107 protein-coding genes, 1 tRNA gene and 1 pseudogene (2 of these 109 running past the window's edge) are annotated in these 112526 nt (G+C 66.0%); 63 read left to right on the top strand and 46 right to left on the bottom strand.

Annotated elements, in window-relative coordinates:
- Together J2W36_RS18815 and J2W36_RS18810 are read left to right on the top strand one after the other, a co-directional pair.
- Positions 1-919, top strand: the 3' portion of a protein-coding gene (locus J2W36_RS18815) for a circularly permuted type 2 ATP-grasp protein (protein WP_307691284.1). It extends 596 nt beyond the left edge of the window; only the last 919 of its 1515 coding nucleotides appear in the window; its start codon lies beyond the left edge, outside the window; its stop codon occupies positions 917-919.
- 23 nt (positions 920-942) lie between these two features.
- Positions 943-1899 carry an alpha-E domain-containing protein gene (locus J2W36_RS18810; protein ID WP_307691283.1) on the top strand — a complete coding sequence of 319 codons (957 nt, stop codon included), beginning with the start codon at positions 943-945 and terminating at the stop codon, positions 1897-1899.
- A gap of 187 nt (positions 1900-2086) precedes the next feature.
- Here the strand turns inward: J2W36_RS18810 and mog are convergent, their stop codons facing one another.
- Entirely contained in the window at positions 2087-2689 is a 603-nt protein-coding gene (gene mog / locus J2W36_RS18805) for a molybdopterin adenylyltransferase (RefSeq protein WP_307691282.1), read from the bottom strand.
- On the bottom strand, positions 2686-3342 hold the full coding sequence (gene yjgA / locus J2W36_RS18800) for a ribosome biogenesis factor YjgA (protein ID WP_307691281.1): 657 nt from the start codon (positions 3340-3342) through the stop codon (positions 2686-2688). The genes mog and yjgA overlap by 4 nt, the downstream gene beginning before the upstream one ends.
- A 64-nt stretch (positions 3343-3406) precedes the next feature.
- Between yjgA and pmbA the strand changes: the two genes are divergently transcribed.
- A complete protein-coding gene (gene pmbA / locus J2W36_RS18795; protein ID WP_307691280.1) occupies positions 3407-4777 on the top strand; it encodes a metalloprotease PmbA in 1371 nt (456 codons plus the stop codon).
- Positions 4778-4801: 24 nt separating this feature from the next.
- Here pmbA and J2W36_RS18790 read toward each other — a convergent pair whose 3' ends face one another.
- Positions 4802-5698: a LysR family transcriptional regulator gene (locus tag J2W36_RS18790; protein WP_307691279.1), complete on the bottom strand. Its 897-nt coding sequence runs from the start codon at positions 5696-5698 to the stop codon at positions 4802-4804.
- Positions 5699-5802: 104 nt separating this feature from the next.
- Here J2W36_RS18790 and J2W36_RS18785 point away from each other — a divergent pair, with 104 nt between their 5' ends.
- Positions 5803-6558, top strand: a complete 756-nt coding sequence (locus J2W36_RS18785; protein WP_307691278.1) for a sulfite exporter TauE/SafE family protein — start codon at positions 5803-5805, stop codon at positions 6556-6558.
- A gap of 3 nt (positions 6559-6561) precedes the next feature.
- Here J2W36_RS18785 and J2W36_RS18780 read toward each other — a convergent pair whose 3' ends face one another.
- The 14 genes and pseudogenes from J2W36_RS18780 to J2W36_RS18715 form a co-directional block, all read right to left on the bottom strand.
- Positions 6562-7035, bottom strand: a complete 474-nt coding sequence (locus tag J2W36_RS18780) for an NUDIX domain-containing protein (RefSeq protein ID WP_307691277.1) — start codon at positions 7033-7035, stop codon at positions 6562-6564.
- A complete protein-coding gene (locus tag J2W36_RS18775; protein WP_307691276.1) occupies positions 7028-7477 on the bottom strand; it encodes a GatB/YqeY domain-containing protein in 450 nt (149 codons plus the stop codon). The genes J2W36_RS18780 and J2W36_RS18775 overlap by 8 nt, the downstream gene beginning before the upstream one ends.
- A 151-nt stretch (positions 7478-7628) precedes the next feature.
- Positions 7629-7841 (bottom strand): 30S ribosomal protein S21, encoded by a 213-nt coding sequence (gene rpsU, locus J2W36_RS18770; protein ID WP_007833691.1) that lies wholly within the window; start codon positions 7839-7841, stop codon positions 7629-7631.
- Positions 7842-7950: 109 nt separating this feature from the next.
- Positions 7951-9183 carry a BaiN/RdsA family NAD(P)/FAD-dependent oxidoreductase gene (locus J2W36_RS18765; RefSeq protein WP_307691274.1) on the bottom strand — a complete coding sequence of 411 codons (1233 nt, stop codon included), beginning with the start codon at positions 9181-9183 and terminating at the stop codon, positions 7951-7953.
- A gap of 4 nt (positions 9184-9187) precedes the next feature.
- Positions 9188-10318 (bottom strand): sterol desaturase family protein, encoded by a 1131-nt coding sequence (locus J2W36_RS18760; protein ID WP_307691273.1) that lies wholly within the window; start codon positions 10316-10318, stop codon positions 9188-9190.
- A 159-nt stretch (positions 10319-10477) separates the two neighbouring features.
- On the bottom strand, positions 10478-11275 hold the full coding sequence (cobA, locus tag J2W36_RS18755) for a uroporphyrinogen-III C-methyltransferase (RefSeq protein ID WP_307691272.1): 798 nt from the start codon (positions 11273-11275) through the stop codon (positions 10478-10480).
- The gene (ybiB, locus tag J2W36_RS18750) at positions 11272-12186 is read right to left on the bottom strand and encodes a DNA-binding protein YbiB (RefSeq protein WP_307691271.1); all 915 of its coding nucleotides are present in this window, start codon (positions 12184-12186) and stop codon (positions 11272-11274) included. The genes cobA and ybiB overlap by 4 nt, the downstream gene beginning before the upstream one ends.
- A 47-nt stretch (positions 12187-12233) precedes the next feature.
- Positions 12234-15122, bottom strand: coding sequence for a nitrate reductase (locus tag J2W36_RS18745; protein WP_307691270.1), 2889 nt, complete (start codon positions 15120-15122; stop codon positions 12234-12236).
- Between the two features lie 43 nt (positions 15123-15165).
- Positions 15166-16413 (bottom strand): annotated as a pseudogene (locus J2W36_RS18740) (NAD(P)/FAD-dependent oxidoreductase); the annotation flags it as partial.
- A 191-nt stretch (positions 16414-16604) separates the two neighbouring features.
- Complete coding sequence (locus J2W36_RS18735; RefSeq protein ID WP_307691269.1) at positions 16605-19022, bottom strand: membrane-bound PQQ-dependent dehydrogenase, glucose/quinate/shikimate family; 2418 nt, start codon at positions 19020-19022, stop codon at positions 16605-16607.
- Positions 19023-19212: 190 nt separating this feature from the next.
- Entirely contained in the window at positions 19213-20034 is an 822-nt protein-coding gene (locus J2W36_RS18730; RefSeq protein ID WP_307691268.1) for an ABC transporter ATP-binding protein, read from the bottom strand.
- A complete protein-coding gene (gene ntrB / locus J2W36_RS18725) occupies positions 20031-20933 on the bottom strand; it encodes a nitrate ABC transporter permease (protein WP_307691267.1) in 903 nt (300 codons plus the stop codon). Before ntrB ends, J2W36_RS18730 begins: the two co-directional genes overlap by 4 nt.
- Before the next feature lie 12 nt (positions 20934-20945).
- A complete protein-coding gene (locus tag J2W36_RS18720) occupies positions 20946-22193 on the bottom strand; it encodes a CmpA/NrtA family ABC transporter substrate-binding protein (protein ID WP_307691266.1) in 1248 nt (415 codons plus the stop codon).
- 330 nt (positions 22194-22523) lie between these two features.
- Positions 22524-23810, bottom strand: a complete 1287-nt coding sequence (locus tag J2W36_RS18715; RefSeq protein WP_307691265.1) for a nitrate regulatory protein — start codon at positions 23808-23810, stop codon at positions 22524-22526.
- Between the two features lie 86 nt (positions 23811-23896).
- On the opposite strand from J2W36_RS18715, the gene tsaD reads away from it, so the two are divergent.
- Positions 23897-24949, top strand: coding sequence for a tRNA (adenosine(37)-N6)-threonylcarbamoyltransferase complex transferase subunit TsaD (gene tsaD / locus J2W36_RS18710; RefSeq protein ID WP_307691264.1), 1053 nt, complete (start codon positions 23897-23899; stop codon positions 24947-24949).
- A 33-nt stretch (positions 24950-24982) separates the two neighbouring features.
- Here tsaD and J2W36_RS18705 read toward each other — a convergent pair whose 3' ends face one another.
- The 3 genes from J2W36_RS18705 to J2W36_RS18695 form a co-directional block, all read right to left on the bottom strand.
- Positions 24983-25660: a phospholipase D family nuclease gene (locus J2W36_RS18705; RefSeq protein WP_307691263.1), complete on the bottom strand. Its 678-nt coding sequence runs from the start codon at positions 25658-25660 to the stop codon at positions 24983-24985.
- 92 nt (positions 25661-25752) lie between these two features.
- The gene (locus J2W36_RS18700; protein ID WP_307691262.1) at positions 25753-26457 is read right to left on the bottom strand and encodes an alpha/beta hydrolase-fold protein; all 705 of its coding nucleotides are present in this window, start codon (positions 26455-26457) and stop codon (positions 25753-25755) included.
- A gap of 196 nt (positions 26458-26653) precedes the next feature.
- Positions 26654-27028 carry an Hsp20/alpha crystallin family protein gene (locus tag J2W36_RS18695; protein ID WP_307691261.1) on the bottom strand — a complete coding sequence of 125 codons (375 nt, stop codon included), beginning with the start codon at positions 27026-27028 and terminating at the stop codon, positions 26654-26656.
- A 122-nt stretch (positions 27029-27150) separates the two neighbouring features.
- On the opposite strand from J2W36_RS18695, the gene J2W36_RS18690 reads away from it, so the two are divergent.
- The 25 genes from J2W36_RS18690 (at position 27151) to J2W36_RS18570 (ending at position 51079) form a co-directional block, all read left to right on the top strand.
- Complete coding sequence (locus tag J2W36_RS18690; protein ID WP_307691260.1) at positions 27151-28431, top strand: branched-chain amino acid ABC transporter substrate-binding protein; 1281 nt, start codon at positions 27151-27153, stop codon at positions 28429-28431.
- 18 nt (positions 28432-28449) lie between these two features.
- A complete protein-coding gene (locus J2W36_RS18685) occupies positions 28450-29622 on the top strand; it encodes a pyridoxal phosphate-dependent aminotransferase (RefSeq protein WP_307691259.1) in 1173 nt (390 codons plus the stop codon).
- Between the two features lie 224 nt (positions 29623-29846).
- On the top strand, positions 29847-30113 hold the full coding sequence (rpsO, locus tag J2W36_RS18680; RefSeq protein WP_159853502.1) for a 30S ribosomal protein S15: 267 nt from the start codon (positions 29847-29849) through the stop codon (positions 30111-30113).
- Positions 30114-30330: 217 nt separating this feature from the next.
- On the top strand, positions 30331-32661 hold the full coding sequence (pnp, locus tag J2W36_RS18675) for a polyribonucleotide nucleotidyltransferase (RefSeq protein ID WP_307691258.1): 2331 nt from the start codon (positions 30331-30333) through the stop codon (positions 32659-32661).
- Positions 32662-32741: 80 nt separating this feature from the next.
- Positions 32742-33740, top strand: a complete 999-nt coding sequence (locus J2W36_RS18670; RefSeq protein ID WP_307691257.1) for an NAD(P)H-quinone oxidoreductase — start codon at positions 32742-32744, stop codon at positions 33738-33740.
- Positions 33741-33757: 17 nt separating this feature from the next.
- Positions 33758-34507: a triose-phosphate isomerase gene (gene tpiA / locus J2W36_RS18665; RefSeq protein ID WP_307691256.1), complete on the top strand. Its 750-nt coding sequence runs from the start codon at positions 33758-33760 to the stop codon at positions 34505-34507.
- A 34-nt stretch (positions 34508-34541) separates the two neighbouring features.
- On the top strand, positions 34542-34946 hold the full coding sequence (secG, locus tag J2W36_RS18660) for a preprotein translocase subunit SecG (RefSeq protein ID WP_307691255.1): 405 nt from the start codon (positions 34542-34544) through the stop codon (positions 34944-34946).
- A 118-nt stretch (positions 34947-35064) separates the two neighbouring features.
- Positions 35065-35149, top strand: a tRNA-Leu gene (locus J2W36_RS18655).
- 65 nt (positions 35150-35214) lie between these two features.
- Complete coding sequence (locus J2W36_RS18650; protein WP_307691254.1) at positions 35215-35574, top strand: NADH-quinone oxidoreductase subunit A; 360 nt, start codon at positions 35215-35217, stop codon at positions 35572-35574.
- A 25-nt stretch (positions 35575-35599) separates the two neighbouring features.
- Positions 35600-36082 carry a NuoB/complex I 20 kDa subunit family protein gene (locus tag J2W36_RS18645; RefSeq protein WP_140839331.1) on the top strand — a complete coding sequence of 161 codons (483 nt, stop codon included), beginning with the start codon at positions 35600-35602 and terminating at the stop codon, positions 36080-36082.
- 12 nt (positions 36083-36094) lie between these two features.
- The gene (locus tag J2W36_RS18640) at positions 36095-36703 is read left to right on the top strand and encodes an NADH-quinone oxidoreductase subunit C (protein ID WP_307691253.1); all 609 of its coding nucleotides are present in this window, start codon (positions 36095-36097) and stop codon (positions 36701-36703) included.
- 27 nt (positions 36704-36730) lie between these two features.
- A complete protein-coding gene (locus J2W36_RS18635) occupies positions 36731-37984 on the top strand; it encodes an NADH-quinone oxidoreductase subunit D (RefSeq protein ID WP_307691252.1) in 1254 nt (417 codons plus the stop codon).
- The gene (gene nuoE / locus J2W36_RS18630) at positions 37981-38511 is read left to right on the top strand and encodes an NADH-quinone oxidoreductase subunit NuoE (protein WP_307691251.1); all 531 of its coding nucleotides are present in this window, start codon (positions 37981-37983) and stop codon (positions 38509-38511) included. The genes J2W36_RS18635 and nuoE overlap by 4 nt, the downstream gene beginning before the upstream one ends.
- On the top strand, positions 38511-39851 hold the full coding sequence (gene nuoF, locus J2W36_RS18625; RefSeq protein WP_370869350.1) for an NADH-quinone oxidoreductase subunit NuoF: 1341 nt from the start codon (positions 38511-38513) through the stop codon (positions 39849-39851). The genes nuoE and nuoF overlap by 1 nt, the downstream gene beginning before the upstream one ends.
- 17 nt (positions 39852-39868) lie before the next feature.
- Complete coding sequence (nuoG, locus tag J2W36_RS18620; protein ID WP_307691249.1) at positions 39869-42055, top strand: NADH-quinone oxidoreductase subunit NuoG; 2187 nt, start codon at positions 39869-39871, stop codon at positions 42053-42055.
- Positions 42052-43128 carry an NADH-quinone oxidoreductase subunit NuoH gene (gene nuoH / locus J2W36_RS18615; RefSeq protein WP_307691248.1) on the top strand — a complete coding sequence of 359 codons (1077 nt, stop codon included), beginning with the start codon at positions 42052-42054 and terminating at the stop codon, positions 43126-43128. The genes nuoG and nuoH overlap by 4 nt, the downstream gene beginning before the upstream one ends.
- A gap of 13 nt (positions 43129-43141) precedes the next feature.
- Positions 43142-43651 (top strand): NADH-quinone oxidoreductase subunit NuoI, encoded by a 510-nt coding sequence (nuoI, locus tag J2W36_RS18610; RefSeq protein ID WP_307691247.1) that lies wholly within the window; start codon positions 43142-43144, stop codon positions 43649-43651.
- A 26-nt stretch (positions 43652-43677) separates the two neighbouring features.
- Positions 43678-44343, top strand: coding sequence for an NADH-quinone oxidoreductase subunit J (locus J2W36_RS18605; protein ID WP_307691246.1), 666 nt, complete (start codon positions 43678-43680; stop codon positions 44341-44343).
- Entirely contained in the window at positions 44340-44648 is a 309-nt protein-coding gene (gene nuoK / locus J2W36_RS18600; protein WP_307691245.1) for an NADH-quinone oxidoreductase subunit NuoK, read from the top strand. Before J2W36_RS18605 ends, nuoK begins: the two co-directional genes overlap by 4 nt.
- A 12-nt stretch (positions 44649-44660) precedes the next feature.
- Entirely contained in the window at positions 44661-46700 is a 2040-nt protein-coding gene (gene nuoL, locus J2W36_RS18595) for an NADH-quinone oxidoreductase subunit L (protein ID WP_307691244.1), read from the top strand.
- Between the two features lie 25 nt (positions 46701-46725).
- Complete coding sequence (locus tag J2W36_RS18590; protein WP_307691243.1) at positions 46726-48204, top strand: NADH-quinone oxidoreductase subunit M; 1479 nt, start codon at positions 46726-46728, stop codon at positions 48202-48204.
- 13 nt (positions 48205-48217) lie between these two features.
- Positions 48218-49705, top strand: a complete 1488-nt coding sequence (gene nuoN, locus J2W36_RS18585) for an NADH-quinone oxidoreductase subunit NuoN (protein WP_307691242.1) — start codon at positions 48218-48220, stop codon at positions 49703-49705.
- 8 nt (positions 49706-49713) lie between these two features.
- On the top strand, positions 49714-50022 hold the full coding sequence (locus J2W36_RS18580) for a DUF2818 family protein (RefSeq protein WP_307691331.1): 309 nt from the start codon (positions 49714-49716) through the stop codon (positions 50020-50022).
- A 6-nt stretch (positions 50023-50028) separates the two neighbouring features.
- Positions 50029-50619, top strand: coding sequence for an NUDIX domain-containing protein (locus J2W36_RS18575; RefSeq protein WP_307691241.1), 591 nt, complete (start codon positions 50029-50031; stop codon positions 50617-50619).
- A 10-nt stretch (positions 50620-50629) separates the two neighbouring features.
- Positions 50630-51079, top strand: coding sequence for a DUF1178 family protein (locus J2W36_RS18570; RefSeq protein ID WP_307691240.1), 450 nt, complete (start codon positions 50630-50632; stop codon positions 51077-51079).
- On the opposite strand, the gene J2W36_RS18565 is transcribed toward J2W36_RS18570, so the two are convergent.
- On the bottom strand, positions 51060-52871 hold the full coding sequence (locus J2W36_RS18565) for an ABC transporter transmembrane domain-containing protein (protein ID WP_307691239.1): 1812 nt from the start codon (positions 52869-52871) through the stop codon (positions 51060-51062). The two genes, J2W36_RS18570 and J2W36_RS18565, sit on opposite strands and share 20 nt — an antisense overlap.
- Positions 52872-52951: 80 nt before the next feature.
- Here J2W36_RS18565 and J2W36_RS18560 point away from each other — a divergent pair, with 80 nt between their 5' ends.
- From J2W36_RS18560 to J2W36_RS18515, 10 genes are all read left to right on the top strand, one after another.
- Positions 52952-53482, top strand: a complete 531-nt coding sequence (locus J2W36_RS18560; RefSeq protein WP_307691238.1) for a MarR family winged helix-turn-helix transcriptional regulator — start codon at positions 52952-52954, stop codon at positions 53480-53482.
- A complete protein-coding gene (locus J2W36_RS18555; protein ID WP_307691237.1) occupies positions 53479-54951 on the top strand; it encodes an efflux transporter outer membrane subunit in 1473 nt (490 codons plus the stop codon). The genes J2W36_RS18560 and J2W36_RS18555 overlap by 4 nt, the downstream gene beginning before the upstream one ends.
- Before the next feature lie 59 nt (positions 54952-55010).
- Positions 55011-56366: an HlyD family secretion protein gene (locus J2W36_RS18550; protein ID WP_307691236.1), complete on the top strand. Its 1356-nt coding sequence runs from the start codon at positions 55011-55013 to the stop codon at positions 56364-56366.
- 12 nt (positions 56367-56378) lie between these two features.
- Positions 56379-57938 carry a DHA2 family efflux MFS transporter permease subunit gene (locus tag J2W36_RS18545; RefSeq protein ID WP_307691235.1) on the top strand — a complete coding sequence of 520 codons (1560 nt, stop codon included), beginning with the start codon at positions 56379-56381 and terminating at the stop codon, positions 57936-57938.
- 185 nt (positions 57939-58123) lie between these two features.
- A complete protein-coding gene (locus J2W36_RS18540) occupies positions 58124-58894 on the top strand; it encodes an ABC transporter ATP-binding protein (RefSeq protein ID WP_307691234.1) in 771 nt (256 codons plus the stop codon).
- Entirely contained in the window at positions 58894-59604 is a 711-nt protein-coding gene (locus J2W36_RS18535; RefSeq protein ID WP_307691233.1) for an ABC transporter ATP-binding protein, read from the top strand. Before J2W36_RS18540 ends, J2W36_RS18535 begins: the two co-directional genes overlap by 1 nt.
- 33 nt (positions 59605-59637) lie before the next feature.
- Entirely contained in the window at positions 59638-60834 is a 1197-nt protein-coding gene (locus J2W36_RS18530) for an ABC transporter substrate-binding protein (protein WP_307691232.1), read from the top strand.
- A 44-nt stretch (positions 60835-60878) separates the two neighbouring features.
- Positions 60879-62078: an ABC transporter substrate-binding protein gene (locus J2W36_RS18525; RefSeq protein WP_307691231.1), complete on the top strand. Its 1200-nt coding sequence runs from the start codon at positions 60879-60881 to the stop codon at positions 62076-62078.
- A gap of 78 nt (positions 62079-62156) precedes the next feature.
- Complete coding sequence (locus tag J2W36_RS18520) at positions 62157-63032, top strand: branched-chain amino acid ABC transporter permease (protein ID WP_307691230.1); 876 nt, start codon at positions 62157-62159, stop codon at positions 63030-63032.
- 8 nt (positions 63033-63040) lie between these two features.
- Positions 63041-64036 (top strand): branched-chain amino acid ABC transporter permease, encoded by a 996-nt coding sequence (locus J2W36_RS18515; protein ID WP_307691229.1) that lies wholly within the window; start codon positions 63041-63043, stop codon positions 64034-64036.
- Positions 64037-64042: 6 nt separating this feature from the next.
- Here the strand turns inward: J2W36_RS18515 and J2W36_RS18510 are convergent, their stop codons facing one another.
- Positions 64043-64651: a glutathione S-transferase gene (locus J2W36_RS18510; protein ID WP_307691228.1), complete on the bottom strand. Its 609-nt coding sequence runs from the start codon at positions 64649-64651 to the stop codon at positions 64043-64045.
- A 146-nt stretch (positions 64652-64797) separates the two neighbouring features.
- Between J2W36_RS18510 and J2W36_RS18505 the strand changes: the two genes are divergently transcribed.
- On the top strand, positions 64798-65256 hold the full coding sequence (locus J2W36_RS18505; RefSeq protein WP_307691330.1) for an Lrp/AsnC family transcriptional regulator: 459 nt from the start codon (positions 64798-64800) through the stop codon (positions 65254-65256).
- A gap of 3 nt (positions 65257-65259) precedes the next feature.
- On the opposite strand, the gene J2W36_RS18500 is transcribed toward J2W36_RS18505, so the two are convergent.
- The 3 genes from J2W36_RS18500 to J2W36_RS18490 form a co-directional block, all read right to left on the bottom strand.
- On the bottom strand, positions 65260-66333 hold the full coding sequence (locus J2W36_RS18500) for a lipocalin-like domain-containing protein (RefSeq protein WP_307691227.1): 1074 nt from the start codon (positions 66331-66333) through the stop codon (positions 65260-65262).
- The gene (locus J2W36_RS18495) at positions 66330-67433 is read right to left on the bottom strand and encodes a PLP-dependent cysteine synthase family protein (RefSeq protein ID WP_307691329.1); all 1104 of its coding nucleotides are present in this window, start codon (positions 67431-67433) and stop codon (positions 66330-66332) included. The genes J2W36_RS18500 and J2W36_RS18495 overlap by 4 nt, the downstream gene beginning before the upstream one ends.
- A 68-nt stretch (positions 67434-67501) precedes the next feature.
- Positions 67502-70078: an FtsX-like permease family protein gene (locus J2W36_RS18490; protein ID WP_307691226.1), complete on the bottom strand. Its 2577-nt coding sequence runs from the start codon at positions 70076-70078 to the stop codon at positions 67502-67504.
- A 77-nt stretch (positions 70079-70155) separates the two neighbouring features.
- Between J2W36_RS18490 and J2W36_RS18485 the strand changes: the two genes are divergently transcribed.
- Entirely contained in the window at positions 70156-71124 is a 969-nt protein-coding gene (locus J2W36_RS18485; protein ID WP_307691225.1) for a threo-3-hydroxy-L-aspartate ammonia-lyase, read from the top strand.
- A gap of 49 nt (positions 71125-71173) precedes the next feature.
- On the opposite strand, the gene J2W36_RS18480 is transcribed toward J2W36_RS18485, so the two are convergent.
- The 5 genes from J2W36_RS18480 to J2W36_RS18460 form a co-directional block, all read right to left on the bottom strand.
- The gene (locus J2W36_RS18480) at positions 71174-71845 is read right to left on the bottom strand and encodes an ABC transporter ATP-binding protein (RefSeq protein ID WP_307691224.1); all 672 of its coding nucleotides are present in this window, start codon (positions 71843-71845) and stop codon (positions 71174-71176) included.
- Positions 71842-72801, bottom strand: a complete 960-nt coding sequence (miaA, locus tag J2W36_RS18475; protein ID WP_307691223.1) for a tRNA (adenosine(37)-N6)-dimethylallyltransferase MiaA — start codon at positions 72799-72801, stop codon at positions 71842-71844. The genes J2W36_RS18480 and miaA overlap by 4 nt, the downstream gene beginning before the upstream one ends.
- Before the next feature lie 85 nt (positions 72802-72886).
- Positions 72887-73786 (bottom strand): alpha/beta hydrolase, encoded by a 900-nt coding sequence (locus J2W36_RS18470; RefSeq protein WP_307691222.1) that lies wholly within the window; start codon positions 73784-73786, stop codon positions 72887-72889.
- A 145-nt stretch (positions 73787-73931) separates the two neighbouring features.
- Positions 73932-75866, bottom strand: a complete 1935-nt coding sequence (gene mutL / locus J2W36_RS18465) for a DNA mismatch repair endonuclease MutL (RefSeq protein WP_307691221.1) — start codon at positions 75864-75866, stop codon at positions 73932-73934.
- The gene (locus J2W36_RS18460) at positions 75863-76888 is read right to left on the bottom strand and encodes an AraC family transcriptional regulator (protein WP_307691220.1); all 1026 of its coding nucleotides are present in this window, start codon (positions 76886-76888) and stop codon (positions 75863-75865) included. Before J2W36_RS18460 ends, mutL begins: the two co-directional genes overlap by 4 nt.
- A 183-nt stretch (positions 76889-77071) precedes the next feature.
- Here J2W36_RS18460 and J2W36_RS18455 point away from each other — a divergent pair, with 183 nt between their 5' ends.
- Together J2W36_RS18455 and J2W36_RS18450 are read left to right on the top strand one after the other, a co-directional pair.
- Positions 77072-77872, top strand: a complete 801-nt coding sequence (locus J2W36_RS18455) for an SDR family oxidoreductase (RefSeq protein WP_307691219.1) — start codon at positions 77072-77074, stop codon at positions 77870-77872.
- Positions 77869-79362 (top strand): flavin-containing monooxygenase, encoded by a 1494-nt coding sequence (locus J2W36_RS18450; RefSeq protein ID WP_307691218.1) that lies wholly within the window; start codon positions 77869-77871, stop codon positions 79360-79362. The genes J2W36_RS18455 and J2W36_RS18450 overlap by 4 nt, the downstream gene beginning before the upstream one ends.
- Positions 79363-79426: 64 nt before the next feature.
- On the opposite strand, the gene J2W36_RS18445 is transcribed toward J2W36_RS18450, so the two are convergent.
- A complete protein-coding gene (locus J2W36_RS18445; protein WP_307691217.1) occupies positions 79427-80644 on the bottom strand; it encodes a dienelactone hydrolase family protein in 1218 nt (405 codons plus the stop codon).
- 235 nt (positions 80645-80879) lie between these two features.
- On the opposite strand from J2W36_RS18445, the gene J2W36_RS18440 reads away from it, so the two are divergent.
- The 7 genes from J2W36_RS18440 to J2W36_RS18410 all read left to right on the top strand — a co-directional run bounded on the left by J2W36_RS18440 (position 80880) and on the right by J2W36_RS18410 (position 87369).
- Positions 80880-81428 carry a VOC family protein gene (locus J2W36_RS18440; RefSeq protein ID WP_307691216.1) on the top strand — a complete coding sequence of 183 codons (549 nt, stop codon included), beginning with the start codon at positions 80880-80882 and terminating at the stop codon, positions 81426-81428.
- Positions 81429-81507: 79 nt separating this feature from the next.
- Entirely contained in the window at positions 81508-83067 is a 1560-nt protein-coding gene (locus J2W36_RS18435; protein ID WP_307691215.1) for an ABC transporter substrate-binding protein, read from the top strand.
- Between the two features lie 12 nt (positions 83068-83079).
- Entirely contained in the window at positions 83080-84072 is a 993-nt protein-coding gene (locus J2W36_RS18430; protein WP_307691214.1) for an ABC transporter permease, read from the top strand.
- Positions 84073-84074: 2 nt separating this feature from the next.
- Positions 84075-84908 carry an ABC transporter permease gene (locus J2W36_RS18425; RefSeq protein ID WP_307691213.1) on the top strand — a complete coding sequence of 278 codons (834 nt, stop codon included), beginning with the start codon at positions 84075-84077 and terminating at the stop codon, positions 84906-84908.
- A gap of 7 nt (positions 84909-84915) precedes the next feature.
- Positions 84916-85821 carry an ABC transporter ATP-binding protein gene (locus J2W36_RS18420; protein ID WP_307691212.1) on the top strand — a complete coding sequence of 302 codons (906 nt, stop codon included), beginning with the start codon at positions 84916-84918 and terminating at the stop codon, positions 85819-85821.
- Complete coding sequence (locus J2W36_RS18415) at positions 85814-86662, top strand: ATP-binding cassette domain-containing protein (protein WP_307691211.1); 849 nt, start codon at positions 85814-85816, stop codon at positions 86660-86662. Before J2W36_RS18420 ends, J2W36_RS18415 begins: the two co-directional genes overlap by 8 nt.
- Positions 86663-86709: 47 nt before the next feature.
- A complete protein-coding gene (locus J2W36_RS18410) occupies positions 86710-87369 on the top strand; it encodes a DedA family protein (protein WP_307691210.1) in 660 nt (219 codons plus the stop codon).
- 85 nt (positions 87370-87454) lie between these two features.
- On the opposite strand, the gene J2W36_RS18405 is transcribed toward J2W36_RS18410, so the two are convergent.
- The 3 genes from J2W36_RS18405 to tsaE form a co-directional block, all read right to left on the bottom strand.
- Positions 87455-87715, bottom strand: a complete 261-nt coding sequence (locus J2W36_RS18405) for a YMGG-like glycine zipper-containing protein (protein ID WP_307691209.1) — start codon at positions 87713-87715, stop codon at positions 87455-87457.
- Positions 87716-87829: 114 nt separating this feature from the next.
- Positions 87830-89308, bottom strand: a complete 1479-nt coding sequence (locus tag J2W36_RS18400; RefSeq protein ID WP_307691208.1) for an N-acetylmuramoyl-L-alanine amidase — start codon at positions 89306-89308, stop codon at positions 87830-87832.
- Positions 89305-89805, bottom strand: coding sequence for a tRNA (adenosine(37)-N6)-threonylcarbamoyltransferase complex ATPase subunit type 1 TsaE (gene tsaE / locus J2W36_RS18395; RefSeq protein WP_307691207.1), 501 nt, complete (start codon positions 89803-89805; stop codon positions 89305-89307). The genes J2W36_RS18400 and tsaE overlap by 4 nt, the downstream gene beginning before the upstream one ends.
- Between tsaE and queG the strand changes: the two genes are divergently transcribed.
- A complete protein-coding gene (gene queG / locus J2W36_RS18390) occupies positions 89791-90864 on the top strand; it encodes a tRNA epoxyqueuosine(34) reductase QueG (protein ID WP_370869349.1) in 1074 nt (357 codons plus the stop codon). The genes tsaE and queG overlap by 15 nt on opposite strands.
- A 132-nt stretch (positions 90865-90996) precedes the next feature.
- On the opposite strand, the gene J2W36_RS18385 is transcribed toward queG, so the two are convergent.
- Positions 90997-91728 carry a hypothetical protein gene (locus J2W36_RS18385; protein WP_307691206.1) on the bottom strand — a complete coding sequence of 244 codons (732 nt, stop codon included), beginning with the start codon at positions 91726-91728 and terminating at the stop codon, positions 90997-90999.
- A 104-nt stretch (positions 91729-91832) separates the two neighbouring features.
- On the opposite strand from J2W36_RS18385, the gene J2W36_RS18380 reads away from it, so the two are divergent.
- The 3 genes from J2W36_RS18380 to J2W36_RS18370 are packed head-to-tail and all read left to right on the top strand — an operon-like array spanning position 91833 to position 93624.
- Positions 91833-92501: a hypothetical protein gene (locus J2W36_RS18380; RefSeq protein WP_307691205.1), complete on the top strand. Its 669-nt coding sequence runs from the start codon at positions 91833-91835 to the stop codon at positions 92499-92501.
- A gap of 45 nt (positions 92502-92546) precedes the next feature.
- Entirely contained in the window at positions 92547-93167 is a 621-nt protein-coding gene (locus J2W36_RS18375) for a DJ-1/PfpI family protein (protein WP_307691204.1), read from the top strand.
- A 34-nt stretch (positions 93168-93201) separates the two neighbouring features.
- Positions 93202-93624: a hypothetical protein gene (locus tag J2W36_RS18370; protein WP_307691203.1), complete on the top strand. Its 423-nt coding sequence runs from the start codon at positions 93202-93204 to the stop codon at positions 93622-93624.
- Between the two features lie 12 nt (positions 93625-93636).
- Here the strand turns inward: J2W36_RS18370 and J2W36_RS18365 are convergent, their stop codons facing one another.
- Together J2W36_RS18365 and J2W36_RS18360 are read right to left on the bottom strand one after the other, a co-directional pair.
- Positions 93637-94479, bottom strand: coding sequence for a siderophore-interacting protein (locus tag J2W36_RS18365; protein WP_307691202.1), 843 nt, complete (start codon positions 94477-94479; stop codon positions 93637-93639).
- 31 nt (positions 94480-94510) lie between these two features.
- Positions 94511-95107 carry a PadR family transcriptional regulator gene (locus tag J2W36_RS18360; protein ID WP_307691201.1) on the bottom strand — a complete coding sequence of 199 codons (597 nt, stop codon included), beginning with the start codon at positions 95105-95107 and terminating at the stop codon, positions 94511-94513.
- Between the two features lie 274 nt (positions 95108-95381).
- Between J2W36_RS18360 and J2W36_RS18355 the strand changes: the two genes are divergently transcribed.
- A complete protein-coding gene (locus tag J2W36_RS18355; RefSeq protein WP_307691200.1) occupies positions 95382-95672 on the top strand; it encodes a DUF1330 domain-containing protein in 291 nt (96 codons plus the stop codon).
- On the top strand, positions 95669-96172 hold the full coding sequence (locus J2W36_RS18350) for a GNAT family N-acetyltransferase (RefSeq protein ID WP_307691199.1): 504 nt from the start codon (positions 95669-95671) through the stop codon (positions 96170-96172). The genes J2W36_RS18355 and J2W36_RS18350 overlap by 4 nt, the downstream gene beginning before the upstream one ends.
- A gap of 6 nt (positions 96173-96178) precedes the next feature.
- Here J2W36_RS18350 and J2W36_RS18345 read toward each other — a convergent pair whose 3' ends face one another.
- The 5 genes from J2W36_RS18345 to J2W36_RS18325 are packed head-to-tail and all read right to left on the bottom strand — an operon-like array spanning position 96179 to position 102933.
- Positions 96179-97507, bottom strand: coding sequence for a sulfatase family protein (locus J2W36_RS18345; RefSeq protein ID WP_307691198.1), 1329 nt, complete (start codon positions 97505-97507; stop codon positions 96179-96181).
- Between the two features lie 38 nt (positions 97508-97545).
- A complete protein-coding gene (locus tag J2W36_RS18340) occupies positions 97546-98511 on the bottom strand; it encodes a Bug family tripartite tricarboxylate transporter substrate binding protein (protein WP_307691197.1) in 966 nt (321 codons plus the stop codon).
- Positions 98512-98534: 23 nt separating this feature from the next.
- The gene (locus J2W36_RS18335) at positions 98535-99653 is read right to left on the bottom strand and encodes a mechanosensitive ion channel family protein (RefSeq protein WP_307691196.1); all 1119 of its coding nucleotides are present in this window, start codon (positions 99651-99653) and stop codon (positions 98535-98537) included.
- The gene (locus J2W36_RS18330; protein ID WP_307691195.1) at positions 99653-101878 is read right to left on the bottom strand and encodes an FUSC family protein; all 2226 of its coding nucleotides are present in this window, start codon (positions 101876-101878) and stop codon (positions 99653-99655) included. Before J2W36_RS18330 ends, J2W36_RS18335 begins: the two co-directional genes overlap by 1 nt.
- Positions 101878-102933: an inositol monophosphatase family protein gene (locus J2W36_RS18325; RefSeq protein WP_307691193.1), complete on the bottom strand. Its 1056-nt coding sequence runs from the start codon at positions 102931-102933 to the stop codon at positions 101878-101880. The genes J2W36_RS18330 and J2W36_RS18325 overlap by 1 nt, the downstream gene beginning before the upstream one ends.
- Before the next feature lie 128 nt (positions 102934-103061).
- On the opposite strand from J2W36_RS18325, the gene J2W36_RS18320 reads away from it, so the two are divergent.
- A complete protein-coding gene (locus tag J2W36_RS18320) occupies positions 103062-103811 on the top strand; it encodes an RNA methyltransferase (RefSeq protein WP_307691192.1) in 750 nt (249 codons plus the stop codon).
- Positions 103812-103846: 35 nt separating this feature from the next.
- Positions 103847-104626: a serine O-acetyltransferase gene (gene cysE / locus J2W36_RS18315; RefSeq protein WP_307691191.1), complete on the top strand. Its 780-nt coding sequence runs from the start codon at positions 103847-103849 to the stop codon at positions 104624-104626.
- Positions 104627-104660: 34 nt separating this feature from the next.
- Here cysE and J2W36_RS18310 read toward each other — a convergent pair whose 3' ends face one another.
- The 4 genes from J2W36_RS18310 to mltB form a co-directional block, all read right to left on the bottom strand.
- Entirely contained in the window at positions 104661-105473 is an 813-nt protein-coding gene (locus J2W36_RS18310; protein ID WP_307691190.1) for a FecR family protein, read from the bottom strand.
- Between the two features lie 87 nt (positions 105474-105560).
- Entirely contained in the window at positions 105561-107054 is a 1494-nt protein-coding gene (glpK, locus tag J2W36_RS18305) for a glycerol kinase GlpK (protein ID WP_307691189.1), read from the bottom strand.
- 49 nt (positions 107055-107103) lie between these two features.
- Complete coding sequence (locus J2W36_RS18300; RefSeq protein WP_370869354.1) at positions 107104-107733, bottom strand: HD domain-containing protein; 630 nt, start codon at positions 107731-107733, stop codon at positions 107104-107106.
- A 23-nt stretch (positions 107734-107756) separates the two neighbouring features.
- Positions 107757-108686, bottom strand: coding sequence for a lytic murein transglycosylase B (gene mltB / locus J2W36_RS18295; RefSeq protein WP_307691327.1), 930 nt, complete (start codon positions 108684-108686; stop codon positions 107757-107759).
- Between the two features lie 489 nt (positions 108687-109175).
- Between mltB and J2W36_RS18290 the strand changes: the two genes are divergently transcribed.
- From J2W36_RS18290 to J2W36_RS18275, 4 genes are all read left to right on the top strand, one after another.
- Positions 109176-110129 (top strand): histone deacetylase family protein, encoded by a 954-nt coding sequence (locus tag J2W36_RS18290; RefSeq protein WP_307691187.1) that lies wholly within the window; start codon positions 109176-109178, stop codon positions 110127-110129.
- Positions 110130-110139: 10 nt separating this feature from the next.
- Positions 110140-111420, top strand: a complete 1281-nt coding sequence (locus tag J2W36_RS18285) for a mechanosensitive ion channel family protein (protein ID WP_307691186.1) — start codon at positions 110140-110142, stop codon at positions 111418-111420.
- 146 nt (positions 111421-111566) lie between these two features.
- A complete protein-coding gene (locus J2W36_RS18280; protein ID WP_307691185.1) occupies positions 111567-112316 on the top strand; it encodes an electron transfer flavoprotein subunit beta/FixA family protein in 750 nt (249 codons plus the stop codon).
- Positions 112317-112318: 2 nt separating this feature from the next.
- Positions 112319-112526 carry the 5' portion of an electron transfer flavoprotein subunit alpha/FixB family protein gene (locus J2W36_RS18275; RefSeq protein ID WP_307691184.1) on the top strand. Its footprint extends 725 nt past the window's final position, so the window shows 208 of its 933 coding nt (coding positions 1-208); it begins with the start codon at positions 112319-112321; its stop codon lies beyond the right edge, outside the window.

The raw sequence follows: 112526 nt of genomic DNA, 5'->3' as shown, positions 1-112526 counted from the left end.
CATTGCGCCGGTCGCCCATTACCCCGACCTGCTGCTGGAGACGCTGCGTGCGAGCGCGCCTGCCGCCACGGCCGAGCCGACGGTGGTCGTGCTCACGCCGGGCATGTACAACAGCGCTTACTTCGAGCACGCCTTCCTCGCCCAGCAGATGGGCATCGAGCTGGTCGAAGGACAGGACCTGTTCGTCAAGGACAACTTCGTCTACATGCGCACCACGCGTGGACCCAAGCGCGTCGACGTGATCTACCGCCGTGTCGACGACGACTTCCTCGACCCCGAGGTGTTCCGCCCCAGCTCCACGCTCGGCTGTGCGGGCCTCATGCGCGCCTACCGCGAAGGCAACGTCGTGATCTGCAACGGCGTGGGCACCGGCGTGGCCGACGACAAGTCGATCTACCCCTACGTGCCGAAGATGATCGAGTTCTATCTCGGCGAGAAGCCGATCCTGAAGAACGTGCCGACCTACATGTGCCGCAACAAGGACGAGCTGCAGTACACGCTCGACAACATGAAGGACCTGGTCGTCAAGGAAGTCCACGGCGCGGGGGGCTACGGCATGCTCATCGGCCCGGCCGCCACGCAGGCCGAGATCGACGACTTCAAGAAGGCCGTGCTCGCCAAGCCCGATGGTTACATCGCGCAGCCCACGCTGAGCCTGTCGACCTCGCCCACGTTCGTCGACGCCGGCATTGCGCCGCGCCACATCGACCTGCGCCCCTTCGTGCTGTCGGCCAAGGAGGTGCAGATGGTGCCCGGCGGCCTCACCCGCGTGGCGCTGAAGGAGGGTTCGCTGGTGGTCAACTCGTCGCAGGGCGGCGGCACCAAGGACACCTGGATTCTCGAAGCCGATCGCCGCAGTGCTGCCAAGACGGCCGCGCCTGCCGCCACGCAATCCCAAACCCAAACCCAGTCGGCCTGAAGCACCAAGAGGAAAGCACAGACATGCTGTCACGCACCGCCGACCACCTCTACTGGATGTCGCGATACACCGAGCGGGCCGAGAACACGGCCCGCATGCTCGACGTCAACTACCAGACCTCGCTGCTGCCGCAGTCGGCCGAAGTCGCCAAGTTCGGCTGGCAGGGCCTGCTGTCGATCAGCGAGCTGCTGCCCGCCTATGACAAGAAGTACGACCAGATCGTGCCGAACGACGTCATGGAATTCATGGTCAAGGACGAGGAAAACCCGTCGTCGATCGTCTCGTGCCTGAAGGCCGCGCGCGAAAACGCGCGGGCCGTGCGCGGCGCGCTGACCACCGAGGCCTGGGAGACCCAGAACACCACCTGGCTCGACGTCAACCGCATGCTGCGCGCTGGCGAATTCGAACGCGACCCGGCCCAGTTCTTCGAATGGGTCAAGTTCCGTTCGCACCTCTCCCGCGGTGTGACGCTGGGCACGATGCTGCAGGACGAGGCCTTCTACTTCTCGCGCCTGGGCACCTTCCTCGAGCGCGCCGACAACACGGCACGCCTGGTTGATGTGAAGTTCCATGCGCTCAACAGCGAATTCTTCGGCACCGCGACCGAAGAAGACCAAGAGTACGACTTCTATCACTGGAGCGCGATCCTGCGCAGCGTCTCTGCCTTCGAGGTCTACCGCAAGGTGTACCGCGACGTGATCAAGCCCGAGCGTGTGGCCGAACTGCTGATCCTGCGCGCCGACATGCCGCGCTCGCTGCATGCCAGCCTGGCGGAGGTCGTGGCCAACCTGGCGAAGGTGCAGAACGACCAGAGTGCCGAGACGCAGCGCCGTGCCGGCAAGCTGTTGGCCGACCTGCAGTTCGCGCGGGTCGACGAAATCCTTGCGACCGGCCTGCACGCCTACCTCACGCAGTTCCTCGACCGCGTGAACGAGCTGGGATGGCGCATCAGCCAGGATTTCCTGGTTCCGGCTAAATAGGGCTCGCCCCCAGGCTGCGCGGCACTTCGTGTCCGCTGCGCCTACCCCCTACCGGGGGCAACACCTGCGGCCGGGCGGAGCCCGTTCCGCGGTGTTTCTGGTGGGGGCCTACCGAAGACAAGGCCGGGCATAGCCCGGCTTTGTCTTCGGTGGCCGGCACCGTCCGCGCCAGCGTGGTTGTTGCAGGTCAGCGAGCAGTACGGATGGCGGATTTCGGCCGAAAGGCCTTGCAAACCGCATCGTCGGTTTCCAGGTACGGGCCGCCGATCAGGTCGATGCAGTAGGGCACTGCGGCGAAGATGCCGGGCACGGCTTGCGAGCCGTCGGCATTCTTCAGGCCTTCGAGCGTTTCCGCGATGGCCTTGGGTTGGCCGGGCAGATTCATGATCAAGCTCTGGCCGCGGATCACTGCGACCTGGCGCGACAGGATGGCGGTGGGCACGAAGCGCAGGCTGATCTGGCGCATCTGCTCGCCGAAGCCGGGCATTTCCTTGTGAGCCACCGCCAGCGTAGCCTCTGGCGTCACGTCGCGCAGTGCGGGTCCGGTGCCGCCCGTGGTCAGGACCAACGCACAGCCAGCCACGTCGACCAGTTCGATCAGGGCCGCGCTGATGCCGGCCTGCTCGTCGGGGATCAGGCGTTCCTCGAAATGGACTGGATTGCGCAGCGCGCGCACGAGCCATTCCTTGAGCGCGGGCAGGCCCTTGTCTTCGTACACGCCCGCCGATGCGCGGTCGCTGACGGAGACCAGGCCGATCTTCACCGGGTCGGCGTCGAGCAGGAGGCTCATGCGTCCTGCTCGCGCGACTGCTCGCCCGCCTCGGCGGCACGATCGGCGGCGCCGTGCGCAGCCAGTTGGGCGCGCACGAGCTGGAACACCTCGCGGTAGGCCTTGCCCTGGCGGGGCGCTTCACCGGGCAGGCCGGCCTTGATGTCCTTGCGCGCCTGGCGCAGCAGGGCGCGCAACTGCTGGATGTCGGTGGCCGGATGCGTTTCGATCCAGCCGCCGAGCGCGTCGTCGTCCGCAATCAGCAGGTCGCGCCAGCGTTCGGCCTCGTGCAGCACCGCCGTCTCCTCGGCCGGCGCGCGGTGCTGCTCGTCGAGTGCGGCGCGCACCGTGTCGAGCACGGCCGGGTCGAGGCCGCGCATCAGCTTGCCGATGAATTGCATCTGCCGGCGCTTGCCCTCGAAGTTGGTAATGCGGCGGGCTTCGACGATGGCATCGACCAGTTTTTCGCCGAGCTCCAGTTTGTCGAACAGGCCAGCGCGCAGGGTGAGGAGATCCTCGCCGAGCTTCTGCAGCTCGGCGCTTTCGCGTTTGAGGTCGGTCTTGCTGGATTCGTCAGTGCCCTTGAGCTCGCGCTTGAGCTCCAGGTCGAGTTCGCTGCCTTCTGCAACGAACTGTCCACGGACGAAGTAGCCTTTTTTGGGTTTGCGGGACATGAGAGAGGGGAAATCTGTAGGCTTGCCACGGGAAGCCGGGGGCCGCAAGTATCATAGCCAACACATGAAGACATCCTCTGCGCGCGTTGAATCCGGCTTTGCCTACAGCCGTTCCTTCTTTGAAAACCTGGTCGATTCGGCCCTGGCGCATGCCAAGAAGCTCGGTGCCACCGATGCGGGCGCCGAGGCCTCCGAAGGCTGCGGCCTGAGCGTCTCCGTGCGCAAGGGCGAACTTGAAAACGTCGAGCGCAACCGCGACAAGTCGCTGGGCATCACGGTGTACGTCGGCCACCGCCGCGGCAATGCGAGCACCTCCGACTTTTCCGATGCCGCGATTGCGCAGACGGTGCAGGCGGCCTACGACATCGCGCGCTTCACGGCCGAAGACCCGGTCGGGGGCCTGCCCGACGAAGCCGACATCACCAAGTCGCAACCCGAACTCGATCTCTTCCATCCCTGGGACGTCACCAGCGAGCAGGCCGCTGCACTGGCGCTCGAATGCGAGGAAGCCGCGCTCTCCACCGACCGGCGCATCACCAACAGCGAAGGCGCGGGTGTCTCGGCGCAGCAGAGTCATTTCTTCAGCGCCCACACCCACGGCTTTCGTGGTGGCTATGCGAGTTCGCGCCATTCGATCTCGGTCGCGCCCATTGCAGGCAAGGGCAACGACATGCAGCGCGATTCCTGGTACAGCTCGATGCGTTCGGCCGATGAACTGGCCAGTGCCAAGGCCGTGGGTCGCTATGCCGCCGAACGTGCGCTGTCGCGGCTGAAGTCGCGCAAGATCAAGACGACGCAGTGTCCGGTGCTGTTCGAGTCGCCGCTGGCGGCGGGTCTGCTGGGCGGGCTGGTGCAGGCGACCAGCGGTGGCGCGCTCTACCGCAAGAGCACCTTCCTGCTCGACTCGCTGGGCAAGCCGGTGCTGCCTCCGCACATCGACGTGGCCGAAGACCCGCACATCCTGCGCGGCAAGGGCAGTGCGCCTTTCGACGATGAAGGCGTGACCACCAAGGCGCGCAAGATCGTGGACGCGGGCCGGCTCGAAGGCTATTTCCTGAGCACCTATTCCGCGCGCAAGCTGGGCATGAAAACCACCGGCAATGCCGGCGGCTCGCACAACCTGACGCTCACCTCGCGCCTGACTCACGCGGGCGACGACCTCGACGAAATGCTGCGCAAGCTCGGCACCGGCCTGTTCGTGACCGAACTGATGGGCCAGGGCGTGAACTACGTAACGGGCGACTACTCGCGCGGCGCGAGCGGCTTCTGGGTAGAGAAGGGCCGTATCGCCTTCCCGGTCGAAGAGATCACCATTGCTGGCAATCTCAAGGACATGCTGATGGGCATCCAGGCCGTCGGCGCCGATGCCTACAACTACGGCGCCAAGACCACCGGGTCGCTGCTGATCAATCGGATGAAGGTCGCGGGCTCCTGAGCGCCGCGACGGCCGCCTGGGCCGTCAGCCTGCCGGCGCTGCGATCAGTGCCTGCAGCAGGCCCTGCGCGTGCAGTGACAGGTCGGCCGCCTGCTGCGGCATGCAGGCCAGCAGCGTGCGCGCAGCCCAGGGCTCGTCGAGCGACGCACGGCGCAATTGCATGGTGCGCGCGCAGCGGCGTGCCGCGGTCTGCGGCACGATGCCCACGCCGATGCCCTGTTCCACCATCCCGCAGACCGCCTCGAAGCTGCCCACGCGAACGCGGTAGGCCAGTCTCTGGCCCTGGCGCCTGGCATGCAGGGCAATGTGGCGCTCGAACGGGCTGTCTTCGGCCAGGCCGACCACGGCCTGCTGTGTCAGCTCGGCCAGTCGTACCCGGCGCCGGCGCGCCAGTGCGTGGCCCGCTGGCATCACGAGCATCAGGTCGTCGCGACGAAAGGCCATGCGCGCGAGACCCTCGGTATCGACCGCATCCGAGACGATGCCGATGTCGCACAGGCCCGCGCGCAATGCGTCGACGATGGCATCGCTTGCACGCTCTTCCAGGGCGACGGACACCTGCGGATGGGTCGCGAGGAAGCGGCCCAGCGGCTCAGGCAGGTGCTCCGTCATGGCCGACGTGTTGCAGAGCAGCCGCACATGGCCCTGCAGCCCGGCGCCATAAGCGCCCAGCTCGCCGCGCAGGCGTTCCATCTGCGCCAGCACCGTTCGTGCGTGATGCAGCAGCGTGCGGCCGGCCTCGGTGGGGCGAACACCTTGGGCATGGCGCTGCAGCAGCGGGTGGCCCAGCAGGTCTTCCATGGCGCGCACCCGCTGGCTGGCGGAGGCCAGGGTCATGTGGGCGCGTTGCGCGCCGGCCGTGAGGCTGCCGGCCTCCACGACACAGAGGAACACACGCAGGTCGGTGAGATCGAATCGCATGACGCAAGGTAGCACGCGGCGCGGGGAAGGCCTCAGCCTGTGCCTGAGGCTGGCTGCGCCAGATCCGCATTGGCCGCGGCGTGCACATTGCACAGACTGCGGGCATGCCTTCTCTTCAACTCATCGTTCTGGCCTCCGCCGTTTTCCTCCTCGCGGGCATCATCAAGGGGGTGGTCGGCCTGGGCCTGCCGACGCTGTCGATGGCGCTGCTCGCGCTCTGGATGCCGCCGGTGGAGGCGGCGGCACTGTTGATCCTGCCATCCTTCGTCACCAATGTCTGGCAGCTGCGGCCATGGTCGGCACTCGGGCCGGTGCTGCGCCGTGTCGCAGGTCTGCAGGTGGGCATTGCCTTGGGCACGCTGGGTGGCGCCTGGTTTTTCGGCGCACCCGCGGGTGCCGCCGGGGCACGCACCCTGCTGGGTGCGGCGCTGCTCGGCTACGCGGTCTGGGGCCTCGCCGGGCGTTCGTTCGGTGCCTTCATGCTGGGGCCGCAGCGGGCTCGCTGGTTGGGGCCGTGCGCGGGCCTCTGCACGGGCGTGGTGACGGCGCTGACCGGCGTGTTCGTCGTACCGGCGGTGCCCTATCTCCACGCGCTGGGCCTGCAGCGCGATGCCTTCGTCCAGGCGATGGGCGTGTCGTTCACGACGGCGACGGTGGCACTTGCTGCGGGGCTGGCCGGCACCGGCAACTATCAAGCTGCCGATGTGCCATTGTCCCTGGTACTCTTGTTGCCGGCGTTGGCCGGCATGGCCCTGGGGCAGCGCCTGCGCGAGCGTTTGCCGCTGGCCGTGTTTCGACGCTGTTTTTTCGGGGGACTGGGGCTGTTGGGCGCGTACCTGATGCTCGGCCTCGGCCCTTGAGCCTCAGGTGTTCAGGTGCGCGCGCAATCGCTCGATCGCCAGCCGGTAAGGCATTGCAAAGCCGTCGATGGGTTCGGTGGGTGTGAGCCAGCGGAACTCGAACACCAGGCCGTCTTCTTCCGGGCTGCCGCTGGCAACGTGCGAGAAGGTTTCGGGCCAGTCGCGGTCGGTGTGCATGGCGTACAGATGCCACAGTTGGGCGTGTCGATGCACGTTGCCCTCGACGCCGGCTTCGCATTCACGGTCGAGGGTGCCGAGCGGCACCAACGGGCCCTCGAAGCGGATGCCGGACTCTTCCAGCAGTTCGCGCCGCACCGCATCTTCGGGCGTTTCGCCAGGCTCGACCGTGCCCTTGGGCAGCTGCATGCCACCGTCCTGGGGATGATCGAAAACCAGCAGGCGGCCGCGCCGGTCCACCAGACAGGCGCACGCTTTGGGGATCGGACCGCTGCCGGTCGGCGGCAAAAGCTCAGGCACCTGAGAGGGCTGCCTTCACGGCAGCGCTGACCTGACCCATGTCGGCCTTGCCGGCCAGGCGCGTCTTGACGGCGCCCATGACCTTGCCCATGTCGCCGGGGCCCGAGGCACCCAGTTCCGCCACGATGGCCTTGACTTCGGCAGTGACTTCATCGGCGCTCATGCGCTGTGGCAGATAGGCTTCGAGGACCTTGATCTCGGCGGCTTCCTTGTCGGCCAGATCGACCCGCCCGCCTTGCGTGAACGCGGCGATCGAGTCCTTGCGCTGCTTGACCATCTTGTCGACGATGGCGATCACCGCCGCATCGTCGAGCACCACGCGTTCGTCGACTTCCTTTTGCTTGAGCGCTGCCAGCAGCAGGCGGATGGTGCCCAGGCGTTCGGCGTCCTTGGCGCGCATGGCAGTCTTCATGTCTTCGGTGATGGTGTCCTTGAGGCTCATGGCGTCTTCCTTCTGGCGGGTCTTGCGCAAACTTGCGGGATCGAAATTGCGGGGATCGAAAAAACAAAAGCCGCGGCAGGGTGACCTGGCGCGGCTCGTTGCAGTGGTGGGCTGTCTCAGCGTGGCTGGACAACCCGACCGATGCAAATGCTCAGTACAGCTTCTTGGGCAGCTGCATGCTGCGCACGCGCTTGTAGTGGCGCTTGACGGCCGCAGCCTTCTTGCGCTTGCGCTCGGCGGTCGGCTTTTCGTAGAACTCGCGGGCACGCAGGTCGGTCAGCAGGCCGAGCTTTTCGATGGTGCGCTTGAAGCGACGCAGAGCGACGTCGAAGGGCTCGTTTTCTTTAACGCGGATGGTGGTCATTGATGAATCGTTGAACTGAATTTGGCCAGGGGAGATCGAGGCCCCGGGCCGGGGTTCCTCAACTGAAAAATTTTGAGGCCGTTGAGGGAAGGCCAAAGTTAGCCGGAGATTATAGCACTGAAGCCGGTCGCAGCGCCATCGCGCAGGCGTGCGCGCTGGCCCAGGCCCATTGGAAGTTGTAGCCGCCCAGCCAACCGGTCACGTCGACCACCTCGCCGATGAAATAAAGCCCGGGCTGTTTGGACTCTAGCGTCTGTGACGACAGGTCGCGCGTGTCCACGCCGCCGGCGGTGACCTCCGCCTTCTTGTAGCCCTCGGTGCCATCGGGTGTGATCTGCCAGCGAGCGATGCGCTCGGCCAGTTGCGTGAGCGCGCGGTCGGTGGCCTCGTTGATCGGGCGCTGAAGGGCAGGGTCTTCGCCCACCCACGCGTCAGCCAGGCGCGACGGTACCAGCATGGCGAGTTCGTTGGCAATGCGCTTGCGCGAGCGTGCCTTGGCCGCGCTCAACGCCTCGCTGACTTCGACGCCCGGCGCGAAGTCGATGGTCAGCGGCGTGCCTTCCTGCCAGTAGCTGGAGATCTGCAGCACGGCGGGGCCCGACAGGCCTCGGTGCGTGAACAGCAGGTCTTCCATGAAGTGCATGCGCGTTTTCTTGCTGCCGGTTTCGATCTGCACTGGCAACGCCAGCCCCGCCAGCGAGGCGTAGGGTGCCCATGCTTGCCCCGCGAAGGTCAGCGGCACCAGGGCCGGCCGCGGCGCGACCAGGCGCAGGCCGAACTGTTGCGCAACGCGGTAGCCGAAGTCGCTGGCACCAAGTTGGGGAATGGACAGGCCACCGGTGGCAACGACCACCTGCGCCGCATCGACCGTGCCACGGTCGGTTTCCAGTCGATAGCAGCCTGCCTGCGTGTCGTTTCCTGCCTCGAAGGCGAGCCGTTTCACGCCGCAGGGCTGCCAGCGTTCGACATTGCCGGCATGGCATTCGGCCAGCAGCATGTCGATGATCTGCTGCGAAGGTCCATCGCAAAAAAGCTGGCCCTTGTGCTTTTCGTGGTGGGCAATGCCATGCCGGTCCATCAGTTCGATGAACTGCTGTGGCGTGTAGCGCGACAGGGCCGAGCGGCAGAAGTTCGGGTTCTCGCTGACGAAATGCTTCTGCGGCGCACGCACGTCGAGATCGCGGTTGGTGAAATTGCAGCGGCCACCGCCCGAAATGCGAATTTTCTCGGCCACACGGTCGCTGTGGTCGATGAGCAGCACCCGCAGGCCGCGCTGGCCTGCCTGCGCCGCGCAGAAAAGCCCGGCAGCCCCGGCACCGATGACGACGACGTCGAAGTTCAAGCGCTCAACCCTTCCACACGAACGGAAACTTCAACTGCTTGAAGAAGCCGTTCGGCACGTAATCGCCCAGCACGCCGTATTGTTCCGGCCAGAGTTTGGTGCTCTTGACGGCGGTGCCGAAGAGGTAGTCGAGGAAGGCGTAGTGTGCCGCGTAGTTGCGGTCGAGCGCTTCCTGGTCCTGCGCATGGTGCCAGTGGTGGAAGTTCGGTGTCACGATGAGGTAGCGCAGCGGACCAAGCCGCACGTTGACGTTGCAGTGGTTGAACACCGCCTGGAAGCCGACCACCACGATGTACGCGTCGATCACTTCCTTGCTGAAACCCAGCACGTAGATCGGTGCGAGCACCAGCGTGCGCGTGATCAGCAGTTCCAGGATGTGCTGGCGCGAGCCGGCCATCCAGTCCATGCTCTTGACGCTGTGGTGCACGGCATGCAGGCGCCAGAGCACCGGCACCTCGTGGTAGGCGCGGTGCGTCCAGTACTGCACCAGGTCGGCGACCAGAATGATCAGCAGCACACCGGCCCAGAATGGCAGGCCAGCGATCCAGCCACGGATGCCGTCGTTGGCGGCCCAGCCGAAGAACTTGTGCACCATCAGGTTGGTCGCGAGCAGCACGAAGCCGACGATCATGTGATTGACCACGAAGTGGTGGAAGTCGGTCTGCCACTCGGCCCGGAAAATTGGCTGGTCCTTGCGGTGCGCGAACAGTTTCTCGATGAAGATGAAGATCAGTGCCGAGCCCAGCAGGTCGAGGATGAACCAGTCCAGTCCGATGTAGGGTGTGTTGTCCGCGAAGTCGTGGACCGGCACCTTGTGGCCGCCGAGCAGCGCTGCCGCCACCACGAACAGGAACGCTGCCGACGACAGCCAGCGCGAGCGGTTGAACACGATGTTGACCAGGGCCAGCCCGCCCGCCACGACCATCGCCACCAGCAGGATGGTGCGCATGATGTCCACGTTGTAGCTGCGACGCAATTCGGGCGTGGTCAGGTACTGCGGGAAGTGGAAGGCCAGCACACCGAGGAAGCACAGGATGCCCAGGCTCAGCGCGATGGTGCCGGTGACCAGACCCTTGCCGCGCTGCAACTCGCCATGGCTGGCGGTGAATTCGTTGAGTTTGTCCAGTTCCAGCATGCGTCTCCCCGCTTTCTATTCATAGAGTCCGCCGGGATTCTAGGCCGCAGCAACAAGCCGGCGAGAGCGCCTGGCCGCACCCTCGCTTGCTGCTGAGCGACGCCCGCAGCCCGTACCGCAGCGTGCCCTGGGGTTGAGCGCAATCGCGTTGGGCCGCCTTCAGGTGCCGAAGCGTGTGGACTGACCGACGGCGGCAGCCATGCCGCGCAGCACATCGCCGACCACGATCACCGAAGGGCTGCCCAGGCCGTTGTCTGCCAGATCGTTGGCCAGGCGGCCCAGCGTCGTCAGGATATGGCGCTGTTGCGGCAGGCTGGCGTGCTGGATCACAGCCACCGGCGTCTGCTCGGCCATGCCGTGCAGCAGTTCGCGCTGGATGTGGGCAGCGCCAGCCACGCCCATGTAGATCACGAGCGTGAGCCGGGCGTTGTGCGCGGTGGCCGCGAGCGCGCGCCAGTCGGTCGGGTCTTCGGCGGCGCCCGTACCCGTCTTGGCGTGGCCGGTCACGAACATCACGCCCTGGGCATGGTCGCGGTGTGTCAGGGGCACGCCCAGCGAAGTCACGGCCGCCAGCCCGGCGGTGATGCCGTTGACCACACGGACCTCGATGCCGGCTTCGCGCAGGTGCTCGACCTCTTCGCCGCCGCGGCCGAAGATGAACGGGTCGCCGCCCTTGAGGCGCACCACCGTCTCGCCTTCGCCGACCGCCGTGATCATCAGCTTCTCGATGAAGGCCTGCGGCGTGCTCTTGCAGCCGCCGCGCTTGCCGACGTAGACGATGCGCGCCTGCGGTCGCGCATAGCCGAGCACCGCTTCATTGACCAGGTCGTCGACGAACAGCACCGTGGCTGCCTGGATGGCCTTGACGGCCTTGAGCGTCAGCAGCTCGGGGTCGCCCGGGCCGGCGCCGACGAGCGTGCAGCTGCCGCGCAGAAAGGAGGGGTGGAGTTCGTTCATGCTGGACCTGCGATTGCTGCGATTTTTCGGATCTGTTCGACCTGCCGCGCGATGGCGTCGGGCAGCGGCGCCTCGCCCGCGAGCACGCGGCGCGTGTAGTCGACCGTGGTGGCCAGATCGATGGCTTGGGGAAGTCCGGGCACTTCGGCCAGGGTGCCGGGTTGCTGCACCTGCAGCGAGAGGCGTTCGCCACGCACGAAGCCGTCGACCTGCGCGGTGCGGCGCGGGTCGCTGACGACCTCGCCCTCCATGCCGCGCGAGAGCAGGGCGGTGGTGCGCGTCAGCTCGAAGGTCTGCGCCATCGACTGGGCGTATTCGGGATGCGTGTAGCTCGCCACGATCACGCAGGGCCCGAGCGCCGGCTGCATCAGCTTGACGACGCTGTGCGCGGGGTTGCGCAGGCCGACGACGCGGCGCACATCGAGCAGGCGCTTGAGGCCGGCGTTGAGCAGTTCGGTGGGGGCGAAGGCGACTTCACCTGCGGCGATGGGCCGCACGGTGTCGAGTGCCGGCACGTCCATGGCGGCCAGCACGCTGGAGGCGAGCACCCGGCTCGATTCGGTGGCCGCGCCGTGCATCAGCACCGGCAGGCCTTCACGTGCCAGCAACAAGGCGAGCAGCGGGGTGAGCACCGGCAGCTTGCGTGCGCCGTTGTAGCTGGGCAGCACGATCAGCGGCTGGCCTGTAGAGGGAAAACGCACCAGCCGGGCGTGGGTGGCGTCGAGAAAACCCGCCATCTCTTCGGGCGTCTCGCCCTTGATGCGCATGGCTAGGCAGAAAGCGCCGACTTCCAGGTCGGTGACGCTGCCGTCGAGCACCTGGCCGAACAGGTCGGTCGCCTGTTCGCGCGTGAGCGGACGGGCGCCTCGCGCACCGCGGCCGATTTCCTTGATGTAGTGACTGATTCCCATGGGTATGCCGATTGTCCTGCAAGCCTTATGCCGAAATCCGGAACGGCTTATGCCGTTGCCGCCACCGGGACGGGCGTGGATGCGATCTCCGAAGCGGTCATGCGCACCATGCGTTTGAGCTCGGGCACGCAGGAGCCGCAGTTGGTGCCGCATCGCAGGCCGGCCTGCAGGCTGGCCAGGCGTTCGCTCTCGCTGCCTGTGCCACTGCGCAGGGTCGTCGCGATGGCCGTTTCGGTCACGCCGAAGCAGCTGCACACGACCTTGCCGCGCGCGGCCACGCCGGCCGGCGCGGTTGCACCGGGGCGCAGCAACTGACGGCCAAAGGACTGGGCGGGCAATTGGTCGAGCAGCAGTGTCTTGATCCATGCCTCGGCGCGGGTGTCACCCGCCAGCAGGAAGCCTTCGAGCTGTGCTTCCTGGGCGTTGGAGGCGTTGCGTACCAGCCGCATGGCGCGCCGCTGGCCGCGGCGCACATCCGCATAGCGCAGCGTTTCATCACTCGCGAGCCCGAGCAGCGCCTCGATTTCCATCAGAAGTGCGGCAGGCGGTGCTTCGTAGGCGGCTGCGCGAAACAGCACGCCGCTGCGCTCGGCCGCACCGCCCTGCAGCGCACCGCCTGCGCCGAAAGGCACGCAACTCGCAAACGCAAACCTGGCCATCAGCGCACGCAGCGCTTCGCGCGTGGCCTGGAGCCGGTCGGCAGGCAGCCAGGCGGCGGCCAGCAGCGACCAGGGCAGTTCGGCCTTCAGGATGCGGACGGCTGCATGCTTGAGTTCGGGCTGCTTGGAATCGGGGCAAAAGACCGGCAGGGTCAGCGCATTGACGCCGGCGATGCGCTCGCCGCTGCTCGATTGGCCGCTGAGGTATTCCTCGCCCCAGTGCATGGCAATAAAGGACTGGTGCGGGCCAACCTCGGTGCTGGCGCGCACGGGCAGCACCAGCGCGCCCCGCCGCGAGGACACCTGCACCAGGTCGCCGTCGCCCAACTGCAGGCGCGCCATGTCCTGGCCGTTCATCTGCACCAGCGGCTCGGGCACATGGCCGAACAGACGGCCCAGCGTGCCGGTGCGACTCATGCCGTGCCATTGGTCGCGCAGCCGACCGGTGTTCAGCGAAAAGGGAAAACGCTCGTCGCGCGCCTCGGCCACGGGCTGATAGGCGGCGTTGTGGAAGCGGGCCCGGCCATCGGGCGTGGCGAACACACCATCCTCATACAGGCGCGCCTTGCCAAGGCTGCGCCCGGTGGCCGGACCCGTGGCGGGACCTGTAGCCTGGTCTTCAGGACACGGCCATTGCTGCGGTCCTGCGGTGTCGAGCAAGGCCCAGCTCAGGCCCGTGATGTCGAGGTCGCGTCCGCGCGTGGTTTCGCGGTGTTCGTTCCAGATCGCTTGGGCGCCGGCCGGGTCGTCGAGCGTATAGGGGAAGAGGGTGCCCGGCGCGCGCCGGGGCAGCCGCGCTTCAAGCCGGGTGGCGAAATCGGCGACGGCCGACCAGTCGTGCCGCGCGGCGCCCGGCGCGGGCACGGCCGGGCGCACCCGCGAGATGCGGCGCTCGCTGTTGGTCACCGTGCCCACTTTCTCGCCCCAGGTGGTGGCCGGCAGCAGCAGATCGGCATAGGCGCAGGTGGCGGTGGTGGCAAAGGCTTCCTGCACCACCACGAATTCGCAGCGTTCCAGCGCGCGCCGCACGGTGGCCTGGTCCGGCATGGACTGGGCGGGGTTGGTGCAGGAAATCCACAGCGCGCGAATCTCGCCGTCGGCTGCGGCCTGGAACATCTCGATGGCGGTCTTGCCCGGTGCGGCGGGCACGTCGGCCACGCCCCAGAGCGCGGCCACTTCGGCACGGTGGCCTGCGTTGGCAAGGTCGCGGTGCGCGCTCAGCAGGTTGGCCATGCCGCCGACTTCACGCCCGCCCATCGCGTTGGGCTGACCGGTCAGCGAGAAGGGGCCGGCGCCGGGCTTGCCGATCTGCGCGGTCGCCAGATGCAGGTTGATCAGCGCCGCGTTCTTGGCCGTGCCCGACGACGACTGGTTCATGCCCATGCAGTAGAGGCTCAGCGTGCTGGGCGAGTTGGCGAACAGCCGCGTCGCTTCGATGAGTGCCGAAGGTTCGATGCCGCAGACCTTCGCGACCTGGTCGGGTGTGCAGTCGCGTACCGTGCGCTCGAGCGCATCGAAGCCGCTGGTGTGGCGGGCAATGTAGGCGGGCTGTGTCCAGCCTTCTCGCAGCATCAGGTGCAGCATGCCGTGGAACAGCATGACGTCGGTGCCGGGCTGGATGGCCAGGTGCAGGTCGGCGATTTCGCAGGTGTCGGTGCGCCGCGGATCGATCACGACGATCTTCATCGCCGGGTTGGCGCGCCGGGCGTCCTCGATGCGGCGGAACAGGATCGGGTGCGCCCAGGCCGTGTTGCTGCCGACGATGAAAAGGCACTGCGCGTCCTTGAAGTCGTCGTAGCAGGATGGTGGGGCGTCCGAGCCCAGGGTCTTTTTGTAGCCCGCCACGGCGCTGCTCATGCACAGGCGCGAGTTGGTGTCCAGGTTGTTGGTGCCGATGAGGCCCTTGGCCAGCTTGTTGAAAACGTAGTAGTCCTCGGTGAGCAGCTGGCCCGAGACGTAGAAGCCGACCGCATCGGGGCCGTGGTCGGCGATGATCCGCGCGAACCTGTCGGCTGCAACGTCGAGCGCCTGCGCCCACGGCACGGATGCTGCGGCGCTGCCGCGTTGCAGGCGCTGCATGGGCTGCAGCAGCCGCGTCTGCATCGTCACGGCGGCACTGGCCGTCAGGTGCAGGGTGGAGCCCTTGGTGCACAGGCGGCCGAAGTTGGCCGGATGCTCAGGGTCGCCGCGCACGCCGGTGATCTGGGCGCCCTCGGACTCGATGATCACGCCGCAGCCGACGCCGCAGTAGGGACAGGTGGAACGGGTATCGGTCATCGTGGGAAGGGGTTGGCGCACGGTGGGCTCAGGCATGCGGTTGACCGGCATCGTGCGGGATCGATTCGCCGAACATCAGCTGGTCGCGGATCTGCGCCACGCTGAGGCCTTCGCGCAGCAGCCGGAAGTACCAGCTGCCGTCGACCGTGTCGCCGTACAGGCAGGCGCCGACGAGCTTGTCGTCCTTGATCACCAGCTTCTTGTAGACGCCGCCGAAAGGATCGTTCATGACGATCTCCTCGCAGCCCTCGCCACCCATGAAGTCGCCCGCGGAGAACAGGTCGATGCCGGTGACCTTGAGCTTGGTCGAGGTGAGCGAGCCTACGTAGCGGCCATAGCCCATTTCTGCCAGGTGATTGGCGGCCACCTTGGCCTGCTCGAACAGCGGTGCGACCAGGCCGTAGGCAATGCCGCGATGCGCCGCGCATTCGCCCACTGCGTAGATGCGCGCGTCGGTCACGGTCTGCAGGGTGTCGGTGACCACGATGCCGCGGTCGCAGTGCAGGCGCATCGATTCGGCCAGCCCGACGTTGGGCCGGATGCCCACGGCCATGACCACCAGGTCGGCCATTTCCTCGCTGCCGTCCTTGAAACGGATGGCCTTGACGCGGCCGTCTTCGTTGCCGACCAGTTCCTGTGTGTGGGCGCCCAGGCGGAACTTCAGGCCGCGTTCTTCCAGCGACTTGCGCAGCAGGTCGCCGGCCACGCGGTCGAGCTGGCGGTCCATCAGCCAGGCGTTGACGTGCACCACGGTCACCGTCATGCCGCGCAGCATCAGGCCGTTGGCCGCTTCCAGGCCGAGCAGGCCGCCACCGATGACCACCGCATGCCGGTGCGTGCGGGCCGTGTCGATCATGGTGAGCGTGTCGGCGATGTCGCGGTATGCGATCACGCCCGCCAGGTCCTTGCCCGGCACCGGCAGCATGAAGGGCGAGGAGCCCGTGCACAGCAACAGGCGGTCGTAGGGCGCCTCGACGACGTCGCCCTGCGCGTCCACCGCACGCACGATGCGCTTGACGCGATCGACCTCGACCACCTTGCGACCTGCATGCACGGTAATGTGGTTGTCTTCGTACCACGACCAGGGGTTGAGCACGATCTCGTCAAGGGTCTGCTCGCCCGCCAGCACGGGCGACAGCATGATGCGGTTGTAGTTGGGATGCGGCTCGGCACCGAAGACCGTGATGTCGTACAGCGTGGCGTCGATCTTCAGCAGTTCCTCGAGCGTGCGGACGCCGGCCATGCCGTTGCCGACGAGCACGAGCTTCTGTTTGTTCACACGCATGTCCATCCCCTTCGTGGGCTGCACCAAAAACAAAAAAGGCGTCCGCATGGGCATGCACCAGCTAAGCCGATGCATCCATGCGGACGCCTTTGTCCTGAGAACTGCTGCAACGCCTTTGCCGCAGCAGTCCGTGCGTTCAGGCATGCAAGCCCTGTGCCAGCATTAGCTGGCGGGCACGCACACGATTGGGGCGCCTCCTATTTCGACGCGGGCAGCGCGTAGGCGATCACATAGTCGCCGCGATCGGGCGACTGGCGCGCACCGCCAGCGGTGATGACCACGTACTGCCGGCCGGTGGCGGGCGACACGTAGGTCATCGGACCGCCCTGGCTGCCCACGGGCAGGCGGGCTTTCCACACCTCCTTGCCGCTGGCGCTGTCGAAGGCGCGCAGGTAGAAGTCTTGCGTTCCGGCGAAGAACACCAGGCCCGACTGGGTAGCCAGCGAAGGGCCGAGGGTCGGCATGCCGATCGGGATCGGCAGGTGCATCTTGATGCCCAGCGGACCGGTGTCGCGCACCGTGCCCACCGGCACCTGCCAGGCGATCTTGCGCGTCTTCAGGTCGATGGCGGTCATGGTGCCGAAAGGCGGCGCCTGGCACGGAATGCCCAGTTGTGACAGGAAGCGCTGGCGCATCGCACCGAATGGCGTGCCTTCCTGCGGCACGGCACCCATCTCGATGCCGCTGGCGTTCTTAGGCATCTTGTCGCGCGGGATCATGTAGTTGGCCAAGCCCAGGCGCATGTCGTTGACGAACATGGTGGCGGTGGTCGGGTCGACCGACACGCTGCCCCAATTCATGCCGCCGAGCGAGCCGGGCATCTGCAGTGCATGGTCCAGGCCCGGTGGCGTGTAGACCCCTTCGCTGCGCATGCCCTTGAAGCTGATGCGGCAGAGCAGGGCGTCGAAAGGCGTGGCACCCCACATGTCGGACTCGGTCAGCGTCGTGTTGCCGATCGAGGGCATGCCCACCGAGAAGGGCTGCGTGGGCGAGTAGCGCTCACCCGGAATGCTGCCCTGTGGCACCGGCTTTTCCTGGACCTCCGCGATCGGCACGCCGGTCTCGCGGTTGAACATGAAGATCTCGCCCTGCTTGGTCGTCTGGATCAGCGCCGGCTGCGTGCCGCCCTGGCCATTGGGCACGTCGTAGAGCAGCGGCTGGGCCGGCAGGTCGAAGTCCCACAGATCGTGGTGGGTGGTCTGGAAATGCCAGCGCACCTTGCCGGTCCTGCCTTCGAGCGCGACGATGGACGAGCTGTACTTGTCTTCCTCCGCCGTGCGATGGCCGCCGAAGAAGTCGGGCGTGGCATTGCCCGTGGGCAGGTAGACCAGGTCGAGCTTCGGGTCGTAGGACATCGCGGCCCAGACGTTGGGCGCGCCGCGCGTGTAGGTCTTGCCGTCTGCCGGCAGACGGGTGACGGCCGGGTTGCCCGAGTCCCAGGCCCAGACGAGCTCGCCACTGACGACGTCGAAAGCGCGCACCACGCCTGGTGGCTCATCGACCGACCAGTTGTCGGCAACGCGGCCGCCAACGATGACCAGTCCGCCTGCGATCAGGGGGGTCGAGGTCTGCTGGTAGTAGCCGAACTTGATTTCGCCCATGCCCACCGACAGGTCGACTGTCCCCTTGTTGCCGAAGGCTGCGCAAGGCTGGCCGCTGGTGGCGTCCAGCGCGATCAGGCGTGCGTCGAGCGTCGGCAGCAGCAGGCGCTTGCGGCAATCGCCGGCCACGCTGTTGCCCGCCGCTGCGGCCGGTGGGGTGCCGCCAGTCGGCACGGCGGTCGCAGCCAGCGGGGCGTCCTGGTCGAAGTAGCCCAGGCCGCGGCAGCGTTGCCAGTTCGGCCCTTTGGCCTGCGGATCGAATTTCCAGAGCTGCGCGCCGGTGTCGGCGTTGAGTGCGAGCACCTTGCCATAGGCCGTGCACACGTAGACGGTGTCACCGATCTGCAGCGGCGTGTTCTGGTCTTCAGCGCCAGACCCCGTGCTCACGGGGATGTCGCCGGTGTGCGCGGTCCAGGCCACTTCGAGCTGGTTCACGTTCGACTTTGTGATCTGGTCCAGCGCCGCGAAGCGGTCGCCCGCCGTGGTGTTGCCCCAGTGCTGCCAGTTCTTCTGCGCCGTCTGGGGCGTGACGGGCACGGGCGTGGGTGCGGTGCCCTGTGCGGCAATCACGGGCGTCGGCACGAAGGCGTAGCCCCCGGTGGCGATCAGTGCGACCGCCAGCAATGCGGCCAGCGCGTGGGCGCCGCGACCGGCCGTGCGGCCGGAGGCGCGCGCAAGCGTCGGATAGGCCAGCGCAATCAGCAGGCCGAGCACGGCCAAGGCCACCAGGCGCGACACCAGGGGCCAGAAGTGCAAGCCGGCATCGGCCACCGCCCAGATCGCCGTGGCGACCAGCGTGAGGGCGAATAGCAGGGCGCCCGAGGGGTTGCCGCGTGCGATCAGCAGGCCGGACACCAGCAGCGCCACGCCGGCGAGCACGAAATACAAGCTGCCGCCGAGGACCGCCAGATAGGCGCCTCCCACGGCGAGGAACAAGCCCATCAGGATCGTGAGCGCGCCCAGTGCACGCAGGATCCAGAGGCCACCAACGGGTGAACCCAGGTTATTTTTCATCGAAAGAATTCCATTCCTTGCCAACACGGACGGCGGATGACCGTCCAGAAGGAAAGGATTCTCTGCGATCTAGATGAAAACCCTTATTGCATTGTTTGGTTTCACGACGTTGATGTAGTGGCCGGGGCTTGCCGCACCGAGAGAAAAACGCGCCGAGGCGCGTGGGCGCATGAGCGCTGTGATGACTGGCTCAGGCCGCTTTTTCGACGTGCCCCTGCCGCGTGTAGAGGAAGTCGATGACCGCCTTGCGGTAATGCACGTAGGCCGGGTCTTCAGCCAGTTCGACGCGGTTGCGCGGGCGTGCGAGTTCGACGCTGAGCACCTCGCCGATGGTCGCCGACGGTCCGTTGGTCATCATCACGATCTTGTCGGACAGCAGCACGGCCTCGTCCACATCGTGCGTCACCATGACGACCGTGCTCTGCGTCTTTTGCACGATGGCGAGCAGTTCGTCCTGCAGGCGCGCGCGGGTCAGGGCGTCGAGCGCGCCGAAGGGCTCGTCCATGAGCAGCACCTTGGGTTCCATGGCCAGCGCCCGGGCGATGCCCACGCGCTGCTTCATGCCGCCGGAGATTTCACCCGGGCGCTTGTGCGTGGCGGGCGTCAGGCCGACCAGCGCGAGTGCCGCCTCGGTGCGCGCCTTGAGCTGCGCCTTGTTCTCGGTCGGACCGAACACGCGTTCCACGCCCAGGTACACGTTTTCGTAGCAGGTCAGCCAGGGCAGCAGCGAATGGTTCTGGAACACCACGGCGCGTTCCGGCCCGGGCCCGCCGATTTCCTTGTTCGCGCACAGCAGCGTGCCTTGCGTGGGCATGGTCAGGCCCGCAATCAGGCTCAGCAGCGTCGACTTGCCGCAGCCCGAGTGGCCGATGAGCGCGACGAATTCGCCCTTGGCGACTGTCAGGTTGATGTCGCGCAGTGCCTGGAATGGGCCTTTGGCCGTCTTGAAGGTCTGTTCGACGTTCTGGATGTCGATGAATTTGCGGTTCTGGAGGTCGAGCGTTGCGTTCATGATTTCACCTCTTCGAACGTGAAGGCCGTGGCGATCTTGATGAGCGCGAACTCGAGGATCAGCCCGACGATGCCGATGACGAAGATCGCGATGATGATGTTGGCGACGTTGAGGTTGTTCCACTCGTCCCACACCCAGAAGCCGATGCCCACGCCGCCGGTCAGCATTTCGGCCGCGACGATCACCAGCCATGCGGTGCCCACGGCCAGCCGCACGCCGGTCAGCATGTAGGGCAACACGGCCGGGAACAGGATCTTGGTGAGGATCTTCCACTCGCTGAGGTTCAGCACCCTGGCCACGTTCATGTAGTCGCTCGGCACGCGTTGCACGCCGACGGCCGTGTTGATGATCATCGGCCAGATCGAGCAGATGAAGATGGTCCAGATGGCCGCCGGGTTGGCGCCCTTGAACACCAGCAGCCCGATCGGCAGCCAGGCCAGCGGTGACACCGGACGCAGCAGGCTGATCAATGGATTGAACATGCGTGCCAGGAACTCGAAGCGCCCGATGGCAAAGCCCGCCGGAATGCCCACCAGCGCCGCCAGGCCGAAGCCCAGGGCCACGCGCTGCAGCGACGACAGCACGTTCCAGCCAACGCCCTGGTCGTTCGGGCCGTTGCTGTAGAACGGATCGCTGAACACCTTGACGGCCTGCAGCCAGGTCTCGTAGGGCGCCGGGAAGCCGCCGCCGCTGCGCATGGCGATCAGTTCCCATACCAGCACCAGCAGGCCGAAGCCTGCCAGCGGTGGCAGCACGCGCATCCAGAAGCGTGCAAGGTTGATCGGCCTGCGTGGCGCAGGTTCAGGCGCCTTGTGCACCGAGGCGGGCGCAGCGGCCGACTTGGGTGCCGAAGCCGTATCAACGGCCTCCAGCGGCGAATGGAAAACAGCGCTGACCATGTTGACCGCTCCTTATGCCTTGATCTTGAAGCCGTCGGCGTAGGCCTTCGGGTTCTTGCCGTCCCACACGACGCCGTCCATCAGCTTGCTGGTGCGCATCGTGTCCTTGGGTACGGGCGTCTTGCTGGCCGCGGCAGCCTGCTTGTAGAGGTCGATCTGGTTGATCTCGGTGGCCACCTTCAGGTAGTCCGGATGCTCCTTCAGGATGCCCCAGCGCTTGTGCTGGGTCAGGAACCACATGCCATCCGACAGGTACGGAAAGTTGGTGGCACCGTCGTTGTAGAACTTCATGAAGTTCGGGTCGTCCCAGTTCTTGCCCAGGCCGTTGGTGTAGCGGCCCAGGATGCGCTGGTTGATCGCGTCCACACTGGTGTTGACGTAGCTCTTCTCCGCGATCGTCTCGGCCATCTTGTTCTTGTTCTGCAGGCCGGTGTCGATCCAGCGGCCGGCTTCCAGGATCGCTGCGGTCACGGCACGCGCCGTGTTCGGGTACTTCTTGGTGAATTCGGCCGTGGTGCCCAGCACCTTTTCCGGATGGTCCTTCCAGATGTCCTGCGTGGTGGTGGCGGTGATGCCGATGCCGTCCATGATCGCGCGCTGGTTCCAGGGTTCGCCCACGCAGAAGCCGTCCATGTTGCCGATGCGCATGTTCGCCACCATCTGCGGTGGCGGTACCACGATCGACTTCACGTCCTTGACCGGGCTGATGCCGTTGGCCGCCAGCCAGTAGTTGAGCCACATGGCATGGGTGCCGGTCGGAAAGGTCTGGGCGAAGGTGTATTCGCGCTTGTCGGCGGCGATGGTTTTGGCGAGCGACGGGCCGTCGACCGCGCCTTTTTCAGCCAGCTTCTTGCTCAGCGTGATGGCCTGCCCGTTGTTGTTCAGGTTCATGAGCACGGCCATGTCCTTCTTCGGGCCACCCACGCCCAGATGCACACCGTAGACCAGGCCGTAAAGCACGTGGGCGAAGTCGAGGTCGCCGTTGACCAGCTTGTCGCGCACGCCGGCCCAGCTGGCCTCCTTGCTCGGCACGATCTTCACGCCGTATTTCTTGTCGATACCCAGCACGGAAGCCATCACCACGCTGGCGCAGTCGGTCAGCGGAATGAAGCCGATCTTGACCTCTTCCTTTTCCGGCTTGTCGGAGCCCTGCGCGTAGGCCAACGCACGCAGCGCCGGGTCGATGCCCACCGCGCTGGCGGCAGTGACCTGCAGCACGCGGCGGCGACTGAGCTTGGTTTTCAACAACAGATCGGACATGGGGCGAACTCCAGAAGAAAGAGGCGAAGCAAAAACAAAAAAGGCGTCCGCACCCCGCAAGGGTTGTGCTCGATCACGAGCACCTTGCGGGTGCGGACGCCTTTGTCCGGTACGGCCGGTGGCACCCGTCGTTGGATGCCGCCTGCCTGAAGACCTCTTCGGTCTATGGCTTCCTCTCAAGCAAACTGCATGCCAATGTCGATGTGCCGTGATTTGCTATTGAAAGAGGAGCAATGGCGCCTTGAGCGGCAAGCTGAAAGGAGGGAATTGGGCGCGGCCCGAAGGCGGGCACGGTTGTTGTGCGCCGCACCATTGCCGCTCATCGTGCGCTCAGTTCTGCTTGCCGATGGGGAGGTATTCGGCCATCGAGAGCACCGATTCGGCCACATCGACCACACGGCGGTTCTGGCTCATGGCCGTCTGGCGCAGCATCTTGTGCGCTTCTTCCTCGCTCAGGCGGCGGTGCGCCATCAGAAGCCCCTTGGCGCGCTCGACCAGTTTGCGCTCGTTGAGCGTGGCGCGCACGGTGTCGAGCTCGTCGCTCATGGCCTGCAGGCGCTGCGATTGTTCCTGCACCATTTCGAGGATCGAACGCTCGAGCTGCCTTCCGTAAGGCGAGCCGGTGCCGAGCGCCGTTGGCGAGGTTGTGGCGCTGTCAGGCGGGATGACATCGAAGAAGGCTGTGGATTCGCTGCCTCCTTCCTGTTGCAGTTGCGCCAACAGGTCTTCATGGCCTTGCAACTCGGCACGCGCGTGTGCGGTCTTGGTGTCGCAGCGCTCGCGCAGCTCGGCCGCCAGGCTTTCCTCCACGGTCTTCATGCTGTCGATCCGGTGCGTGCAGCAGTCGAACCAGGTTCGGCTGAGTTCCGGGTCGAGGGCTACGCCTGCCGGCGCGGCGCAGGCGATCCGGCGCAGGCGTTCGAGCTCTGCCAGACGTGCCGCGGGCTGGCTGGCGAGCCATCGCGCACCGAGCTCGGCGCTCGAGAAATCCACGAAAACCTGAAAGCAACGCTCCTGCGATTCGATCAGGTGCAGCCATTGCTGCTGGCGCGCGCTGTCGTTGCGGCCTGACGTGAAGGCGGCCGCACCGCAGGCGCGTTCCTGGCCGGCGAATTCCTTGCCCTGCATGAAATTGAACATGGCGACCAGCAGGCGTGAGATTTCCGGATCCGTGGCGCCATCGGCTGCCTCGAACACCACCGCCAGCAGACCGGCCACGAGCTTGACGAACGCGTTGGTGGCATCGGCCGGTGGCACGCCGAGGGCGCCGATGCGCTGGCGCAGGTCGGGCAGAGCGTCCAGCCCGGGCAGCACCCAGGCGATGCGGCTGAAGAGCCGGGTGCCGTTTCCCACGCGGCTGGCGTCGGCCTCCAGTTGATCGAAGCCCTGGCGCACGGCCTCTTCAAGTTCGAGGCAGACGGCGATCTGGGCCTGTCGTTCTGCGGCAAAGCGGGTGCCGCCCGACGCCAAGAGCACATTGGTCAGGCCCCGCTCGCGCTGCAGCGCATGCACCAGCCGGCCGATCGTGCCGACCAGTTCACTGGTGCGCGCCAACTGCTCGAGCTCGTTGATTTCGCAACGAAGCGCTGCAATCAGAAAGCTCAATCCGGATTTCATCTGTCGTGGGTCCATTCAAGGGGCGTTCCCGAAGGTCATGCAGCAACATCCATGCCCCGGGCGCGGGCGCATCCTACACTCGGCGCATGCTCGTACTGGGAATCGAATCATCTTGCGACGAAACCGGCGTTGCGCTGGTGGAAACCGCCGCCACCGGACTGCCGCGCCTGGCCGCGCATGCACTGCACAGCCAGATCGCCATGCACCAGGCGTACGGCGGCGTCGTGCCTGAACTTGCCAGCCGCGACCACATCCGGCGCGTGCTGCCTTTGGCCCAGGCCGTGTTCGACGAAGCCGGCAAGCGGCTGGCCGACGTCGACGTCGTGGCGTATACGCGCGGTCCCGGCCTGGCCGGCGCTCTGCTGGTGGGGGCCGGTGTGGCCTGTGCGCTCGGCGCGGCGCTGGGCAAGCCGGTGCTCGGCGTGCACCATCTTGAAGGCCACCTGCTGTCGCCTTTTCTCAGCGCCGACGCACCCGAATTCCCTTTTGTCGCGTTGCTGGTGTCGGGCGGCCATACGCAGCTCATGCGCGTCGATGGCGTGGGGCGCTACGAGATCCTCGGAGAGACCATCGACGACGCGGCCGGTGAAGCCTTCGACAAGTCCGCCAAGCTCATGGGCCTGCCGTACCCTGGCGGCCCTTGGCTGGCCCAGTTGGCCGAGCAGGGCGACCCGACGGCCTTCAAGCTGCCACGTCCGCTGCTGCACAGCGGTGACCTGGACTTTTCATTCGCCGGTCTCAAGACCGCGGTGCTCACCCAGGCCCGCAAGCTGGGCGACGACCTGCAGGCGCGCAAGGCCGACCTGGCAGCGTCAACCCAGGCGGCGATCATCGAAGTGCTGCTCAAGAAGAGCCTTGCGGCGCTCGAGCGGACCGGGCTCCAACGCCTGGTGGTGGCCGGCGGCGTGGGTGCCAATCGTGTGCTGCGTACGCAGTTGAACGCGGCGTGTGCTCGGCGCAAGGTGCGCGTGCATTACCCGGAGCTGCACCTGTGTACCGACAACGGCGCCATGATCGCCATGGCGGCGGCGATGCGCCTTCAGGCGGGCATGCAGCAGCCGACCGAGGTCTACGCCTTCGACGTCAAGCCACGCTGGCCACTGGACATGCTCGACACGCTGGGCGCCGTGGCGGCCTGAACGTCGTAGACGCGCGGGCGTTGACGCGCGCCTTCAGTTCGCCGGCTCCGCCAGCGGCGTTCCGTCGCGCTCGAATTGCATGCCGGGGCGGTAGGGGAGCGACTCCTGCTGCAGTCGCTGGAACTCGCGCGCATAGGTGTCGGCCATGGCTGGCCAGCGCCGAAAGAGGTTGAAGTTGTCCGCGTTCTGCTGCGCGCCAGCCCGCGTGAAGTTCATCGAGCCCAAGCCGACCGTGTCGGCATCGACCACCACGAACTTGTGATGCATCAGTGGATATCGGGCGTTGATCCACAGCGGGATTTTCTGGTTGTGGAAGTAGGTGGCGCTGGAATACTTGAGCGTGGCCTGGGAGCGATCGAGCACCACCCGCACGTCGATCTTGCGCCGGTGGGCCTGGTCAATGGCCTTGGCGATCACCGTCGAGGTGAAGTAATAGCCGGCGACCCAGACGCGCTGTCGCGCCGCACCGATGACATCGGCGATCGCCTGATCGGCGCGCCCATCGGGCGAGAAAAAGACCTCCGCCGTGGCGCGCGCGCTGGCCGGTGGCAGCGCAACGGCCTGGCCTGCGGCCGCCTGGCCCACGTGGGTTCCCAGGCCAAGGGAGAGCCCGGCGAGCCACAGGACCCGGGCGCGGCAGTCGAACGCGAGGTGGGGGCGAGCGGAAGAAGCAGGGTCCTGCTTCGCAGAGCGCAGTGCGGCTGAAATCAAACGGGTCCTCCTGATTTTTTAAGTGTGCGGGCCAGGCCGCCGCCGCCGATTGTCGTCGGGCAAACGACCGGGCTGCGGGAGCACGCCGCGTGTCAGGCTGCGACCGGCAGCGCATGCTGGCCTGCCAGCAAAGGCAGCGGCAGCACGTCGAGCATGCGGCGCCATAGTTTGGACCACTGCGGCCAGTCGTGGCCGCCTTCGGTGGTGAACACGCGTTCTTCAGGCAGGGCCTCTGCCAGCAGCCGGTGATTCGATGCAAAACGGTCGCTCAGGCCATAGCCCAGATACAGCGGCGGCAGCGCTGCGGATCGCGGCGCGTCCGCATACTGCTGCAGCCAAGGCCACAGCTTGCGGTCGACCTCGTCGTCGGGCGGCGGTCCTTCGGGTGCCTTCCATGTGCGCAGGCCACCGGCCTTGGTGATCTCGGCGCCCACCGGCCGGCGGCCCAGGTAGGGCGCGAGCGCGACGATGCCGGCGACGAGTCCTGGGCGCTTGAGCTCATGGGTGAGGGCGCCGAAGCCGCCGATCGAGATGCCGACCAGCCAGATCGACCGGTAACCGCCGCGTTGCGCCGGTGCCAGCACGTCGGTATGCAGTCGCTCGATGAAGGTCTGGTCGTAGTAGTACGACACATTCGCGTCGACCAGCATCACGTCGGCGGCTAGTTCGCGCTCGCGCACGGCGCGCACGAAGCCTTCGCGCTCGAACTCTTCAGGCTTCAGAAAAGCGCCGGGAAGAAAGACCAGGAGGGTGTCCGCGCGTTGGGTCGCGCAGGCCATTTGAAGATGCGTATCCATCGGATTCCCCAGATGTCCGAAACCCGCTGCACGAGGGGGCCCAGCGAATCCGCGGACTGACAGAACAGAAACTGGCAACTTCTGAAAATAATGCTTTTTGACGTGTGTCCGTGGGATTTACTCCGGTTTTGAATAAAAAAAGAGCCTGAGGCATATGCCGCAGGCTCTTTTTCAGGAGACTGGGCTCCTGGATTCGTCAGTTGATCGTCAACGGCGAGACGTTGCTGACCGGTGCGAGCTTGGCGAGCTTCATGGTCAGAACACCATGCTCGAGCTTGGCCTCGCTGGCGCTCGCATCGATCGGTTGCGGCAGTTCATAGGCGGCCTTCACCTGGCGCTTGGCCTCTGGCTTGCTTTCGATGCGCACGACAGCGCCTTCGATGCCAATGGACAGATCGTCACGCGACAGGCCGGGCACGTCGAGCGACAGCGTCCACGCTGCCTCGTCCTGTGCGACGTGGACGGGGCGCTGGGTGCTGGCGAGCAATGCATCGTTGACGAAGCGCTCGAAGCCGCGGTCGTGGGCGCGAGGCGCAAAGCGGGCGGTGCGGACGGTGGGTGCGAAGAACATGAGGAAACTCCGGGATTGAACACAATGGGGACAAGAAAGGTGTGTCCCTTACACTGCGCGGCCTTTCAACATGAGTGCCGCTTGCCACCCCATCTAGGCATGGCGACACGCGTTTCAAGACAATGACGCAGAGCTTTATTTGGCGCCGCAAGGCCTTGAAAATCGGCGCTTCGGCGCTAGCGACGCTGGCGCTTCCGCCGGTGTTGGCACAGTCCGCGGCCCCGGTGCGGCTGGCGCTGATCGAGAGCATGAGCGGTCCTTTTGCCAACACGGGCGAGGCCGTGTTCCGGAACCTGCTCTGGGCCGTGGAGCGGGTCAATGCGCGCGGCGGCGTCAAGCTGCCCGGCGGTGCCCGGATGCTCCAGCTCGACCGTTACGACAGCAAGGGCCAGAACGAAGAAGCGCTGTCGGCATTGCGCGCGGCCATGGACGACGGCGCGCGCATCGTGCTGCAAGGAAATTCCTCTGCCACGGCGGCGGCGCTGCTCGATGCCATCGACAAGAACAACGAGCGCGATCCGGCGCGACGCGTGCTCTTCCTGAACTACGCGGCCGTGGACCCGGCATTGACCAACGAGCGTTGCAGCTTCTGGCACTTCCGGTTCGATGCACATGCCGACATGCGCGTGACGGCACTGATGGATGTGGTGCGCAACGACGCCGCGCTGCAGCGCGTCTACCTCATCGGGCAGGATTACAGCTTCGGCCAGTCGGTGCTGCGCGAGTCGCGCCGCCAGCTCGCGGCACTGCGCCCCGACGTGAAGATCGTGGGCGACGAACTGCATCCCATGGGGCGCGTGAAGGACTTCTCGCCCTATGCCAGCAAGCTCATGGCCAGTGGCGCGCAGGCGGTGATCACGGGCAACTGGGGCAACGACCTCACGTTGCTCGTGAAGGCGGCGCGCGAGGCGGGCTTCAACGGCACTTTCTACACCTTCTACGGGAATGCGCTGGGAGCGCCTGCGGCCATTGGCGAGGCGGGCATCGGCCGCGTGATCGCCGTGGCCGACTGGCTGCCGAACGTGCAAACGCCCCAGTCGGCAGCGTTCTACAAGGACTTCCGCACGCGCTTTCCCAAGCCTGCCGACGACTACGTGCACATGCGGATGCAACTGCTGATCGAGGCGCTGGCGCAGTCGATCGAGCGCGCGCGCAGCGTGGACGCCGTGGCGGTGGCGCGTGCGATGGAGCACGCTGACGTCAGCCTTGCGGGCCAGCGTGGACGCATGCGGGCAGCCGACCATCAGTTCCAGCAGCAACTGGTCGTGGGCGTGATGGACCGTCAAGGCACGCCGGGCGTGCAGTTCGACGTCGAAGGCTCGGGCTACGGCTTTCGTGTGCTCAGAACCATCGCAGCCGAACGCGCGGAAATGCCGACGACCTGCAAGATGCAGCGCCCCTGATCGCGCGAGAATCCACCTATGCGTCAAGCCATTCACAACCTCGAAGCCTCCAAGATCCGCGAAGTCGCCAATGCCGGCCTGGGCCGTGCCGACGTGCTCGCCTTCTGGTTCGGCGAAAGTGACGAAGTCACGCCCGAAGTCATCCGCCAGGCGGCCATCGATTCGCTGCAGCGGGGGGAAACCTTCTATGCCCACAACCTGGGCCTGCCCGCGCTGCGGGAGGCGGTGGCGCGCTACACCAGCCGCCTGCATCCGGCGGTCGACGCGTCGCGCATCGCCATCACCTCGGGCGGCGTCAATGCACTGATGCTGGCGGTGCAGGCCCTGGTGGAGGCGGGAGACGACGTCGTGGCCATCACCCCGGTCTGGCCCAACCTGACGGCGCAACCCGCGATCATGGGCGCGCGGGTGCGCACCGTGGCGCTGCAGCCGGTCGAGGGCGAATGGACGCTGGACATGGCCGCGCTGCGCGCCGCCGTGACCACCGGCACCCGGCTGCTCATCGTCAATGCGCCCAACAACCCCACCGGCTGGACGCTCACGCGCGACGAGCAGCAGCAGATCCTTGACCATTGCCGCGACACCGGCACCTGGATCCTGGCCGATGAGGTGTACGAGCGGCTGTATTACGAACCCACGGCCAACCGGTGCGCGCCGAGCTTTCTCGACGTGGCCAGCGCCGACGACCGCCTGGTCGTCGCCCACAGCTTCTCCAAGAGCTTCCTGATGACGGGCTGGCGGCTGGGCTGGCTGGTGTTGCCGCCCGCGCTGATGGACGGCATGGGCAAGCTCATCGAGTTCAACACCTCCTGCGCGAGCGTCTTCACGCAGCGCGCAGCCATTGCTGCACTCGAGCACACCGAGGACATCACGCCTCGCGTGGTCGCTCACCTCAAGGCCTGCCGCGACACGCTGCTCCCGCTGCTGGCGCAGGTGCCTGGCGTCAAGGTCGCTCCCGCTCAGGGCGGCATGTACGCGTTCTTCCAGATCGACGGCCACACCGATTCCCTGGCCACTGCCAAGCGTCTGGTCGTCGAGGCCGGCCTGGGTCTGGCCCCCGGCGAAGCCTTCGCGCCCGAAGCCCAGGGTTGGTTGCGCTGGTGCTTTGCCTCCAAGGATCCCCAGCGCCTCGTCGAAGGTGTCAGTCGCCTGAAAATCTGGCTCGCCGCCAACCCCCAAGCGAAGCCATAAGGCGAGCCGCATGCCGCCGCGAAGCCGGCGGCCCTGCGTGGAACGCCGCGGAACCGGCCCCGCCGGACCGCCGGTGTTGCCCCCGGCAGGGGGTAGGCGACGCTACACGAAGTGCGCGCAGCCTGGGGGCGAGCTATAATCCGCGGTTCATGCCGAAAGGCGCACGGTGCATGCAGTTCCAGCGCACACCGCAAGTCAAACTATTTGGAACGAAGGAAATCATCATGATCGCAGCCTCCATCAAGGCCGAAGTCGTCAAGGACAACGCACGCGCAGCCAACGACACGGGCAGTCCCGAAGTGCAAGTCGCACTGCTGACCGCCCGCATCAACGAACTCACGCCTCACTTCAAGACGCACGCCAAGGACCATCATGGTCGTCGCGGCCTGCTGCGCATGGTGAGCCGTCGTCGCAAGCTCCTGGACTACCTCAAGGCCAAGGATGCCGACCGTTACACCGCGCTGATCGCCAAGCTGGGTCTGCGCAAGTAAATTGAATCGCAGATAAAAACGCCTGGGTTAGTCCGCTAGCTCAGGCGTTTTTTACTTCGCGAACAAGTTTTCGGAGTGCCGCACGGAGCGAAGCTGTGTCATTCCATCGGAGTTCGGGTTGAGCTTCGCTGGAATGGCATCGTGTTCTGAAACGTGCTCCGACACCCGCGGGTGCCGCCAGTCTGGCGCTGCCCGCTCTTACATCAGGAGCTAAAACATGAGCCTCTTCAACAAAGTCACCAAGTCGTTCCAGTGGGGCGACAAGACCGTCGTCCTGGAAACCGGTGAAATCGCGCGCCAGTCCGGCGGCGCCGTGATCGTGGACATCGAGGGCACCGTGGTGCTCGCCACCGTGGTGGCATCCAAGTCGGCCAAGCCCGGCCAGGACTTCTTCCCGCTGACCGTCGACTACATCGAGAAGACCTACGCTGCGGGCAAGATCCCCGGTAGCTTCTTCAAGCGCGAAGCCAAGCCCAGCGAACACGAAACCCTGACCAGCCGCCTGATCGATCGCCCGATCCGCCCGCTGTTCCCCGAAGGCTTCCTGAACGAAGTGCACGTGGTCATCCACACGCTGTCGCTCAACCCTGAAGTCGATGCCGACATCGCCGCCATGATCGGCGTGTCTGCCGCGCTGTCGGTCTCTGGCATCCCGTTCAGTGGCCCGATCGGTGCTGCCCGCGTGGGTTACATCAACGGCCAGTACGTGCTGAACCCGGGCCAGACCGCCCGCAAGGATTCGCAGATGGACCTGGTCGTCGCCGGCACCGAAGCTGCCGTGCTGATGGTCGAGTCCGAAGCCCAGCAACTGAGCGAAGAAATCATGCTCGGCGGCGTGGTGTTCGGTCATGAGCAGGCCAACGTCGCCATCAACGCGATCCACGAACTCGTGCGCGACGCCGGCAAGCCGGTGTGGGACTGGCAGCCGGCCGCCAAGGACGAGGCTTTCATCGCCAAGGTCAAGGGCCTGGCTGAAGAAAAGTTGCGTGCGGTCTACCAGATCCGCAGCAAGCAAGCCCGTACGCAAGCCCTGCGCGAAGCCAATGCCAGCGTGATGGAAGCGCTCAAGGCGAGCGGCGAGCCCTTCGAGGCCGGCAAGGTCAACGACCTGCTGTTCGAGATCGAAGCCAAGATCGTCCGCAGCCAGATCCTCGAAGGCGAGCCGCGCATCGACGGCCGCGACACGCGCACCGTGCGCCCGATCGAGATCCGCAATTCCGTGCTGCCGCGCACCCACGGTTCGGCGCTGTTCACCCGCGGCGAAACGCAGGCGCTCGTCATCACCACGCTTGGTACCGAACGCGACGCACAGCGCATCGACGCGCTGGCCGGCGAGTACGAAGACCGCTTCCTGTTCCACTACAACATGCCTCCCTTCGCCACCGGCGAAGTCGGCCGCATGGGCTCGACCAAGCGCCGTGAAATCGGCCACGGCCGCCTGGCCAAGCGCGCGCTCGTCGCCGTGCTGCCGTCGAAGGAGGAATTCCCGTACACGGTGCGCGTCGTCTCGGAAATCACCGAATCGAACGGCTCGTCGTCGATGGCTTCGGTCTGCGGCGGTTGCCTGTCGATGATGGACGCCGGCGTGCCGATGAAGGCCCACGTGGCGGGCATCGCCATGGGTCTGATCAAGGAAGGCAACCGCTTCGCGGTGCTGACCGACATCCTTGGCGACGAAGATCACCTGGGTGACATGGACTTCAAGGTGGCCGGCACGACCGCCGGTATCACCGCCCTGCAGATGGACATCAAGATCCAGGGCATCACCAAGGAAATCATGCAGGTCGCCCTGGCGCAAGCCAAGGAAGCGCGCATGCACATCCTGGGCAAGATGCAGGAGGCCATGGGCGAGGCCAAGACCGAAGTGTCGAACTTCGCGCCGCGTCTGTTCACGATGAAGATCAACCCCGAGAAGATCCGAGACGTGATCGGCAAGGGCGGTTCCGTGATCCGTGCGCTGACCGAAGAGACCGGCTGCCAGATCAACATCGACGAAGACGGCACGATCACCATCGCGTCGACCGACCCGGAAAAGGCCGAGGCGGCCAAGCAGCGCATCGCGCAGATCACCGCGGAAGTGGAAATCGGCAAGGTCTACGAAGGCCCGGTCACCAAGATCCTCGACTTCGGCGCACTGATCAACCTGCTGCCTGGCAAGGACGGTCTGCTGCACATCAGCCAGATCGCCCATGAGCGCGTCGAAAAGGTCACCGACTACCTGAGCGAAGGCCAGATCGTCAAGGTCAAGGTTCTGGAGACCGACGAAAAGGGTCGCGTCAAGCTGTCGATGAAGGCCCTGACCGAGCGTCCGGCCGGCATGGAGTTCCAGGAACGTGCGCCTCGCGAAGACCGCGGTGACCGTGGTGGCGAGCGCCGTGAGCGTTCGGACCGCGGCGACCGTCCACAGCGCAGCGAACGTGCACCGCGCTTCGACAACAACAACAACGGCGGCAACGAGCGAGGTGGCGAGCCGCAGCAGCAGTTCGACCAGCGCCCGGTCGAGTCGCAGCCGTCGCAGGATTCGGGTCGCGGCGACCCGCAGTCCTGAAGTGAAGGGCGCTTGCGCCCTTTGCGCCATCCCTCAGCCAAGTCCGCCCTTCGGGGCGGACATTTGTCGTCAGGAAGACCATGAAAGCCATTGAGATCACGTCGTACGGTGCCCCTGAGGTGCTACGCGTGGCAGAACGCCCCGAGCCGACACCCGGCGTGGGCGAGCTGCTGATCCGTGTCGCGGCCAGCGGCGTCAACCGGCCCGATGTGCTGCAGCGGGGCGGCCACTATCCGGTGCCGCCGGGTGCATCGGACCTGCCGGGCCTCGAAGTGGCCGGCGAGATCGTGGCGGGCGATGTCGAGGCGTTGGCCGAGGCGGGTTTCGCCATTGGGCATCACGTCTGCGCACTGGTTGCCGGTGGCGGTTATGCCGAGTTCTGCGTGGCCCCGGTCGCGCAGTGCCTGCCGGTGCCCAAGGGCTGGAGCGACGTCGATGCAGCCACGCTGCCGGAAACCTTCTTCACGGTTTGGAGCAATGTGTTCGAACGCGGCGGCCTGAAGAGGGGTGAAACCCTGCTCATCCAGGGCGGTTCGAGCGGCATCGGCGTCACGGCCATCCAGCTGGGCAAGGCGCTGGGCGCGACGGTGATCGTCACGGCGGGCAGCGACGACAAGTGCGCAGCCTGCGTCCAGCTCGGCGCCGACCATGCAATCAATTACCGCACGGCCGACTTCGTCGAAGAGGTCAAGAAGCTCACGCAAGGCAAGGGTGTCGACGTGGTGCTGGACATGGTGGCCGGCAGCTATGTGGCACGCGAGATCGACTGCCTGGCCGAAGACGGTCGGCTGGTGATCATCGCGGTGCAAGGTGGCGTCAAGAGCGAGATCAATGCCGGGCTGGTGCTGCGCCGCCGGCTCACGGTCACGGGCTCGACGCTGCGTCCGCGTTCGGTTGCGTTCAAGGGTGCGATCGCCAAGGCGCTGCGCGAGCAGGTCTGGCCGCTGCTCGAGAGCGGGGCGATCAAGCCGGTTGTCCACAGCACCTTTGCGGCGGTGGGCGAGCCCAGCGGCGCAGCGCAGGCCCATACCCTGATGGAATCCAATGCGCACATCGGCAAGATCGTGCTGACCTGGTGAATGGAACGTTGTTGAAAATGACCTCACGCAAATTGATCGCAGGCAACTGGAAGATGAATGGCGGCCTGGCTGCCAATGAAGCGCTCGTGCAGGCGCTGCTGCAAGGCATTGCGACGCCATCGTGCGACGTGGCCGTGTGCGTGCCCGCGCCGTACCTGGCACAGGTCCAGGCGCTGCTGTCGGGCTCGCCGATAGCGCTGGGTGCGCAGGACGTCTCGGCGCATCCGCAGGGTGCCTTCACTGGCGAACAGTCGGCAGCGATGCTCGGCGAGTTCGGCGTGCGCTATGCGATCGTCGGCCACTCCGAACGCCGCCAATACCACGGCGAAACCGATGAGACTGTGGCCGCGAAGGCGGCTGCGGCACTGGCAAAGGGCATCACGCCGATCGTCTGCGTGGGTGAAACGCTGGCAGAACGCGAAGCAGGGCGCACGGAAGAAGTGGTCAAGCGCCAACTCGCCGCGGTGATCCATGTCAATGGCCACTGCATCAGCGAGATCGTCGTAGCGTATGAGCCGGTGTGGGCCATTGGTACCGGCGTGACGGCGTCCCCTGAGCAGGCACAGGCGGTGCATGCCGTGTTGCGCGCGCAACTGCATCACGCCGCCAGCGAGCATGCTGCCGGCATCCAGATCCTGTACGGTGGCAGCATGAATGCCACCAACGCCGCAACGCTGCTGGCGCAAGCCGACATCGATGGCGGCCTGATCGGTGGCGCTTCGTTGAAAGCGCCCGATTTTCTGCAAATCATCGCTGCCGCGCGTTGAGCGCGAGCGGCAGTCCAATTAGGAGTAAGAACGAATGAATGTGGTCCTCAATATCCTCGTGGGCGTGCAAATGCTCACCGCCCTGACGATGATCGGGCTGATCCTCATCCAGCACGGCAAGGGCGCCGACATGGGTGCTGCTTTCGGTAGCGGCAGTGCGGGTAGCCTGTTCGGCGCGAGCGGCAGTGCCAACTTCCTGTCGCGAACCACGGCGGTGCTTGCCGCTGTGTTCTTCGTGTGCACATTGCTGCTGGCCTACTTCAGTCATGCCCGCCCCGCCGGCGGTGGCAGCTTGCTCGAGCGTGCAGCAGTGGGTGTGCCCGCTGCACCGGCTTCGGCGCCTGCGTCGCAGATTCCTTCGGGTGCGGCACCGACTGCCCCAGCAGCTTCAGCGCCTGCTGTGCCTGCCTCTGGCGCCTCGCAGATTCCAGGTAAATAAACCGTAAGTTTCGATGCGAGTGCAACAGGAAAGTGGTCGTATCGAGGGTATACTCTAAAGCTGCACCGGAAAGCCAAAACCCTCTGGGTTCCTCATGCCATCCGGGCAGCACAAAACCGCGGTCGTGGTGAAATTGGTAGACACGCTATCTTGAGGGGGTAGTGGCGAAAGCTGTGCGAGTTCGAGTCTCGCCGACCGCACCAAATCTCGTCGGCAGAGATCAACGCCGAAGTTGATCTCTGCTGGCGGCAAGCGGTGATTGAACCAGATGAACCTCGACTCTTACCTTCCCGTCCTTTTGTTTATTCTGGTCGGCATCGGTGTGGGGGTCGCACCACAGGTCATCGGTTTCATCCTCGGCCCCAATCGTCCTGATGCGGCCAAAAATTCCCCTTATGAGTGCGGCTTCGAGGCTTTTGAGAATGCCCGCATGCAGTTCGATGTCCGCTACTACCTGGTGGCCATCCTTTTCATTCTTTTCGACCTCGAGATCGCGTTCCTGTTTCCCTGGGCGGTGGCGCTCAAGGACGTCGGTGCCACCGGCTTCTGGGCGGTTGTGATCTTCCTGGCGATTCTGGTCGTGGGCTTTGCCTACGAGTGGAAAAAGGGTGCTCTTGACTGGGAATAGCCGTACGTCGGCAACAAGGTAAGCCATGGCTATTGAAGGCGTTTTTAAAGAAGGCTTCGTCACCACGTCCTACGACTCGGTGGTGAACTGGGCCAAGACCGGCTCGCTCTGGCCCATGACCTTCGGTCTGGCCTGTTGTGCGGTCGAGATGATGCATGCTGCTGCAGCGCGCTACGACATCGGGCGTTTCGGCGCCGAGGTGTTCCGTGCGAGCCCGCGGCAATCCGATCTGATGATCGTGGCGGGCACGCTTTGCAACAAGATGGCGCCTGCGTTGCGCAAGGTCTATGACCAGATGGCTGAGCCGCGCTGGGTGTTGTCGATGGGCTCGTGTGCCAATGGCGGTGGCTATTACCACTACAGTTATTCGGTGGTACGTGGCTGCGACCGCATCGTGCCGGTCGATGTTTACGTGCCGGGTTGCCCGCCCACGGCCGAAGCCTTGATCTACGGGATCATCCAGCTGCAACAGAAGGTGCGTCGCACCAATACCATCGCGCGTGCCTGAGTCGGACCATTCATGACATCTTTTGCGATTGATCCCGAAGTCCTGAAGGACACGCTTGCGCTTGCGCTGGGCGACAAGGTGAAGAGCCTGGTTGTGGCCCTGGGTGAGGTCACGCTGACCGTGACGGCGGCGAACTACCTCGAGGCCATGCAGGTGCTGCGCCATGCACCGGGCTGCAAGTTCGAGCAGCTGATCGACATCTGCGGTGTCGACTATTCGACCTACCGTGACCGCGAGTGGGATGGCCTGCGCTATTGTGTGGTGGCGCACCTGCTTTCGGTGAGCTTGAACCAGCGCGTGCGTGTGAAGGTGTTCTGTGCGGACGACGATTTCCCGATGCTGCCATCGGTGATGCAGATCTGGAATTCGGCCAATTGGTTCGAGCGCGAAGCCTTCGACCTGTTCGGCATCGTTTTCGAAGGTCATGAAGACCTGCGTCGCATCCTCACGGACTACGGTTTCATCGGCCACCCGTTCCGCAAGGACTTTCCGTTGTCCGGGCATGTCGAGATGCGTTACGACGAAGAACTCAAGCGGGTGGTCTACCAGCCCGTGACCATCGAGCCGCGTGAAGTCACGCCGCGCATCATCCGCGAAGAAAACTATGGAGGCCTGCACTGAAGGTCTCGCGACCTCTGGTGATCGAACATGGCTGAAATCAAGAACTACACGCTCAACTTCGGGCCGCAGCATCCTGCGGCGCATGGTGTGCTGCGCCTCGTGCTCGAACTCGACGGTGAAGTCGTCCAGCGCGCCGACCCGCATATCGGCCTGCTGCACCGCGCGACTGAAAAACTGGCCGAAGGCAAGACCTTCATCCAGTCGCTCCCGTACATGGATCGTCTCGACTATGTGTCGATGATGAGCAACGAGCACGCCTACTGCCTGGCGATCGAGAAGCTGCTGGGCCTCGAGGTGCCGATTCGTGCGCAATACATCCGCGTGATGTTTGCTGAAATCACGCGCCTCCTGAACCACCTGATGTGGCTCGGTTCGCACGGCAATGACTGCGGCAGTTCGACCATCCTGATCTACGCGTTCCGCGAACGTGAGGACCTGTTCGATCTGTACGAAGCCGTCTCCGGCGCGCGCATGCACGCGGCCTACTTCCGGCCGGGTGGCGTCTACCGCGACCTGCCGGACACGATGCCGCAGTACAAGGTGAGCAAGATCAAGAACGCCAAGGCCCTCGCTCGCATGAACGAGAACCGCCAGGGTTCGATGCTCGACTTCATCGACGACTTCACGAAGCGTTTCGTCAAGCACATGGAGGAGTACCACACCCTCCTGACCGACAACCGCATCTGGAAGCAGCGCACGGTGGGCATCGGTGTCATGGACGCCGATCGCGCGCTCAATCTCGGGTTGACCGGTCCGATGCTGCGTGGCTCGGGCGTGGCCTGGGACCTGCGCAAGACGCAGCCCTACGATGTGTACGACCGCATGGATTTCGACATCCCCGTGGGCAAGACCGGCGACTGCTACGACCGCTATCTGGTGCGCATGGAAGAAATGGCGCAGTCCAACCGCATCATCAAGCAATGCGTGGACTGGCTGCGCGTGAATCCTGGCCCGGTGATCACCGACAACCACAAGGTGGCGGCACCGGAGCGGGAGGCCATGAAGGCCAACATGGAAGAGCTGATCCACCACTTCAAGCTCTTTACCGAAGGTTTCCACGTGCCCGAAGGCGAAGCATATGCCGCCGTCGAGCACCCGAAGGGCGAGTTCGGCATCTACCTGGTGAGCGATGGCGCGAACAAGCCGTACCGCCTGAAGATCCGCGCGCCGGGCTTCGTGCATCTTTCCGCGCTCGACGAAATGGCGCGCGGCCACATGATCGCGGACACCGTTGCCGTGATCGGGACCCTGGACATCGTGTTCGGAGAAATCGACCGATGAGCAACGCTCACATTCCCGAAGGCAACGCGACGATTTCCGCCGCCACGATCGAGCGCTTCGCGCGCGAGGTTGCCAAGTACCCGGCCGATCAGGCGCAGTCCGCCGTGATGGCCTGCCTGGCCATCGTCCAGCAGGAGTTGGGCCACGTGAGCCTCGCCAGCGAGAAGGTCATCGCCGACTACCTGGGCATGGCGCCGATCGCTGTGCATGAAGTCACGACCTTCTACAACATGTACAACCAGCATCCGACGGGTCGGTTCAAGCTCAACGTCTGCACCAACCTGCCGTGCCAGTTGCGCGATGGTGTGACGGCGCTCGTGCATCTCGAGAAGAAGCTGGGCATCCGCATGGGTGAGACGACCGCCGACGGCCTGTTCACATTGCAGCAGAGCGAATGTCTGGGCGCATGCGCCGATTCGCCCGTCATGCTGGTCAACGACCGCACGATGTGCAGCTTCATGAGCAACGAAAAGCTCGACCAGTTGATCGACGGGCTGCGTGCCTCGTCGACCGAGGGAGCGAAATGATGTCGCCCGAACAAGTTCTGTCTCAGTTTCAGGCCACCGGCGTTCAAACCTGCTTTCATGGCCGGCACATCGGCGCGCAGATTTATGACGGTCTGGACGGCACCAACTGGCGCCTGGCCGACTATGAGTCGCGTGGCGGCTACCAGGCATTGCGCAAGATCCTGACCGAGGGCTTGACGCCCGACCAGGTGATCGCCGAGGTCAAGGCTTCCGGCCTGCGCGGCCGCGGCGGCGCAGGCTTTCCGACGGGCCTGAAGTGGAGCTTCATGCCCCGCCAGTTCCCGGGCCAGAAGTACCTTGTCTGCAACTCGGACGAAGGCGAGCCGGGTACATGCAAGGACCGCGACATCCTGCAGTTCAACCCGCACATCGTGATCGAGGGCATGGCCATCGCAGCGTATGCGATGGGCATCAGCGTGGGCTACAACTACATCCACGGCGAAATCTTCCAGAGCTACGACCGCTTCGAAGAGGCGCTGGAAGAAGCTCGTGCGGCCGGCTATCTGGGCGATGCCATCATGGGCAGCACCTATAACTTCCAGCTGCACGCAGCCCACGGCTTTGGCGCGTACATCTGTGGCGAAGAAACCGCGCTGCTCGAATCGCTCGAGGGCAAGAAGGGCCAGCCGCGCTTCAAGCCGCCGTTCCCGGCGAGCTTCGGCCTGTACGGCAAGCCGACGACCATCAACAACACCGAGACCTTCGCGGCGGTGCCCTGGATCATTCGCAATGGCGGTCCGGCCTACCTCGAGTGCGGCAAGCCGAACAATGGCGGCACCAAGATCTATTCGGTCAGCGGCGACGTCGAGTTGCCTGGCAACTACGAAGTGCCGATGGGGACGCCGTTCGCCAAGCTGCTCGAGCTCGCCGGTGGCGTGCGCAAGGGTCGCCAGCTCAAGGCCGTGATCCCGGGTGGATCATCGTCGCCGGTGCTGCCGGCCGACATCATGATGGCCTGCACCATGGACTACGACTCCATCTCCAAAGCCGGCTCCATGCTGGGCTCGGGCGCAGTCATCGTGATGGACGACAGCCGCTCGATGGTCGAGTCGCTCAAGCGCCTCTCGTATTTCTACATGCATGAATCCTGCGGCCAGTGCACGCCGTGCCGTGAAGGCACGGGTTGGCTGTGGCGCGTGGTCGACCGCATCCACAATGGGCAAGGCCGCCAGAACGACATGGACCTGCTCAATTCGGTGGCGGACAACATTCAGGGCCGCACGATCTGTGCACTCGGCGACGCTGCGGCGATGCCGGTGCGCGCGATGATCAAGCACTTCCGCCACGAGTTCGAGGCGCTGATTCCGGGCTACGTCCCCACCACGGCCGCCAAGGCCTGAGGGACTGGAAAAGACATATGGTTGAAATCGAACTCGACGGCAAGAAGGTCGACGTGACCGAAGGCAGCATGATCATGCATGCGGCCGACAAGGCGGGCACGTACATCCCGCACTTCTGCTATCACAAGAAGCTCAGCATTGCGGCGAACTGCCGCATGTGCCTGGTGGACGTCGAAAAGGCGCCCAAGCCGATGCCTGCCTGCGCCACCCCGGTGACGCAGGGCATGATCGTTCGGACCAAGAGCGAGAAGGCGATCAAGGCACAGCAGTCGGTCATGGAGTTTCTCCTGATCAACCATCCGCTGGATTGCCCGATCTGCGACCAGGGCGGCGAATGCCAGCTGCAGGATCTGGCCGTGGGCTACGGTGCAGGCTCCTCGCGCTACGAGGAAGAAAAGCGCGTTGTCTTCCACAAGGACGTAGGCCCGCTGATCAGCATGGAGGAAATGAGCCGTTGCATCCATTGCACCCGCTGCGTGCGATTCGGCCAGGAAGTCGCCGGCGTGATGGAACTGGGCATGATCCATCGCGGCGAGCATTCCGAAATCACGACCGTGCTCGGCGAAACCGTCGACTCGGAACTGTCGGGCAACATGATCGACATCTGCCCGGTCGGTGCGCTCACGAGCAAGCCGTTCCGCTACAGCGCCCGCACCTGGGAACTGTCGCGCCGCAAGTCGGTGAGCCCGCATGATTCGACTGGCGCCAATTTGATCGTCCAGGTCAAGAACAACAAGGTGATGCGCGTCGTCCCGCTCGAGAACGAAGACGTCAACGAATGCTGGATCGCCGACCGCGATCGCTTCTCCTACGAGGCCGTCAACAGCGACGAGCGCCTGACCCAGCCCATGCTCAAGCAGGGCGGTCAATGGCAAGCCGTGGACTGGCAGACTGCGCTCGAATACGTGGCCAACGGCCTGCGCCAGATCAAGACCGACCATGGCGCTGCGGCCATTGGTGCACTGGTGAGTCCGCACAGCACCGTCGAGGAACTGGCGCTGGCCACGGCCCTGGTGCGTGGTCTGGGCAGTGAAAACGTCGACTACCGTTTGCGCAATGCCGACTTCACGCCGTCCAGCGGCATCCGCTGGCTCGGTACCTCCATCGCCTCGCTCAGCCAGTTGCAGCGCGTGCTGGTGATCGGCTCCAACCTGCGCAAGGATCATCCCTTGTTTGCGCAGCGCATCCGCCAAGCGAGCCGCAAGGGCGCCGCGGTCAGCGTCATCGGGTCGACCCGTGAAATTGCCCATCGCGACGCATGGGCCATGACGCTTGCCGGTGTGCACACCGTCGCTGCCGGCGAATGGTTGCAGGCGCTGGCCGACGTGGCCACTGCCATTGGCGCTGAAACTGGCGTTGCCGCGCCGTCGAACGGTACCGCGACCGACGCCGCGAAGGCCATGGCGGCCTCGCTGCTCGGCGGCGAGCGCAAGGCGATCCTGCTGGGCAATGCCGCCGCGCATCACGCACAGGCATCGCAGCTGCTGGCCGTCGCGCAATGGATCGGTGCACAAACCGGCGCCAGCGTCGGTTACCTGACCGAAGCCGCCAACACGGTGGGCGCCCAATGGGTCAACGCACTGCCGGGAGCCGAAGGTTTGAATGCCGGTCAGATGCTGGCAGGTGGCCTCAAGGCCTTGCTGCTGCTCAACAACGAGCCCGAGTTCGACTCGGCCGCCGGTGCCCGTGCGCCGGCGGGTCTGGAGCATGCGCAGATGGTGGTGACCTTGAGCCCGTTCAAGACCAACCTCGCATTCAGCGATGTGCTGCTGCCGATCGCACCGTTCACTGAAACGCCAGGCACTTTCGTCAATGCGGAAGGTCGCCTGCAAAGCTTTCATGCGGTGGTCAAGCCACGCGCCGAAGCGCGTCCGGCCTGGAAGGTGCTGCGTGTGCTGGCCAACCTGCTGGGGCTGCAGGGCTTCGATTTCGAATCGTCGCAGGACGTGTTGGCTTATGTGCGCCAAGGTCGGGGTGCCGATGCGACGCACGTCGCTGCGGACCTGCTCGACAACGCGGCCCCCGCTGGCGTCGACCTGCATGCTGCGGCTCCGGCCGCCGCGGGCGAGCCTGTCGTGGCCTCGATTTATCAACTGGACGGCCTCGTACGCCGCGCCACGTCGCTGCAATTGACCGCCGATGCGCGCGGTGAGGGCAGGGCGTTGACGGGTACGCAGCCAGCACTCGACGAGGTGACGGCATGATCGATTCCATCTACGGCTTCGGCCGCGGGTTGATCGCCGCCAATTGGTGGGTGGCGGGCGGCTGGCCGGTCATCTGGAGCCTGATCAAGATCATCTGCGTGCTGCTCCCGTTGTTGGGCGCAGTGGCCTACGCCACGCTGTGGGAACGCAAACTGCTGGGCTTCATCCAGGTACGTCACGGCCCCAACCGTGTGGGCCCCTTTGGCTTGCTGCAGCCCATCGCCGATGCGCTGAAGCTTCTGACCAAGGAAATGATCAACCCAACGGCGGCGAGCACCGGCCTGTTCCGGTTGGGCCCTGTGATGGCGATCATGCCGGCGCTGGCTGCCTGGGTGGCCGTTCCGTTCGGACCCGAAGCCATTCTTGCCAATGTCAACGCAGGTCTGCTGCTGATCATGGCGATCACCTCGATCGAGGTGTATGGGGTGATCATCGCGGGCTGGGCCTCCAATTCGAAGTACGCGTTCCTGGGTGCCTTGCGGGCCTCGGCCCAGATGGTCAGCTACGAAATCGCCATGGGCTTCTGCCTGGTGATCGTGATCATGGTGACCGGCAGCCTGCACCTGGGCGACGTGGTCGCGTCGCAGGCCAAGGGCATGGGCGCCAACATGGGTCTGGGTTTCCTGTCGTGGAACTGGCTGCCGCTGTTGCCTATCTTCGTGGTGTACGTGATCTCTGGCGTGGCCGAAACCAATCGCCATCCCTTCGACGTGGTCGAAGGCGAAGCTGAAATCGTGGCTGGGCACATGGTCGAGTACTCGGGCATGGGTTTCGCGATCTTCTTCCTGGCCGAATACGCCAGCATGTGGCTCATATCGATCCTGGCTGCGCTGATGTTCCTGGGCGGCTGGCTGTCGCCGATCGGGTTCCTCGACTTCATTCCAGGTTGGATCTGGTTGGGCTTGAAGACCTTCCTGGTGCTCTCGCTCTTCATCTGGATTCGCGGTACCTTCCCGCGCTTCCGTTACGACCAGATCATGCGTCTGGGCTGGAAGATCTTCATTCCGGTCACCCTGGTGTGGCTGCTGGTGGTCGGGGGCTGGATGCAGACGCCCTGGAACATCTGGAAATAAGCGAGAAAATACGATGACGGCTGTTGCTGCCACCCCCTTTTCGGTCAAGGACTTCCTCAAGAGCTTCATGCTCACCGAGTTGTTCAAGGGCATGGTCCTGACCGGACGTTACGCTTTCCGGCGAAAGATCACCGTCCAGTTTCCGGAAGAGAAGACACCCCTGTCGCCGCGTTTTCGCGGCCTGCATGCGCTGCGTCGCTACGAGAACGGCGAAGAGCGTTGCATCGCGTGCAAGCTCTGCGAGGCCGTGTGCCCCGCCGTGGCGATCACGATCGAATCCGAAGTGCGTGACGACGGTTCGCGCCGCACCTCGCGCTACGACATCGACCTGACCAAGTGCATCTTCTGCGGTTTCTGCGAAGAAAGCTGCCCGGTCGATTCCATCGTGGAAACGCACATCCTCGAATACCACGGTGAAAAGCGGGGCGACCTGTATTTCACCAAGGAAATGCTCCTGGCCGTGGGCGACCGCTACGAGCCCGAGATCGCCGCCGCCAAGGCAGCGGACGCGAAATACCGTTAACGGCAGACGCCCGCAAAGAAAAATCCATGGACGTCAAGACCGGCTTCTTCTATCTGTTCTCGTTGGTGCTGCTGTTCGCAGCCTTCCGGGTGATCACCGCGCGCAATCCTGTGCATGCGGTTCTGTATCTCATGCTTGCGTTCTCGCAGGCTTCGGCCGTCTGGCTGCTGCTGCAGGCCGAGTTCCTGGCCATCGTGCTGGTGCTGGTGTACCTCGGTGCCGTGATGGTGCTGTTTCTCTTTGTCGTGATGATGCTGGACCTGAACATGGACAGCCTGCGACAGGGGTTCTGGAAACACTTTCCCCTGGCGGCTCTGGTTGGTGTGGTCATTGCGCTGGAGATGGCGTATGTGCTGATGGGTGGCTTCCGAGAGATGCCCGTGGCGAGCATGTCAGCGGCCGTCGCTCAGGTGTCCAACACCAAGGCGCTGGGCATCCTGCTCTACACCGAATACCTGTATCCCGTTCAGATCGCTGCCGTGATCCTGGTGGTGGCCATGATTGCCGCCATTGCCCTGACGCTGCGTGCGCGCAAGGACACCAAGTTCGTGGCGGTGAGCGACCAGATCCACGTGAAGGCCGGCGACCGCATGAAGCTGGTCAAGGTCGACGCGACCCAACCCGCTCCGCCGCCTGCACCGCCCGCCGCTTCCGAAGCCGCACCTGTCGCCCCTGGGGAGAAGAAGGCATGACACTGACCCTTCCACATTTTCTTTCGCTCGGCGCCATGCTGTTCGCGATGTCGGTGATCGGCATCTTCCTGAACCGCAAGAACCTCATCGTGCTGCTGATGTGCATCGAACTGATGCTGCTGGCGGTCAACATGAACTTTGTTGCGTTCTCCCATTACCTGGGTGACATGCACGGGCAGATCTTCGTGTTCTTCATCCTGACCGTGGCCGCGGCCGAGTCCGCCATCGGTCTTGCGCTGCTCGTGCTGCTGTTCCGCAACAAGTCGAGCATCAACGTCGACGAGCTGAATTCGCTCAAGGGATAAACAGAGTCCACCATGAGCGCAACGCTTTCTGCATCCACCCTGCTGGCGGTTCCGCTGGCCCCTCTGGTCGGCGCCGCCCTGGCAGGCGTCTTCGGCACACAGTTTGCCGGCAACCGCATCGGTCGCAAGGTCACGCATTCGCTGACCATCCTGGGCGTGCTGGTCGCCTTCATCATTTCCGCTTTCACGCTGCGCAGCGTGATCGTCGACGGTGCGCGTTTCAATGCGACGCTCTACGAATGGATGATCGTGGGTGGCCTGAAGATGGAGGTCGGCTTCCTGGTCGACGGCCTGACCGCCATGATGATGTGCGTGGTGACCTTCGTGTCGCTGATGGTGCACATCTACACCATCGGCTATATGGAAGAAGACGAGGGCTACAACCGCTTCTTCGCGTACATCTCGCTGTTCACCTTCTCGATGTTGATGCTCGTGATGAGCAACAACATGCTCCAGCTGTTTTTCGGCTGGGAGGCAGTGGGTCTGGTGTCGTACCTGTTGATCGGCTTCTGGTTCAACAAGCCGACGGCGGTGTTCGCGAACATGAAAGCCTTTTTGGTCAACCGCGTGGGTGACTTCGGCTTCATTCTCGGCATTGGCCTCATCGCAGCCTATGCCGGTACGCTGAATTACGGTGAAGCCTTTGCCAAGGCCGGCACGCTGGCGGCCATCACCTTCCCCGGCACCGAGTGGATGCTGGTCACGGTGATCTGTATCTGCCTGTTCATCGGCGCCATGGGCAAGAGCGCGCAGTTCCCGCTGCACGTCTGGCTGCCGGATTCGATGGAAGGTCCGACACCCATCTCGGCACTGATCCACGCGGCGACCATGGTGACGGCGGGCATCTTCATGGTGGCGCGCATGTCGCCGCTGTTCGAGTTGAGCGATACCGCATTGAGCTTCATTCTCGTGATCGGCGCCATCACGGCACTGTTCATGGGCTTCCTGGGCATCATCCAGAACGACATCAAACGCGTCATTGCCTACTCCACGCTCTCGCAGCTGGGCTACATGACTGTGGCGCTCGGTGCGTCGGCCTATTCCGTGGCGGTGTTCCACCTGATGACGCACGCGTTCTTCAAGGCGTTGCTGTTCCTCGGTGCTGGCTCGGTCATCATCGGCATGCACCACAATCAGGACATCCGGTGGATGGGCGGCGTGCGCAAGTACATGCCGATCACCTGGATCACCTTCGTGATCGGTTCGCTGGCGCTGATCGGCACGCCGCTGTTCTCCGGGTTTTACTCGAAGGACAGCATCATCGAAGCGGTGCACGAAAGTCACCTCTGGGGCGCCAACTTTGCGTACTTCGCTGTGCTCGCTGGCGTGTTCGTGACCGCGTTTTATTCGTTCCGCCTGTACTTCCTCGTCTTTCACGGCAAGGAACGCTACGACCAGAACCCGGATGCGCACCACGACGACGGGCACGGGCACGGCCATGACGATCATGGTCACGGGCACGACGCGCACAAGCCTCACGAGTCACCGCTGGTGGTCTGGCTGCCGCTGGTGCTGCTCGCGATTCCTTCGGTGGTCATCGGTTTCATCACCATCGATCCGATGCTCTATGGTGGGTTCTTCAAGGACGCGATCTTCATCAATGGCGACAAGCACCATGCAATGAAGGAGTTGGCCGAGACATTCCACGGCCCGGTGGCGATGGCCTTGCACGGTCTGAGCACGCCACCGTTCTGGCTGGCGTTGGCAGGGGTGGTGCTGTCCTACTACATGTACATGATCAACCCGGCGTTGCCGGCGGCGATCAAGCGCGCCTTTGCGCCGGTGTACACGCTGCTCGAAAACAAGTACTACCTCGACTGGATCAACGAGAACATCCTGGCCCGTGGCGCTCGCGCACTGGGCACGGCGTTCTGGAAGGGGGGCGACCAGGCGGTCATCGACGGCGCGATCGTCAATGGTTCCTGGAAGCTGGTGGCCCGCCTTGCCGGGGCAGTGCGCTGGCTGCAGACCGGCTTCATCTATCACTACGCGTTCGCGATGCTGCTGGGCATCTTCGTTCTCATGACGTACTTCGTCTGGTTCAACAAGTAAGCGCTCTCGCTGGAGAAAAAGAAAAATGGGTTTGTTGAGCCTTGCCATATGGATGCCGATCGCCTTCGGCGTTCTGCTGTTGGCCTTCGGTCGGGATGAAAACGCCAGGGCGGTGCGATGGATCGCGCTGGTCGGCTCCATCCTGAGCTTTCTGGTCACACTGCCGCTGTTCACGCGCTTCCAGAACGGAAGCGCCGCCATGCAGTTCGTCGAGAAGACGAGCTGGATTGAGCGCTTCCATGTCAATTACCACCTGGGCATCGACGGCATCTCGCTGTGGCTGGTGCTGCTGACCGCCTTCATCACCGTGATCGTGGTGATCTCGGCCTGGGAGGTCATCACTGAACGCGTGAATCAGTACATGGGCGCGTTCCTGATCCTCTCCGGACTGATGATCGGTGTTTTCGCCGCACTGGACGGTTTGCTGTTCTACGTGTTCTTCGAAGCCACGCTGATCCCGATGTACCTGATCATCGGCATCTGGGGTGGACCCAACAAGATCTACGCAGCCTTCAAGTTCTTCCTGTACACGCTGCTTGGCTCCCTGCTGATGCTGGTGGCTCTGATCTACCTGTACAACAAGTCGGGAAGCAGTTTCGACATCCTGACCTGGCACAAGCTGCCGCTGGCTGGCAGTGCGCAGACCTTCCTGTTCTTTGCATTCTTTGCTGCCTTTGCTGTGAAGGTGCCGATGTGGCCAGTCCACACCTGGCTGCCCGACGTGCACGTCGAGGCCCCCACGGGTGGCTCCGCCGTTCTGGCCGCGATCATGCTCAAGCTGGGCGCCTACGGTTTCCTGCGCTTCTCGATGCCGATCGCGCCCGATGCATCGCGTGAATGGGCCTGGCTCATGATCGCGCTGTCGCTGGTCGCCGTGATCTATGTCGGCCTGGTGGCGTTGGTGCAAAAGGACATGAAGAAGCTGGTGGCCTACTCGTCGGTCGCGCACATGGGCTTCGTCACGCTGGGCTTCTTCCTGTTCAACGAACTGGGTGTGGCCGGGGGCATCGTGCAGATGATCGCGCACGGTTTCGTGTCGGCCGCCATGTTCCTGGGCATCGGTGTGCTGTACGACCGCGTGCACTCGCGTCAGATCGCCGACTACGGCGGCGTGGTCAACACCATGCCGAAGTTCGCGGCGTTCGCGTTGCTGTTCGCCATGGCCAATTGCGGCCTGCCGGGCACCGCTGGTTTCGTCGGCGAATGGATGGTGATCCTGGGCGCCGTCAAGGCGAACTTCTGGATCGGCCTGGGCGCTGCGACGGCACTGATCTTTGGCGCGGCCTACACGCTGTGGATGTACAAGCGGGTCTACCTTGGCCCGGTCGGCAACGACCATGTCAAGGAACTCAAGGACATCGGTGGCCGTGAATTCCTGATGCTGTCGCTCCTTGCGATCGCCGTGCTGTGGATGGGCCTTTATCCGAAACCATTCACCGATTCCATGAACGCGTCCGTGGTTGAACTGCTGCGCCACGTGGCCCTGTCGAAGTTGCCAGGCTGAACAAGAGAACGAGATGATTGACAAACTCAGCTGGATCACGATCTATCCGGAAATAGTGCTGCTGGTCATGGCCTGCATCATTGCGCTGGTCGACCTGTCGACCACCGATGCGCGCCGTACGCGCACCTATGTGCTGACCCTGCTCACACTGGCGGTCGTGGCGGTGCTGACGGGCATGTCGGCCGCGGCCGGCAAGACCATCTACGGCTTCGGCAACATGGTCGTCAGCGACCCGATGGGCAACTGGCTCAAGTGCTTCGCTTCGGTGGCGCTGATGGTCACGCTGGTCTATGGCCGTCCCTACGCGGCCGACCGTGACATGCTGCGTGGCGGCGAAATGTTCACCATCAGCATGTTCGCGCTGTTGGGTATCTTCGTGATGATCTCGGGCAGCAATTTCCTGCTGATCTACCTGGGCCTGGAGCTGCTGACCCTCTCGAGCTACGCCCTGGTGGCACTGCGCCGAGACAACGCCGTGGCCAGCGAAGCCGCAATGAAGTATTTCGTGCTTGGCGCGATGGCCAGTGGCTTCCTGCTCTATGGCATGTCGATGATGTACGGCGCGACAGGTTCTCTCGACATCAATGAAGTGTTCCGTGCGATTGCGAGTCGCAAGGTGAATCATCAGGTGCTGGTGTTCGGCCTGGTGTTCATCGTTGCCGGCCTGGCCTTCAAGGTCGGTGCAGCGCCGTTCCACATGTGGGTGCCCGATGTGTACCAAGGCGCTCCGACGGCCGTCACGTTGCTCATCGGCGCTGCGCCTGAGCTCGCGGCGTTCGCCATCATCATCCGCATCCTGGTCGAAGGGCTGCTGCCGCTGGCGATCGATTGGCAGCAGATGCTCGCGGTGCTCGCCATCGCCTCACTGCTCGTGGGCAATCTGGCGGCCATTGCGCAGACCAACCTCAAGCGCATGCTGGCTTATTCGACCATCGCGCAGATGGGCTTCATGCTGCTCGGCCTGGTGGCTGGCGTGGCCAACGGCAACACCTACAACGCCCAATTCGCCTACAGCGCGTCGATGTTCTACATCGTGACCTATGTGCTGACGACGCTGGCGAGCTTCGGCATCATCCTGTTGCTGGCGCGCGAGGGCTTCGAAAGCGAAGAGATCGTCGACCTGGCTGGCCTGAATCAGCGCAGCCCGTTGTACGCTGGCGTGATGGCGATCGCCATGTTCTCGCTGGCTGGTCTGCCGCCTCTGGTTGGTTTCTATGCAAAGCTCGCTGTGCTGCAAGCCCTGATCGCGTCGGGCCAGGCGCTGTACATCGGTCTGGCCGTGTTCGCCGTGATCATGTCGCTGATTGGCGCGTTCTACTACCTGCGCATCGTCAAGGTCATGTACTTCGACGCGCCGGTGACGGCCACCACGGTGTCGGCACCTGGTGACGTGCGCACCGTGCTCACGGTCAATGGTGCACTGATCCTCATCCTGGGCATCGTTCCCGGCGGGCTCATGACGCTGTGCGCCAAGGCGATTGTCGCCACGCTGGCCAACTGACCGGACGCGTGTCGCAAACGGCTTCGGTCTGGCTTGTGCTGTTCGTCGCCCTCGTGGCGGCGAACCTGCCGTTTGTCAATGAGCGCCTGTTGGCGCTCTTTGCATTTCGATCAGGGCATGGCAAGACGTTGGCCGTCCGGCTTGCGGAACTGGTTTTGCTTTACTTCGTGGCAGGCGGCATCGGTCTTCTTTTCGAGCGCCGCGTCGGCCAGATTGCGCCGCAGGGCTGGGAGTTCTACGCCGTGACCGGCGCACTCTTCATCGTGCTGGCATTTCCAGGCTTCATCTGGCGCTACCTGCTCAAACACCGGAAGTAGAAATCCATGACCGATTCGCATCTGAAAGAAGTGGGCATCGGCAGCGAATTGCTTTTCAAGGGCAAATTCCTGCATGCCAAGTGCGACACCGTGCGTCTGCCGGATGGCAAGACGGCCACGCGCGAGTATGTGATCCACCCGGGTGCCGTGGTTGTGATTCCGTTGCTCGACGATGGTCAGGTGGTGCTCGAACGCCAATACCGCTACCCGGTGGCCCAGGTCATCACCGAATTTCCCGCCGGTAAGCTGGACGCGGGTGAAGAGCCGCTGGTGTGCGGCCAGCGCGAGTTGCTCGAAGAAACCGGCTACACCGCTGCCGAATGGGGCTACGCCGGCAAGATGCATCTGGCAGTGGCTTATTCGACCGAGGTCATTCATGTGTATTTCGCCCGCGGCCTGTCGCTGGGTGAGCGCCAGCTCGATCAAGGCGAATTCCTGGACGTGTTCACCGCCACGGTCGACGACCTCATGGGGTGGTGCCGCGACGGAACCGTCACCGATGCCAAGACGCTTGCCTGCACGCTGTGGCTGCAGAACGTCCTGTCGGGCGCCTGGTCACTCGACTGGCAACGCGCCGGGGATGTGAGCAGCACCTGATAATGCGCACATGAAGGTTCTCAACCTGCAATGTGCCCATGGCCACGGCTTCGAGGGCTGGTTCGCATCCAATGAAGCCTTCGAGCTGCAGTTGGCGAATGGCCTGGTCGAATGCCCGGTGTGCAGTGACACTGCGATCGTGAAAATGCTGAGTGCGCCGCGTTTGAACCTCGGTAACAGCAGGCCGCCCACCCCATCAGAAGTGCGCGAGGTCCCCGCTTCGGCCGACGCAATGACGCCTGAGGCGCGCTGGATGCGCGCCGTGCGTGAAGTCATGGCCAAAACAGAGGATGTGGGCGAGCGCTTTGCCGACGAGGCCCGCAAGATGCATTACGGCGAAACCAGGGAGCGCGGCATCCGTGGCCAAGCCACCCGCGAACAGGCCGAGCAACTCGTCGACGAAGGCATCGCGGTGATGCCATTGCCCCTGCCGGCGGCGCTCAAGGAGCCGCTGCACTAGCCCTTGGCGTGCCCGTGAACTGCAACGCCGCCAGTCGGGCATACGCGCCGCCTTGCGCCACCAGCGACGCATGCGTGCCTTGCTCCACGATATTGCCTTGGTCGAGAACGATGATCCGGTCGGCTTTCTGCACGGTCGCCAGCCGGTGCGCAATGACCAGCGTCGTGCGGCCGGTCATCGCCGATTCCAGCGCCGCCTGAACCATGCGCTCGCTCTCGGCGTCGAGCGCACTGGTCGCCTCGTCGAGCAGCAGCAGCGGCGGGTTCTTGAGCATCGCGCGCGCGATCGCAATGCGCTGGCGCTGACCACCTGACAGACGCACGCCGCGCTCACCGAGGAAGGTGTCGTAGCCCTCGGGCAGGGCCTTGAGGAAGTCGTCGGCGTAGGCTGCTCGGGCGGCAGCGAACACCTCGTCGGGGCTCGCCTCCGGTCGGCCGTAGCGGATGTTCTCGAAGGCGCTGGCCGAGAAGATCACCGCATCCTGTGGCACCAGGCCGATGCGGTGGCGCAGGTCTTCAAGCGCGAGCGCGTCGAGCGGCACGCCATCGAGCGCAATGCGGCCGGTACCGGGGTCGTAGTAGCGCAGCAGCAGCTGGAACACCGTGCTCTTGCCGGCGCCACTCGCGCCGACCAAGGCGACGGTCTCGCCAGGGGCGATTGCCAGGCTGAAGTCGCGAAGTGCCGGCGTCAGGGGCCGCGAGGGGTAGTGGAAGGTCACGGCATCGAAGGCGACGCTGCTGCCGGCCGTCGGCACCGGAGCCGCGACCGGACGCGCAGGCGACGCGATGGCTGAGCGGGCATGCAGCAGTTCCATCAGCCGCTCGGTGGCGCCAGCGGCGCGCAGCAGGTCGCCGTAGACCTCGCCGAGCACGGCGGCGGCCCCGGCCAGGATGATCACGTACACGACCGTTTCGCCCAGGTGGCCCGCAGTGATCGTGCCCTGCAACACTGCCTGCGTGCCCTGGTACAGGCCCCACAGCAGCGCAGCCGAGGTCGCGATGATGATGAAGGCGACCAGCACCGAGCGCGCCTTGGCGCGGCGCACGGCGGTGCGGAAGGCGTTGTCGGTCGACGCATCGAAGCGGGCCGCCTCGCGCGCTTCCGCCGTGTAGCTCTGCACCACGGGGATCGCGTTCAGAACCTCGGCCGCGATTGCGCTCGAATCGGCCACGCGGTCCTGGCTGGCCCGCGACAGCTTGCGCACGCGGCGGCCGAACCACATGCTCGGCAGCACCACGAGCACCAGCACGCCGAGCACCTGGCCCATGACGTAAGGGTTGGTCCACACCAGCATGCCGAGTGCGCCGATGCCCATCACCGCGTTGCGCAGGCCCATGCTCAGCGACGAGCCGACCACCGTCTGCACCAGCGTCGTGTCGGCCGTCAGGCGCGACAGCACCTCGCCGGTCTGCGTCGTCTCGAAGAACTGGGGGCTCTGGCGCAGCACGTGCGCATACACCGCATTGCGCAGGTTGGCCGTGATGCGTTCGCCCAGCCAGCTCACGGTGTAGAAGCGTGCCGCCGAGAACAGGCCGAGCGCGACGGCCACGCCGAACAGGGCGAAAAAGTGGTCGCGCAGCGCCATGGTCTGCGCGCCCCGGTCGGTGGTCACCAGGCCGCCGTCGATCAGGCGGCGCAAGGCCAGCGGGAAAACCAATGTGGCACCCGCCGCCGCAACCAGGAAGACGGCCGCGAGCGCGATCTGCCAACGGTACGGCCTGAGGAAGGGGAGCAGGCCCGACAGGGATTTCGGGGAGCCTTTTGCGGGCGTGCTGGATGCGGAGACTGCCATGGACGCCGATTCTACTGACCGATTGCCATTGCAAAAGCAGCCTTGACAGTAATTGCCTAAGCAACTAATATCCTGTCCCCATGAAGGAACCCATTCGTCCCGAGAATTCCGACGCGTGCGCAGCGCCACTGGACGTGCCGAACTTCTACTCGGCAGCGACTTACAGGTCCGAGGAAAGCGTCGGCTACCTGATGCGGCGCATCATGACCGCAGTCGGGCAGGCGGTGGATGGCCAGATTTCCGACCCCGACGGCCCGACCTATCCGCAATGGATTCCATTGCACAAGCTGGAGGTGGGCGCCGCGACCACCGTGGCCGAACTCGCGCGCGAATGCCTGCTGGACGCCGGCGCCATGACCCGGCTGCTTGATCGGCTCGAGGCCAAGGGTCTGTGCCGCCGCGTACGTTCGGTGGAAGACCGTCGCGTCGTCAACATCGAGCTCACTGACGAGGGCAGGGCGGCGGCGCTGCAGGTCCCCGAGATTCTGAGCCGGGTGCAGAACGAGCACCTGGCTGGATTCAGCGAAGCCGAATGGGAGCAACTCAAGAGCTTCCTGCGCCGCATCCTCGACAACGCACAGACCCTCTCGGCCCGTGGAGAAAAGAAATGATCCGTCCCCTTTCCCTGTTGCGCCGCGGCGCGGCGCTTCCGGTCGCAGCGGCCGTTCTTGCACTGCTCGCCGGTTGCGCGGACATGTCGGGCATCGCACCGCAAGCCAAGCTGCGCGATGCCGATTCGCTGGGCCTGAAGGCCGCGCCGTTCAGCACCGGCATCAGCGCGGTCGATGCGCGCTGGTGGACCGGCTTCGGCGATGCGCAGCTCGATGCGCTGGTCGACGAGGCGCTCGCCGGCAGCCCGAACATTGCGGTGGCGCGTGCGCGGCTGTCGCGCGCGCAGGCAACCATCGCCACGGCCGAATCGGCCGATCGGCCGCAGATCAACGCGTCGCTCGATGCCACGCGCCAGAAGTTCAGCGCCAACTACATCTATCCGTCGCCGCTCGGTGGTTCGATCCAGGAGGTGGGATTGCTGCAGCTTAGCGGCAGTTGGGAAATCGACTTCTTCGGCAAGAACCGGGCGGCGCTCGACAGCGCGCTGGGCTCGTCCAACGCGGCGGCGGCCGAAGTCGATGCCGCGCGCATCCTGCTGGCCAGCAACGTCGCACGCGGCTACATCCAGTGGGCACGCCTGAATGATCAACTCGTTGTGGCGAAACGCACGCTGGCGCAGCGCGACGAGACTTTGCGCCTGGTGCATGACCGGGTGTCCGCCGGCCTCGACACCCGGCTCGAACTGCGCCAGAGCGAAGGCGGCCTGCCCGAGGCGCGCCAACAGATCGAGGCGCTCGACGAGCAGATCGCGATCGCACGGCACGCGCTCGATGCGCTGGTGGCCCGCCCCGATGCCACCCAGTCGCTGACGCCGCCCACCCTGGCGTCGCTGCATGCCGTGGCGCTGCAGCCGAACATCCCGGCCGACCTGCTGGGGCGGCGTGCCGACATCGCCGCGGCACGCTGGCGCGTCGAGGCCGCCACGGGCGACGTGGCAGGTGCGAAGACGCTGTTCTATCCGAACGTCAGCCTCACTGCCTTCGTCGGCGTGCAGAGCCTGGGTTTCGACAATCTCTTGAAGTCCGACAGTGTGTTGGGAGGCGTCGGCCCGGCCATCCGCCTGCCGATCTTCGAAGGGGGCCGGCTGCGCGCCAATCTGCGCGGCAAGGCGGCCGACCTCGATGCCGCAATCGAGAGCTACAACGCCAGTGTGCTCGACGCGGTGCGCGATGCCGCCGACCAAGTCAGCAGCGCCCAGTCGGTGGCGCGCCAGCAGGCCCAACAGCGTGAGGCACAGGCCGCTGCCGAAGGCGCCTACGAAATCGCCAGGCAGCGCTACCGCGCCGGCCTCGGCAATTACCTCAACGTGCTGACTGCCGAATCCACCGTGCTGGCGCAACGCCGGCAGGCGGTCGACCTCGCGGCCCGTGCGCTCGAAACCCAGGTCGGCCTGGCGCGTGCGCTGGGTGGCGGATGGCAGCCACCGGTTGCTGTTGCCGCCACCGCCAAGACCGTCGTCACGCACTGAACACATCCGACGCGCGATGGCCGCGCGTCACCCAACGCCCGAAATCGAAGGACACTGACATGGACAACAACACAGCAGTCGCCGCCTCTGCAGACTCGGCTCCGGTCGAGAAGGCCGGCAATCCCAAGCGCCGCCGCGCACTCACCGCGCTGGCTGCAGTCGTCATCGTTGCAGGCGGAGGCTGGGGTCTCTACGAATGGCTGGTGGCCAGCCACTACGAGGACACCGACAACGCGTACGTCCAGGGCAACGTGATCCAGATCACGCCGCAGGTCACCGGCACGGTGCTGTCGATCATGGCGGACGACACCGACTTCGTGAAGGCCGGGCAGCCACTGGTGCAGCTCGACCCGGCCGATGCGAAGCTCGCGCTCGCGCAGTCCGAAGCGGCGCTCGGCCAGGCCGTCCGGCAGGTGCGCACGCTCTATGCCAACAACGGCTCGCTGGCTGCGCAGGTCACCCTCAAGCAGGCCGACATCGCGAAGGCACAAAGCGACATTGCCCGTGCGCAGGACGACCTGAATCGCCGCCAGGCCCTCACCGGCAACGGGGCAGTGTCCAAGGAAGAGCTCAACCATTCCGAGACGGCGCTGGCCAATGCGAAGAGCGCGCTCGCCGCTGCCCAAGCCGGCGTCGCGTCGGCCCGCGAACAGCTCGCCAGCAACCAGTCGCTGACCGAAGGCACCAGCGTCGAGCAGCATCCCAATGTGCTGGCCGCCGCGGCCAAGGTGCGCGAGTCGTGGCTCGCGGTGCAGCGCGTCGCGCTGCCAGCGCCGGTCGACGGCTACGTGGCCAAGCGCACGGTGCAACTCGGCCAACGCGTGGCCGCGGGCACGCCGATGATGTCGATCGTGCCGCTCAACCAACTGTGGGTCGATGCCAACTTCAAGGAAGTGCAGCTGCGCAACATCCGGATCGGCCAGCCCGTGAAGCTCACGGCCGACCTGTACGGCAAGAAGGTTGCGTACGACGGCAAGGTGGCCGGCCTGGGGATGGGCACCGGCGCCGCCTTTGCGCTGCTGCCGGCGCAGAACGCCACCGGCAACTGGATCAAGGTGGTGCAGCGCGTGCCGGTGCGCATCGCCCTCGATCCCGAACAGCTCAAAGCCAATCCGCTGCGCGTCGGTCTGTCGATGGACGCCGAGGTCGACGTGACCGACAGGGGCGGCAAGGCGCTGGCCGATGCCCCCCGCAGCACGCCTTTCGCGCAGACGCAGGTGTATGCCGACGCCGACCATGATGCGAGCGCCGATGCAGATGTCGCCGGCATCATCGCGGCCAACCTCGGCCGCCCGGTGCCCCCGAAGGGCGCCAGCGCAACGCCGAGCGAGGCCAAGCCATCGTCGAGCCTGCACCCCGCTGCGCAGAACGGGCGCGGCGCCACGCTGGCCATGCACCAGGCCGCGCGCGGCTGATCGGCCGCCGCGATGGCCACCACTGCCGCACCCGCCGCCCATCCACCACTGGAGGGGTCCGCGCGCATCCTCGGGACGATCGCGCTGTCTGCCGCGACCTTCATGAACGTGCTCGACTCGTCGATCGCCAACGTGTCGTTGCCCGCGATTTCCGGCGACCTCGGCGTGAGCTCGACGCAGGGCACCTGGGTCATCACCAGCTTCGCCGTCGCCAACGCGATCGCCGTGCCGCTCACCGGCTGGCTCACGCAGCGCTTCGGGCAGGTGCGCCTGTTCATGCTGAGCATCCTGCTGTTCGTGGTCAGCTCCTGGCTGTGCGGCCTGGCGCCGAACATGACCACGCTGATCCTGTTTCGCGCGATCCAGGGCTTCGTCGCAGGGCCGATGATCCCGCTGTCGCAGACGCTGCTGCTGGCGAGCTATCCGCGTGCGATGGCCGGGGTCGCGATGGCGATGTGGGCGATGACCACGCTGGTCGCGCCGGTGATGGGGCCGCTGCTGGGCGGCTGGATCACCGACAACATCTCGTGGCCGTGGATCTTCTACATCAACATCCCCGTCGGCGTCCTGGCGGCGAGCATCACATGGTCGATCTACCGCAAGCGCGATACCGAGATCAAGCGCCTGCCGATCGATTCGATCGGGCTGGCACTGCTGGTGCTGTGGGTCGGCGCGATGCAGCTCATGCTCGACAAGGGCAAGGAGCTCGACTGGTTCCATTCGCCGCAGATCGTTGCCATGGCGGTCGTGGCGGTGGTGGGCTTCGCCTTCTTCATCATCTGGGAGCTGACCGACAAGCATCCGGTGGTCGACCTGTCGCTCTTCAAGCGGCGCAACTTCTGGTCGGGTGCCGTCGCCACGGCCGTCGCCTACGGTCTGTTCTTCGGCAACGTCGTGCTGCTGCCGCTCTGGCTGCAGCAGTACATGGGCTACACCGCCACGCAGGCCGGCATGGTGCTCGCGCCGGTCGGCGCCTTCGCGATCGTGCTGTCGCCGCTGGTTGGCATGACCGTGGCCAAGGTCGACCCGCGCCGCTACGCGACGTTCTCGTTCGCGGTGTTCGCACTGGTGCTGTGGATGCGCTCGAACTTCAACACGCAGGCCGACTTCGGCACCATCATGGTCCCGACCATCATCCAGGGTGTGGCGATGGCGTTCTTCTTCATCCCGCTGGTGACGCTCACGCTGTCGGGTCTGACGCCCGATCGCATCCCGGCGGCGTCCGGGCTGTCGAACTTCCTGCGCATCACGGCCGGTGCCATCGGTACGTCGGTGGTGACAACCTTGTGGGACAACCGCGCGACCTTGCATCACGCGCAGCTCGCAGAGTCGATCAACCCCGGCAATGCGACGGCGATGGCGACGATGAACAGCCTGAGCAGCAGCGGTCTCAGTACCGATCAGGTGCTCGGGCAGATCAACCGGCTCATCGATCAGCAGGCATTCATGCTTGCGTCGAACGACATCTTCTATGCATCGGCCGTGCTGTTCATCTTCCTGATCCCATTGGTCTGGCTCGCGCGGCCGCAGATGGGTGGCGCTGGCGCCGACGCAGCGGCCGGGGCGCATTGATGCTGCGCTGACACCGGGCTGACAACCGCGCGCCTACAACGCGCGTAGGTTGCAGTGCAGCATAGGCATTTGCCCCAGTAGGCAGGGGGGAGGGGGTCGCCAACAATGCAGTCGCGCTCAAGTGGGCGCGAACTGATGCATTGCATGACTGACTTTTCCTTCCAGCCTCCGGGCCACCGCGCGACATGAGCGACATCATTCTCGAAACGCGCCAGCTCACCAAGGAATTCAAGGGCTTCACCGCGGTCAGCAAGGTCGACCTCAATGTGGTGCGCGGGTCGATCCACGCACTCATCGGCCCCAATGGCGCTGGCAAGACCACCTGCTTCAACCTGCTGACGAAATTCCTGGAGCCTACCTCCGGCGCGATCCTTTTCAACGGACAGGACATCACGGGCGAACGCCCGGCGCAGATCGCACGGCGAGGCATCATCCGGTCGTTCCAGATCTCGGCGGTCTTCCCGCATCTCACGCTGCTCGAGAACGTGCGGCTCGGCCTGCAGCGCAAGCTCGGCACCTCGTACCACTTCTGGAAGAGCGAACGGTCGCTCAAGCCCCTCGACAGCCGCGCCCGTGCATTGCTGGCCGAGGTCGGGCTGGACGACCTCGCCGACGAACTGACCGTGAACCTGCCTTACGGCCGCAAGCGCGCCCTCGAGATCGCGACCACGCTCGCGATGGAGCCCGAGCTGATGCTGCTGGACGAGCCCACGCAGGGCATGGGCCATGAAGATGTGCATCGGGTGGCCGAACTCATCAAGCGCGTGTCGGCGGGGCGCACGATCCTCATGGTGGAGCACAACATGAGCGTGGTGTCGACCATCGCCGACACCATCACCGTGCTGCAGCGCGGTGCCGTGCTGGCCGAAGGGCCGTACGCCGAAGTCTCCCGCAACCCGCAGGTGATGGAGGCTTACATGGGCACCACCGACGGCCAACTGCAGGGAGCGCACTGATGGTCGCTCCAGCATTGCAGATCCAGGGCCTCCAGGCCTGGTACGGCGAATCGCACGTGCTGCATGGCGTCGATATGGTCGTGCAGCCCGGCGAAGTCGTCACGCTGCTGGGCCGCAACGGCGCCGGCCGCACGACCACCATGCGCGCCATCATGGGCCTCGTGGGCGCACGCAAGGGCAGCATCCAGATCAACGGCGTCGAGACCATCGGCATGGCGACGCACCGCATCGCCCACCTCGGCGTGGGCTACTGCCCTGAAGAACGAGGCATCTTCGCGAGCCTGTCGGCCGAGGAGAACCTGCTGCTGCCGCCGGTGCTCAAGGGCATGGGGCCGGGCATGTCGATCGACGAGATCTACGAGATGTTCCCCAACTTGGCCGAACGCCGCCACAGCCAGGGCACGCGCCTGTCGGGCGGCGAGCAGCAGATGCTGGCGGTCGCGCGCATCCTGCGCACCGGCGCCAAGCTGCTGCTGCTCGATGAGATTTCCGAAGGGCTTGCGCCCGTCATCGTGCAGGCGCTCGCTCGAATGATCCACATGCTGCGCGGCAAGGGCTACACGGTGGTGATGGTCGAGCAGAACTTCCGCTTTGCCGCGCCGCTGGCCGACCGCTTCTACGTGATGGAGCACGGGCGCATTGTCGAGACCTTCGGCGCGTCGGAGCTCGACGCAAAGATGCCGGTGCTCAACGAGCTGCTCGGCGTCTGATTTTTACCCCCACAACAACACAGAGACAACACCATGAACAAGCAACTCAACGCGATCGGCCTGGCAACTGCAGCACTGCTCCTGGGCGTGACAGGTGTGCACGCTCAGGAGAAGGTGAAGATCGGCTTCGTGACCGACATGTCGAGCCTCTACGCCGACGTCGAAGGCAAGAACGGCGCGGTGGCAATCCAGATGGCGATCGACGACTTCGGCGGCAAGGTGCTCGGCCAGCCGGTGGAACTGCTCACGGCCGACCACCAGAACAAGGCTGACATCGCCGCATCGAAGGCGCGCGAGTGGATCGACACCGCCGGCGTCACGATGGTCTTCGGTGGCACCAACTCGGGCACGGCCCTGGCCACCGCCAAGGTCGCGCAGGAGAAGAAGCGCGTCTACTTCAACAACGGCGCCGGCACCTCGGCGCTGACCAACGAGCAGTGCAGCCCGTACACCGTGCACTACGCCTACGACACGGTCGCGCTGGCCAAGGGCACCGGCGGCGCGGTGGTCGACAAAGGCGGCAAGAGCTGGTTCTTCCTGACCGCCGACTATGCCTTCGGCCACGCACTCGAAGCCGACACCACCACGGTGGTGAAGGCCAAGGGCGGCACGGTCGTCGGCGCGGTGCGTCATCCGCTGAACGCGTCGGACTTCTCGTCCTTCCTGCTGCAGGCGCAGAACTCCAAGGCGCAGATCCTCGGGCTGGCGAACGCCGGCGGCGACACGGTCAATTCGATCAAGGCAGCGCGCGAGTTCGGCATCAACAAGACGATGAAGACGGCCGGCCTGCTGGTCTTCCTGAGCGACATCCACAGCCTGGGCCTGAAGAACACCGAAGGCCTGCTGCACACCACCAGCTGGTACTGGGACCTGAACGACGACACGCGCAAGTTCGCCGCCCGCTTCTTCGAGAAGACCAAGCGCATGCCGACCGACGTGCAGGCGGCCGACTACTCGGCCACCACGACCTACCTGAAGGCTGTCGCCGCGGCCAAGACGACCGATGCGGACAAGGTGATGGCGCAGCTCAAGAGCATGAAGATCGACGACTTCTACGGCAAGGGCCAGATCCGCGCCGATGGCAGCTTCATCCACGAGATGTACCTGGTCGAGGCCAAGTCGCCCGCCGAGTCTAAGAAGCCCTGGGAGTACCTGAAGGTGATCGCCAAGCTGCCGGGCGAACAGGTCTTCACGACCAAGGCCGAAACCAAGTGCGCGCTCTGGAAGTGATCCTTCCGTCGCCTTCCTCCATCCCACCTTCCATGGACGTGATCATGAAAAAAAACCTCGCACTCTCCGCCATTTCGCTGGCCGTTGCCTTCGCGACCGGCGCAGCCCACGCCCAGGCGACCGACAAGGTCAAGATCGGCTTCATCACCGACATGTCGAGCCTGTACGCCGACGTGGAAGGCAAGAACGGCGCGCTGGCCATCCAGATGGCCATCGACGACTTCGGCGGCAAGGTCAACGGCATGCCGATCGAACTGCTGACGGCCGACCACCAGAACAAAGCGGACATCGCCGCGTCGAAGGCGCGCGAGTGGATCGACACGCAGGGCCTGACGATGCTCTTCGGCGGCACCAGCTCCGGCACCGGCCTGGCCATGGCCAAGGTGGCGCAGGAGAAGAAGCGCGTCTTCATGGTCAACGGTGCCGGCAGTTCAGCGCTCACCAACGAGCAATGCACGCCGTACACGGTGCACTATGCCTACGACACCGTCGCGCTCGCCAAGGGCACCGGCGCTGCGGTGATCGCACGTGGCGACAAGAACTGGTTCTTCCTGACGGCCGACTACGCCTTCGGCCACGCGCTCGAAGCCGATGCGAGCAAGGTGGTCAAGGAGAAGGGCGGTACGGTGGTGGGCGCCGTGCGCACGCCGCTCAACACCTCGGACTTCTCTTCCTTCCTGCTGCAGGCGCAGAACTCGAAGGCGCAGGTGCTGGCCTTGGCCAACGCTGGCGGCGACACCATCAACTCGATCAAGTCGGCACGCGAGTTCGGCATCACCAAGTCAATGAAGATGGTCGGCCTGCTCGTGTTCGTCACCGACATCCACAGCCTGGGCCTGAAGAACACCGAAGGCCTGCTGCTGACCACCAGCTGGGACTGGAACCTCGACGACAAGACCCGCGAATTCGGCAAGAAGTTCTTCGAAAAGACCAAGCGCATGCCGACGGACATCCAGGCGGCGGACTACTCGGCGACGATGACGTACCTCAAGGCACTGCAGGCCACCAAGACGACCGACGCCGACAAGGTGATGGAGTACATCAAGAAGACGCCGATCGACGACTTCTACGCCAAGGGCTACGTGCGCGCCGACGGCCGCTTCGTGCACGACATGTACCTGATGCAGGTCAAGTCGCCGGCCGAGTCGAAGCAGCCGTGGGACTACTACAAGGTGGTGCAAAAGCTCAAGGGTGAGGACGTCTACACCACCAAGGCCGAGTCGCGTTGCTCACTCTGGAAGTAGCCATCGACCCCATCAAGCGCGGACCGGCCGGCCGGCCGCCGCTGAATCAGAAACTCGATCGTTGTTGAAGCGTCTTCCATGAATATCTCCATGCCGGCCTTGTTGAGCCAGCTCCTCCTGGGGCTGGTCAACGGCTCGTTCTACGCGATCCTGAGCCTCGGCCTGGCCGTGATCTTCGGCTTGCTCAACGTGATCAACTTCGCCCATGGGGCGCTGTTCATGCTGGGGGCGGTGCTCAGCTGGATGGCGATGGAATACTTCGGCATCAACTACTGGGTGATGCTGCTGGCCGCACCGATCATCGTCGGCCTGTTCGGCGTGCTGATCGAGCGGCTGCTGCTGCGCTGGATCTACAAGCTCGACCATCTCTATGGCCTGCTGCTCACGCTCGGCCTCACGCTGCTGATCGAGGGCGTGTTCCGTTCCGTCTACGGCGTGTCGGGCCTGGGCTACGACGCGCCCGAAGCGCTCTCCAGCGCCACCGACCTCGGCTTCATGGTGCTGCCCAACTACCGCGCCTGGGTGGTCGTCGCGTCGCTGGTGATCTGCTTTGCCACCTGGTACGTCATCGAGAAGACCCGCCTGGGCGCCTACCTTCGGGCGGGCACAGAGAACCCGCGGCTGGTCGAAGCCTTCGGCGTCAACGTGCCGCTGATGATCACGCTGACCTACGCTTTCGGTTGCGCGCTCGCCGCCTTCGCTGGCGTGCTGGCGGCGCCTGTCATGCAGGTGTCGCCGCTGATGGGGCAGAACCTCATCATCGTGGTCTTTGCGGTGGTCGTGATCGGCGGCATGGGCTCGATCATGGGCGCCATCCTCACCGGCCTGGGCCTGGGCGTCATCGAAGGCCTCACCAAGGTGTTCTACCCGGAGGCCTCCTCCACCGTCGTGTTCGTGATCATGGTCATCGTGCTGCTCATCCGCCCGGCCGGCCTGTTCGGCAAAGAGAAGTGAGAAGCCGCATGAAGAAGATTTCCAACGCCATCTACCTGCTGCTGCTCGTCGGCCTGCTGCTCGCACCGTTCTTCGGTGCCTACCCGGTGTTCGTGATGAAGCTGATGTGCTTCGCGCTGTTCGCCTCGGCCTTCAACCTGCTGCTGGGCTACACCGGGCTGCTGTCCTTCGGCCACGCGGCTTTCCTGGGTGGCTCGGCCTACGTGGCAGGCCATGCCATCAAGGTCTGGGGCCTGACACCTGAACTCGGCCTGCTCGCCGGCACGCTGGCGGGCGCGCTCATGGGCTGGCTCTTCGGCCTGCTCGCCATTCGCCGGCAGGGCATCTATTTCGCCATGATCACGCTGGCGCTGGCGCAGATGATGTTCTTCGTCGCGTTGCAGGCGAAGTTCACCGGCGGCGAGGACGGCCTGCAGGGCGTGCCGCGCGGCAAGCTGTTCGGCGTGATCGACCTGTCGAACGACCTCACGATGTACTACGTCGCGCTGGTGATCGTGGTCGCCGCCTTCCTGCTCATCGTGCGCACCATCCACTCGCCCTTCGGCCAAGTGCTCAAGGGCATCAAGGAGAACGAGCCGCGCGCGCTGTCGCTGGGCTACGACGTGAGCCGCTTCAAGCTGCTGGCCTTCGTGATCTCGGCCGCGCTGTCGGGCCTGGCGGGCTCGCTCAAGACGCTGGTGCTGGGCTTCGCCACGCTCTCGGACGTGCATTGGACGGCGTCCGGCCAGGTCATCCTGATGACCCTGGTGGGCGGGCTGGGCACGCTGTCGGGCCCGATTGTCGGTTCGGCGGTCGTGGTGCTGCTGGAGAACAAGATCGGCGAACTGGGCAACTTCCTGGCGCGCGTCACCACGGTCGACTGGTTCAACACGCTGGGCGAGTCGGTGACCATGGTCACGGGCCTGATCTTCGTGGTCTGCGTGCTCGCCTTCCGCAAGGGCATCATGGGCGAGATCATCGCCTTCATCGAGCGGCGCAAGGCGAAAGCGCGCCCCCGCGGCTGAGCGTCCTCAGTTGAAGGGCGCGGCCAGGAAGGCGTCCAGGCCTTCCGCGGCCAGCGAATGCCGGGCCGTGGCGGGATGCGCGTGTGGGTCGACCTCGCCCGGCAGCAGTTCCTGCGTGAAGCGCCATGCGATGGCGGCCGTCACGCCGGCCTGCGTGATCGTCGAGGCTGCCACCGGCAGCGGCTGAGCGGTCAGTTCAGTCTCGAGTTCCAGCCAGGCCGCAGCCAGCTGTGCCTGCACCCGCGCCATCCAGGGCGCATGCAACTTCTCCGGTGGACGCAGCTGACGCTCGTAGACGATCTGCACCGCCTTCTCGCAGGCCGCGAGGCCGAGCCCGACGATGCGCAGCGCACGCTGGCGCTCAACGCGGTCGACCGGCATCAGGCTGCGTCCGGCAACGGTTTCGATGTGATCGATGATCAGCGTCGAGTCCATCAGCGTTGCACCATCGTCGCAGACCAGCGTGGGCGCCTTCACGACCGGATTGATCGCGTAGAACTGGTCGAAGGTGCTGAAGACCGAGATCGGTCGGTGAACGAAAGGCAGCTGCAGCAATTGAAGTGTGACCGCCACGCGCCGCACATAGGGTGAGTCGAGCATGCCGATGAGTTCCATGAGGTTCCTCCTTGATGGGCCTCGCGCCAGGTGGCGAGGCAGGCTTGACGATAGAGAATCGGTGCTGCGCATTCCAGCGCAAGCCATCGGAAATCGGCGTGCCGGACCGATGGATCATCGGCATCGACCGGGTAGAACCCTCCATCATGAAGCTGGACAAGAAAGACCGTCTGATTCTCGAAGCGCTGCAGCGTGATGCGCGCCAGAGCCTGGCTGCGATCGGCAAGCGCATCGGCCTGTCGCAGCCTGCGATGAGCGAGCGCGTGCGCAAGCTGGAAGACGCGGGTGTGATCGAAGGCTACGGCGCACGCGTCAACCTGCGTGCAATCGGCATCGGCCTGCAGGCCATCATCCGCATCCAGACCACGCACGCGGGCATTCGCAAGTACGTCAAGCTGTTCGAGGAGATGCCCGAGGTGCTGGAGGCAGATCGCGTGACGGGCGAGGACTGCTTCATCGTGCGCTGCGCCATTGCCGAGCCACACGACCTCGAGCGCGTGGTCGATGCGCTGGCACTGCATGGCGGCGTCACGACGTCGCTGGTGCTGTCGAGCCCGGTGCGCAAGATGGCCACCGTGTTGGCGGCCGAGCGCTCTGGTGCATAGAGTCTAGAGTCGCAGCCGCGCGGCGTATCCGGTCATCTCGAGGTAGCCGCGCCCCACGCGTCGGCCTTGTGCATCGCGCAGTTCGCTCAGGCCTTCCCAGTAGATGGCGCCGGTCGACCCGCTGCTGTCGAGTTCCTGGTCGTCGAGCAGTGCGTGCACCTCGAAGTCACCAGACGGCGTCTGCACGCGCCACTGCGTGGGGTAGGTCGCCCGGGTGCGCGGGCTGGTCCATGCGTGCAGGCGGGTGAAGCGCACCTCGTCGTTTCGAAAGAAACGCAACACGCCGTCGCGTGTACGAAAGGATCCACCGCCCCACAGCGCGCTGCCATCCTCGCGGCGCAGGTGGAAGGCTGTCAGCGCGCTGCCGTCGTCGAGGTTCATGCCGATCCAGTCCCAGCCCACGGCCTCGGGATGCATCAGCGCCTCGCTCCATTCGTGGTCCAGCCACGCGGTGCCTTCGACCTCGAAAGCCTCGCCCTTGAGCGTGAGGCTGCCTTGCGTCTTCAACTGCGGCTCGCTGTAGTAGTAGCTCGCCTGCGCCGCGTCGGGGCCCTTGCGTGAGAGGCCATCGGTGCCTTGCAGCAGAACCGGTTGCGACGGCGTGAAGCGCAGTGCGAGTGCGAATTCGCCTGCCGGAATGCGCGCGGCATAGCTGCCGTCGCGGCGCGCCAGCGACCAGTCACGCAGGCGCACGCCGGTGTCGGTCTCGCTCGCCTCGGCGATGCCGAAGCCGGCGCGTGCGATGCGCTGGTCGTGCAGCAGCAGGCGGCCTTCCAGGTCGGTCACGGCCGCGTGAGCGAACAGCAACTGCTTGGCCGCAAAGGCCGAGCGCATTGGTTGCGCAGCATCGACGCGCGACCGGAAGAAGGTCACCTGGAAGCCGAACTCGCGGCCTTTGGCTGTCCGGGCATGGCCGGTGATGTACCACCACTCGGTCGTCAGTTCGGGATGGCTGCCGAAGTCGCGCGGAAACTGCAGCGTGCGCGTGGGCAAAGCCCATGCTGTGGCGGCTGCACTCAGCGAAGCCAGCAGCAGGCTGCGCCGGGAAAGCCGCCATGCCGCTGCCGACGGTGTCATGCGGTGATCCGTTCGTGGATACGCTGCATTGCAGGGCCGATATCGCCGAAGTTCTGACGGACCCAGTCCGCGTCGTGGTAGCTCGGCAGGTAACGCTCACCGGCATCGCACAGCAGCGACAGGACCGAGCCCTGCCGGCCGCTTTCACGCATCTCGTGCGCCACGGCCAGCATGCCGATGAAATTGGTGCCGGTCGATGGGCCGACCTTGCGGCCGAGCAGTGCCGACAACATATGCATCGCAGCCACCGAGTCGAGGTTGGGCACCTCGATCATCCGGTCGACCAGCGTGCGCACGAAACTCGGCTCGACGCGCGGGCGCCCGATGCCCTCGATGCGTGAACCCGGTGCGGTGAGCGATGCGTCGCCCGTGCGGTGGTAGGCCGAGAACACCGAGCCTTCGGGGTCCGGCACGCACACCTGGGTGTCGTGGCAGCGAAAGCGCACGTAGCGCCCGATGGTGGCGCTGGTGCCGCCCGTCCCGGCACCCACCACGATCCACGCGGGCACGGGATGCCGCTCGTGCGTCATCTGCTGGAACATGCTTTCGGCGATGTTGTTGTTGCCGCGCCAGTCCGTCGCGCGCTCGGCGTAGGTGAACTGGTCCATGTAGTGGCCGCCACTGTGCTCGGCCAAAGTGCGTGCCTCTTCGTAGACCTGCGCTGCATGGTCGACGAAGTGGCAGCGTGCCCCGTAGAACGCAATCTGCGCGACTTTCTCGGGTGAGGTGTTGCGTGGCATCACGGCGATGAAGGGCAGACCGAGCAGGCGCGCGAAATAGGCCTCGCTGACGGCCGTCGAACCGCTCGATGCCTCGACGATGGTCGTGCCCTCGCGCACCCACCCGTTGCACAGCGCATACAGGAAGAGCGAGCGCGCCAGCCGGTGCTTGAGACTGCCGGTCGGGTGCGTCGATTCGTCCTTCAGGTACAGGTCGATGCCGTGCGCGGCGAGCGCGGGCAGTGGCAGCGGGATCAGGTGCGTGTCGGCACTGCGCTGGTAGTCGGCCTCAATGCGGCGGACGGCGGTGTCGAGCCATGCGTTGCACGAGGAGGCTGGCGAGGAAAGTGGCGAGGATGAAGCGGGTGAGGATTGCGGCATATCGGGCGCCAGTCTACAAGCCATGTAGCGCAGCCACGTCCCGGAGCCATGGGCCGCCGGGGGCACGGTCACCAGTCTTCCTTGACTGCGAGTACCGCATCGCTGCCTGCAGCCGCACGGCCTGCCATCCAGGCCGTCGCGGTGCCTGCAGCCACCACCGCCGCGCACAGCAGCAGCAGGCGAAGCCACGGCACGAACAGGTCCATGGTCCAGTGGAAGCTCTGCGGATTGACCACCTTCACGAGCACCACCGACACCGCCAGGCCCAGCGCCAGGCCCGCGACGGCACCGATGGCCGTCCATGCAGCACCTTCGCCGGCAACCACGGCGAGCACCTGGGCGCGCGTGAAACCCAGGTGCGCGAGCAGGCCGAACTCCTTGCGCCGCGCGAGCACCTGTGCGCTGAAGCTCGCAGCGATGCCGAAAAGGCCTATGGCGATCGCGACGCCCTGCAGCCAGTAAGTCACGGCGAAGCTGCGGTCGAAGATGCGCAGCGAGTTGGCGCGGATCTGGCCGACCGAAGACAGCTCGATCGGCAGGGCGTCGCCCAGCACCTGTGCGGCGAGCGCACGCACTGCTGTCTGAACCTGCGGCTCAGGTGTGCCGGGTGCCAGCCACAGCGCAATGCTGCTCACGCTGCGATCGGCAGTCAGGCGCTCGAAGTCGGCGGATGCGATGGTGATCGCGCCGAACTGCCGCACGTAGTCGCGCCATACGCCGGCCACGAAGAAGACGGGTGGGGCTGCGCCTTCCGCAACCGGGCCCCAGGCGTGCGCCAGCGGTGCGAACACCTTGCCGGGCGCCGCGCCATAGAGGTCGACCATGGCCTCGCTGACGTAGATGCCAATTTGCCCAGCAGGGACCTTCAGCGCGTCGTCGAGCAGTGGCAGCGTGCGCGCAGCGTCCTCGTCCAGGCTGCGCGCGATGAGGGTCACGGCAGGCCGGGTCGTGTCGAGCGTCAGCGCGCGCAGCCGCAGCGTGCCGGTGCGCGCCACGCCGGGCAACTGTGCGACCGACTGCACGAAGGCGGGCGTGAAGATGGCGGCATCGTTGCTGGTGCCACTGCTGCCTGCCGATTGCACGTAGAGATCGGCCGGCAGCACGACGTCCAGCCAGCGCGTGACCGAGTCGCGAAAGCTCGCCACCATCACCGTCAGCGCCACCGCCAGGCTGAGACTGGCGACCACGCCACTGACGGCGACCGCCGCCGTGCCGCGCATGCGCCGCGCACGCTCGATCGCCAGCAGTGGCAGCACGCGCGCGGCGAACAGCGGCGCGAGCCGGTCGTAGAGGAGGGCGATCAGCCACGGCAGCGCCGTGATGCCGCCGACCAGCAGGAAACCGACGGAAAGGTAGGCGGCAACCGGAATGCCCGCCACCGGCGGCACCATGGCCAGCCCGCCGCCCACCATCAGGAGCAGCACCGGCAGGCTCCACGCGCCGCGCTGCGGCGTGGCAGCGCCCAGTCCCTTGAGCGTTTGCGCTTCGGGCAGTGCCTGCGCCGCACGTGCGGGCCACCAGCCGCCTACCAGCGCCGCCGCCACGCCGAGCGTGCCGTACAGCAATGCGGCCGGCGTGCTCCATTGCAGCGCGGGCGCTACCCCCGCGAAATAGCCACCGCCCAGGTCACCGCCCAGCACGCGAAGCGCCAGGGCCGCCAGCGCCGTTCCCAATGCGATGCCCGCCACGCTGCCAAGGACCCCCAGCACCAGAGACTCCACCAGCACCAGCCGCAGCCGGCCGCGCGGCGTCAGGCCCAGCACGCCGAGCAGCGCGAATTGCTGCGCGCGCTTGGCCACGCTGAGCGCCAGCACCGAGAACACGAGAAAGGCGCCGGTGAAGAGCGCCACCAGCGCCAGCACGGTGAGGTTCACACGGTAGGCGCGCGACAGGTTGCTCACGCGCTCGGCCGCGTCGCCGGGTTCGGCGATTTGTACATTCACGGGCCAGCCCGCCGAGCCTTCGAGCGTGCGGATGAAGGCGGCGCGGTCGGTGCCCGGCGTCAGACGCAGGTCGATGCGGGTGAGCCGGCCGCCCAGGCCCAGCAGATCTTGGGCGGCGCCGATGTCCATCACGGCCAGCGCCGTGCCGCCTGCGGCCACGGTACCGGCCACCTGCAGCGTGGCGCGCTGTGCGCCGAGCTGCAGCGTCAGTTCCTCGGTTTTGGCGCTGGTGGCGGTGCCGGTATTCATGGCCGCGCGTGCCGCAGCGTTGACGAAGACCTGGCCCGGCAGGAACAGCGCCCAGCGCGTCGCATCCTTCGCAGGAACCGGCATCAGCGCCGGCGCGATGGCGGGCAGCACCAGCGCATCGACACCGATCAGGCGCAGCGGTAGGCGTTGACCATTGACCAGTGCAACGGCCTGCATCTCGACGACGGGGCTGGCCAGTGCGACCTGGGCGTTCTGTGCCACGCGCGCGAACAATGCCTCGTCGAAGTCGCCCTGCGCCGCGCGCAGTTCGAGGTCGGGCTGGCCATTGACCGAACGCACCGCGCTGGAGAACTCGTCGAGCGCCGACGCGTTGATCAAATGGACCGAGAAGGCGAGCGCCACGCCCAGCATCACGGCCACCACAGCGGCGGCGTTGCGCCAGGGGTGATGGCGCAGTTCCTGCCATGAGAAGGTGGAGAGCAGGGCACGCATGCCCGCATTGTGCCGGTGCGGGCCTGTCCTTCGCCGCCCAGCGTGCGTCTGCACGTGTCACGTTCTATGCTTGGGCCATGCAAGACCTACCGACCTACGACGATGTCGTCGCCGCTGCCGCCCGGCTCGACGGCCATGCCCACCGTACCCCCGTGCTGCGCTCCGCCACCGCCGATGCGCGGTGGGGCGCGCAGTTCTTCTTCAAGTGCGAGAACTTCCAGCGCATGGGCGCCTTCAAGTTTCGCGGTGCGTTCAACGCACTGTCGAAGTTCGACGCCCCGCAGCGCGAGCGCGGCGCCATTGCCTTTTCATCGGGCAACCATGCGCAGGCCGTGGCGCTGTCCGCACGCCTGCTGGGCATGCCCGCGCTCATCGTCATGCCGCTGGATGCGCCTGCGGCCAAGCTGGCAGCCACACGCGGTTACGGCGCCGAAGTGGTGCAGTACGACCGTTTCACCGAAGACCGCGAGGCGCTGACGCAGCGGCTGGCGCGCGAGCGCGGCATGACGCTGATTCCACCCTACGACCATCCGGACGTGATCGCCGGGCAGGGCACGGCGGCCAAGGAGTTGTTCGAGGAGGCCGGCCCCCTCGACCGGCTCTACGTCTGCCTGGGTGGCGGCGGTCTCACCGCCGGCTCTGCCTTGTCGGCGCGTGCGCTGTCGCCGTCCTGCGAGGTGGTCGGCGTCGAGCCCGAGGCCGGCAACGACGGCCAGCAGTCGCTGCGCGCGGGCCACATCGTGCACATCGACACGCCGGTCACGCTGGCCGACGGAGCGCAGACGCAGCATCTGGGCACGTACACCTTCGGTGTCATTCGACGCCACGTCGACGGCATCGATACGGTGAGCGATGCGCAACTGGTGGCGGCGATGCGCTTTTTTGCCGAGCGCATGAAGATGGTGGTGGAGCCGACCGGCTGCCTGGCCTTTGCCGCTGCGTGCGCGGCAGCTGAAAGCGGCGCACTGCAGGGCCAGCGCGTGGGCGTGATCGTCAGCGGCGGCAATGTGGATCTGGCGCGGTTCGCGGCGTTGCTGGCGGGCTGAACCTCGCGCCGGAGACCCGGCCCTGTACCGGGAGCCGGGCGCGGGGTTTTCAGCGCGCCTGCGCCATCGCCACCATCCCATCCGCGCGCAAGTGCAGCACCCGGTCGGCGCGCGCCGCCGCGGCCTCCGAATGCGTCACCAGCACCAGGGATGCACCGTGCTCGCGGGTCTGAGCAAGCAGGACGTCCATGACCTTCGCGGCCGTGGTGGGGTCGAGGTTGCCAGTGGGTTCGTCGGCCAGCAGCAGCGCCGGGCGATGCACCAGCGCCCGCGCGATCGCCACGCGCTGCAACTGGCCGCCGCTGAGTTGCTGGGGCAGCCGTGCACCCATGCCGGCGAGGCCGACCACCTCGAGCATCTGTGCCACGCGCACCTTGTCTGGTACGCCGTGGCGGCCCAGCAGCATCAGCGGCAGGCCGACGTTCTGCGCCACGTCGAGGTGTGGCAGCACGTGGAACGCCTGGAACACGAAGCCGACATGGCTGCGGCGCCACAGGGCGCGTGCCTCGGCGTCGAGCGTTCCGATGTCGAGGCCGCCATGGGCGATCGTGCCGGCGTCCCAGCTGTCCAGACCCGCCATGCAGTTCAGCAGGGTCGACTTGCCGACGCCGGACTCACCGACGATGGCGACGAATTCGCCCTTGGCGACTTCGAGCGACACGTTCGCAAAGACGGCGCTGTCGCCGTAGTGCTTGGCCAGCCGGTCGAGGACGAGGCTCATGGCAGCGCCTCTCCATGCGTCTGTCCGTGCGTTTGCAGACGCGCCACGACCTGCGCGACCGCGTCGGGCGCCTCGGCCGCGATGACCTCGCGCTGCGGCATGCTGCGCAGCCAGGTCATCTGGCGCTTGGCGAGCTGGCGCGTGGCGGCGATGCCGCGCTCGCGCAGGTCGGCCATCGGCCACCGGCCGTCGAGCGCCTCCCAGGCCTGGCGGTAGCCGACGCAGCGCATCGCCGGCAGATCGGCGTCGAGGTCGCCGCGCGCGCGCAGGGCTTGTACCTCGGCGATGAAGCCGGCTGCGAGCATGGCGTCGAAGCGCTCTGTGATGCGTGCATGCAGCCAGGTTCGCTCGGTCGGCTCCAAGGAAACGAAGACGGCTGGCGCCAGTCCGCCGGGCCGTTCGCGCTGCGCTGCATGAAAGTGCGACAGCGGTTTTCCGCTGGCATGCCACACCTCGAGTGCGCGCTGGATGCGTTGGCTGTCGTTGGGTGCGAGGCGGGCCGCCGTCAGGGGATCGACCTCGGCGAGCCGTACGTGCAGCGCGGGCCAGCCTTCGGCTGCGGCCTGCGCTTCCAGGCGATCTCGCACGGCCGGATCGGCGGCGGGCATGTCGTCGATGCCATCGAACAGGGCCTTGAAATAGAGCATGGTGCCGCCCACGAGCAGCGGCAGCCTGCCGCGCGCGGCGATTTCGTCGATCAGGCGCGTGGCATCCGCCACGAAGGCCGCCGCGCTGTAAGGATCGCGCGGGTCGCGAATGTCGATCAGATGATGCGGCACTTCGGCCAGTTCGGCCGGCGTGGGCTTGGCCGTGCCGATGTCCATGCCGCGGTAGACCAGCGCAGAGTCCACGCTGACGATCTCTACAGGCCGCACCCGTGCCACGGCGAGCGCGGCAGCCGTCTTGCCCGAGGCCGTGGGCCCGGCGAGGGCGACGTAGTGCCGCTCAGCCGGCATGGCGGGCGCGCGTAATCAGGAACAAACGATGCAGAAGGACAACCGGGGCATGGCGCATGCGCCCGAGGTTAACAAATGCGCGCCGTCAGCTCGACGGTGTCGCCGCCGCGGAAGTCGTCGCTGTGGCGGCTGTGGTCGCGGGCTTCATGCGAAACAGCTGCGAAAGCGCCGAGCGGTATTGCGCCTCGCCCACGGAATTCGCGTTGTAGTGCGAGCCGCCCTCGACCAGCACGAACATCTTGGGCACGGTGGCCGCCTCGTAGAGCTTGCGGCCCAGCGTTGGATTGATCAGGCTGTCGGCCGCGCCATGCACCACCAGCAGGGGCGAGCCGACGTTCTTGACCTTGTTGATCGCCTCGAAACGCTGGGTGATGAACGGGCCGAAGGGCAGCCAACCCCACTTGAAGCTGCTGGCCACATCGTTGATCGAGGTGAAGGTGCTCTCGACGATGATGCCGCTTTCGTCCTTGACGTTGGCCGCCAGGTCGATGCCGATGGCGCCGCCCAGGGAATGACCGAAGATGTAACGATGCTGTTGCGGATGGCGTGCGGCCAGCCAGGTCCAGGCGGCGCGGGCGTCTTCACGCGCGGTCTCCTCGGAGGGCAGTCCACTCGAACTCTTGCCGAAACCACGGTAGTCGATGGCCAGCACCGAAAAACCGAGCTCGTGCATGCGGCGCATGCGCGGGGCGGAATTGGCGACATTGAAGCGTGCGCCGTGCAGATACAGCATGACGGGGGTGTCGGCCGACTCGGGCTCGCCACCCAGCCACAGCGCATGCAGGCGTGCATGTTCGCCCGTCACCGCGGATTCGAAGTCGATCCACACGTGTTCCATGCCCTCGGTCATGCGTGCGCTGTCGCCCCAGCTGCGGTCGCTGGGCTGAAAAATCCACTGGCGCTGTTGTTCGTCCAGCGTCGCGCATCCGCCCGCCAGGACGGCGACGAAGGCGGAGGTTGCTGCAAGCAAGGCCCAACGTTTCATGTGGCAGACAGACAGGCGCAGGACGCCAAAGTTCAATTCAGGATACACATGCAACGTGCGTGCCTGCCTTCGCGACGACTATCGCAAACCCTTGGTTTCATGGCTGCACGGCCTGTAACAGGGCGCGTTGTGCAGCGCCCACAGATCACCGGCCGCGCAGAAACAGGCCGTCGAGTTCGCGGATCGAGAGCTGGCGCCATGTGGGGCGACCATGGTTGCACTGGTCGGAACGCTCGGTGGCCTCCATCTGGCGCAGAAGTGCGTTCATTTCGTCCACGGTGAGCTTGCGATTGGCGCGCACCGCACCGTGGCAGGCCATGGTGGACAGCAATTCGTTCTGGGCGCGCTGCACCACGGTACTGGCGTCATGGTGGGCCAGTTCGGCGAGCACGCTGCGCGCGAGCTCCACCGGATCGCCGTCGGCCAGCGTGCCGGGCACGGCGCGCACCGCCAGGGTGCGTGGCGAGAAGGGGGTGATCTCCAGGCCCAGCGATGGCAGCACCGCTGCACAGGCTTCCGCCGTGGCGACTTCCTGAGGCGTGGCGGCAAAGGTTGCGGGGATCAGCAATGGCTGGCTGGTGATGGCCGCGCCTTCGAGCTGCACCTTGAGCCGTTCGTAGACGATGCGCTCGTGGGCGGCATGCATGTCCACGATGATCAGGCCCTGGCTGTTCTCGGCCAGGATGTACACGCCCTGCAATTGCGCCAGGGCGCGGCCCAGTGGCCAGACTGCGTCGTCGCGCACGGCGTCGGCAGAAGGGAGGGGGGCCGGTTGGCGAGCGTAAACTGCGCCGGCGGGCATGGCTTCGCGCGCCGAGCTCACGGTGGCGTTTTCGGCGCCGTCGGCCGGCGCATCGCGCAAAGCAGCTGTGGGCGCCGGGCGGGTCGGCCACATCGCTGCGGCGTCGCCGGTGCCGCGTTCGGCACCGAACTGCATCGATGGCTGCGACCAGCGTGGCATTCCGGCGGGACTGCCCGCTGTACCCGCAGGCGCTTGCAGCTTGAAGAAGGGCGTGCCGGCTGGCAAGGCCGCCTCGCCAGCGCGCGGTGCGGCCAGCGCGTCCTCGATCGCATGGCGCACGGCCTGATGGACTTCGCGGCCGTCGCGAAAGCGCACCTCGATCTTGGTCGGGTGCACGTTGACGTCGACGCGCGCCGGGTCGATTTCCAGATAAAGCGCATAGACGGGCTGGCGCTGGCCGTGCAGCACATCCTCATAGGCACTGCGCACCGCATGCGACAGCACCTTGTCGCGCACGAAGCGGCCGTTGACATAGAAGAACTGCTGGTCACCGCGCGAGCGCGCTGCATCGGGAATGCCCGCGCGGCCGACCACGCGCACCGCGCCGCCGACGTGCGATACCGCCACGCTCTGCGCAACGAATTCGTTGCTCAGCGCGTCGGCCAGGCGCTGGTCGCGGTCGGCCGCGGCGCGCCACTGCTCGACCAGCTTGCCCTCGTGCCACACCGCAAAGCCGACGTCGGGCCGCGCCAGCGCATGGCGGCGGGTGGCCTCGATGCAATGGGCCAGTTCGGTGGCGTCGGTCTTCAGGAACTTGCGGCGGGCCGGCGTGGCGTAGAACAGCTCGCGCACCTCGACCGTGGTGCCGGTATTGCGTGCCACCTGCCGCAGTTCGCCGGTCCGGCCGTCCAGCGCATGGGCGGCATCGGCGCCGGTGGCCCGCGACACCAGCGTGAGCTCGGCGATGGCGTTGATGGCGGCCAGCGCCTCGCCGCGAAAGCCCATGGTGCCGACAGTCTCCAACTCGCTCAGGCTGGCGATCTTGCTGGTGGCGTGGCGACGCAGCGCCACGGAGAGTTCTTCGCGCGGAATGCCCAGGCCGTCGTCTTCGATCGAAATCAGCCGCACGCCGCCGGCGGACAGGCGTACGGTGATCTGGCGCGCGCCTGCATCGAGCGCGTTGTCGAGCAGTTCGCGTACCACCGAGGCGGGCCGTTCGACCACTTCCCCGGCAGCGATCTGGCTGATGAGCTCGTCAGGGAGTTCGCGGATGGGGCGGCGTGGGCCGGCGGCTGCCGGCGGCTGCGGTGCGGTGGGAGGGGAAAGGGGTGCGCTCACCGGCCCATTTTAGGAGGCTGGCCTCGCAGCGTCTGCGAGGGGGATTCGCCGAAGCGCCGTCGGTAGTCGGTCGAAAAACGGCCTGCATGCATGAAGCCGTAGCGCGCGGCCAGTGACGCCACCTGCAGCGGTTCGCCCTGGCATGCGGCGGCACGCAGCTCGCTGCGTACGCGTTCCAGGCGTGCGTGGCGCAGGAACTCCATCGGACTCTCGCCGCAATGCGCGCGAAAGGCGGTCTGCAGGGCTCGGGCGCTCACGCCGACATGCGCGCACAGCTCGGCCAGCGTCACCGGCAGGTCGAGCCGATCGGTCAGCCAGGCCTTGGCGCGGCGCACGGTGCGTGGCACCACGTCGCGCCGAGGGCCGTCGTGCAACATGTCGGCATGGTTGTGCGGCAGGCACAGCAGCAGGCTGGCCATGAGGTAGCCCTCGGCCTGCATGGCCAGCGGGCTGCCGGCAAATGCATGGCCGGTGTCCAGCGAGTCGCGCAGGCAGCGGATGAAGCTGTGGACCGGCACGAGCGCTGGCGTGTCCAGCGGCACCGCCAGGTCGAAGACCAGCGGGCGGCTGGCCGGCCGCTGCGCCAACTGCTCGAGCTGCTGCTGCATGGCCGTGCGCGACAGCTTGAGGATGAGGTGCGGACTGTCGTCGTGCCAGCGCATGCCGAGCGGCTCGGTGGGGGACGCGAGGGAAGCGGTGCGCGGGTCGGCCTGCATGTGTTGCGGCCCGCAGCGCACATCGGCGCCTCCACGCAGCGGAATCTGCAGCAGGAAGAAGTCGCGCAGGCAACCCGGGTGGATGTCCACACCCGGGCCGTACTGCACGTAGTTCAGGCTCGCGTCCCGATGCAGCAATGCACTGTGGTGGCAGGCGTCCAGGCGTTGCCGAGGCCGCGTGGTGGCCAGCTCGTGCGGGCAGAACACGCGTGAGACGAAGTCGCGGGTCTCTTCCAGGTCCTGGCTGTCGAACAGTCGGTAGGGCGCAAGCGGCAATGCGGCGGGGCGACGAAGAGCGATGTCCATGGTGTGGAGCCTCGGGGACGGTGGGCTGCCTGCAACCAAGCAAGCGGCGGGCCGGCATGACCGTGCCGCACGCATCACCCATAGAAAGAACTGCGTTTGCTGCACAGGCCCGTCGTTTCGCGGACAGTGCCGGCCCGTCTGGCTTTCTATCCTGCATTTCTCCATGCAACAAGAGGACAGACCATGTTCAACGGATTCGAAGACCTGCAGGGCAAGAGTGCCATCGTCACGGGCGGTGCCACGCTCATCGGCGCTGCCGTGGTGCGCGCGCTGCACCAGGCCGGTGTGAAGGTGATGGTGGCCGACATCGACGCGGCCGGTGGCCAGGCATTGGCCGACGCGCTGGGCGAGGGAGTGCGCTTTCGCGCGACCGACATCACCGACGACGCCCAGGTCGGCGCCTGCGTGGCCGAGGCCGCCGCGCAGCATGGGGGCGTGCACATCCTCGTCAATCTGGCTTGCTCCTACCTGGACAACGGCATCGAATCGCCGCGTGCCGACTGGCTAGCGGCGCTGGACGTCAACCTGGTCAGTGCCGTGGCGATGCTGCAGGCGGTGCGACCGCACTTTCGCGAGGCTGGCGGTGGCGCAGTCGTCAACTTCACGAGCATTTCCTCGGGCGTTGCACAAACGGGCCGCTGGCTTTACCCGGTGAGCAAGGCGGCGATGGTGCAGCTCACACGCAGCATGGCGATGGACTTGGCGGGCGAGGGCGTTCGTGTGAACAGCGTGTCGCCGGGCTGGACCTGGTCGGCCATCATGAACCAGCTGACCGAGGGCGATCGTGCGAAGACCGACCGCGTGGCGGCGCCCTTTCACATGCTGCGCCGTGTTGGCGATCCGCAGGAGGTAGCCAACGTGGTGCTGTTCCTCTGCTCGGGCCTGGCGAGCTTCGTGACGGGTGCCGACTACGCCTGCGACGGTGGCTACTCTGCCATGGGGCCGGAGTCGCACGAGCCGGCGATCCCGAAGCTCATGGCATGAGGGCGGCCACCATGATCAAGACCGTGGGCATCGTGGGTGCCGGCTTCGCGGGGCTGAGCACCGCCAAGATACTGAAGGCGCTGGGCTTCCAGGTGCAGGTGTTCGAAAAGGAGGCGGAGGTCGGCGGTGTGTGGGCTGCATCGCGCCGCTATCCGGGCCTGACCACCCAGAACGTGCGCAGCACCTATGCGCTGTCGGACTATCCGATGCCGGCAAGCTATCCGGAGTGGCCCTCGGGCGAACAGGTGCAGGCCTACATGCAAGGCTATGTCGATCACTTCGGGCTGGCGCAGCACATCGCCTTGAACACCGAGGTGGTGAGCGCCGTGTTCGACGAGCAGGCATTGCAGTGGACGGTGGCGGTGCGCGACATCGAGCGCGGTGAACGGCGCCAGTTCCGCTTCGACCAGCTCATCGTCTGCAACGGCATCTTCAGCGAACCGGCCGTGCCGACCTATGCGGGGCAGGAAGCCTTCGTGGCAGCGGGCGGTCGCATTTGCCACACGAGCCAGTTCAACCAGGAGAGCGACGCCAAGGACAGGCATGTGCTGGTGGTTGGCTACGGCAAGTCGTCTTGCGATGTGGCCAATGCCATTGCCCAGACCAGCGCCAGCACGACAGTGCTGGCACGCACGCTCATCTGGAAGATTCCGAAGAAGTTCATGAACGTGCTGAACTACAAGTTCCTCCTCCTCACGCGGATGGGCGAGGCGTTGTTTCGCTACATCGAACTCAAGGGCTTCGAGAAATTCCTGCATGGGCCGGGCAAGCCGGTGCGCGACGCGATGCTCGGCAGCGTGGAATCGGTGGTCACGCGCCAGCTCAAGCTGCGCGAGATCGGGTTGCATCCCGGCACGCCGCTGGAGACCATCGCGCGCAGCACGGTGAGCCTGGTGACCGATGGCTTCTATGAGAAGGTGGCCGCCGGCCGGTTGAAGGTCACGCAGGCGAGCATCCAGGCACTGCAGCCCGGCCGAGCCACGCTGTCGAACGGCGATACCGTACCGGCCGAGATCGTGGTGTGCGGCACCGGCTGGCAGCAGCAGGTGCCGTTTCTCGACGCGGCCACGATGGCGCGTGTCACCGACGCTGCGGGTAACTTCCGCCTTTACCGCTCGATGCTGCCGACCGACGTGCCGCGGCTCGCGTTCAATGGCTACAACTCGTCCTTCTTCAGCCAGCTCAATTGCGAGATCGGGGCGCTGTGGCTCGGCGATTGGCTTCGCGGCGGCTTGCAACTGCCGCCCCGTGCCCAACAGGAAGCGTGGATCGACCGCCGTCTGGCCTGGATGGAAGAGCGTACCGACGGCAAGCATTCCAAGGGAACCAACATCATCCCGTTCTCGGTGCACAACATCGACGAACTGCTGCAGGACATGAATCTGCAGTTGGGCGCCCTCACGCGCTTCAGGCAGTGGCTGGGGCCGATCGACCCGCGCGACTACCAGGTGGCGACGCGCAGGCTGCTGCAACGGCACGCCGCCGGCTGACCGCGCTGGCACGCGGCAACGACAAAGGCCCGCGTTGCGGGCCTTTGTCATGGGTGACTGCGAGCTACTTTTTCATCAGCTCATTCGAGGGCAACGTTTCGTCGAGCAGCTTGCGCGCCGTCTCGATGCCTGCGATGGGCAGCAGCTTCGGGTCGAGCAGGCCGACCTGTACCAGCACACTGGCCTGGTCCCAGTAGATGTGCTCGTGGTAGAGCTTGTCGCCGCGGAAGTTGACGACGGCCAGCAGCGGTACTTCCACGCGCTTGCCCGTGGGCGCCACGCCCGGCAGCATCCACGGGATCTCGGTCGTGTGGGTGAAGCTGAACAGCATTTCGTCGACCACCTGGGTCGCACCGACCGTGCGTGAGATCGGCACCAGCGCCGTGTCGGGCGGATTGCTGTTGACGAAATGGTTCGTGTAGAACGCGTGCAGGTTCTTGTAGCCCACGCCGCCGGTCATGGTCGGGATGTGGTTGACGTAGGGCTCGGCCACCATGGTCGACATGGTGTCGTCGACGTTGCGCGTGCCGAACTCGTACTCGCAGTGCTTATCCCACAGCGCCGAGAGGTCGAAGTGCGGGCCCATGGCATCCTTGAGCGCCGCGATGGTGCGTTCGTGCGCCATCAGCGCCGACGGGCGGTGGTAGTGCTCGCCGCCCACGCGGGCAAAGGCATGGTCCTGACCGGCGTACACGTGCAGCGTGACTTGGGCGTGGTCTTTCAACGCATCGACGATGTGGTTGCGCGCCTCCGGCGGGCAGAACTTGTCGAGTTCGGCGATGTGCAGCACCAGCGGCGCCTTGATCCGGTCGGCTTCGCCGAGTGCCGCGTCGATGCCCACGCCGTAGTAGCCGACCGACACGTCGGCGTCAGTGCGGCAGGCCGCCAGGTAGGCCAGCTTGCCACCCAGGCAGAAGCCCAGCACGCCGACCTTGCCGTTGCCGACCTCGGTGCGCGCGCGCAGCGTGTCGATGGCCGTCTGGATGTCCTCCATGCCCTTGGCTTCGTCGAAGCCCTGGAAGAAGCCGAAGGCCCGCTGCCAGTCGGCTTCGGTGTAGCCGAGCTCGACGTTGGGTTCCTGGCGCCAGAAGATGTCGGGCACCAGCACCACGTAGCCTTCTTCGGCGTAGTAGTCGGCCACGTCGCGCATGGTGCTGTTCACGCCGAAGATCTCCTGCGCGAGCACGAGGCCGGGGCCCTTGCCCGAGGCCGGTGTTGCAAGGTAGCCGCGAAAGCTGCCGCTGCCGTCCGCAGCCTTCATGTCGATGTACTGACCTGCCATGTGAATTGCTCCAGAAAGGTGGGGTGCGTGTTGAATGCGGGGCGCAGACGCGCCGTCGTGCCCCGTCGTGGGGATGTTGGATGTCAACGTCGCAGAGCGTGCCACAACAGGCGCCGCAGTGCAGCATCGAATGAAACTTTACGCTCCGAATGTTTAGGCGTAAAGTAGTTTTTGCTGGCGCGAAAGCTGCTTGCAGTGGTTCATTGCCCATTGACCCCAGAGCTTTGTAATCGACATGAAAAGCACGACACAACGCGGCATTCCCAGCCTTCGCGGGCAGGACCACATCGGCATCACCGTGCCAGACCTGCAGGCGGCCATCGACTTCTTCGTCGACGTGGTGGGCTGCGAGCTCGCCACCACCTTCGGACCCTTTCGCGACGATACCGGCAGCTTCATGGCCGACACGCTCAACGTGCATCCGCGCGCGGTGGTCGAGCAGATCGCGCTGCTGCGTTGCGGCATGGGGTCGAACATCGAGCTCTTCCAGTACAGCGCACCCGACCAGCGTCAGGCGGTACCCAGTAACAGCGACATTGGCGGACACCACCTGGCGTTCTACGTCGATGACATCGATGCCGCCGTGGCGTACCTGAAGGCGCGCGGTGTGACCGTGCTGGCCGGGCCTTTGCCTGTGACCGAAGGGCCGGCCGCAGGCCAGGTCATCAACTACTTTCTCGCGCCGTGGGGCCTGCAGCTGGAACTCATCAGCTATCCGCGCGGCATGGCGTACGAAGCCGCGTCGCCCACGGTGCTGTGGACGCCCAAGGCACCCGACCAATAGCACCCCGGGCGCACGGCGCACCGACGGCTCCATCTGTGCCCTTGCCTGCATCTTCGATTCATTCTTCCAGAAAGCTCCCATGTCCGAATTCGATCGCCGTCGTTTCATCCAGGCCACTGGCGGAGCCGCGCTCGTCGGCGGCCCGCTCGCGGGGTTGCTGCTCGCGCCAGCCAGTGCACAGCAGGCCGACACGCTCACCATTGCCTACAACGTGGGCTTGCCCAGCTGGGATCCGACCACCGGCCCGTCGGCCGTCAATCCGTCGATCCAGGGCATATGGAAGGCGGTGTTCGATACCTACATCGACCAGGCCGCGGACCTTTCCTTCCAGCCGGGCCTGTTGAGCAAGTGGGGCTGGAATGCCGACAAGACGAAGATCGAGATCGAGTTGCGCGCCGGCGCACTCTGGCATGACGGCACGCCGGTGACGGCGGCCGACGTGGTGTGGAACCTCAAGCGCGCGGGCGACCCGAAGTCGGGCAACCCGGTGGCCGGCATCATCTGGTCGAGCGTGGACAACTTCCAGATCCAGGGCGACCGCATCACGGCCGACGTCAAGCAGTACGTGGCCGACTATTTCAAGTGGATGGCCTTCCTCACCGGCTTCATGATTCCGCAGGCCTATTACGAGAAGGTCGGTGCAGCCGGCTTCGAGAAAAAGCCCATCGGCTCGGGTCCCTACATGATCGACGAGTTCGTGCAGGGCTCTTACCTCCGGCTCAAGGCCTTCGACAAATACTGGGGACCGAAGCCGGCTTTCCGGAACGTGACCATCAAGTTCGTGACGGATCCAAGTGCGCGCGTGGCCGAGATCGAGAGCGGCAAGTCCGATGTCACGCTGGGCGTGCCCTTCGAGGAGTTCGACCGCCTGAAGGCGCTGCCGCACCTGAGCGGCGTGAGTTCGCCGATCACCGATATCGCCATGATCTTCATCACCGACGTGGCGCCGATGCTCGACGACAACGTGCGCAAGGCGGCGGTGCATGCGGTCGACAAGCAGGCGATCGTCAAGCGGCTGCTGCGCGGCTACGGCGTGGCCATCGACACCCTGCAGGCGCCGCAGTACGCGGCTTTCGATGCGGGCATCCAGGTCAAGTACGACCCGGAACTGGCCAAGGCGCTGCTGGCCAAGTCGGGTTTCAGCGTGGCCAAGCCGGTGAAGTTCAAGATCCAGACGACGCGCGGCTATCTGCCCAAGGACTACGAGACGGTGCAGGCCATCGTGGGCATGTGGCGCAAGGTCGGCATCGAGGCCGAGATCGAGGTCTACGAGATCGCCAAGCACTTCGAGCTGCGCCTGGGCCACAAGCTCGCGCCGATGGCTTTCTACAACTGGGGCAACGCCATCGGCGACCCCAACGATTCCACCGGCTTCGCCATGTTCGGCCCGAGCCCGCATTCGGGATGGAAGTCCAAGGAACTCGACGCAATGATCGGGCCGCTCTGGGGCGAGAAGGACGAAGCCAAGCGCCTGGCCGGCTGGAAGAAGGTCGACAGATACGTTGCCGACAACGCGCTGGTGCTGCCGCTCTATCAGCAGGTGCAGACGCTGCTGTTCAAGAAAACGCTGGCGCTCAAGCCGCACATGGCCGGCTACCTGCTCGCGCAGTCCGTTGGCAAGGCCGCTGCCAAGTCCTGAGCACGCGTTCGCATGCCGCTCAAGCGTCTGATGTGGGCACTGCCGACGCTGTTCGGGGTGCTGGTGGTGGTGTTCGTGCTGCTGCGGCTCGCACCCGGCGACCCGATCGCGATGATGATCGGCCCGGGTGCGACGCCCGATGACATTCGCGCGCTGCGCACGCTCTACGGTTTCGACCGCAGCGTGCCCGAACAGTTCGTCATCTACCTGGGCCAGGCCGCGACCGGGCAGTTCGGCCAGTCGATCACGCTCAAGCGCGACGTGCTCGAACTGGTGTTCGCACACCTGCCGCTTACGCTCGAGCTTTCGCTGCTGGCGCTGGGCCTGGCCATCCTGATCGGCGGCAGCGCCGCGCTCACGGCCGTGGCGTGGCGCGGCACGGCCGTCGAGCGGGCCATCGACCTGGTCACTGGTTTCGTCACGGCCATCCCCGACTTTCTCTGGGGTCTGGCCGGGGTGCTGTTCCTGGGGGTGCTGCTGCCGGTGCTGCCGGTCTTCGGCCTGCTCGATCCGGCGTTGCGCTTCGATCCTGCATCAGGCTTCATGCTCGGCGAGAGCCTGCTGCGTGGGCGTCTGGACGTGTTCGGGTCGGCGCTTTATCACATGCTGTGGCCGGCGTTGTCGCTTTCGCTGCCGCTGGCCGCGATGATCTCGCGCGTGCTCAAGGCATCGCTGCTGGAGGTGCTGGCGCAGGACTACATCCTGATCGCGCGGGTCAAGGGGTTCAGTCCGTGGCAGGTGCTGTGGCGCGAGGCGCTGCGCAATGCGCTGGGGCCGGCGCTCACGCTGACCGGCGTGCAGTTCACCTTTCTCATCGGCGGCACGGTGCTCATAGAGCGCCTGTTCGGGCTGCCGGGCCTGGGCAACATGGCGATCGATGCGGTGATCAACCGCGACCTGCCGCTCATCCAGGGCATCGTGCTCACGTTTGCGTTGCTGTTCATCCTGGTCAACCTGGCGGTCGACGTGCTCCACACCCGCATCAACCCGAAGCTGCGTCGATGAGAATGAAACTGCATTTCCAGAAGCGGGCGTGGGCAGGCGCGGTCGTGCTTGCCCTCGTGCTCGTGTGCGCGCTCTTCGCACCGTGGCTCGCGCCGCACGATCCGCTCGAACAGGACCTGATGGCCGCCAGCCTGCCGCCTGCCTGGAGCGCTGGTGGCGAGGCCTCGCATCCCTTCGGCACCGATACGCTGGGCCGCGACATCCTCTCGCGCCTGGTTCATGGCGCGCGCCCGGCCATGATCGTCGCCGTCGTGGGCGCCACGCTGGCCGCATTGATCGGCACCGTGCTCGGCCTGTGGGCGGGCTTTCATGGTGGCGCGGTCGATACGGTGGTGTCGCGGCTGGTGGATGTCTGGATGTCCTTCCCAGCGGTGCTGTTGTCGATCGTGCTGGTGGCGGTGATCGGCACAGGGCTGGGCTCGGTGGTCCTGGCGATCGCCATCATCGACTGGACGCGTTTTTGCCGCGTGGTACGCGCCGAGACGCAGGTGCAGGCGAGCCTGGACTACGTGACGTCGGCACGCACCATCGGCCAGTCACGCAGCGCGACCCTGTGGCGCGAGGTGCTGCCCAACGTGGCACCGCTGCTGCTGACGCTCTTCACGCTCGAGATGGGCATCGCCGTGGTGATCGAGGCCATCCTGTCCTTCGTCGGCCTGTCGGTCTCGAGCGACATGCCGACCTGGGGCGGGTTGGTGCAGGAAGGCAGGCTGTACGTCAACCAGACGCCCTGGCTGCTGGGCTTGCCCATCGCGGCCATTGCAGCCACTGTGCTGGCCTGCAATGCACTGGGCGATGGGCTGCGCGCGTCGCTCGACCCGCTGCTGGAACGGTGAGCGTCCCATGATTGCCTGCATCGACATCCAGGGCCTGCATTTGGGTTTGCGCGCGACGCGGCGGCGGCCGGCGCGTCTGCTGCTGCGTGGTATCGACCTGTGCATTGCGCCTGGCGAGGTGCATGCGCTGGTGGGCGAATCGGGCGCGGGCAAGAGCATGGTCGGGCGGACCGTGCTGGGCATCGCGCCTGCAGGCACCGAGGTGCTGGCCGGCAGCGTGCACTTCCAGGGCGAGGACTGGCTGGCCAAGACCGAGGCGCAGCGCCGCGTGCGCCTGGGCCGCGACATCGCGTTGATCCCACAGGACCCGCTGACCGCATTGAACCCGGGTCACACCATCGGCGCGCAGGTGGGCGATGTGCTGCGCCTTCACCTGGGCCACGATGCGGCGCAGGCGAGGGCGCGCACCCTGGAACTGCTCGACGCAGTGCAGATCCGTTCTCCGGCATTGGTGGTCCGGCAGTATCCGCACGAGCTTTCCGGTGGCATGCGCCAGCGTGTGCTGATCGCCATGGCCTTCGCCTGCAAGCCCAAGCTCATCATCGCCGACGAGCCGACCACCGCACTCGACGTCACGGTGCAGCGCGAAGTGCTGCGGCTGCTGCGCGACCTGCTGCGCGACCTGCAGCGCGACGAGGGGGCGGCCGTGCTCTTCATCACGCACAACCTTGGGCTGGTGGCGCGCCTGTGCAACGCCGTCAGCGTGATCCATTCGGGCCGCATCGTCGAGCAGGGTGACGTGCGCGGCATCATCGAGCGCCCGCGGACGGCCTACACGCGCGCGCTTTTTGCCGCGACGCCGCGCTACGACCGTCCGGCCAACGCGCTGCGCCCTATCGAAGACGATGTGACCGACGCCCTGTGGTCCGAGGCCAGGGCCTACGACGACAACTGGTGGGCAGCACATGGCTGAGGACGCAACAAACCCGCTGCTGGACATCCGCGGCCTGAGCCTGGCGTTGCCGGACCTGTCGCGTCGTCGGCCATGGTTCGGACGCGCACCGCTGCGGCCCATCCTGCACGACATCGACCTGCGGGTGGAAGCTGGCGAATGCGTGGCGCTGGTGGGCGAGTCGGGCTCAGGCAAGACCACGCTGGCGCGCACGGCCATGCGGCTCTACGAACCGCAGCAGGGCGACATCGTGTTCGGTGGCCGGGAGATCACGCGCATGGGCGAACTGGAACTGCGGCCGTTGCGCGCGCGCATGCAGATGATTTTCCAGGACCCGTTGTCGGCATTGAATCCACGCCGCCGTGTGGCCGACATCGTGGTGCAGCCGCTGCTGAGCTACGGCCGGCTCGGGCCGTCGCCGGACCGCGCCCTGTGCGCAGACACTGCACGTGCGTTGCTCGCGCAGGTGAGCCTGCCGCCAGAGTTCGCCTCCCGGTATCCGCATGAGCTCTCCGGCGGCCAGCGCCAGCGCGTGGGCATCGCGCGCGCCATCGCGCTGCAACCCGACCTGATCGTGGCCGACGAGATCGTTTCGGGGCTGGACGTTTCGACGCAGGCGCGCATCCTGCTGTTGCTGCGCGACCTGCGCGCGCGCCTGAACATGGGCATGATCTTCGTTACGCACGACCTGTCGGTGGTGCGGGTGCTTTGCGATCGTGTGGTCGTGATGCGTGCGGGCCGCATCGTCGAGCAGGGTGCGACCGAGGCCGTGTTCGCAAATCCGCAGCACCCTTACACGCAGGCATTGCTCGAAGCCATCGCGCTGCCGGACATCGACGATGCCTGGCTCGACCGCGCATGACGGGAAATGTCGCATGCCGGACATTCCCGCAGGGATAATTGCTCCCCATGGAAATCATCAGCTTTCTCATCGACTTCATCCTCCACGTCGACAAACACCTCCAGGAGTTCGTCATCGCCTATGGCCCCTGGGTCTACGCGCTGCTCTTCGTGATCGTTTTCGTGGAAACGGGCGTGGTGGTGATGCCCTTTTTGCCGGGCGATTCACTGCTGTTCATCGTCGGTGCCCTGTGCGGCATGGGGCTGATGAGCTTTCCAATCGCCTGCGCGGTGCTGATCGCCGCCGCCATCCTCGGCGACCAATGCAATTTCTCCATTGGCCGTTACCTCGGGCCCAAGGTGTTCCAGTGGGAGGATTCGCGCTTCTTCAACAAGAAGGCATTCAACCAGGCGCACGCGTTCTATGAGCGATATGGTGGCGTGACCGTCATCCTGGCGCGGTTCATGCCCTTCATTCGCACCTTTGCGCCTTTCGTGGCGGGTGTGGCCGATATGAACCGGGGGCGTTTCACGCTCTTCAACGTGGTAGGAGCGCTGATCTGGGTGCTCGGTATTGCGACGGCGGGTTACTTCTTCGGCAATCTGCCGTTCGTGCGGCAGCATCTGGACAAGATCATCTGGGGCCTGATCCTGGTGCCTGGGCTGATTGCCATTTTCGGAGCCTGGCGCGCGGGGCGTGCCGAAAAGGCAGCAGCGCCTCAAACCTGAAATTACGTTGCGGGGCGAGTCGGCAGTCCCGCCATTGAAAAAGCCGTGTCGATGACACGGCTTTTTTGCGGGCGCTTGGCAGTCTTCAATAGCGCGGCTGGTCGTTGTAGTAGCGTTGCTGATTACGTTGGTCGGAATTCTTGCCGACCTCGTTGCCGATGAGGCCGCCAATGGCGGCGCCACCAACCGTGGCCGCCGTGCTGCCGCCCAGGACGTTACCGAGCACGGCACCGCCGACGGCACCTCCGGCCACGCCCATTTGTTGATTGGGACCGGTACCGGCGCAGCCGACCAGGGTCATTGCGGATGCCGCAGCGGCGGCAGCGAACCAGAGACGTAGCTTCATGATGAGCACCTTTCGGGGAGTGATGTCATCATTGTCGCGAACCCTCGCGCCTACGCTGTAGGAAGCCGCCGTGGTCCCATGACCGTGATCGTCGCCGTTCGAGCGCCGCGCCTGTCACAACTGACGGCTGCGCGCCAACGGCGGGTTCTGCGCAAAGTAGCGCTGGATGCCGCGCATGAGGGCGTCGGCAAGGTTCTCCTGGTAGCTCGTGCTGCGCAGATTGGCTTCTTCCTCCGGATTGCTGATGAAGGCGGTTTCCACCAGCACGCTCGGAATGTCCGGCGCTTTCAATACCGCGAAGCCAGCCTGTTCCACTGCGTTCTTGTGCAGTCGCGCGCCGATGCTGCGGATCTCGCCCAGCATGGCACTGCCGAGCTTCAGGCTGTCGTTGATCTGCGCCGTGGTGCTCATGTCGAGCAACGCGCGCTGCACCTGCACTTCGTGGTCGCCCACGTTCACGCCGCCGACCTTGTCTGCCTGGTTTTCCTTGTTGGCCATCCAGCGCGCGGCGCTGCTCGAAGCACCCGACTGGCTCAGCGCGAACACGCTCGCGCCGCGCGCCGCCGGCGTGGTGAACGCGTCGGCATGGATGCTCACGAACAGGTCGGCCTGCACGCGTCGTGCCTTCTGCACGCGCACGCCCAATGGCACGAAGAAGTCGGCATCGCGTGTGAGAAAGGCGCGCATCGGGTTGCCGTTGACCGTGCCGGCATTGATGCGGTCGCGCAGCCGGTGGGCAATCAGCAGCACGATGTCCTTCTCGCGTGTGCCGTTCGGCCCGATGGCGCCAGGGTCCTCGCCGCCGTGGCCCGGATCGAGCGCCACGATGATGATGCGGTCGGTGCGGCTGGCGGTGGCGGTACCGGGCGCCGCTGGCCGTGGCCGTGTGCTGGCCACAGGTGGTTCTGCGCCCGTGGGGGGCATGGGCAGCGGCAACCCGCCGGCCATCGGCGGTGGCGCAGGCCGTGCCGAGGGTGTGGGCGGAATGACCGGCCCGGGCCGGGTCGCCTGCTGCGCCATCAGTTCGCCCAGCGGGTCGACTGCGGGCGGCGCTGGCGACGGTGCCGGCACGCCCGGCGGCGGTGGTGGTGGCGAACCGGCCACGGCCGTGCGCGGCGCATCACGCAGACGCTCGGCGATCAGCGCTTCGAGCGGGTCCACGCGCTGCTCCGGGTACAGGTCGAGCACCAGCCGGTGGCGGTAGGCGGCCACCGGTGCCAGCGAGAACACCTGCGGCTGCACGGCCTGCTTCAGGTCGAACACGATGCGCACGACATTGGGCGAGAACTGGCCCACGCGCAGGCCGTCGATGTAAGGGTCGCCCGGCTTGATCTTGCCGACCAGTTCCTTGAGCGCCGGATTGAGCTCGATGCCCTCGATGTCCACCGCCAGCCGGGGCGGGCTGCCGACGACCAGTTGCTGCGTCTGCAGGCGGCCGTCGGACTCGATGGTCACGCGGGTGTAGTCATTGGCCGGCCATACGCGGACCGCCATGATGGTGGCGCCCCGTGCAATCTCCTGCACCCCGAGCAGGAGAACGAGGCTGCCTGCCTGCAACAGGGTGCGCCGCTGCGCGGCTGCAGTGCCCTTCATGCCTGCGCGGCCGCCAGCAGCGTCTGGCCGTGGGCGGTATGGGCTCGGAGGGTCACGGTACGGGTGTCGTCTGTCATGGTATCGATGTGGATGGCAAGGTCGGCCGGTGGAATGTGGCCGGTCGCGTTGTCGGGCCATTCGGCAAGCTTGAGTCCAGGCCCCGCGAAGATGTCGCGAAAACCCGCATCTTCCCACTCGCGCGGATCGTTGAAGCGGTAGAAGTCGAAATGGTAGATCGCCAGGCCATCGGGCGCTTCGTGCGGCTCGACGACCGCGTAGGTCGGGCTCTTGATGCGTCCGGCAATGCCCAGCGCGCGCAGCAGGTGGCGCACGAAGGTCGTCTTGCCGGCGCCCAGGTCGCCATGCAGGGCGACGAAGGCGTTGCGCAGTGCGGGCAGTGCGGCGAGCGCGCGCGCGAAGGCGTCGGTGTCTTCTTCGCTGCGCCAGGTCAGCGAGGCGCTTTGCGTTTCTACAATCGGCGGGTGATTGGCAGCCATCAACTCGTGCTTCGGATTCAGGCTTTGGCCCGGGAACTCGGATTCTCCCAAATCGGGATCGCGGGCGTCGATCTGTCGAGCGCCGAAGCCGGTCTGATGCAATGGCTGGCCCAAGGGTTCCATGGCGAGATGAATTACATGCAGGCCCATGGCTTGCGCCGCGCCCGCCCGGCCGAGCTGGTGCCCGGCACCGTGTCGGTCATCACCGCCCGCATGGACTACCTGCCGCGCGACACGCCCGATGACTGGCAGGCGGTGGAGTTTGCGCGGCTGCAGCGGCCGGGCGAAGGTATCGTCTCGCTCTATGCACGAGGGCGGGACTACCACAAGGTGCTGCGTTCCCGGCTGGCCCGGCTGGCCGAACGCATCGCGCAGGAGGTCGGCCCGTTCGGCCACCGGGCCTTCACCGATTCCGCGCCCGTGCTCGAGGCCGAACTGGCGTCGCGCAGCGGCCAGGGCTGGCGCGGCAAGCACACGCTGGTGCTCGACCGTGATGCAGGCTCCATGTTCTTCCTGGGCGAGATCTACGTCGACATGGCGCTGCCGCCGAGCGAGCCTGTCACGCCGCACTGCGGCAGTTGCCGCGCCTGCATCGACGTGTGCCCGACGCAGGCGATCGTTGCACCGCACCGCCTGGACGCGCGGCGCTGCATTTCCTACCTGACCATCGAGCACAGCGGACCGATTCCGCTGGAACTGCGATCGCTGATCGCCAACCGCATCTATGGCTGCGACGACTGCCAGCTCGTCTGCCCCTGGAACAAGTTCGCCAAGAGGAGCGCCTTGCCCGACTTCGATGCGCGCGATGGGCTCAGTGGCAGCCAGTTGGCGGCGCTGTTCGCGTGGACCGAAGAAGAGTTCCTGCGCCACACCGAAGGCAGCCCGATCCGCCGCATCGGCCATGAACGGTGGCTGCGCAACGTTGCCGTGGCATTGGGCAATGCGTTGCGCGGCGGGGCGCCGGGCACACGCGAGGCGCTGGCCACGCGCCAAGCCGATGCGAGCCCGCTGGTGCGCGAGCATGTGGCCTGGGCCCTCGCGCAGGCCAATGCGGTGTGAAAAAGAAAAAACCCGCCGTAGCGGGTCAAGGACAGCCCCCGAGGGAGGGAGAGGTGCATTGAATTGGGCTGTCGGGGTCCAGTGTCCTGGCACCGGCTTAAGTGAAACTTAAAGGCGCGGTAAGCGATCGCTTCAGCCTGCAACGCACCATCGGCCCGACGCGGTGCACACCGTGGCAACCGCACCATTCACCCGGACCTGCTCCTCGTCGATCATGGGCCCGATGACCGGCACCACGTCGAAATTGATCTTCAGCGCCTGTGCGACGCGGGCGTCTTCGATGGGCAGCTCCCAGGTCAGGAAGACCTGCGTACAGTCCGTGCCGGCAAAGTCCGCGGCATCGAAGCCACCTTGGCTGCTGTTGCTGCGCCGGATCACCGCATGCGGCTGGCAGGTGTCGAAGACCAACACCGTGCCGCGGGTGAGCGGGATGCGGTCGCCGGTGCCTGGAAAGTGAACGTCGAACGCCTGGTCCTCGCTCAGGAAGAGATTGCAGAAGGCCGCGCCTGCGTACAGCGCGCCGTCGTGGTGGTAGCGTGCGCCGCGGCAGGCCATGAGGGCGACGTCGCACGAAGCCAGCAGATCGCCCAGGCCGATCGCGCCGGTCCAGCGGGCCGCGGCCTGCACCGCCTGCCGGTACGCCGGCCAGCGCATGCGGGTGCGTGCCAAGGGAAGTGTGTCGACGTCCCCGGGCGCCAGCGTCGTGGCGGTTTCCCGTGCCCAGTGCGCCGCCAGCCAGGCGGGCGGCGTGGGCACATCCACCGTGCCGGACCGCACGATGGTGCTCACGCTGCGGCTGCGCACGGCGTCGCCGCTCCCATAGTGGGAGACGAGAACATCGGGCGCGCGATCATTGGGGCTCATCGCGGCGAGTGTAGTGAGGCGATGGAAAGACGTGCGGGCTGGTGCACCGATCGCAGGCCTCTAGAATTCGCGGGCGCGACATCCGCGCCGAGAACAGGGCGCCCATGACCGACACGCAAGAACTTCCCGACCGCAGCGTCGAACCGACCCAGCCAGCCAAGACGCAAGCCGATCCGGTGACCCGCATCGACCAGCTGCCCGACGAGACCAGGTTGCCCGCAGACCTCGCCGCGCTGTACCTCTACATGTCTCCGGCCCAGCTTGCGGAACTGCGTGCGCCCAAGCGCACCGACGGGCGCGCGGGCAGCGGCCCGGCGCGCATCCAGCATGTTGAAGCCGGTGCCGCAGCGCAGAAGCAAGCACCGCTGTACACGCTGGCTGTGCTGCGCGACTTCGCGAAAAAGCACCCGCCGACCTACGCTTTCGACCTCGCCCTGAACGCCGGTTCGCTCGGGTGGACCACGGTCAAGCTGCCGTTCTTCGCCGAACTCGAACCCCGCATCAAGCGGGGTCGCCGCGTGCTGATCGGTGGCGTGTGGGACCGGGCCGATCCCTTGCGCGAGCAGCATTTCATCGCGCTCATGGCGGGCCGCATCCGCTTCGCCTGGCTGACCTGTTCGGAAGCCGCGACCAGCCTGTGGGCCGACCCCGCCAGCCATCGTGCCTTCGCCGACAAGGGCCTGGCATTGCTCCGGAACGAGGTGCAGGGCATCGAAGCGGCATTGCAGGCCACCGATGAACTGGCCGCAGGCGCAACGGCCGCAGCCACCTGACGCCGGCCACGTCCACCCTGTTTGTCATACCACAGGACCCCGACCATGCACATCGCCATCCTCACCTTCGAGGGCTTCAACGAACTGGATTCGCTGATCGCCCTGGGCATCCTCAACCGCGTCAAGCGGCCCGGCTGGCGAGTGTCGATCGCGAGCCCGTCGGCGCGCGTGCGCTCGATGAACGGCGTGGTGGTCGAATCCCAGGCGTCGTTGCAGGATGCCAGCACCGCCGATGCCGTCATCGTCGGCAGCGGCATGCAGACCCGCGAGGTGGTCGCCGATGCGGCGCTGATGGCGCAACTGCAGCTCGACCCGGCGCGGCAACTGTTGGGTGCCCAGTGCTCGGGCGCGCTGGTGCTGGCCCGGCTGGGCCTGTTGGCCGACGTGCCGGCCTGCACCGACCTCACCACGAAGCCGTGGGTCGAGGCCGCCGGTGTCGCCGTGCTCAACCAGCCCTTCGTGGCCCATGGCAACGTGGCCACCGCAGGTGGATGTCTGGCATCGCAGTACCTCGCGGCCTGGGTCATCGCGCGGCTGGTGGGCGTGGAGGAAGCCAGGAGTGCGATGCACTACGTCGCGCCCGTCGGTGAAAAAGAAGAGCACGTGGCGCGCGCGATGCGCAACATCGCGCCGTACCTGGATGTGGCGCCTGCTGCCTTGGCGTGAGGTCGGTGATGACGTTCGTGGCATGCTGCGGCGCATGAAGCTCACGCGCTGCCGGACCTGGGTGTCGATGCTGGCCGTCATCAGCCTGACGGGCTGCGACTTTTTCACGCCCGAGCCCGCGGACCCCTTGCTCAGAAAGCGCGCCATCGCGATCCGCGAGGCGCCGCCCGAGCTGGTGTTCGATGGCAAGCTCGCGGGGCAGCCCGTCTTCCTGATCGTCCACGACTGCGAAGTGTTCAGCGTGACGCGAGCCCCCGGGCAGGCGGCCGCCGAGTGGACCAGCCTGGTCAAGCCGGAGTTCTATCCCTTCTTCACGGCCTGCGTGCGGGAGTCGCTGAGCTTCGATGGCCGTGTCATGACCGCCGTGCTGGGGCGCCAGGCCATCGGCGCCGGCGGCTGCTGTGCGAGCGGTGGTACCTACCGCTCGGTGGATGGGCAGGTCTGGAAAAAGGACTAGGCGCGAGACCGGTCACTCGTCGTGCGAATCGTGCGTTGCCGCGGTCCCGCGGCGCCAGTAGCCCGAGGCACGAACCCATTTCGGGTTCGCCTTGCATTCGTTCACCAGATGCGCACGCAGCGCCTTCGCTGCGGCGGACTCGCAGCCTATCCACGCGTGGAATGCGCCAGTGGGAAGCTGCTTGCGCCGCAGGGCTTGCAGCAGCGGCGATTCGGCCGCAGGGTCGGCGGCAATGCTGCCGCGATGTACCCAGACCACTTCGACCTGCGCTGCCGGGCTGGGCAGCGGCACCTGGTCGGCAGCGCCATCGACCTCGACGATCACCAGTGCGCGGCCGTCGGCAGGCAGTTCGGCCAGGCGGCGTGCAATCGCGGGCAGGGCCGTGTCGTCGCCGATCAGCAGGTGCCAGTCGAAGTTCGTGGGCACGATGAAGGAGCCGCGTGGCCCGCCGACGCCCAGGCGTTGGCCGGGGGTGGCCTGTTCGGCCCAGCGCGTGGCCGGACCGGCTTCATGCAGCGCGAAATCGATGTCCAGCGTGCGGGCTGCTGCGTCGAAATGCCGTGGCGTGTAGTCGCGCATGACGGGCTTGCGGCCTTCCGGCCATACCGGACCGTCGGGGCCTGCGGTGGGCACTGTCAGCTCGCCGGTCTGCGGGTCCGGAAAGAAGAGCTTGGCGTGGTCGTCGAAGCCCGGGCTGTGGAAGCCTTCGAGGTCGTCCCCGCCAAGGGTCACGCGCACCAGGTGCGGCGTGACGCGCTGCACCCGCAGCACGTCGAGCACGCGAAATCGCAGGGTGTGGCGCACGCGCTGTGGGGTGCGGTCGGCTTCGGTATGGGAGGCGAGGGGGGTGTTCATGGTCGTTGTCCTTGCTTTGTCCTGGGTGTGCTCAGATCTGTTCGAGTTGCTGGGCGGCGCTGTCGAGCACTGCGGCGAAGGCGTTCGCCTGCGCGGGTGTGAGTGGCTCGCCCGACAGGCGCATGCGCATGGCCAGCTTGAGGTTTTCGATCGCGCGCATCACCTGCGGCGGGCGGCCGCCACGCGGACCGGCGCCGTCGACGCCACTGTTCATGCGCGCCATCAGTTCATCGGTGAGCGTGCGGTTGGCTTCGAGGAACTCGCGGCCGCTGTCGGTGATGCTGTAGCGCCTGCGGTTGCTGCTGCCGTCGGCTGCATCCACGCTCAGGTGGCCCAGTTCCTCGAGCAGCGTGAGGCTGGGATAGACGATGCCCGGACTGGGCGCGTAACTGCCGCCAAGGCGGTCTTCGATCGCCTTGATCAGCTCGTAGCCATGCGCCGGCTTGTCCGCGATCAGTTGCAGCAGCACGAAGCGCAGGCCGCCATGGCCAAAGATGCGACCGCCGCGGCCACCCCCACCCCCTCCGTGCCGCCCGCCGCGCGCGGTATCGCCTGCGGGCGCGCCGCCGGACAGGCCGTCCCCATGTTCTCCGCGTCGAATTCGTAATCTGAAATGTGCGTGTCTCATCGAGACTCCTTTAGAAACTATCTGATCTAGTAAAGATATATCTAAAATAAGTCTGAGTCAAGACGCGAGGGCATGACCTGCCCAAGATGGAAATGCCACGGCACGATGGGGCCGCGCGTGAAAGGCCGGCTGCGGCAGGGTTGCTGGGCTACGATGGGCGGACGGCTGCAAGTCGCTCCCGCCGGTCGCTGAACCGGACCGAATTGGCAGGGGGCCCCGAACCCATGCAGACGTTTTTGCTCATCAACCCAACACATCTGAAAGAGAAACCACCATGGCAAAAGCCTATTGGGTCAGCGCGTACCGTGCCATCAAAGACGCCGACAAACTTGCGGCCTACGCCCAGCTGGCCGGACCGGCCATCACCGCAGGAGGCGGACGCTTTCTGGCGCGAGGGCTGCCGGCCGAGGTGTATGAATTCGGACTGGCGCAACGCACGGTGCTGATCGAATTCGACAGCGTCGCACAGGCGAAAGCCGTCCATGACAGCCCCGCATACCAGGCGGCGCTCGATGCCCTGGGCGACGGCGCTGAACGGGACTTGCGGATCATCGAAGGGGTGTGAGCAACGCCTTGCGCGTCCAGCAAGCACGTTTGCCAGAGGCGTCCGTGATTGCCTCGGTCTTGCACGAAGCGGCTCAATGGCTGGCAGACGATGGCAGAGCCCTCTGGTCAGGCGCTGAAATTGGCCACGAACGCGTTCTGCGAGACACGGTCGCCGGGCTCTTTCACGTGGCAGTTGGCGACGGCGATCAAGTCGCTGGCGTCATGAAGTTCGAACTGGCGGACGCCCACTTTTGGCCCGAGATCGAGCCAGGCACGTCGGCTTTCGTTCACAAGCTCGCTGTTCGCCGCGCGTGGGCGAAAAAGGGCGTCTCGACGGCGTTGCTGTCGTACGCCAGAGCGCGCGCCCAACAGCTTGGCCTGGCGCACCTTCGCCTGGATTGCGTCGCGGACCGCCAAGGGCTGCGGCAACTCTATGAAGGTTTCGGCTTTGCCTTGCACAGCGTCGTACGGATCGGCGCGTCCTCGTATGCGCGCTACGAACTGCCGCTGGCGCCCTAGGGCGTTCTATCTTTGCGGCATGTCCTTGGCCGAATAGCCCAGGCTCACGGTCGCGTCGGGCGGAATCGCCGGCATCGTGGCGTTCCATGCGGCCCATGCGTCGCGCATGGCGGCCAGGCGATCGGGCTCGCGATGGGCCTGGTTGGCGCGCTCGCGCTCGTCGGCGGGAATATTGAAGAGGTATTCGTTGCCGTCGACCTGCAGGTACTTCCAGTCGCCGTCGCGCAAGGCGCGCTGGCCGCGGTGGTTCATGCGCCAGTGCATCGGCCGGGCGAAGGTGTGGGTGGCATCGCGCAGGGTGGGCATCAACGACACGCCGTCCAGCGGGTAGGCCGGATCGGGTGCGACGCCAGCGGCATCGAGCATGGTGGCCGACCAGTCCATCGTGAGGCAGTGCTGTGCGGTCACGCCGCCGGGTTGGATGACGGCGGGCCAGTGCGCGATCCATGGCACACGGATGCCACCTTCGGTCAGGTCCATCTTGCCGCCCACCAGTGGCCAGTTGTCGGAGAAGCGTTCGCCACCGTTGTCGCTGGTGAACACCACCAGCGTGTTGTCGGCCAGGCCGTGCTTTTCGAGCGCGGTCATGATCCAGCCGATGCCCTCGTCCATGTGGTGGATCATGCGGCGGTAGATGTGGATGTTGCCGCCGGCAAGGTCGAACAGGTTGTCCTTGACCTGGGGCGCACGGCCGGCGTCCTCGCGGGTTTCCCAGGGCCAGTGGGGCGCCGTGTAGTGCAGGCTCAGGAAGAAGGGCGCGTTGTCGGTTTCCTGCGCCTCGGCCATGCGCTCGACATAGTCGACCGCGCGCTGCGAGAACAGGTCGGTCAGGTAGCCTTCCTCCTGGGTGTCTTCCTCGCCGGCCCAGAGGTCGTGCGTGCCGCGCGAATCGCAATGGGTGAAGTAGTCGACGCCACCGGACATCGGCCCGAAGAATTCGTCGTACCCCGAACGCAACGGCCCGAAGGCCGGCGGGTAGCCCAGGTGCCACTTGCCGATGAGCGCGGTGCGGTAGCCCTGCGCCCGCAGCAGCGAGGGCAGCGTCGGATGGTCGGGAGGCATGCCGAGCGTGGTGCTGTCGCGGTTGCCGCTGCGGATCGGCTCCTCTGCCGCGCCGCGCAGGCGGTACTGGTAGCGCGCGGTGATCATCGCGAAGCGGGTGGGCGAGCACACCGGCGAGTTCGCATAGCCCTGCGTGAACTGAATGCCCTTGGCCGCCAGGCCATCGAGCACGGGCGAGACCGGGCCGAACGCGGCGTCGCGCCCGCCATAGCAGCCGAGATCGGCATGGCCGAGGTCGTCGGCCACGATGAAGATGATGTTGGGTCTTTGCATGAAGGGGTCCTGCGAACGACTGGATTGCTGGCCTGCCGTCAGGGCTGGTAGCCCGACTTCTGCACCACCGGTGCCCATTGCGCGCGGTAGGCACGCAGCATGGTGGTGGTCTGCTCGGCCGTGCTCACCACGGGCACCAGGCGCGCGTCCTTGAATTGGCGTTGGGTGTCCGGGTCCTGCATGACGTCGCGCACGGCCTGCGCGATGCGCGCCACTTTGGCCCTGGGCATCGTGGCCGGTGCGAAAAAGGTGTTCCAGCCCGTGGCGACCAGGTCGAGGCCGGCCTCCTTGAAGGTCGGCACGTCGGGCGCGAAAGCCGAGCGTTTGGCGCCAGAGATCGCGAGGACGCGCAGCTTGCCTGCCTCGTGCTGGGGGATGACGGTGTCGAAGGTGTCGACCGCAATCGGCACCTGGCCCCCGATCAGGTCCGTCATAAGCGGGCCGGAGCCGCGGTAACCGATGACTTCGGTCTTCACGCTGGCCTTGTCGCCGAGCATGAGTGCGAAGAAGTGCGGCAGGCTGCCCGTTGCCGGCACGCCCACATTGGCCTGCGACGGGTTCGCCCGCATCCATGCGATCAGGTGCGACAGTTCGCGCACCGGCACGGCAGCGGCCACCGACAGTGCGAACTCGTAATCGTTGACGTACGACACGGGCACGAAGTCCTTGTCGGGGTCGTAGCCGTTGTCCTTGAACACCAGGGGCGCGACCACCATCACGGCCGGGTTGGCCAGCATGATCACGTTCTGCCCGGCGGGCGTGGTCTTGACCTGTTGTGCTGCCAGGCGGCCACCGGCACCGGGCTTGTTGTCGACGATGACCGGCACGCCGAGCCTGGCTCCAAGCTTTTCACCTACGATGCGCGCCACGCGATCGGTCGCGCCACCCGGTGCATAGCCCACGACGATGCGAAGTGGGGTATCGAGTGCCTGCGCCTGCGCGGCGATCAGGGGCGCCGCGCAGGCGAGGGCCAGGAGGGCGCGTTGAATGATGGAGGTCTTCATGGAGCGGTTTTCTGAGAACAGTTTTACACCGCGTTCGGCGGCAGTGTCGGCGGTGCGGAACGCAGGGGCACGGGCGCATCGGCGGGCCGTTCTGGGGCGCCGGCCGATTCTTCCACCCGCAGGCGTGGCAGCCCCTGCGGGTACTCGCGCTGCATGAAGTCGATCACGCCTTCGCGCACCGCGCAGCGCAGGTCGAAGGCGAGCGACGACGATGCGGCCGTGCACAGCACGCGCAGCTGCATGGTGCGTTCGGTGGTGTCGGTCACCTGCAGGTTGAAGAAGCGCCCGTCCCATTGCGGCGCAGCCTTGACCAGCCGCTCGACCTCCTCGCGCAGCGGTGCCAGTGGCATGCTGTAGTCGGCGTAGATGAAGACCGAGCCAAGCAGTTGAGACGAATGGCGTGTCCAGTTCTGGAACGGCTTCTCGATGAAATACGACAGCGGCAGGATGAGGCGCCGGTCGTCCCAGATCTTCAGCACGACGAAGGTGCCGGTGATCTCCTCGACCCGGCCCCATTCGCCTTCGACCACCAGCACGTCGTCGATGCGGATCGGCTGGGCCAGCGCGATCTGCAGGCCGGCGATCAGGTTGCTGAACACCGGCTTGGCCGCCAGGCCGGCCACGATACCGATGACGCCCGCCGACGCCAGCAGGCTGGCACCGACCTGCCGCGCGCCAGGAAAGGTCATGAGCATCATGGCCGCGCCGGCGACGACCAGCACGCTGCTGGCGGTGCGCGCAAGCACGCGCGTCTGGGTGAGGATGCTGCGCGCGCGCAGGTTGTCCGACACGTCGTAGGGGTTGCGTGCGAGCACACCGTCGGCAATGCCATTGACGGCACGCGCGGCCAGCCAGGTGCTGGTCGCAATGAGCAGCAGGCCGTTGACATGGCGAATGCTGGCGATGAACTTCAGGTCGTCCGGTGCTCCTTGCCATACCGCCTGCAGCGCGATGAGCGGCAGCACGAAGCGCGCCGGTGCGCTGATCTTGAGCAGCATCATGTGCAGTGCAGGCGTGCTGCGTGTCACGCGGCGCAGCACGATCACACTCAGCCGGTGCAGCAGCAGGGCGAGCGGAATGGCGATCAGTGCGGCCACGATCGGGCCGAACCACGGATGGGAGAGGATCATTTCCTTGGTCATCAGGCGGGGGGTGTGCTTTTCTCGCTAAGGGGTTGCAGGATGCGTGCCGCGTCGTCGCGCAATTGCGTGGCGAGGGCGGTCGCGAGGTCGAGCCGGCGCAGCAGCCAGGGGCTGATGTCGTTGTCGAACGGGTCGGGCAGTGGCACCGGGCCGGCCAGGGTGCTCGCACCGGGACTCTCGGGGGTGTGAGTGCCTGTGCGCGGCGCAGTTCCGATCGCTTCTTCAATTCGTGCGGCCGTGCGCGCCAGCGGCCCCTCGACCTCGGCCGGCGTGAGTCGGTCCCGCCGCAGCACCAGCATGGATTTCACTGCGCTGAGCTGCGCGAGCAACTGGTAACTGTGCGCCTGCAGATGCTCCAGCGGCTCGATCGGCGGACGCACCGCACGCGGTTCGGACAGCGAGCGCTGCGTGGCCTGCACCAGTGCAGACAGGCTGTCGAAGGCCTCGCGCCGCGCCAGCCGCCATTCGAGTTCGGGGCTGCTGTCGATCGCATGCAACTGGCCCAGGCCGAGCGCCAGCCGCGCATGGTGCGCCTGCGCCTTGAGCGTGCGTGCCACCAGTGCCGGCAGCTGGGTACGTTCCCAGGACGGCAGCACGTAGCAGAAGGCCCAGGCCAGCGTGGCACCGATCAGTGTGTCGGCCACGCGTTCGACCAGCGCGAAGGTGGTGCTGACCCCGGTGTTGAGCATGTGGGCCTGCGTCAGGCCGAGCACGGTGGCGGCGACGGCGGTGATCATGTAGCGCCGCACCGCAAAACCGTGCGCCACGGCCTGTGCCAGCGTCAGCGCGATCAGCAGCGCCAGGCCGCTGGGGTGGGCCGAGAGCAGCCCCACGGCAAGCACGCAGCCCAGCAGCGTGCCGGCGACCCGGTGGTTGCGACGCTCCAGCGTCTGCGACAGGCTGCCGCGCAGCACCACCACGATGGTCAACAGGATCCAGTAGTCGTGCGAGCCCCAGGGCAGCGACACGGCGATGGCATAGCCCACCGCCATCGCCAGTGCCGCACGGATGGCGTGGCGCAGCGGCGGTGCGTCCCAGCGCCACAGCGTGGCGAACGGCCGCAGCGACCAGGCGGTCGGGCTCACGAACATCTGCCAGTTGGCGCGCACCACCGCGAGGTCGGGTGCGAGCTCGCCCCGCGCCATGGCCGACAGGCGCACCACTTCGTCGTTGATGTGGCCGATGCGGCTGGCCAGGCCGCGTGCCAGCATCGCAGGGGTCGGTCCGGCCAGCACGCGCGTGCCGGGCGTGTCGGTCACGCGAATCTCCGTCAGACGAGGTCGCCGGTCGACCACACGCGGTGGCGTGCGACCCATCAGCAGGGCGTCGGCCAGCGCGGCGGTGTCGTCGGCCAGGGCCTCCATCACATGGCGCATTTCGACCAGCGCGCTGGCGTGGGCGGAGTCCAGTCGCAGTGCGTCGAGGTCGAGCTCGCTGGCAAGCAACTGGTCGCGCATTTCGATGAGCACCACCAGCATGCCCGCGAGCTTCTGGCGCCGCGGGGTGCGTGGCGATTCGAGCACCAGATCGCGCGTGGCCTGCATCTGGTCGGCCAGCGCCGCCTGCTGGCGCAGCAGCTGGCCCAGCAGCGGTGCGGGCACGTCGCGGATGTCGTGGGTGTCGTCGCGTGCGCTGAACTGCTGGGCTTCGGTTCGCATGAGCTGTGCGAGCGAGAGCAGCACGTCGGCGATGGCCTGCACCCGGTAGCGGGCGTTGAGTGCCAGGTTGGCCAGCGTGGCGTAGACCACGTACAAGCCGGCGCCCAGGCCGAATAGCAGCGACCGGTGGACCGCTTCATCGAAATCCGCGGGCTTTTGCGTGGCGATGGAGAACACCATCGCCAGCATGATCGCGATGGCGATCGGGATGCCACGCTTGCCCCAGGCCATCAGGATGAAGGCGAAAAAAGTGGCCGGCACGAGCAGCAGGCCCAGCCGGATCGGCGCTGCGTGCAGCAACTGCACGCCGAAGAAGAGCGGCAGGCTGATCAGCGGTGCCGGCAGCATCTGCAGGAACTTGCCGCGGCGCGGCGCGGCAAGGTCGGGCGGCGAAGCCACGATCACGCCCACGGCTGCAGCCGCGCCGGCGGCCGTGCCCAGCCAGAAATGGACCCCGGCAGAAATCAGCAGGAGCCCGAACGCAACGGACATCCCGTTGGTGATGTAGTGGCTCAACGCGACACGCAGTGCCGCGCGAAACCGACCGGCCGCGCCCTCGCGCTGCATCAGGCGCCGGTGTTGCCGTTTCCGTTGGGTTCGCGCGGCGCGTCAGGTGCGTCGCGGCGGATGCGCGTGAGCTTGCGCTGCACAGGCGCGGCCGGTGCGGCTGCAGCGGGTGCTTCGGCTTCGGGCGCGTCCAGTTCGGTCACGGTGCTGCGTGCGTACAGGTCCACGGATTCGTCGGCGTTGGGCTTGGTCGACGCCGACACGGCACGCATGCGGTCGCTCGCACGCATCTTGTCGTCGACCCCGGCAAACTTGGAGTACTTGGCGAGCAGCGGCACCAGCTGGCCGTAGATGCGCGGTGCACCGGCCAGGCATTCGCGCTGTTCCATGAATTCCGGTTCGCCCGTGAAGTTGCCGACCAGGCCACCCGCCTCGGTCACCAGCAGCGAGCCCGCCGCCACGTCCCACGGCTGGAGGCCGGTTTCGAAGAAGCCGTCGGTGAAGCCGGCCGCCACGTAGGCCAGGTCGAGCGCTGCGGCGCCGGGGCGGCGCAGACCGGCCATTTTCGGCATCACGTCGGCCATGATGGCCAGGTACTGCTTGAAGTTGTCGCCGGCGCGGAAAGGGAAGCCCGTGGAAATCAGGCATTCGGTCAGGCGGGTGCGCTTGCTCACGCGCAGGCGGCGGTCGTTCATGTAGGCGCCGCGGCCCTTGGTGGCCGTGAACAGGTCGTTGCGGCTCGGGTCGTAGACCACCGCCTGCTCGATCTTGCCGCGCACGGCCAGGGCGATCGACACGCAGTAGAACGGGAAACCGTGGATGAAGTTGGTGGTGCCGTCGAGCGGATCGATGATCCAGACGAATTCCGAATCCTGCGCGCCGTGCGTGTTGCCCGACTCTTCCGCGAGGATGCCGTGGCCCGGGTACGCGGTCAGCAGGGTCTCGATGATGACCTGCTCGGCTGCGTGGTCCACCTCGGTCACGAAGTCGTTGACCTGCTTTTGCGAGATGCGAACGGCTTCGACGTCCAGCGCAGCGCGGTTGATGATGGCACCGGCGGCGCGGGCGGCCTTGACGGCCACGTTGAGCATGGGATGGAGATTGGGCGACGACATGGATTGTGGGAAGAGCAGGTGGGGCAGGGGCCCGGGAAATGCGGTCCGGCGATGCGGGCGGCGAGAATCGGGGCATTTTACCGGCTTGCCGCTTTTTCGGGTTGTACCCGTCTTTTTCGTTAGCTTCCATGCGCACCCGCTTCATCCTGATCCAGACCAGCCACGCCGGCAACGTCGGCGCCGCCGCCCGCGCCATGAAGACCATGGGCTTCGGCGACCTCGTGCTGGTGGCGCCCCGCTGGGCCAACGTGCTGCGGCGCGAAGAAACCATCCAGCGCGCCAGCGGCGCCCTCGACGTGCTGGCCAACGCCCGCATCGTCGAGACGCTCGACGAGGCGCTCGATGGCGTCACCCACCTGTGCGCGACGGCGATGATCCCGCGGGACTTCGGTCCGCCGACCCGCACGCCGCGCGAGCACCTCGAGCCCCTGGCCCGCAGCGACCCGCCGCAGCACGTCGGCTTTCTTTTCGGCTCCGAGCGCTTCGGCATGCGCAACGAGGACGTCTACCGCTGCAACGTGGCGCTGAGCATCCCGGCGGATCCGAAGTTCGGCTCGCTCAACCTGGGTGCGGCCATTCAGCTGATCGCCTACGAATGGCGCCTGGCGCTGGGCGGCTTTCCGGTGCACGAGGCGACGGCGCCCATGCAGGCGGCCGACGCCCGGGCGGTCGCCGGCATGCTCGACCACTGGGAACGCTCGCTGGTGCAGATCGGCTTTCTCGACCCGGCCGCGCCCAAGAAGCTGATGCCGCGGCTGCAGCAGCTCTTCAACCGCGCCCAGCCCACGCCCGAAGAAATCCACATCCTGCGCGGCATCGCCAAGGCCATGGCCGAGTCCAGGCCCCCCGCGGCCACGGGCGACGACGCGAACCTTTAGACTCATCTGCCGCCGTACCTACAACGACCCTATCCATGTTCTCGCGCCTGCGTTCCGACATCCAGTGCATCCTCGATCGCGACCCGGCCGCGCGTTCGCACTGGGAAGTGATCACCCTGTACCCCGGCTTCCATGCCGTGGTGCTGCATCGTGCGGCGCACTGGTGCTGGACGCATGGGCTCAAGTGGTGTGGCCGCTTCGTCTCGCAGTTCTCACGCTGGGTGACCGGCATCGAAATCCACCCGGGCGCCAGGCTCGGCGAGCGTGTGTTCTTCGACCATGCCATGGGCGTGGTGGTCGGCGAGACCGCCGAGATCGGTGACGGCTGCACCATCTACCAGGGCGTCACGCTGGGCGGTACCTCGCTCTACAAGGGCGTCAAGCGCCATCCGACACTGGGTCGTGATGTGGTGGTGAGCGCGGGCGCCAAGGTGCTCGGCGGCTTCGTGGTGGGGGATGGCGCCAAGATCGGCAGCAACGCAGTGGTCATCAAGCCGGTGCCCGCGGGAGCGACCGCCGTGGGCATTCCGGCGCGCATCATCCTCTCGAAGGCGGGGGCCAGCCCGGACGTGACTTCCAACGACCGGCGCAAGTTCAACGCCTACGGCATCACGCTCGAGGACGACCCGCTGAGCCAGGCCATGCGCGGCCTGATCGACAGCGCTGCGGGACAGGAGCACCAGATCGCGCTGCTCTGGCAGGCCATCGAAAAGCTCGCAGCCCAGCCGGGCAAGACCGACGACTGCGTGCCGTGCGATGCGGCGCGCGAGGAAAGCTTCGAGGCGGAGCGCTTCGTCCAGCTGGTGGGAAAGTAACGCACCTCGCCCCTGGCCTCACCCTCGTCCTTGCTCAGCTCGCTGACGGCAAGGGCATGACAGGCCCCATGTGACCCTGCCGGTCGCTCGCGATCTGCTGGCCGCCCTGCAGCACCGCAGCGGGCTCGGCCGATGGATCGTCGTTGCGCTGCATCAGGCCGACGCGGCCTTGCTCGACGCTCACCTGCACCCCGTCACGGCCGGCGACCTCTGGCGTGTGCTGCACGGCAAAGCGCGCGCCCGGTGTCTGGACCCGCAGCGGGCCGGCCAGGACGTCGAACGGGCGGTCGATGTCGTTGCGCACCGTGAGTGAAACCCGGCCGTCCCGCAACGAGAGTTCGCGGCGTTGACGGTAGTAATGGACCTCCAGATGCGTGGCGGCGTCGAGCCGAAGGCGGCTGCCATCGGGCAGGCGCACATCATTGGGCTGGCCGTCAGGCGCATCGAACGCGGCGGTGTACACCGGTCGGGCCTGCCAATTCTGCCAGCCCAGCAATGCGGCGGCGGCTGCCACCATGATCAGCGCAGTGAGTGCCACGCCCGGGCGCAAGGCGCGCGGGCGCAGGGACTGGATCGACGACCGACGGTCTGTCTCTTCGGCCCGGTCGCGCGCCAGCTGGCGTCGCAGCATGGCGATGGCCTCGGGCGGAATCGGCTCTGGGGAGCATGGCTCGCCTTCTTCCCATTGCGTGAGCGCCGCCAGGCGCTTTGGATCACCGGCCAGCCACGCCTGGAAGGCCTTTTCATCCGACAGTTTCCATTCGCTGCGGCTGCGGCGCGCGCTCCATTCACGCATTTCTTCATGCTGGCGTGCGGCGTCGGGTGGCGGGGAGTGTGGATCGTTCATCGGGGCATACGTTGCAGCCCGATTGTCCGCCTGCGCGCGGCCGGTGATTGCCCAAGCAAAAAGGCTTTCGGCCTTCAGCGCAGGCGCTCAGGCCGCCGTGGCCTGCCGCACCGCGTGCTCCCAGCGTGCCATGGCTTCTTGCGCCTGCGGACGGCCCAGCGTCGGCATGAAGCGGCGTTCGACCCGCCAGAGCTTGGAGATCTCGTCAACCCCGCCGTACACGCTCGTCGACAGGCCGGCCAGGTAGGCGGCGCCCAGCGCGGTGGTTTCAGTGACCTCGGGGCGAACCACCGGGATGCCGAGCAGGTCGGCCTGGAACTGCATGAGCAGGTCGTTGACGCAGGCGCCGCCGTCCACGCGAAGCTCGGACACCGGTGCACCCCCGGCGGCCTGCGCATCGCGGCTCATCGCCTGCAGCAGGGCCGCGCTCTGGTAGGCAATGCTCTCCAGCGCGGCGCGAGCAATGTGTGCGACGGTGGTTCCACGCGTCAGGCCGGTGATGGTGCCGCGCGCGTCGGCGTGCCAGTAGGGTGCACCCAGGCCGGTGAAGGCGGGCACCATCATCACCCCTCCTGCGTCGGGCACGCTCTCGGCGAGCGACTGCACCTCTGCGCTGCCCTTGATCGCCTTGAGGCCATCGCGCAGCCACTGCACGACGGCACCGCCGACGAACACGCTGCCTTCCATCGCGTAGCGAGGCTGTGCGCTGGTTTGTGCCGCGCTGGTCACGAGCAGGCCGTTGTGCGACGGCTGGAACACATCGCCGGTGTGCATCAGAAGGAAGCAGCCCGTGCCGTAGGTGTTCTTGGCCATGCCGGCCTCGAAGCAGGCCTGGCCGAACAGGGCGCTTTGCTGGTCGCCCGCCACGCCGCCGATGGGCAGCGACTGGCCGAGCAGGGTGGCATCGGTATGGGCGAAGTGCGCGCTCGACGGCTTCACCTCGGGCAGCAGCGCCGCGGGAATGTCCAGGGCTTCGAGCAGATCGACGTCCCAGGCATTGGCATGCACGTTGAAGAGCATGGTGCGCGAGGCATTGCTCACGTCCGTCACGTGGACCTTGCCGCCGGTGAGCTGCCAGATCAGCCAGCTGTCGACTGTGCCGAAGGCGAGCTCGCCACGCTCGGCCTGCGCCTGCGCGCCCGGCACGTGGTCGAGCAGCCAGCGCAGCTTGGTGCCGGAGAAGTAGGCGTCGATCACCAGGCCGGTCTTGTCGCGGATGGTGTCGGCCAGGCCCGCATCCCGCAACTTGGCGCACAGCGGCTCGGCGCGGCGGTCCTGCCAGACGATGGCGTGGTGCACCGGTTGGCCGGTCTTGCGGTTCCACAGCAGCGTGGTTTCGCGCTGGTTGGTGATGCCGATGGCATGGATGTCGCGCGCCTGCAGACCGGCCTTGGCCAGCACTTCACGCGCGGTGGCCAACTGGCTGTTCCAGATTTCCATGGGGTCGTGCTCGACCCAGCCAGGGCGGGGGTAAATCTGCGTGAGCTCTTTCTGCGCCATGGCCACGATCTGGCCTTGGCGGTCGAACACGATGCTGCGGGAGCTGGAGGTGCCCTGGTCAAGGGCGAGCAGGTAGGTCATGGATGTCGGTCTCCTGTTCGGTTGTTTGAAGAGCGGATGCGACGCGCGTTCAGGCCAGTGCGGCCATCGAGCGTGCCAGGTTGCAACGCGCGGGCATCTCCAGCAGCGCGTGCATGGGGGGCGTGAGATAGAGCGTCGGGCGGTCGAGAAAGCGCTGGAGGATCGTGCGCCGCCGTGGCGTGCGCACGGCAGCGGGCACGTGCGCGTATTCAGCAAGGACCTGCTGCTCGTATTGCGCAAAGCGCTCGACTGGCGCGCCGAGAATCGACAGGTCGATGTCGATCAGCAATTCGGCGTCGGGGCCGTCGGGGCGCTCCTCGTGCCGGGTCGCCATGACGAGCGCATGCACGCGCCGGGCGACCGCTGGGTCCGCGCCTGCATGGGCGAGCGCGGCTTGCGCCCAGTCGGCGCTGCGCGCCTCGTTGTCGTGCGCGTGCACATCGTAGACCGCGTCATGAAACCAAAGTGCGAGCGCGACCTCGGCCGGCCGTTCGGCTTCGGACTGCATCCGGGCAAACCAGTCCAGGCATTCGTCGAGGTGCTGCAGCGTGTGGTAGTGGCGCTGTGGCTCGGCGTAGGCGGCCAGTAGCTGGTCGCGCAGCGCGCCGTCGGGCTCGAGTTCCAGCGCCAGCCATGCAGAGGTCCAGGTGGCGAGGCCGGAAGGCTTGATGGCATGCATCGCGTTCATCTGCCGCATGGAGATCAGGGCGCCATGGCGGCACGAATCTCCTGGCCGAGTTCGATCACCGACATGGCGTAGTAGCTGCTCCAGTTGTAGCGCGTGATGGCATAGAAGTTCTCGGTGCCGGCCACGAACGTGGGCGCGTCGTCGCCATTCTGCAGTTCGATGAGTGCCAGTGGGCCGGTGTGCCGCTGGCCCTGGGCGTCGAGCAACGCACCCTTGGCGCGGAAGCTGGCCGCGCTGAAGGTCGGCAGGATGTCGGGCGCCAGCAGGGCGTCGAGGTCGAGTGTGGCTGGGTCGAACGACACGCTGTAGAGCGCGGGCATGCCCGGCTGCCAGTTGAAGGCCCGAAAGTAGTTGGCCACCGAACCGATCACGTCGGCCGGGTCGTTCACCAGATCGATGCGGCCGTCGCCATCGAAGTCGATCGCGTACTTGGCGATGCTGCTGGGCATGAACTGCGGCATGCCCATGGCGCCTGCGTAGCTGCCCAGCGGTGCCATCGGGTCGGTCGCGGTGCGGCTCTCCAGGCTCAGGAAGCTTTCGAGTTCGTCGCGGAAAAAAGCCTGGCGTTCGGCAGCGCGTGGGTGCGCCTGCGGGAAGTCAAAGGCCAGCGTGGCCAGCGCGTCGATCACGCGGAAGCTGCCCATGTTTTGGCCGTAGATGGTCTCCACGCCGACGATGCCCACGATGATGTCCGACGGTACGCCGAACTGCGCTTCTGCCCGTGCCAGCGTGGCCGCGTTGGCACGCCAGAATCGCACGCCGGCAGCGATGCGCACCGGATCGATGAAGCGGCTGCGGTAGGCGCGCCAGTTCTTCGGCGTGCCGCGCGCGGGCGGGAGCATCAGCCGCGGCACGCCAGGCAGCAACCGCGCGCGGCCGATGGTGGTACGCACCCATGCAGGGTCCAGGTTGCGTCTGGTCGCCACGTCGTCGGCGAACTGCATGGCGTCGTCACGCGTGGCGTACAACGGGCCGCTGCGCGCGGCCGTCGGTGCGCGGACGGCAGACCTGGTCGCGGGTTTGGTCGTGGGCTTGGCGGACGACTTCGTGGCCGGTCTGGCAGGTGCCGCAGCGTTCGCGCGCTGGCTCTGCGTTGCCTTGCGCTCGTGCTGCGCCAGTGCCGGCGCGCACAACGCCATCGACAGCGATGCAATCGACAGCGACGCCAGCGACAGCGCGCAGGGCAGGGTGCGTGAGGTGGGCCCGGCAACGACGGGAGAGGCGGTGCGAAAGAAGGTGCGGCGCATCGCTGGATTGTGCCGCCCTGCCACGGGCGATCTGCAGGCCCACCCCAGCCTCGCCGGCGTAGCCCCCGTGGTAAGCTGAACATGCAACCTGGGTGGCTGCTCTGTGGGCAGTTCGCACGGTGTCATTCAAACAATAACCTGGGGCGTCAGCCGTTGCGCGCGAGAGGGCGCTCGGGCGACAGAGACATGGGCAAAACCGGCTACTTCACTCACCGCGACTGCTGGAAACACGACATGGGCGGCGGGCATCCGGAATGTCCGCAGCGCCTCGATGCCATCGAGGACCGCCTGCTGCTGACTGGCGTGGGCGATGCGCTCACGCATGGCGAGGTGCCGCTGGCGACCTTGCCGCAGATCACGCGTGCACACACCGTGGCACACCTCGAACATCTGCAGGAACTCACCCAACGCCTGATCGCCGATGTGCCCGCGGGCGGTCCGGGCCATGCGATGCTCGACCCCGACACGCTGCTCATGCGCGACACCGTGCAGGCTGCGCGCCGGGCTGCCGGTGCGGCCATTGCCGCCACCGACGCGGTGATGGCCGGCGAACTGGAAAATGCCTTCTGCGCCGTGCGTCCGCCCGGCCACCACGCCTGCCGCGAAAAGGCGATGGGCTTCTGCTTCCTGAACAACGTCGCCATTGCGGCGCTGCATGCGCTGGACGTTCACGGCCTGGAACGTGTGGCCGTGGTCGACTTCGACGTGCACCACGGCAATGGCACCGAGGACATCCTTGCCAACGACCCCCGGGTGCTCATGGTCGGCATCTTCCAGCATCCGTTCTATCCGTATTCCGACACGGAGCATCCCGCCGCCAACATGCTCAACCTGCCCGTGCCGGCCTACACCAAGGGCATGGACGTGCGCGAACTCATCGAGATGATGTGGATGCCGCGGTTGGAAGAATTCCGCCCGCAGATGATCTTCGTGAGCGCCGGCTTCGATGCGCACCGCGACGACGAGATGGGCCAGCTCAACATGAACGAAAACGACTTTGCCTGGATCACCGCCCGCGTGCGCGACGTGGCCCGCCGCCATGCGCAGGGCCGCATCGTCTCGTTGCTTGAAGGCGGATACAACCTCGACGCACTGGCGCGCTGTGTCGAACTTCACCTGCGCGAGCTGGCCGATCTCTGAACCCTTCCGAATGAATTTCAGCGACTTCACCGAACGAATCCAACAGATCCATGCCCGCAGCGTCTGGATCGAACTCGCTGCGCTGGCCCTTTGCATCGCCGTGGCCTGGGGCGTGTGCCGCTGGTTCGGGCGGGACCAGCCCAAGGACTCCATCTGGTTCGGCGTTCGCATCGTCGATGGACTGCTGTTCCCGCTGCTTGCGCTGCTTCTGACCGACCTCACGCGGCGCTTGGTGCTCGAATACCAGCCCGTGCTGGTGCTGCGCATCGCGGTGTCGGTTTTCCTGTCGCTGGCGGCCATCCGGCTGTTTGCGCGCGTGCTGCGCGCCGTGTTTCCAGCGTCGGCGCTGGTGCGCCTGATCGAACGCACCATCTCGTGGATCGCCTGGATCGGTGCGGTGCTCTGGATCGTCGGCCTGCTGCCGCCGGTGCTCGCCGAGCTCGACAACATCACGCTGGCTTTCGGCAAGACGCGCGTGAGCGTGCGCACCATCTTCGAAGGCGTGCTCTCGGCGGCGCTGGTGCTGGTGATCGCGCTGTGGATCGCGGCGACCATCGAGAAGCGCATCCTGCACCAGGCCGTGACCGACCTGTCGATGCGCAAGGTGGCGTCGAATGCCGTGCGTGCCCTGCTGATGCTCATCGGCCTGCTGTTCGCGCTGTCGGCCGTGGGCGTCGACCTCACCGCACTGTCGGTGCTCGGTGGCGCGTTGGGTGTGGGCCTGGGCTTCGGCCTGCAGAAGCTCGCTGCCAATTATGTGAGCGGCTTCGTCATCCTGCTGGAGCGTTCGATCCGCATTGGCGACAACGTGAAGGTGGATGCCTTCGAGGGCCGCATCACCGACATCAAGACGCGCTACACGCTCATCCGCGCGGGCAACGGCCGCGAGGCGATCGTGCCCAACGAGTCGCTCATCACCAGCCGGGTGGAGAACCTCACGCTGGCCGACCGCAAGTTCAACATCACGACCAACATCGTGGTGGGCTACGACAGCGACGTGGCCCAGGTGCAGGCCATCCTGTGCGACGCGGCCAGCGCGCAGCCGCGCGTGATGACCGATCCGGCGCCGGTCGCCTACCTGGTCAATTTCGCGCCGGACGGGCTCGAGTTCAGCCTGCTGTTCTGGGTGGCCGACCCCGACAAGGGCAAGGACAACGTGCGTTCGGCCATCAACATCGCGATCCTGGCGGCCCTGCGCCAGGCGCACATCGACATTCCTTATCCGCAGCGGGTGCTGCGCGTGGAGTCGGTGCCGCAAGAGTTCTTGCCCAAAAGCGAAGCTCCTCTATAATTGCAGAAAAGCACGATCGTTCTTTTTCCTGCCGGTGGCATTGCAGCGCTGGTGACAGGAAGCGACAAGCCTCGTGGAAAGTCGACCCCTAGAATGGTTGGCTGTTCCGAATCCATTCAGTTTTGCATTTCAACGGAGTCAAGCCAATGAAGGTTCTGGTACCTGTCAAACGGGTCGTCGATTACAACGTCAAGGTCCGCGTCAAGAGTGACGGCACCGGCGTGGACATTGCCAACGTCAAGATGAGCATGAACCCCTTCGACGAGATTGCCGTCGAAGAAGCGGTCCGCCTGAAGGAAAAGGGCATCGTCACTGAAGTCATCGCCGTTTCCTGCGGCGACGCCAAGTGCCAGGAAACCCTGCGCACGGCCATGGCCATCGGCGCCGATCGCGGCATCCTGGTCGAGACCACCGAAGAACTCCAGCCGCTGGCCGTCGCCAAGCTGCTCAAGGCGCTGGTCGACAAGGAACAGCCGCAGCTGATCATCCTGGGCAAGCAGGCGATCGACGACGACGCCAACCAGACGGGCCAGATGCTCGCCGCACTGGCCGATCTGCCGCAGGCCACGTTTGCCTCGAAGATCGACCTGGCTGCCGACAAGGTCACCGTGTCGCGCGAAGTCGACGGCGGCATGGAAACACTCACGCTCACGTTGCCTGCGGTCATTACCACCGACCTGCGCCTGAACGAGCCGCGCTACGTCACGCTGCCCAACATCATGAAGGCCAAGAAGAAGACGCTCGACGTCTTCAAGCCCGAAGACCTGGGGGTGGACGTCAAGCCCCGCCTGAAGACCCTCAAGGTCAGCGAGCCGCCCAAGCGTGGCGCGGGCATCAAGGTGGCCGACGTGGCCACGCTGGTGGACAAGCTGAAGAACGAAGCGAAGGTGATCTGAACATGAGCGCACTAGTCATTGCCGAACACGACCACGCCAGCATCAAGCCGGCAACCCTCAACACCGTGACCGCGGCGCTCGCCTGCGGTGGCGACGTGCACGTGCTCGTCGCCGGTGCCAACGCCGCCGAGGCTGGCAAGGCTGCCGCGCAGATCGCCGGCGTCGCCAAGGTCATCGTGGCCGACAGCGCCAGCCTGGCCGAGAACCTGG

Origin of the sequence: Variovorax ginsengisoli (assembly GCF_030811835.1) — a bacterium.
In the GTDB taxonomy this organism is placed as follows: domain Bacteria; phylum Pseudomonadota; class Gammaproteobacteria; order Burkholderiales; family Burkholderiaceae_C; genus Variovorax; species Variovorax ginsengisoli_C.
The sequence above is the reverse complement of the archived record's forward strand: the minus strand, read 5'-3'. Positions and strand labels throughout refer to the sequence as shown.

Coding starts and splice junctions, on each gene's coding strand:
- J2W36_RS18810 (WP_307691283.1), top strand. CDS start 943: ATGCTGTCACGCACCGCCGACCACCTCTACTGGATGTCGCGATACACC.
- mog (WP_307691282.1), bottom strand. CDS start 2,689: ATGAGCCTCCTGCTCGACGCCGACCCGGTGAAGATCGGCCTGGTCTCC.
- yjgA (WP_307691281.1), bottom strand. CDS start 3,342: ATGTCCCGCAAACCCAAAAAAGGCTACTTCGTCCGTGGACAGTTCGTT.
- pmbA (WP_307691280.1), top strand. CDS start 3,407: ATGAAGACATCCTCTGCGCGCGTTGAATCCGGCTTTGCCTACAGCCGT.
- J2W36_RS18790 (WP_307691279.1), bottom strand. CDS start 5,698: ATGCGATTCGATCTCACCGACCTGCGTGTGTTCCTCTGTGTCGTGGAG.
- J2W36_RS18785 (WP_307691278.1), top strand. CDS start 5,803: ATGCCTTCTCTTCAACTCATCGTTCTGGCCTCCGCCGTTTTCCTCCTC.
- J2W36_RS18775 (WP_307691276.1), bottom strand. CDS start 7,477: ATGAGCCTCAAGGACACCATCACCGAAGACATGAAGACTGCCATGCGC.
- rpsU (WP_007833691.1), bottom strand. CDS start 7,841: ATGACCACCATCCGCGTTAAAGAAAACGAGCCCTTCGACGTCGCTCTG.
- J2W36_RS18760 (WP_307691273.1), bottom strand. CDS start 10,318: ATGCTGGAACTGGACAAACTCAACGAATTCACCGCCAGCCATGGCGAG.
- cobA (WP_307691272.1), bottom strand. CDS start 11,275: ATGAACGAACTCCACCCCTCCTTTCTGCGCGGCAGCTGCACGCTCGTC.
- ybiB (WP_307691271.1), bottom strand. CDS start 12,186: ATGGGAATCAGTCACTACATCAAGGAAATCGGCCGCGGTGCGCGAGGC.
- J2W36_RS18745 (WP_307691270.1), bottom strand. CDS start 15,122: ATGACCGATACCCGTTCCACCTGTCCCTACTGCGGCGTCGGCTGCGGC.
- J2W36_RS18735 (WP_307691269.1), bottom strand. CDS start 19,022: ATGAAAAATAACCTGGGTTCACCCGTTGGTGGCCTCTGGATCCTGCGT.
- J2W36_RS18730 (WP_307691268.1), bottom strand. CDS start 20,034: ATGAACGCAACGCTCGACCTCCAGAACCGCAAATTCATCGACATCCAG.
- ntrB (WP_307691267.1), bottom strand. CDS start 20,933: ATGGTCAGCGCTGTTTTCCATTCGCCGCTGGAGGCCGTTGATACGGCT.
- J2W36_RS18720 (WP_307691266.1), bottom strand. CDS start 22,193: ATGTCCGATCTGTTGTTGAAAACCAAGCTCAGTCGCCGCCGCGTGCTG.
- J2W36_RS18715 (WP_307691265.1), bottom strand. CDS start 23,810: ATGAAATCCGGATTGAGCTTTCTGATTGCAGCGCTTCGTTGCGAAATC.
- tsaD (WP_307691264.1), top strand. CDS start 23,897: ATGCTCGTACTGGGAATCGAATCATCTTGCGACGAAACCGGCGTTGCG.
- J2W36_RS18700 (WP_307691262.1), bottom strand. CDS start 26,457: ATGGATACGCATCTTCAAATGGCCTGCGCGACCCAACGCGCGGACACC.
- J2W36_RS18695 (WP_307691261.1), bottom strand. CDS start 27,028: ATGTTCTTCGCACCCACCGTCCGCACCGCCCGCTTTGCGCCTCGCGCC.
- J2W36_RS18690 (WP_307691260.1), top strand. CDS start 27,151: ATGACGCAGAGCTTTATTTGGCGCCGCAAGGCCTTGAAAATCGGCGCT.
- J2W36_RS18685 (WP_307691259.1), top strand. CDS start 28,450: ATGCGTCAAGCCATTCACAACCTCGAAGCCTCCAAGATCCGCGAAGTC.
- rpsO (WP_159853502.1), top strand. CDS start 29,847: ATGATCGCAGCCTCCATCAAGGCCGAAGTCGTCAAGGACAACGCACGC.
- pnp (WP_307691258.1), top strand. CDS start 30,331: ATGAGCCTCTTCAACAAAGTCACCAAGTCGTTCCAGTGGGGCGACAAG.
- J2W36_RS18670 (WP_307691257.1), top strand. CDS start 32,742: ATGAAAGCCATTGAGATCACGTCGTACGGTGCCCCTGAGGTGCTACGC.
- tpiA (WP_307691256.1), top strand. CDS start 33,758: ATGACCTCACGCAAATTGATCGCAGGCAACTGGAAGATGAATGGCGGC.
- secG (WP_307691255.1), top strand. CDS start 34,542: ATGAATGTGGTCCTCAATATCCTCGTGGGCGTGCAAATGCTCACCGCC.
- J2W36_RS18650 (WP_307691254.1), top strand. CDS start 35,215: ATGAACCTCGACTCTTACCTTCCCGTCCTTTTGTTTATTCTGGTCGGC.
- J2W36_RS18645 (WP_140839331.1), top strand. CDS start 35,600: ATGGCTATTGAAGGCGTTTTTAAAGAAGGCTTCGTCACCACGTCCTAC.
- J2W36_RS18640 (WP_307691253.1), top strand. CDS start 36,095: ATGACATCTTTTGCGATTGATCCCGAAGTCCTGAAGGACACGCTTGCG.
- J2W36_RS18635 (WP_307691252.1), top strand. CDS start 36,731: ATGGCTGAAATCAAGAACTACACGCTCAACTTCGGGCCGCAGCATCCT.
- nuoE (WP_307691251.1), top strand. CDS start 37,981: ATGAGCAACGCTCACATTCCCGAAGGCAACGCGACGATTTCCGCCGCC.
- nuoF (WP_370869350.1), top strand. CDS start 38,511: ATGTCGCCCGAACAAGTTCTGTCTCAGTTTCAGGCCACCGGCGTTCAA.
- nuoG (WP_307691249.1), top strand. CDS start 39,869: ATGGTTGAAATCGAACTCGACGGCAAGAAGGTCGACGTGACCGAAGGC.
- nuoH (WP_307691248.1), top strand. CDS start 42,052: ATGATCGATTCCATCTACGGCTTCGGCCGCGGGTTGATCGCCGCCAAT.
- nuoI (WP_307691247.1), top strand. CDS start 43,142: ATGACGGCTGTTGCTGCCACCCCCTTTTCGGTCAAGGACTTCCTCAAG.
- J2W36_RS18605 (WP_307691246.1), top strand. CDS start 43,678: ATGGACGTCAAGACCGGCTTCTTCTATCTGTTCTCGTTGGTGCTGCTG.
- nuoK (WP_307691245.1), top strand. CDS start 44,340: ATGACACTGACCCTTCCACATTTTCTTTCGCTCGGCGCCATGCTGTTC.
- nuoL (WP_307691244.1), top strand. CDS start 44,661: ATGAGCGCAACGCTTTCTGCATCCACCCTGCTGGCGGTTCCGCTGGCC.
- J2W36_RS18590 (WP_307691243.1), top strand. CDS start 46,726: ATGGGTTTGTTGAGCCTTGCCATATGGATGCCGATCGCCTTCGGCGTT.
- nuoN (WP_307691242.1), top strand. CDS start 48,218: ATGATTGACAAACTCAGCTGGATCACGATCTATCCGGAAATAGTGCTG.
- J2W36_RS18575 (WP_307691241.1), top strand. CDS start 50,029: ATGACCGATTCGCATCTGAAAGAAGTGGGCATCGGCAGCGAATTGCTT.
- J2W36_RS18570 (WP_307691240.1), top strand. CDS start 50,630: ATGAAGGTTCTCAACCTGCAATGTGCCCATGGCCACGGCTTCGAGGGC.
- J2W36_RS18565 (WP_307691239.1), bottom strand. CDS start 52,871: ATGGCAGTCTCCGCATCCAGCACGCCCGCAAAAGGCTCCCCGAAATCC.
- J2W36_RS18560 (WP_307691238.1), top strand. CDS start 52,952: ATGAAGGAACCCATTCGTCCCGAGAATTCCGACGCGTGCGCAGCGCCA.
- J2W36_RS18555 (WP_307691237.1), top strand. CDS start 53,479: ATGATCCGTCCCCTTTCCCTGTTGCGCCGCGGCGCGGCGCTTCCGGTC.
- J2W36_RS18550 (WP_307691236.1), top strand. CDS start 55,011: ATGGACAACAACACAGCAGTCGCCGCCTCTGCAGACTCGGCTCCGGTC.
- J2W36_RS18545 (WP_307691235.1), top strand. CDS start 56,379: ATGGCCACCACTGCCGCACCCGCCGCCCATCCACCACTGGAGGGGTCC.
- J2W36_RS18540 (WP_307691234.1), top strand. CDS start 58,124: ATGAGCGACATCATTCTCGAAACGCGCCAGCTCACCAAGGAATTCAAG.
- J2W36_RS18535 (WP_307691233.1), top strand. CDS start 58,894: ATGGTCGCTCCAGCATTGCAGATCCAGGGCCTCCAGGCCTGGTACGGC.
- J2W36_RS18530 (WP_307691232.1), top strand. CDS start 59,638: ATGAACAAGCAACTCAACGCGATCGGCCTGGCAACTGCAGCACTGCTC.
- J2W36_RS18525 (WP_307691231.1), top strand. CDS start 60,879: ATGAAAAAAAACCTCGCACTCTCCGCCATTTCGCTGGCCGTTGCCTTC.
- J2W36_RS18520 (WP_307691230.1), top strand. CDS start 62,157: ATGAATATCTCCATGCCGGCCTTGTTGAGCCAGCTCCTCCTGGGGCTG.
- J2W36_RS18515 (WP_307691229.1), top strand. CDS start 63,041: ATGAAGAAGATTTCCAACGCCATCTACCTGCTGCTGCTCGTCGGCCTG.
- J2W36_RS18510 (WP_307691228.1), bottom strand. CDS start 64,651: ATGGAACTCATCGGCATGCTCGACTCACCCTATGTGCGGCGCGTGGCG.
- J2W36_RS18505 (WP_307691330.1), top strand. CDS start 64,798: ATGAAGCTGGACAAGAAAGACCGTCTGATTCTCGAAGCGCTGCAGCGT.
- J2W36_RS18500 (WP_307691227.1), bottom strand. CDS start 66,333: ATGACACCGTCGGCAGCGGCATGGCGGCTTTCCCGGCGCAGCCTGCTG.
- J2W36_RS18495 (WP_307691329.1), bottom strand. CDS start 67,433: ATGCCGCAATCCTCACCCGCTTCATCCTCGCCACTTTCCTCGCCAGCC.
- J2W36_RS18490 (WP_307691226.1), bottom strand. CDS start 70,078: ATGCGTGCCCTGCTCTCCACCTTCTCATGGCAGGAACTGCGCCATCAC.
- J2W36_RS18485 (WP_307691225.1), top strand. CDS start 70,156: ATGCAAGACCTACCGACCTACGACGATGTCGTCGCCGCTGCCGCCCGG.
- J2W36_RS18480 (WP_307691224.1), bottom strand. CDS start 71,845: ATGAGCCTCGTCCTCGACCGGCTGGCCAAGCACTACGGCGACAGCGCC.
- miaA (WP_307691223.1), bottom strand. CDS start 72,801: ATGCCGGCTGAGCGGCACTACGTCGCCCTCGCCGGGCCCACGGCCTCG.
- J2W36_RS18470 (WP_307691222.1), bottom strand. CDS start 73,786: ATGAAACGTTGGGCCTTGCTTGCAGCAACCTCCGCCTTCGTCGCCGTC.
- J2W36_RS18460 (WP_307691220.1), bottom strand. CDS start 76,888: ATGGACATCGCTCTTCGTCGCCCCGCCGCATTGCCGCTTGCGCCCTAC.
- J2W36_RS18455 (WP_307691219.1), top strand. CDS start 77,072: ATGTTCAACGGATTCGAAGACCTGCAGGGCAAGAGTGCCATCGTCACG.
- J2W36_RS18450 (WP_307691218.1), top strand. CDS start 77,869: ATGAGGGCGGCCACCATGATCAAGACCGTGGGCATCGTGGGTGCCGGC.
- J2W36_RS18445 (WP_307691217.1), bottom strand. CDS start 80,644: ATGGCAGGTCAGTACATCGACATGAAGGCTGCGGACGGCAGCGGCAGC.
- J2W36_RS18440 (WP_307691216.1), top strand. CDS start 80,880: ATGAAAAGCACGACACAACGCGGCATTCCCAGCCTTCGCGGGCAGGAC.
- J2W36_RS18435 (WP_307691215.1), top strand. CDS start 81,508: ATGTCCGAATTCGATCGCCGTCGTTTCATCCAGGCCACTGGCGGAGCC.
- J2W36_RS18430 (WP_307691214.1), top strand. CDS start 83,080: ATGCCGCTCAAGCGTCTGATGTGGGCACTGCCGACGCTGTTCGGGGTG.
- J2W36_RS18425 (WP_307691213.1), top strand. CDS start 84,075: ATGAAACTGCATTTCCAGAAGCGGGCGTGGGCAGGCGCGGTCGTGCTT.
- J2W36_RS18420 (WP_307691212.1), top strand. CDS start 84,916: ATGATTGCCTGCATCGACATCCAGGGCCTGCATTTGGGTTTGCGCGCG.
- J2W36_RS18415 (WP_307691211.1), top strand. CDS start 85,814: ATGGCTGAGGACGCAACAAACCCGCTGCTGGACATCCGCGGCCTGAGC.
- J2W36_RS18410 (WP_307691210.1), top strand. CDS start 86,710: ATGGAAATCATCAGCTTTCTCATCGACTTCATCCTCCACGTCGACAAA.
- J2W36_RS18405 (WP_307691209.1), bottom strand. CDS start 87,715: ATGAAGCTACGTCTCTGGTTCGCTGCCGCCGCTGCGGCATCCGCAATG.
- J2W36_RS18400 (WP_307691208.1), bottom strand. CDS start 89,308: ATGAAGGGCACTGCAGCCGCGCAGCGGCGCACCCTGTTGCAGGCAGGC.
- tsaE (WP_307691207.1), bottom strand. CDS start 89,805: ATGGCTGCCAATCACCCGCCGATTGTAGAAACGCAAAGCGCCTCGCTG.
- J2W36_RS18385 (WP_307691206.1), bottom strand. CDS start 91,728: ATGAGCCCCAATGATCGCGCGCCCGATGTTCTCGTCTCCCACTATGGG.
- J2W36_RS18380 (WP_307691205.1), top strand. CDS start 91,833: ATGACCGACACGCAAGAACTTCCCGACCGCAGCGTCGAACCGACCCAG.
- J2W36_RS18375 (WP_307691204.1), top strand. CDS start 92,547: ATGCACATCGCCATCCTCACCTTCGAGGGCTTCAACGAACTGGATTCG.
- J2W36_RS18370 (WP_307691203.1), top strand. CDS start 93,202: ATGAAGCTCACGCGCTGCCGGACCTGGGTGTCGATGCTGGCCGTCATC.
- J2W36_RS18365 (WP_307691202.1), bottom strand. CDS start 94,479: ATGAACACCCCCCTCGCCTCCCATACCGAAGCCGACCGCACCCCACAG.
- J2W36_RS18360 (WP_307691201.1), bottom strand. CDS start 95,107: ATGAGACACGCACATTTCAGATTACGAATTCGACGCGGAGAACATGGG.
- J2W36_RS18355 (WP_307691200.1), top strand. CDS start 95,382: ATGGCAAAAGCCTATTGGGTCAGCGCGTACCGTGCCATCAAAGACGCC.
- J2W36_RS18345 (WP_307691198.1), bottom strand. CDS start 97,507: ATGCAAAGACCCAACATCATCTTCATCGTGGCCGACGACCTCGGCCAT.
- J2W36_RS18340 (WP_307691197.1), bottom strand. CDS start 98,511: ATGAAGACCTCCATCATTCAACGCGCCCTCCTGGCCCTCGCCTGCGCG.
- J2W36_RS18335 (WP_307691196.1), bottom strand. CDS start 99,653: ATGACCAAGGAAATGATCCTCTCCCATCCGTGGTTCGGCCCGATCGTG.
- J2W36_RS18330 (WP_307691195.1), bottom strand. CDS start 101,878: ATGCAGCGCGAGGGCGCGGCCGGTCGGTTTCGCGCGGCACTGCGTGTC.
- J2W36_RS18325 (WP_307691193.1), bottom strand. CDS start 102,933: ATGTCGTCGCCCAATCTCCATCCCATGCTCAACGTGGCCGTCAAGGCC.
- J2W36_RS18320 (WP_307691192.1), top strand. CDS start 103,062: ATGCGCACCCGCTTCATCCTGATCCAGACCAGCCACGCCGGCAACGTC.
- cysE (WP_307691191.1), top strand. CDS start 103,847: ATGTTCTCGCGCCTGCGTTCCGACATCCAGTGCATCCTCGATCGCGAC.
- J2W36_RS18310 (WP_307691190.1), bottom strand. CDS start 105,473: ATGAACGATCCACACTCCCCGCCACCCGACGCCGCACGCCAGCATGAA.
- glpK (WP_307691189.1), bottom strand. CDS start 107,054: ATGACCTACCTGCTCGCCCTTGACCAGGGCACCTCCAGCTCCCGCAGC.
- J2W36_RS18300 (WP_370869354.1), bottom strand. CDS start 107,733: ATGCATGCCATCAAGCCTTCCGGCCTCGCCACCTGGACCTCTGCATGG.
- mltB (WP_307691327.1), bottom strand. CDS start 108,686: ATGCAGTTCGCCGACGACGTGGCGACCAGACGCAACCTGGACCCTGCA.
- J2W36_RS18290 (WP_307691187.1), top strand. CDS start 109,176: ATGGGCAAAACCGGCTACTTCACTCACCGCGACTGCTGGAAACACGAC.
- J2W36_RS18285 (WP_307691186.1), top strand. CDS start 110,140: ATGAATTTCAGCGACTTCACCGAACGAATCCAACAGATCCATGCCCGC.
- J2W36_RS18280 (WP_307691185.1), top strand. CDS start 111,567: ATGAAGGTTCTGGTACCTGTCAAACGGGTCGTCGATTACAACGTCAAG.